Here is a 96,016-nt window from a genome sequence, read left to right as displayed (position 1 = left end):
CCGCGCCACCTCGGCCCGGGTAAAGCCGAGCACCCGCAGGCTGGCGAGCTCCCAGGCGCGCTCCTGCAAGGCGATCCGGGCGCTGTTGTAGACCACGCCGACCGCGACGATCACGGCAAAGGCCGTGAGGATACCGGCGCTGACCAGAACGATGCCCGCGATCTTGTCCAGGAACGAGCTCAGCGTGTAGGTTTTGATCGCTACCGACTCGATGACGGGAAGCTGCTTGAAGCGCCGCGACAGCGCCGGAAGCGCCGTCGGCTCCACGAACAGCGATGCGGCCGAAACCACCGCGCCCTCGCCGGTCAGGCGGTTGAGGGTATCGATCTCCATGTAGGACGACATCCCGATCGTCTCGTCGACGATGGCGCTGACCGGCAGTTCGATCTTGCGACGCCGGCCCTCCATCACCTCGATCGTCACGGTCTCGCCGGGGGTGACCTGGATCCGCTCGGCCAGCCGGCGGGTGAGGGTGATGCCATCCGGCGGCACGTCGATCGGCCGCAGCGCGGCATCATGCGGACGCCGCAGTCCGCCGTCGAACGGCAGGCCGATCACCGACGTCAAATAGCTGCGATGCCCGGCGCGCAGGCGGACCGGCACGATGCGAAGGCCTTCCGCGACGAGCACGCCGGGCTCGCGCGCGAGATCGCCGATGATGGTGCGACTGAGCGGATGGGGGAAGGTAACCATGGCGTTGCCGCGTTCGACCAGGTTGAACTGGACTTCGATCATCTGGTCAATCGCATCCCGCCAGAACAGCCCGAGCACGACCATCGGCACCGCCAGCGCGATGCCGACGATGGTAAAAGCGCTGCGCAGCGGGCGGCCGGCAAAATTTCGGATCGCCAGCACACGCCGTGGCGTCAGCGTCTTCGCGGACAGCAGCCCCTCGATCCACGAACGGTGAAAACGCCGCGGCGCGGCCGGCCGCATCGCCACCGCCGGAGCCAGCGCGACGACGTTTCGCAGCGCCGTCACGACGCCGAGCGATGCCGCCGCAAAGCTGATCAGGAAGCCGACGACCGCGGACCATGGCGTGAATTCGAAAACCAGCGCCGGGAGGCGAAAGAAGCCGTGATAGCTTGCAACCATCGCCTCACCAAAGACCAGGCCGCCGGCCAGGCCAAGCGCCGATCCGAACAGGACGACGACCGCGACCAGCTTGAGATAGTGCAGCACCAGCGGAGTTGTCGGAAAGCCGAGCGCCTTCAAGGCGGCGATCTGCTCGCGCTGCGCGGTCACCAGCCTGCTGAGCACGACGTTGAGCAGGAACGCCGCGACCCCGAAGAAGATGAAGGGAATGGTGATCGACATCACCTTTTGCTGGTTGAGTTCGTCCTCGAGGAAACGGTTCGAGGGTTGGTCCCGCCGGCCGATGGCCCCGACCGAACCATAGGGCTCGAGCAGGCGGTCGAGTTCGTCGATCACCTGCCTGGGGTCGGTGCCCGGGGTGAGCGACACGATGGCGTCGTTGAACGCGCCGTTCATGTCGAAGGCGGCCTCCGCTGCGCTGCGGTCGATCCAGAGCACGGCGTAGAAGCGGTCGTCGGGGATCGGCACCCCCGGCTTCACCGCGTAGACATATTCGGGCGACAGCGCGACGGCGGCGACGCGAAAGTTCTGGATGCGGCCGTTCAGCACGACCGGCACGTCGGTCCCAAGTTGAACGGAATTCGCCTCGGCAAAGGCCTCGTTGATCGCGGCGGTCCGGGTGTCGCCCGGTTCCGGCGGCGTGCCGCGGCGAACGTGCAGCCGCGCCAGCGGCTCGTCGCCGGCATGCGTGAGCGAGACCATCCGCGCGGAGACCGGCAACAGGGCGGAGGGCCAGTCCATAATGACGTCGCGCACGATGCGCGGCTCGACCGCGGCGACGCCCGGAATTTCATTGAGCTGCGCCACCACCGAGAGTGGCGCGCGCTTGAGCGTCACGAACACCTGCGGAAAGCGCGCACTTGCGTAGAAGCGATCGCGTCCGGCGCGCAGCGAATCGTAGGTCGAGATCGAAGCGATGAACACGGCCATGCCGGCGGCGACCACCAGGGCGATCGTCAACACCTGCCCGCGCATGGCAAGGATATCCCGCAGCAGCTTGCGATCGAGCAGGGTCACCAGCGCACCTCCTCGGGCGTCAGGCGGCGCGGATTGCGCACCTCACCGACGATGCGGCCGCCGCCGAGGCTGAGGACTCGATCCGCCATGCCCGCGATCGCCGCGTTGTGGGTGATGATGATGGTGGTGGTGCCGAGCTGCTGGTTGGCCCGCGCGATGGCGGCCAGCACGACCTTGCCGGTCTCGTAATCGAGCGCGCCGGTCGGCTCGTCGCACAACAGCACGTCGGGCGACTTGACGATGGCGCGCGCGACCGCGACGCGTTGCTGCTCGCCGCCGGAAAGCTGCGAGGGAAAATGGTCGAGCCTTTTTTCGAGCCCGACCAGCGCCAGCGCCTCCCGGGGATCGAGCGGCTTGTCGGCGATCTCGTTCACCAGCGCCACGTTTTCGAGCACGGTCAGGCTCGGAATCAGATTGTAGAATTGAAACACGAAACCGACATGCTCGCGGCGGTAGCGCGTCAGTTCGGCGTCGTCGGCGCCGACGAGGTCGTGGTCGCGCCAGCGCGCCTGGCCGCCGGTCGGCGCATCGAGCCCGCCGAGGATGTTGAGCAGCGTCGACTTGCCCGAACCGGAGGGGCCGAGCAGCACGACGAATTCGCCCTCGTAGATGTCGAGATTGACGTCCCGGAGCGCGTGGACCTCGACTTCGCCCATCCTGTAGGTCTTGGACAGATCGCGCGCCTGAAACACCACGCGACGCGGTTCGCCTTGTTGCCGGGGTTGGTTCAGCGCCACGATGTCCTGCTATTGCCCGCGCGCCCCAATGAGCGGCGACCATGGATAACGCGTCGGGCCGTCCGCCGTTTGAGACAGGTCAATTTGGCCCCCAGCGGATCCCGCGTTACAGCCCCGGCAGTGCCGAGAGGTAGACGTTCATCATGCCGTCGGCTTCCGCGATGACGCGCAGCGTTTTCGAATCGAAGGCGATCTCGGCGAGCCGCAGGCTGGTGATTTCGGCGGCCACCCGCACGCCGTCCTCGTTCTTCTGGAAATCGGCGATCACGGCGGCGATTTTCTTCTGCGCATTGCTGGCGAACGGTTTCAGGTCGATGGTGGCCTTGTCGGCCAGCGCCCGCTGCAGATGCGGCATCGCCGCGCGGGCGGCGGCTCCGAGCAAGCCGAACGCGGCTTCGGATTCCACCGCGAGCTCGATGTTGGTCAGCCGCAGCGTCTGCTGCGCCTGATCGAGCACGGGCCGGCCCCAGATATGCACATTGGCCTCGCCGCCTAGGCCGAAGAAGCTCTTCTTCTCCTTGGCGTTGACCAGCAGCGAGATCAGCAGCCGGTCGCCGGAGGCCGCGACGCTGGCGCGCTTGACGGTGACGTCGACCGATCCCGAACCGTCCTCCGGAAACGTCTTGCCGGCGAACTGCGCCTCCACGATCTTGTTGATCTCGGTGAAGGGCATGTCGATCGGCACGCCGATGCTGATGCCTCCCGGCGTCGGCGGGATGATGGAGATGGTCGCCGGGAACGGGCAGTCCGGCTTGGTCTGCACCGGCGTGATGCGGGTCTCGGCCTCGATGCCCAGCGTCAGCGTCATCGCCGAGGCATCGACACGCGGCTGCGCCGCGATCGCGCGGGTCGGCCGCAGCTCCAGCCACAGCGCCGGCAGCGTCGAGGTGGCGCCGGTGCCCTGCAGCGGAATCGAGCGGCAGGCCTTGGCCCACTGGGTCCGCGCGTTCTGCTCAAGTGCTGGATCGTTGCGGATCCGCGCCTGCGCCACCATGATCTGCTCGGCCACCGCCTTGTCGATCAGCGGCTTGACCTGCGCCGGCACGTTGACGCGCGCGCCCGCCACCACGAGGCTGGTGTCGCCGAGATTGACCTGCGCCGCCAGATTCGGCTCGATGCGCCAGGCGGCGGCGAGCTTCGGCCGTGCGGTGATGACGACGTTGCCCTTGATCTCGGCGCTGGCGTTGAGGTTCTTGATGTTGACGCTGCCGATCTTCTTGCCGAGGTCGCCGCCGAGCAGGCCACCCAGCGCATCGCCGACCGCGCCGGTCGCCTTCGCCGACAGCGAGCCGGTCACGTTCAGCGTTCCCGTCAGGGGCGTCGCCAGCGACAGCACGTCCTGGGCGCCGGTCGTCGCAATCGGCCCGCGCGAGGCGGTCCAGCCGATGTCGGCATTCTGCAGGATCTGCGACACCGGATTGTCGGCCTTGCCGGCAAAGGTGCGCGGCGCGCCGCGCTCGGCGGCGTCGCGAATCGCTGACAGCGCGATCGCCACCGGCGCGATGATGCTGGATGCGCGCGGCGCCGGCGGCAGCGGCGGCAACTGGACCAGCACGGGCGCACCCACGGTGCCGCGCGGCGCCACCCAGTCCATCGCTTTCAGGCTGACGAAAAACGAGGCCAGGAGCGCCGCGACCCCGAGCAGGATCATTTTTGGACTGATCGGCAGCCCCATCAGACTTTTCGGCAGACGCATCGTTTCCCCGGATTGATTCAGCAGCGGAGTTTATAGGGCGGGTGAGGGGGGCGCTAGGGCACTGCTGATGCCAGCAATGGAACACGGTGATAGCAGCCGTCATTGCGAGGAGCGCTTGCGACGAAGCAATCCAGCTTTCTTACTGCTGCACAAAAGCTGGATTGCTTCGCTTCGCTCGCAATGACGGTCGAAGGTTGGCGGCTTAATCCAACGAAACGAGGGGCGGGACCAGAAACAAAAATGGCGCCGAAGCGGCGCCATCTTGTTCGGTCACATTTGGGAGGGCGCTATTACCCGCGCCTGCCGTTGGTATTGTCGGCGCGGCGGTCCATCGGCAGCACGATCACCTTGGTGCCGACGTTGACGCGGGAGTAGAGGTCAGTGACGTCTTCATTGGTCAGGCGCAGGCAGCCCGAGGAGACGTGGGTGCCGATGGTGTGCGGCGCGTTGGTGCCGTGGATGCGATAGATGGTGCCGCCGAGATACATGGCGCGGGCGCCGAGCGGGTTGCCGGGGCCGCCGGCCATGTAGCGCGGCAGATAGGGCTGGCGCGCGATCATTTCCGCGGGCGGGGTCCAATCCGGCCATTCCGCCTTCCTGGTGACGGTCTGCACGCCCGACCAGGTGAAACCCTCGCGGCCGACGCCGATGCCGTAGCGGATCGCCTGCCCGCCGCCCAGCACATAATAGAGATAGGTATTGGGCGTATCGATGATGATGGTGCCGGGCGCCTCGCGGGTGGCGTAGTTGACGACCTGGCGCTTCAGGCGCGCCGGCATCTCGCGCACGGTGCCTTCGTCATCGTCGGAGGGGGCGGCCTGCACCGGCGGAGCCGATTGCGCCGGAGGCGCCATGAGGAAGGGAAACAGCTGCACCGGTGCCGCCGCGGCGGAGCCGGCAAATGCGAACGTGCCGATTGCCAGCGCACCGAGTGCTGCGGCAACGAGGCGGGAATTGGCTGAGTGGAACATGATCGACCCCTGTTTAGCGCCCTGCGCGCCAGTGTCCCCCGGCGCGTCGTTGGGGAAATCAATACCGATCAAGCGTTTCAGGAGCTTTGCACAATGTCGCCAAAATGGTTTCATCGGCTTAAGAATTGTTTCATTGCGGCTTCGTGGGCCCACCAAAGCGGCCCGCGGTTAGCCGTTCCCGACCCCGCCGCCGAAGTTTTTATCGATTTGTTTCAGGCATTTGTAACGGGGCAGGCCGGGCCCTCGTCGCCGGGTCAGTTCGGGCGGGGTGCCCGGCGCTTCGTCGCCGGACTATAGCGCGCGCATCCGCGCCGGCTCCTCGGGGGCGACATCGCCGATGGCGGTCCGCCGGTCGGCAACGGCATGGTTGAACTGGTCCAGCACGAGGCCGATCGCCGCGAGGTCCCCTTCCTCGATCGCGCCATCATCGTAGCAATCCAGCGTTTCCCGCAGCACGCCGTCGACCTCGTTTTGCATGGCGGTCAGTTCGTCGGGGGTTTCCGCCAGCCGCACCCTGGAAATGATGTCGAGCAAATTGTCGCGATGCTCGCCGTATTGTTCGCGTTCATCCCGCTTCCAGTAGTGACGCAGCCAGGCGCCGGCGGATCCGAGGCCTGAGAGAACCAGGATCGCGCCCCAGACATAGTCGGTATATTTTTCCAGGAAGGTGCGTTCATTGCCGTCGATATAGGCCGCGGCCCCCTGATGCGCCGGCAGTGCCGCGTCCTTTTCGGTATCCGGCTTCTCGATCTTGGCGGCCGTGGGCACTTCCCTGGCCAGCGTCTGGCGCACGGTGAACAATTGCCGGACGAAGCCGCCGACCGCGGTATCCGACAACGACTTCGGCGCGACGATCAGATGGTTGACGCTGACGGTGTCGATCTTGTCCTCGGGCCTCGGGGGCAACGGGCTGAAGGTGCTGCCGGGGATTTCCTCGGCTTCGTAGAGCGGGTGCTTTTTCGCGATCGTCTCCGAGACCTCGATCGGCAGGAATTTCGGTTCGCCTCGCGCCTTCGCGGTCGCGGTGATCGCCTCGATGGTGATCTTGCTGTCGAGCGGACCCACCGCCATGAAGGCTGCGATGGTCGGATCGCGCGCCATTTCGGCGATCTGGTTGGTGGCGAACTGGGTGATCGCCACCTTGTCGGGATTGACGCCGGATTCGGTCAGGATCACGCGCAGCAGGGTGACATTGGTCTTGGTCCGGCCGATGACGCCGACGCGATGGCCGGGGAGATCGCCGAGCTCCTTGATTTTCGGCGCCGGCGGTTTCTTCGCGCCTTTGGCCGGCAGGCCGGCCACCGACCACAGCACCACGACGTTCTTGCGCAGGATGGCGACCGACTGGGCGTCGGCCGGCAAATCCAGATCGCCGCGCGCGACCGCGAGGTCCGCCTTCCTGGCCGTCAGCAGCGCGATGCTCTCGATCGCGCCGTCGGTGGTGATCGGCTGCAGCCGCACCGCGCTGCCATCCCGGGCAAAGGTCTGCGCCAGCGCCTGCACCAGTTTCTGGTCGTCGCTGCCGGCCGGTCCGACTGCGATGCGCAGGGTGACGGGCTGCAGGATGTAATAGAGCCCGGCTGCGGCGGCGCCGAACAGGAAGATGCCGGCGGCCAGCAGCAGCAGCGAATAGTCCTTCCGCTTGCGGCGTCTGGGCGGCGTGTCCGGGCTATCGCTGGGATCTGATGATGACATTGTCCTGCCACGCTACACGAAAAACGTGCGTGCCGCCGGAAAAAGATCGGTCGCACATCGATGACGTCACACGCATGAAATATCCATGGCCGAACGTCGGGAAGCGAGAATCAGCAAACGCCCGGGCTTTCCTTCATGCGGATATTGATTGCGACAGACGCGTGGCATCCGCAGGTTAACGGTGTCGTCAGGACGTTAACCTCGTTGGCCCGCAGCGCGGCGTCGCTCGGCGCCGAAATCCGCTTCCTGACCCCGGAAGGGTTTCCGTCGATGGCGGTGCCGACCTATCCGGGCTTGCGGGCGGCCTGGCCGAACCGGCGCGAGATCGCCCGCCGGATCGAGGCGGCATCGCCTGATGCCATTCACATCGCGACCGAGGGACCGATCGGATGGGCGGTGCGCGCCTATTGCCGCCGTCGCAAGCTGGCGTTCACAACGTCCTATACGACGCGCTTTCCGGAGTACATCGCGGCACGCTGCATCATTCCGGCCTGGCTGAGCTATGCGGTGCTGCGGCACTTCCATGCCGCCGGCGCCATGACGATGGTCGCCACCTCGTCGCTCCGGCAGGAACTCAGCGCCAAAGGCTTCCGGAAGCTTGGCAGCTGGACGCGCGGGGTCGACACCAATTTGTTCCGGCCCGACGATCCGGCCGAGCTCGACCTGCCGAGGCCGATCTTCATGACGGTCGGCCGCGTCGCCGTCGAAAAGAATCTCGAGGCGTTTCTCGCACTGAACCTGCCGGGATCGAAGGTCGTGATCGGGGATGGGCCGCAGAGGGCGGAGCTGGAGCGCCGTTATCCGAAGGCCCGCTTTCTCGGCGAGAAGACCGGCCGCGATTTGACCTCTCACCTGGCGGCTGCGGACGTCTTTGTGTTCCCGAGCCTCACCGACACGTTCGGCGTCGTTCAGCTCGAGGCGCTGGCGTGCGGCACGCCGGTCGCGGCGTTTCCGGTCACGGGGCCGCTGGACGTGATCGCGGATCACCCGATCGGCGCGCTGGATACGGACCTGCGCCGCGCCTGCATCGGCGCGCTGAGCCTGTCCCGTGAAGCCTGTCGCCGTTTTGCGCTCGAGCGCTCCTGGGAAAACAGCGCAAGGCAGTTCATCGGCAATCTCTCTGCGTTGCAACCGAGCCGTTCGCTGCGACCTACCCGCCGCATGGCGGGCCAAAGTGCGGTCCAAGGCTGAACGGATCAAGGCTGAACGGATCAAGGCTAACCGCCCGATCATCACAAACGAGTTGGAGTTTCCATGGCAGAAATCATCAAACTGGACGGTAGCAGGCAATTGGACTTCGACCGCGAGACGGTCGAGCAGGCCTATGACCGCTGGGCCCCGATCTATGACCTCGTGTTCGGCGGCGTGTTCAGCAAGGGCCGGCGCGCCGCGATCACGGCCACCAACAGCATCGGCGGTCGCGTGCTGGAGGTCGGAATCGGCACCGGCATTTCGTTGCCGCAATACGCGTCCCACCTTCGCATTTTCGGCACCGATATTTCGGAGGCCATGCTGCGCAAGGCGAAGGCGCGGGTGGCGGATCTGGGCCTGAAGAATGTCGAGGGCCTCGCGGTGATGGACGCGGAGAAGCTCGAATTTCCCGATGGCTCGTTCGACGTCGTGATGGCGCAATATGTGGTGACCGCGGTGCCCAACCCGGAAGTCGCACTGGACGAATTCGCCCGGGTGCTGCGGCCCGGCGGCGAATTGATCCTCTTGAGCCGCGTCAGCGCCGATGCCGGCATGCGCCGTTTCATCGAGCAGCGGCTGCAGCCGGTGGTGCGTCAGCTCGGCTGGCGAACCGAATTCGCCTGGTCGCGCTACGCGCAATGGCTGGCGGGTGCGCACAGCATGGAATTGATCGAGCGCCGCCCGGTGCCGCCGCTTGGCCATTTCTCGCTGATCCGTTTCCGTAAAATCAAGGCCGTCGCGGTCGCCGCCTAGGCTTGCGCGCGCGGGCGGCCGCCGACCGCGGCGTCGCGAAACCGCGCATGTCATTATGATGTCGTCACATGCCGGACATCGAATCCCGGTAAATCGAATCAACATGGCTTGAGCCTGCCTTTGGGGAGAAGATGATGAGCAATTTCCGCGAACAATTGCGAACGCAACGGTGGGACGACCATCGCTACTACCATCACAGCCGCATCAACCAGAGCCTGCACTTCGTCAGTGCCGCGAGCTTCCTGATCGCCTATGTGCTGCTGTTTTTCGATCCGGTGGCCGCGGCCCTGATCGGCTGGCTGGTCTCGATGACCACGAGGCAGGCGGGTCACTTCTTCTTCGAGCCGAAGGGCTACGATCACGTCAACGAGGCGACCCACGACCACAAGGAAGAAATCAAGGTCGGCTACAATCTGAACCGCAAGATCGTGCTGATGACGATCTGGGCGCTGTCGCCGCTGGTGCTGTTTCTCGATCCCACCCTGTTCGGGATCTTCGCGCCCTGGAGCTCACCGGCTGATTTCATGCATCAGGTCGCCAAGGTCTGGCTGGCGATCGGGATCGGCGGTCTGCTGTTCCGCACCGTGCACCTGTTCTTCATCCGCGACGTCGAGACCGGCCTCGTATGGATGACCAAGATCCTCACCGACCCGTTCAGCGACCTCAAACTGTACTACAAGTCACCGCTGTACTTGCTGAAGGGCGAGTTGATCGATCCCGGCCTCGACAAACACGTCAAGCGCGCCTGACAGCAGATGATCCAGACGACGGTCGCCGGCTCACTGCGACCGTCGTCGCGTGATCATCTCTTTCAGGATCTGGCGGCGGATGGCCTTGTTGGTCAGCGCGGCATCGTGGAACCACCAGCCATCCCGCTTCATCTTTTCGGCTGCTGTCACGAAGCGGTCGGCCACTGCGGCGAAATCCGCGTCGGTATAATTCAGGCTGAAGATCAGACGGCCGGTGCCGACCCAGCTCAGGGCAAGCTGTTCCGCTCGCAGATAGTATTGCAGCATCCAGTTGTAACGCGACGGCTCGGTATATTGCACCATCCAGATCGACGACAGGTTGGCGACCCGGACCGGCAGGTCCTGCGCGGCCAGCCGTTCGTTGAGCTGCCGCGCGCGCTGGTCCCAGGTGTCGTCGAGCCCGTCATAGACGCTGCGGAAGGTGGGATCTTCCAGCCGCGTGAGGAACTCGTCCATCGCCGTCATGACGTAAGGGTGCGAGTTGAAGGTGCCGCGCGCAAAGCAGATGTCGACCGGGCGATCGTCACGGTAGCGGCGCATCAGGTCCTTGCGGCCGCAGACCACGCCGACCGGCAGTCCGCCCGCCAGGCTCTTGCCGTAGGTCACCATGTCGGCGCGGACGCCGAAATACTCCTGGGCGCCGCCGGCAGCCAGCCGGAAGCCGACGAAGACCTCGTCGAAGATCAGGACGATGCCGCGTTCGGTGCAGACGTCACGCAGGGCTTTCAGCCACTCGCCGTACGCCGCGCGGTCGAAATGTCCTTTTCGCGAGCTGTCGACCAGCGCGGAATCGGCGGGGGCGCCGGCGTTGGGGTGAAGCGCCTGCAGCGGATTGACCAGCACGCAGGCGATATCACGCCGCGTCTTCAACACATGCAGCGTCTTCTCCGACATATCGGCCAGCGTATAGGTCTCGTGCGGCGAAATCGGATTGCCGACGCCGGGCTGCACGTCGCCCCACCAGCCGTGATAGGCGCCGGCAAAGCGCACCAGATGCGAACGGCCGGTGTGATAGCGGGCCAGCCGCACTGCCTGCATCACGGCCTCGGTGCCGGACATGTGGAACGAGACCTCGTCGAGTCCCGAAATCGCGCACAGCCGCGCGACGTTGTCGGTAATGACGGGATGATAGGAACCGAGCACCGGGCCGAGCGCGTGGGCACGCGCCGCGGACTTCGCAATGCATTCCTTGTAGAAATCATTGCCGAAGATATTGACGCCGTAGGAGCCGGTCAGGTCATGGAAGACGTTGCCGTCGGGGTCGGTGACCGTGACTCCCGCGGACGATTCCATGAAGGCGCTGGTGCCAAGATGCTCGCGGACCAGCCGGCTGTACTGGAACGGCACCCGGTAGGCCTCGGTGAATTGCAGGTCGGAGATTCGCTCCGAAGCCTGCAGCGTCATCTGCCTGCCCTTGGGGAACCGCTCCTTGTAGAGCGCCGCCAGCTTGAAGAAGCCGTCCTGCCGTTGCAGCGCGACTTCGGCCGGCGCGCCGTCCGAGCGGAAGAAATCATCGATGCCGAATTCGTAGAACGGCACCAGCCGCGCGACCATGCGGGACATCTTGGAATGTCCCGTCAGCGAGCGGTGCTTGGCCCGCGAAAGCGCCAGCCGGGCGTTCAATTTGGGAAAGACTGTCGCGGCGCCGGTTATCGCAACCGCGGACAATGCCAGAATCGGGAGAGGCGAATCCATGCCACCAGCGCTAACCAGTACAGCTGACAGGATCATGACAGTGCGAGGCCTGATCGCCGCTTTGACCCAGCAGGAAAATCTCAATTTCCTGCTGACCAACCGGATTCCGCGGGCGGCCCTGACCCGGTTCATGGGCTGGTTCAGCAGAATCGAAAACCCTGTCGTAAGGGACATGTCGATCGCGTGCTGGCGGCTGTTCTCCGAACTCGACCTCAGCGAGGCGCGCAAGACCAGCTTCAAGAGCCTGCACGATTGCTTTGTCCGTGAGCTTCGCCCCGGGCTGCGGCCGGTCGACCCCGATCCTGCCGTCGTGGTCAGCCCGTGCGACGCCATCATCGGCGCGCACGGCCGGATCGAGGAGACCGAGCTGTTTCAGATCAAGGGTGCGCCTTACTCGCTTCTGGACCTGCTCGGCGACCCCGCGCTGGTCGAGCAGCACCGCAACGGCCGGTTCATTACGCTGCGCCTGATGTCCAGCATGTATCATCGCTTCCACGCGCCGCATGATTTCAGGATCGAGCGGGTCACCTTCGTTCATGGCGATGTCTGGAACGTCAATCCGATCGCGCTGAAGCGGGTCGAGCGGCTGTTCTGCAGGAACGAACGGGCGGTGATCCAGACGCGGCTGGCAACAGGCGAGGCGCTGACGCTGGTGCCGGTGGCCGCGATCCTGGTCGCGAGCCTGCGGCTGCATTTTCTCGATCTCACGCTCAATGCGCAAAGCCGCGGGCCGACGGTTTTCCCCTGCGATACAAGCGTGCGCAAGGGCGATGAACTCGGCTGGTTCGAGCACGGCTCGACCATCATCGTGCTGGCGCCTGATCATTTCGAGTTCTGCGACAATGTGGTGGACTCCGCGCGGATCAAGGCCGGTCAGCCGCTGATGCGGCGACCGGCGGCGCGGACGGTCCGGACCTCCTGATCGCACTGATCTCGATTTTGCCGCCGGGCGCCGCTATATAGCGGACGACCGGGACCGGATTCGAAATCGCAAAATTGGAACGCAGGATGGCGCGGGCGCCTGTATTGGCCGCGGGAGGCATTGTGCTGCGGCAGGGGGACACGCCGCTGTTCGCGGTGGTGCGCTTGCGCAAACGCAACGAGTGGGTCCTCCCCAAGGGCAAGCTCGATGACGGCGAAACGCCGCGCGCCGCCGCCGAGCGCGAGGTGCTGGAAGAGACCGGACACGATGTCTCCGTGCACGAATTTCTGGGAACGCTGGTCTACGAGTCCAACCGGGGCTCCAAGGTCGTGCACTATTGGCGGATGGAAGCCAGGGGCGGGCAGGTCCACGCCCTGATGCGCGATGTAAAGGCGGTCGACTGGCTGCCGCTCGACCTGGCCGTTGAACGGCTCTCGCGCGGCTATGAGCGCGCGTTTCTGGCCAATGTCGGTCCGCTGGCGCTGGAGGGGGCCGCGGTTGGCGGGACGGCGCGGCCGCCGAAGACCGGGCAGCCTGAGCCATTTTCCGACGCGGCGGTCCCGGCGCCGGCGCTTGAACCTGAAAACCACGATGCGTTCAGGACGGCTCAAGGCCGGCGCAGTCTGGTGCAGAAAGTGCGGGACTGGCTGCGGCGCGGCGCCTGATCCATAGCCGCGAATCGTTGCTAGCGAATCTCCCGCGGCAGTCGCCTTGCCGGCGCGGCCGGTCGCCGCTGCAGCGCGGGCCGGTTCTGCAATCCAGGTCGCAGCAGGCCGGGCGCGCCCTGCTGCGGCTGTAGATTGGGCTGCTGAAGGTTCGGCCGTGGCGCCAAGCCCGGTGCGTTTGGTTGCGCCGGTGCCGGCGCGCCGGCTCGCGTTGGCCCGCCGGGCGGTTGCAACTGACCCGGCCGCGGCGGCAGGGCCGGCTGTCCGGTCACGCGCGGCTGCGCCGGCGAACCCGCGCGCTGCGGCAAGCCTTGTGGATTCAAGCCTTGTGGATTCAAGCCTTGTCGGTTCAAGCCTTGTCGATTTAGGCCTTGCCGGTTGGGCAGGCCAGGTTGTTGCTGCTGCCCGGGCCGGTTCTGCAAATTGTTCTGCCGCTGCGGTCCGTTGGGCCGCAGCCCGCCTGGCTGACCCGAGCGGTTGGGCCGGTTCGGATTGAGCAGTCCCGGATTGGCGCGGCGGAACGCGCGGTGCTCGTTGACCACCCGGCGTCCGAGATTTTGCGTCGAGTGAACCTGCCGCACGAAACCCTGATCGCGCAAAATCTGCTGCGGCGAAATCGTCAGCGGCACCGCGGCAAAGCGCGCGCCTGCGCCTGCGCGGATGGTAAAGCCGCTGGCGCCCTGGCTGAGAAAGCCGAGCCGCAGGCCGGCGCGGTCGTTGACCTCGATCCGCCCGACCTTGCCGTCCGCGTCCGGATATAGTTTGACCGCGACGTTGTTGCGGCTGGTGGCGGAGGCGTCTTCCGGCACCTCGACCACGCCGGAGGTGCCGCGAATGCCGAGCGTCGCGGTCGGCGTCGATATTTTCATGTCGCCGGTTTTGGCGACCGAGGCCGCGACGAACGCCACCGTGCCCTTGACGACCTCGAACAACGCGGCGTTGTTCTTGCCGCCGTCTTCGTAGACGAAGGTGTCGATGGTGATCTTCGCGTTGGCGGTGAGATTGAAGGTGGTGGCGTCGTTGAAGGTGATGCCGAGCGACGATTTCGCCGAAGTCTGCACCACGTCGTTGAGATAGATCTCGTCCTTGACCTTCAGCGGGATCGCGGCGTCGTTGCGCGTCACGGTGGCGTTGCCGACCACGGTTGCGACATTGCCGATCGGCTCTTCGGGAGCTTGCGCGTCCGCGCTGGCGCCTGGCGCCGCCGCGGTGGGCGCCGCCGGTGCCGGCTGCGCCTGCGGTTGGGCGGCCTGGGCCAGCCTGACCTGCTCGTTCACGCCGTCTGCTGCGAGTGCGGGCATGCCGGCCGGCGCCAGACAACAGAGCAGCCAGCCTGCAACCAGGAAACGATGCGCTGTCACGATGGATTCCGACCGGAGATGGGCCTGCAGAATACAAGGCCGCTCACGATTGAACAGCCCCGACATTGAAAGACCGGCACGGCTGAACCGCGGGTGAACAAGCGCGGGATCGCTGCGGACAAGCAAAAGCCCGCCGGAGCAACCGGCGGGCCATTGAATTCATGCCGCGATCGACCGCGTGCTTACTTCACCCTGGCCGGCGCCAGATTGATCGGCTTGCCGGGCTTCGATGGTGTGTAGTTCACGGGAGTGGCCGCCGGCGTTTCCTTGCGGAATACGGCCTTGCAGCCGTCGCTCAGCGCCGCGCGCTGCCGGTGCATGCAGGCGGTGATGCGATTGACATCGGGAATTTCCGAACTGCACAGCCGCATCGCGTCGCTGGCGCACATCTGCTCCTGCTCCGCGGTGTGGGCGAGCGAGGCCGTCGTCAGCATGCCGAAGGCGAGTACGGTGGCGACCAGCAATTTGCAGCCGCCGAAATTCGAACCAGTTGAAGTCATTGATGTCCCCTTGTGAGCGCCCAAATTCGCCTAAGTCAAGTCTGCCTAAGTCACGCGCCGGTCCCCGGCGTTTCGTTGCGAAGAAACTACCCGGCATCCGTTTCAGGACGTTTGCGTCAAACCCGCAAATTGGTTTCATCGCGTTGAGATTTGTTTCATCGCTGCCGTCGCACCGATCGTTAACCATTGCCGTCCGGCCAGCAAAAAGCCCTCGCGGAAATCCGCGAGGGCTTTTTCAAGATCGATGCTTCAGCTGACGCGCTTCCAGGTCTGGCCGCCGCAGAACATGCCGCCAAAGGCGCAGCCCTGAACCCGCAGCGCATTGGTGCCCTTCATCGCGATCGTCGAGTCGTAATTGCGGCCGCTATCGGGGTCGTGAATCGTGCCGGTCCATTTGGAAGCCTGTTGCTTCATGTTGATCAGGATCTTCTTGCCGGTCTTCACGGCATAGCCGCACAGGTTCTGCCCGCATTCCTCGATCCGGACATTGCCCTTGTTCTCTTCGGTGGCCCAGATGCCGAGCGGGGTGGTCGGCGCAGGCGCCGCGGCGGCCGGGGCGGGCTGTGGTGCGGTGATCGGGGCAGCTGCCGGAGCGGGAGGCGCTTCGACGGCGACGGATGGCGCGGGCGAGACGGTCGCCACCGTCGTCGGCGCGGCCGGCGCGGGAGTTGCGACCGGAGCGGTGCTGGCGACGGGGGCCGCCGGTTGCGGCGCCTGAACGGCGGGAGCCGGGGCGGGCGCGGCCGGTGCTGTCGTCGGCGCGGGTTCGGCAACCTCGGTATCGTCGCTGGAGCCCTTCGACTTGAAGCCCTTGAAATTACCGAGGCTGGAGCCCGAGATGCTGGAGCCGGAGATACTGGGCGCCGAGATCCTGATGCAGGACAGCGAGTCGCAATTCCTCGGCGCTTCGATGCGGATCTTGTGCCCCTCGATCTGGAAGGAAATCGAATTGCCGGCCTGGGCCGATGTCGTCGCCATCAGCAGCGCGGCGAGTATGAAGAGCTTTTTCATGTGAGCCTCCTGGTGCAGCGGGTTTTTGAACTTGCCCGGACCCTATGCGGGCCGACAGCCGCCTTCCGTGATCTGCGTCACCCAGGCGGCCGGCTGCGCCAGACATTCCGGCACGGTGATTCAAATCACATTCGGTGCAGCTGCGCGGGCGCTAGTTTTCCGCACCGCATTCGGGACACTCCTCGGGAGTCTTGCGATGAAGCGACTTTGTTTTCTCATCGTGCTGATGCTGCTCAGTTCATCTGCCCATGCCGGCAATACGTTTTCCTTCGTCGTCGGCGGACACCGCATCCGCATCGAGGCGCCCCGGCATTGCAACTCTCCGTCATGCGTTTCGATTTCGATTCCGGGCATCTATCAGGTGCGCCGTGGGCGCGATCGCCTTGACGAGGATGATCGCGACGTGACCGAGCCGGTGAAAACGCCGGCCGCCGTGCAGCCGCCGATCGTTCCGCCGCCGGCCGAAGCCGTCCGGCCACCGGCGGTCGTTGCGCCGCAGGTGTCGAGCGTTTCGCATCAGGTGGAAGACGATCCGGCCGATACACCTGTCGGCGACTGGCAGAGCGAGGGCAGCAAGGGAGCGGTCCGCATCGAGCGCTGCGGAAAGGCGCTGTGCGGCTATGCGCTCAACCCATCCTCCAGCGACAAGGGCGAGGCGGTGCTGGTGAATATGAAGCCGAAAACCGGCTCGCAATGGACCGGCAACGTTTACAGCCACGACAGCGGCGATACCTATTACGGCACCATGGCGCTGAAGGGAGCGAATGCGCTGCGGGTCGAAGCTTGCGCGCTCGGAAGGTTTTACTGTTCGGGCAACAATTGGAGCCGGACCGTCACCCGGCCGGAGAAGCTGATCACCTCGCGGCAGTTGTCGACGGAGCCGCGGTCTTAGCGGAGCTCGGTGAGGTCTCTGTGTGTCCGGCTGTTGTTATCGACCACCGGCGGAACGGAACAACCTGTCGCCGTTTTCAGGGCTCCCATCGGGAGCCCCGAGGCTGCGATCTCTCGCCGTGGTCGGCTCAGAAACCGGAAGCGGTCATGGCTTTCGACGCATGAAAACGCCCGGCGGCTGGATGGCTCCAGGCCGCCGGGCGCTGATTCATTTGGGGTTGTGGTGATCGAGTTAGAACACCCCGAGCACGATGGCGCCAACAAAGGCGATGGCTGCATACGCGGTAACAACGCTCACTTTGCTGACCCAGGGACCCAGCAAGGTCATCGCGAAATCTCCGTCGTTCACGTCACTGCCCGCTCAACTCCCAAAGCTAGCAAAGCGTTCCCAACGCAAAAAGTCAGCCTTGCTGCACTATTATCGTCTGTCCACAGGATGGAACGGCGGCAACATGGTTAAAGAAGCGTGAAATCAACGCGTTGAAGAGTCCTTAAATATATTCGTTGAACGTGCGCGCATGACGCGCGGAGTTCGTTTGTATCTCGTCGGCTCCTTCGTCCTTGTTTCGCTAGCGGGCTGTGGCCGCGGATTTTTTCAGTCCGCGGAGCGCGAACCGTGGCGGGCCGAGGCCGAATTGGCATGCCTGAAGTCCGGGACGGTGAAAGAAAACGCCGAACTGGTTCGAATCAACCCGATTTCGGGCCCCGGGGTCTGCGGCGCGGAATATCCGCTCAAGGTGGCCGCCCTCGGCGAAAGCATCGGCAGTTTCGGCTTTGCCGACGATTTGCGGCCGCCCGGCGCCATCGGCAACGGCCCGCGCTGGCCGGTTTCGCAGCCGCCTCGGGCTGCTCCACCGCCATCCTCCTATCCCGACAGTTCGATGCGCCAGCCGGGCGGCTATGGCGCGCCGTCGAACGGTCCGATTTCATTGACGGCGCCCGGCGTCGTCCCCCCGGAAGAAGACGAGATCGCGCGCGCCTCGGAGGAGCCGGTTGGCAGGGGAGGCTATCCGTCGCCGTCGGCCTATCCAAGGGATCGCGGGCCCGCGCCCTATTCGGAACGTCCCGCCAGCGCGCAGCCGCTGCCGCGGCTCGGACCGGCGCAGGGCAATTCCGTCGCGGCGTTCGGTCCGGTGGCGATGAAGCCCGCGGCGACCCTGGCCTGTCCGATCGTCTCGGCGCTCGATCGCTGGCTGGCCGATTCCGTGCAGCCCGCCGCGATGCGCTGGTTCGGTATCCGCGTGGTCGAGATCAAGCAGATCTCTGCCTATTCCTGCCGCGGCATGAACGGCAATTCGCGCGCGCATATCTCCGAGCACGCTTTCGGCAACGCGCTTGATATCGCAGCCTTCACGCTGGCCGACGGACGAACCGTCACAGTGAAGAACGGCTGGAAGGGCATGCCGGAAGAGCAGGGATTCCTGCGCGACATCCAGGCTGCCGCCTGCCAGCAGTTCAACACCGTGCTGGCGCCGGGCTCCAACATCTATCACTACGATCACATCCACGTCGATCTGATGCGCCGCAAGAGCCAGCGCACCATCTGCCAGCCCGCCGCGATCTCGGGCGAGGAGATCGCCGGCCGCGCCGGGCAGCGCACCCCCTATGCCGCGCGCGAAGCTTACGTGACCGGATCGATCGGCGCCCGCAAGAGCGTGTCGCATCGGCATAAGGCCAACGACAAGGTCAACGAAGAAGACGAGTTCATGGACGATTAGGGCGCGTGCCCCGGTACGCGCACGCAGCAAGCCGGTCGATGCCAAGTTCAACATCTGCCGGGGGTGCTGAGCGGCGTCGAACCGCGATGTGGCCTCTGCCGTCTACCGAAAATTGCGGTTGGCCCGCCAGTTCCCTCTCAGTTGAACTACGTAGCCGGCGCTAGCCATTGGTTAAGGCAGGGCTCCCTACGATGGTTTGTATTGTTATTCCTTGTTTTGAGACTGGCGGCCACGATTTCGGTCCCGATTGGCTTTGGAATGCGAGTTCATTTCGTCACCGACGAACCCGGCAAGATCGCAGCCATCCGCGCAATGCTGGAGCCGCGATACGAGTTATTCTGCCAGTTGCTGGGAGAGCGTGGAACGCAAACTGGCGCAGACGGCGCGCTGCTGGTCGACGCCGATCTGCGCAAGGCGGCTGCTATCGAACAGATCCGGCTGGTGATGCGGCAGCAGAAGCGCATTCCCGAAAAGCTGTTTGTCGTCGAGAAACACAGCCACCATTTGATCGCACAGGCCTATGCGCTCGGCGCGACCTCGGTGGTTTCGCGATCAAGAGAAATTGCATTCAAGCTCGCGCAGATCGAGGTCGCGGAGAAGGCGACACGCGCCGGAGTCGCCATTGCCGCGCCCGATATCACCGGCAGCGCGGCAGCCTTCGCGTCCATGTTCGCGGCGATACGGGACGGCAAGCCGATCAGCCTTTCCGATGCCGACAACGCCACCTCGCAAATCGTCGACAGCATCGAGCAAAACGGGCTTAGCGCCTGGCTCGAGGACGTCCGCCGCTACCATGAAGGCACGTTCCAGCATTGCCTGCTGGTGACCGGAGTAGCGGTCGGCTTCGCCCTGGAGATCAGGCTCGCCAACCGGGACGTCAAGCGGCTCGGGATGGCGGCAACCCTCCATGACATCGGAAAGGCCCGTATACCCTTGCCGATTCTCGACAAGCCCGGACGGCTCGACCCGGATGAAGAAGCGATCATGCGGCGCCATCCGAATGACTTATTGAAGGACCTTCCCGGCATCAACCCGGAGATCCTCGATGGGGTGAGGCACCATCACGAATATCTCGATGGCTCCGGCTATCCCGATGCGCTGAAGGCGCCGGAGATTTCCGATCTGGTGAGATTGCTGACCATCTCCGACATCTTCGCGGCCCTGATCGAGTCGCGGCCCTACCGGCCGGCGATGCCCCGCGAATGCGCCTACAAGATCCTGTGCGGGATGGAAGGCAGACTGGAACAGTCGCTGCTGAAGGCGTTCCGCACGGTCGCGCTGGTGGCGTAGCCGATGCAGTGAACGTAGGGTGGGCAATGCTTCCGGCGTAGCTCGAAGAGCGAAGGCGGAAGCGTGCCCACCGGTTCATTGTTCGGAGGAAATGGTGGGCACGGCGCAAGGGCGCCTTTGCCCACCCTACAAGATCTACATCGCCAGCCGCTCCAGCACATCGTGCACGATGCCCTCCAGCAGATCGAGCTTGTAGCCCGTCATTGGCAACGGGTTTGCACCTGACCCAGCCTGCCGTGCCGCTTCCGCAATCACCGCAGCACTGGCCGGCTTGCCCTGCAAGGCGGCCTCGCACGCCGCGAGGCGGAGCGGGACCGGCGCGATGCCGCCGGCGGTGATGCGGATGAACTGGAATGTACCCGAACTCACCACGGCGCGGGCGCACACTTCGGCCAGCGGCCACTCGGCATGGCTGCGGCTGATGGCGCGCTTGTAGAGCGCGCGCTCGCCCGGCAGCGGCGCGGGCAGTCGGACGCCGCGGATCATTTCGTCCGATGCGAGCGCATGATCGGACGTTCCGTTGGAGCCATCTCCCAGGAGTTCGCCGATCGAAATCGCCGGCCTTTGGCTGGTGGCGATGCTGGCATCATAGCCGAGCAGCGCCGCCGCCATGGTGGAGGGATGCGGCGCCACGCAGGGGCCGAGGTCGAAGGCGACGCTGTAGAGGTGATTGCCCGTTCGGGCCGGGCAATCGCTGCCGCCCTTCTTCAGGCAGGCGATATGCGGATCGCGAAAATACCAGCAGCGCGAGCGCTGCGCGAGGTTGCCGCCGAGTGTGGCGAGATGGCGGACCTGCGGCGTGGCGAGGCCCAATGCGGAAGCAGCAATGCCGGGATAGGCCGCCGCGATGCGCGGGTCGGCGCCGATCGCAGCGATGCTGGTGAGCGCGCCGATGGTTGCGGCGCCATCCGCGCCCCATGTCACGCCGATCGTGTCGGGTGCGGCGGCCAGATCGATCAGCGGTCCCTTTGAAACGCCGCTGCGCCGCCTTTCGCTGAGGTCGGTGCCGGCGGCGCGGAATTCGGCGCGTGGGGCGGAAGCCGTCATCGGTGCTGACGTCATGCTGCGGTCCTCCCTTTCAAGGCGGATATCAGACGGTCGGGGCGGATCGGAATTTCCGTCAGCCTGATTCCGGTGGCGTTGCGGATGGCGTTGGCCAGCGCCGGCGATGTCGGCACCGTCGCCACTTCGCCAATCCCGACGCTGCCGCCGAGCACGTGATCAAAACCAGCTTCGTCGAAATGCACTGAAATCGCCGGCGTGTCGGCGATTCCGGGAATGCGGTAGTCCTCCATCCCCGCAGAGAGCACGCTACCGCTGCGCGGATCGGTTTCGCGCGCTTCATACAGCGCATAGCCGAGGCCCTGGATCACCGAACCGGTGGCCTGGCTGCGCGCCAGCGCGGGAGCGGCGATCTTGCCGACGGCAATGCCGGTCTGGACGTTGAGCACGCGGACATGGCCGAGCCAGGTGTCGACTTCGACCTCGATCACCTGCACCGAGCTCGGCACGCCGGCGCCGACCGCCAGATTGGAAAAGCGCCGCAGCATCCAGCCGAAGATCATGCCCATGAAGCCCGCGTCCTTCAGCGGCGAGCGAATACCGGGCGCCGTCGGCTTCGAGTCTTCGGGACGCACGCTGGTGACGCAGAGATCGGGCGACGCCGCGATCATCTCGCGCCACGGCGCGTTGGAACCGGCGACGGGCTTGCGCCTGGCATTCTGCTCGATCGCGTCCTTCAGCTTCTGCACGGCCAGCAGCGTCGGCGGAATCACGGAAGCCGTGCTGCGGCTGCCGCCGGCGCCCGGTCCTTCAGGCAGCCTGGAATCGCCGATCCGCACGTCCACGTCGTGCGGCTCAAGTCCGAATTCGTGCGCGACGGTGTTGGCGATCACGGTGCGGCTGCCCTGGCCGATATCCTGGGTCGCGGTGCTCGCGATCAGCCGTCCGCCCTCGACCTTGAGTTCGATCTTCACGCCGGGCTGCCAGAGATAGAGCCAGTAGCCGGACGCAACACCGACACCCCTGCGATAGCGGCCGGTCTGCGCGGCGGATGTCTTGCGGTTGCGCCACACGTCGAGGCCGGCAGCCCAGTCATAGAGGCGCTGGCGGTTGGGATTGGGATCCCAGCGTTTTCGCAAGGCGATCGGATCGAGCTTCATCCGCAAGGCGGCTTCATCGATCGCCTGTTCCAGCGCGAACGCCATCGGCGGCCCGCCGGGGCCGCGGAACGGCGCGCCGGGCGGCAGATTGCTGACGACGTCGTAATCGGCCAGCTGCTTGGCCTGCGCCGGATAGATCAGCCGCGCCAGCGCGGCGATGGTCGAGTTGGTCGCAGCCCCGGTGTCGGCGTGTGCGGTGAGCGACAGCGCCTTGAGGTCGCCCTGTTCGAACGGCAGCAGCGCGATCGCAATTTCCGTGGCCGGCCGGTAGCCGGTGACGGAAAGCTCCTCGTGCCGGTCGAACGCGACCCTGACCGGGGCCTTCGCGGCGCGCGCAAGGTCAATCGCCGCTGTCGTCTCGATGCCGAAGCTCGCCTTCGAGCCAAACCCGCCGCCGACATGATCGGCGATGACGCGGACCTTGTCGTGGCCGAGCTTGTAGCGTTTGGCGATCAGCTCCATCAGATGAAACACCGCTTGCGTGGAGACGTGCACGGTGAGGCTGTCGCCGTCGAAGCGCGCGACGGCGGCGTGCGGCTCGAGGCAGCTGTGCGACTGTGTGGCGGTCCGGAACGTCGCTTCGAACAGCAACGGGTCGTGCGCCTGCCGCGCGCTCTCAACCCAGCTCCGCACCTTCTTCGGCTTTTGCGAGAACGCCGCGGTTGGGCCGCGGACATTGCCTTTCCACGGCGCCGGGCCTCCCGCGCCTTCCGAGACGTTGCCGGCTTTCTTGCGACTGGATTTTTCGAACACCACGGGCGAATCCGGTTTTCGCGCGGCATCCAGTCCGATCACCGACGGCAGGCATTCGCTGGTCATTTTGATGGCGGCGATGGCCGCCAGCGCGGTCTTGCGGTCCTTTGCGGCAACGGCGGCAATGGGATCGCCGACATAACGCACCATGCGGTCGTCGCCGAGCAGCGAGACTGCGGCGCTGACGTCGGGTAGCGCGAGCGCCGGAGCGAGGTCGAGTTCGGTGATGCGTGCGTGCGGAAACGGCGAACGGAGGAGGACGCCTTCGAGCTGTCCGTCATGGCGGATGTCGACGGTGTATTTGGCTGATCCCGTCACCTTCTGCCGCGCCTCGACGCGCGGCGGGTTCGGATCGACGCCGTCGAAATGCCCGGCGCAGGCCGCGGCCACCGCGTTGAAGATGCCGTCATAGGCCCCGCAGCGGCACAGATGTCCCGACAGGGCCGCGCCGATTTCCTCGCGCGACGGGATCGCCGTCCCCTTGTCCCTGCGCCAGGAATCGCAAAACGCCGCGGCCTCGACCACGAAGCCCGGCGTGCAGAACCCGCATTGCAGCGCGTCGTGCGCCATGAACGCCTTCTGCACCGGATGCAGTTGTGTCGCGCCGATGCCTTCCACCGTCGTCACCTTGGTGTTGGCGGCGGCGCGCGCCGGCATCAGGCAGCTGACGACCGGCGCACCATCCACCAGCACGGTGCAGGCGCCGCAGACGCCGGCCCCGCACACCAGCTTGGTGCCGGTCAGATCGAGATCGTCCCTTATGACATCGACGAGAAGCGCATCGGGATCGTCGGGCAGGGGGGCGAGGCGACCGTTGATCGTCATCGTGCTCATTTGCGACCTCCAGAATTTTTTGCGAGCGGGTTATTTCGGGATAGGCTTTTTAGGGACGGTCCTCCTGGCGGCGGACTTGGCCGATGATGGCTTCGGCAAGGGCGTGACGGCGCCGGCGACCAGCATCCGCGCCATGGTGGTGAGCGCGTCGACGAAGGCGTCGGCCGGCTGCATCCCCGGATGCGCCGACTTGACGCCGTTGATCGCCATCTCCAGGCATTGCGCCAGTCTTTGCGGCGTCATGCCATCGGCGAGCGCGAGGCGCTGCTTGCGGCAGACCCGCTCGATCGTGGCTGCGCCATGGGCGGCGTAGAGCTCGGCATATTTCAGGTAGAGGTCGCGGGCCTGCAGCAGATGTTCGGAGAACAGCTCCTCGATATGGGGCGAGCCTTCGAACGAGGCGATGAACTGCCGCAGCCGCGCGGTCACCCCGGCGACCAGAATGTCGGCCAGCCCGCCGCCGGCTTTCTCCGCGGCGTTCGCCGCCGCGACCTCGGCGGCCATGGCATCCTCATGCACCCGTACGATGACGGCGCGGAACAGCGCTTCCTTGGATTCGAAATGGTGGTAGAGCGCCTGCCGCGTCAGGCCGGCGGCCTCGGCCGCCTGCTCGATCGACGAGCGCCGGAAACCGTGCCGGCGAAAGACGGTCATGGCGGCATCGAGAATGCGGTCGCGCGGCTTCATTTGTCGATTTTTACAAAAGACGAAGAAGTGTCAAATAACGGATTCGTGTAGCGGGCGGACAGTCAGAATTCAAGATATTATTAGGTAATGCTAATGTAATGAATCCCGACAGACCGAGCATCACGCAGAGGTGACTTGTTGTCGCTGCACGCCTGCAGCAGAAAGCGCAAATGTACGGACGCCCCAACGATTCCAGGCGCAGAACGCCGAGCCGGCAAAACGGCTTGTGGCGTTCATTGCTTGCGCTGTTGTGTATCCTGGGGATGTTTGCATCGTTCCTTCAGCCCGCCTTCGCGCGCGCTCCCTCAAAGGCCGCATCATCGGCCTTCCTGCAGAGTCATTCGGTCAAGGGTGGCAAACCCTGCCAACGGGCGGTGCCCGGCGCCCTGGGTACGTCGTGCAGCGTCGGCACCCTGGTTGGGTTGGAGATCAAGACTTCCTCGGTGATGGAAGCCTCGCATGGCAAGGCCGGCGTGGTGCCGTTCGCTGACAAGCTGCTCCATGTGCAGTGGCTTGCCGCTCCCCAGTTCCGGCCTCCGCGGATCGGCGCATAAGGTCAGCTTCGCGCTGACGCCATCATTGCGTCCATAGATCCCTTCGGAGACATATCATGACATCGCCGCTAGCCGCACTCCGTGCGGCGGCGCATCCGTGCCTGCGCGCGCTTTGCGCAGCGGGAATGACGCTCCTGCTGGCAGCCTGCAATCAGGCAACGCTGCAGCAGGCGTCGTATGCGCCGCCCCAGTTCCCCGCACTCACCGATAGTGCGTTCAAGATTCCGGCGATTGACGCCGGAACGATCGACCCCAAATACCTCAAGCAGCGCGTCCGCTTCGCGACCCGGCATACGCCCGGCACCATCGTCGTCGATCCCTATGCCAGGTTTCTCTATCTCGTGCAGGAAGGCGGCCTTGCGATGCGTTACGGCGTAGGCGTGGGCCGTGACGGATTTGGATGGTCCGGAACGGCCGACATTCGCCGCAAGGCGCAGTGGCCGACCTGGACGCCGCCATCATCCATGATCGCCCGGCAGCCCGAACTGAAGAAGTACCGCGCAGGCATGGGCGCAGGGATCGAGAATCCGCTCGGCGCACGGGCGCTGTACCTGTTCCAGAACGGCAAGGACACGCTGTATCGCATTCACGGCACCAACGAGCCCGAAAGCATCGGCAAGAATGTCTCGAGCGGATGCATCCGGCTCCTGAATCAGGACGTGATCGATCTGTTCGATCGTGTGCCGGTCGGGTCCAGGGTCGTTGTTCTCTCGGAACAGGAATCGCGTGGGACCTCCTCGATCGAGGCCAATCTCCGCACCAAAGCCGAGGTGTCGAGATGATGCGTCTTCTAATCCGCGCGATGGCCGCGCTCGCTCTGATATCCGCGATCGGCGTTGCGCAGGGCCAGTCCTTCACGCAACCGGCAGCGCAGAAGCCTGATATCAAGGCCGACCTTGTGAAAGGTGACTCCGAAGCCGGAGGTCGGGAGCTTTGGATCGGCGTCCGTCTGAATCTTGGCTCCGGCTGGAAAACTTACTGGAAATCCCCCGGAGACGCCGGCCTCCCCACAGAGTTCGATTGGTCCGGTTCGTCGAATATCGTCGAGGCGGAGGTGAACTGGCCCGCGCCGACGCGGCTGTCGATTCTCGGCTTCGAAACGATCGGGTACACGCATGAAGTGCTGTTTCCGGTCAGGATCAAAATTCGGGATCCAGCTGTCGAGACGCGCATCGACCTGAAGCTCGCGATTTACGCCTGCAGCACCATCTGCGTCCGGGAGGAGCGTGAACTCGCTGCCACGATCCAACCCGGCGCGAGCAGTGACTCAACAATCGATGCGTGGCGTTCCAAAGTCCCGCAACCCACGTCCAGCGTGCTGTCGGTTCTCTCGGTCGAGCGGTCTCTGACCGGGCCGGCATCGCTGCGGATCGAGGTCGCTTCGACAAGGCCGCTTCTCGAGCCAGATGTCTTCGTCGAAGGCGATCCGCCGGTGAGCGGCGACAAGCCGATCGTAACTTTCGATCAAGGCAATCGGGCGACCCTGATCGTGAACCTGTCTGGCGAAACTGCCGAGAGCCTTCAGACGCGCCCGGTGACGGCAACCATTGTCTCCGATGGCGCCGCTGTGTTGGCGGTATCACCTGCGCCGCGGCGAAATGCAGGAGAAGCGGGAGGTTCGGAGCATCCGCGGCCAGCGCCGGATATCCCCGCCAGTCTTCTCGCGCTGATCGGCATAGCGCTTGTCGGCGGGTTCATTCTGAACCTGATGCCCTGCGTGTTTCCGGTGTTGTCCCTGAAATTGCTTTCGTTCGTTCACGTCGGCACCGGCGATCGCGGCCAGGTTCGCAAGGGATTTGCGGCTTCGGCGGCCGGCATCGTGGTGTCCTTTCTGCTGCTTGCGGGCGTACTTGCCGGCATGAAGTGGGCCGGCGCCAGCGTCGGATGGGGTATCCAGTTTCAACAGCCGCTGTTTCTTGGCGGCATGGCGGTTGTCCTGTCCCTGTTCGCAGCGAGCCAGTTCGGGCTGTTCCACCTCGCGGTATCCTCGGGCTTTCTCACCCGGGTAACCGGTGTCGCTGGCGGCACATCGACGGCGTCGCACTTCTTGAGCGGCTTCGTGGCTACATTGCTCGCAACTCCCTGCTCGGCGCCGTTGGTCGGGACCGCCGTGGGTTTCGCGCTGTCGCAGGGGACCGCCGAGATATTCGCCATATTTGCTGCTCTCGGCATCGGCATGGCGTCGCCCTACCTGGTCGTGGCGGCTTTTCCTGGATTGGCAAGGGCCATTCCACGGCCAGGACCGTGGCTGGCCCATGTCAAACGACTCTTTGGCGTTGCGCTGCTGGCGACGGCGGGATGGTTGTTGCTGGTGCTTGGCGAAGTGTCCGGGCAATTGCCTGCGATCTCTCTTGGCGCCGCATTGGCATCGGGATTCATCATCCTTGCGTTATCGAAGGGCGTCGTTGCAAGAAAAGTGGCGATAGCGACTGCGACGATCGCGATCATTGTCATCGTGCTTGCCGCCATGGCGCCGCGGTCGCAAACGCACGACCGGGCGGAGATACCCTGGCGAACGTTCTCGAGCAGAGACCTGCATGCGCTGGTCGGCGCCGGGCGCACCGTGTTCGTTGACGTCACGGCGGACTGGTGCATCACCTGCAAGATCAACAAGGCGCTCGTCATCGACAGGCAGGAGGTTGCGGGACGGCTGTCCGCGGATGTCGTGCCGATGCGGGCCGACTGGACCAGGCCGGACGACGAAATAGCGGGGTTCATGCGTGAGCACGGGCGCTTCGGGATCCCATTCAACATTGTGTTCGGCCCCGCAGCCCGCGACGGCATCGCCCTTCCGGAGATCCTCTCGACCTCGACTGTATCGGCAGCGTTCAACGACGCCGCGGCAGCCTCGAACAACCCTCAGCAGAAACAGGTCACACCATGAAGAAATCCATCATCGCCGCCGTCGCCGCATTCACGCTGTCGCTGGGAGCGACCATCGGTTTTGTGCCGGGAGTTCGGGGAGAGAGCGCGGACGCCTTCAGGGAAAGCGTGCTTCGTGATCCCGATGTCCCCTCCATCGGAAATCCCCAGGGCGACATCACCATCGTTGAATACTTCGATTATCAGTGTCCCTACTGCAAGAAGGTCGCCCCCGAACTGGTCAAGCTCGCCCGCGAGGACGGCAAGCTGCGCATCGTGATGAAGGACTGGCCGATCTTCGGCGGAGCCTCGCAGTATGCGGCCAGGATGGTTCTCGCGGCCAAATACCAGGACAAGTACCACGAGGCTCACGCGGCACTGATCGGGGCCAGCATGAAGCTGAGCGAAGACGTCGTTCGAAAGCTGCTTGGAGAGGCCGGTATCGATGTCGATCGCGCGACCAGGGACATGGAAACCCACAAGCCGGCAATAGAGGCACTGTTGGCCCGCAATAATGAGCAAGCCGAGGCTTTCGGCTTTCAAGGGGCGCCTGCCTTCATTATCGGGACATTCAGAGTGCCTGGGGTTCTGGATGCCGCTGGCTTCAAACAGGCCATCGCCGATGCACGGGCGGCAACGCGCAAGAAGAAGTAGAGCTTTGCGGAAAGTCAGCGGCTGGGAGGCAAATCTCGCCGCTGACGGCGCATCGGCTCGCTGGGTGATCAGGCGCACGACGGCCTCGTGATCGACATGACCGGTTCCGGTAAACCAATTCTTAAGCACGATCTCTTTCCGCCATGCGGAACTTGCTCGAACAACCATTTCAACACCTCGAGGCCCATACGCTTTTCACAAATGGGCGCCTCTCCGCCGGGCTTGAGGCCTCGATGGGCAAGACGGCATCAGGGTTGGATGATGAACGCACGCGAATACCCCTTGGTCGAAACTCCGGATTTCCTGCTCGCCGCGCTCGAGCGGGCGAACGATGCCGTGGTGATCATCGATGGCGATCTTCAGGTCAGCTATTTCAATGCGGCGGCCGAGCTGATCTGGGGGCTGGATCGCGCCGAAGTGCTCGGTGGTCATGTGAGCCGCCTCGGACTCAAGGAGCTGCATGATCTTGCGACGCCGGCCTCGGGTCAGGCGATCAGCGACCACGCCATCCCGGCCGAGATCAGGATCACGCGCAAGGACGGCAGCCGGCTTCGCGCCGCGCTGTCGTTGTCGCGGGTCGAGATCGGCGGCCGGGAACGCACCATCGCATTCGTCCGGGACATCACCGCGGAGGTCGAACGACGCGAGAGGGCGGCGCTGCTCCATGCCGTCGCCGACAGGACGAACCGCGCAGTGGTCGTCACCGATCCCGAACTGCGGATCATCTATATCAACGCCGCGTTTACGGCCCTGTTCGGCTACTCGCTCGAGGAAGCGCAGGGGCGGCGGGCGAGCGAGTTGATGGTGGGCCGCCATACCGACCGCAGGACGCTGGCAAAGTTGCGGCACTGGATCGGCGAGGAAAACGGCGGCGAGGAGGAAATCCTCGTCTACGACAGGAATGGCGACGAGATCTGGATTTCCGCCAACGTCAAGGCGTTCCGCGACGGGCGCGGGCGGGTCAGGCAAATGATCGCTCTTCTGAGCGATATCAGCGAGACCAAGCAGCTGCGGTCGCTGCAGCAGTTGATCATGAGCGCGCTGGCCGATGAACTCGACATTACCGATATCGCCGACCGGCTTTGCCGGCGTGTCGAGGAAATCGCGCCCGATGTCGTGTCCTCGCTGCTCCACATCGACGCCGATGGCCTGATTCATCCGCTGGGCGGCCCCAGCCTGCCCGAAGACTATTCCCGGGCGCTGGAGGGCGTCGCGATCGGCCCGGATATCGGCTCGTGCGGATCCTCGGCGTTCCACGGCGAGCCGGTGCTGGCTACGGATCTCGACACCGACCCGCGCTGGCAGCCGTTCAAGAAGCGTCCGCTGGAGGTCGGCTTGCGCGCCTGCTGGTCCACGCCCATCAAGGGTAAGGACGGCCGGGTGATCGGAACCTTCGCCTTCTATTTCAGGGAGTGCCGCCCGCCCAGCCGCTGGCATCAGCGCATTGTCGACGCCTGCGTGTCTCTCGGCGCGCTGGCGATCGAGCGCAAGGAAGCACGGGCCCAGATCGTGCGGCTCGCTTATTACGATACGCTGACCGGTCTGCCGAACCGCGCCCGCCTGCGCGATTTGATCTCGGAAGCGACCGTGGCCTGCCCCGCCGGACGACACGTCGCGCTGGCGTTCCTCGATGTCGATAATTTCAAGGACGTCAACGATACGCTCGGACACTCCGCCGGCGATGAATTGCTGGTCGAGTTTGCCCAGCGCCTGCGCGCGCAGATCCAGCCGGGCGACATGCTCGGGCGCCTGGGCGGCGACGAATTCGTGATCGTGTTGCCGAACCGTGACGCGGCTGAAGCCTCGACGGTCGCGTCGCGCGTCACCGAAGCCTTGCTGCTGCCGCTTCGGATCGGCACCCGGCAGGTGTCGATGTCCGCCAGCATGGGCATCAGCATCTATCCCGATAACGCGAGCGACATCGATACGCTGATCCAGCAGGCCGACGCGGCTATGTACAAGGCCAAGCGGGCGGGCCGTGCCACCTATCGCTTCTTCAGCGCCGACATGGACCGGCTCGCCGAGCAGCGGCTGGCCCACAGCGCGGCGCTGCGCAGCGCGATCGCAAGCGATACCCTGAAACTGCACTATCAGCCGCAGATCCGGACCAATGATGGCGCCATCCATGGCGTGGAGGCGCTGGCGCGCTGGCACGACCCGGTGCTCGGCGAGGTCTCGCCCTCAAAGTTCATCCCGCTGGCCGAAGAGTGCGGATTGATCGAGCAGATCGGCCTGTGGGCGATGCGTGAGGCCTGCCGGCAAATGGCGGAGTGGCGCGAGGCCGGGCTGGATATTCCCTGCGTGTCGGTCAACCTGTCGCCGATCAGTTTCCAGAACCCGAACCTGGCGTCGGTGGTCGCCGGAATCCTCGCCGAGCATGGTCTGCCGCCGAAAGCGCTCGTGCTCGAGATTACCGAGAGCTTGTTCCTGAACGAGCGCTCGGTCGCGATCGAGACCATGAATACCCTGCGCGAACTCGGAGTCGGGCTGTCACTGGACGATTTCGGCACCGGCTATTCGAGCCTCAGCCGCTTGGCGCACTTGCCGATTCGCGAGTTGAAGATCGACCGCAGCTTCATGCACGACGTCGAGAGCGACCCCAGCGCGCGGGCGATCGTTACCGCCGTGGTTCGCGTCGGCCAGAGCCTGCAACTCACCGTCGTCGCCGAAGGCGTCGAAACCGAGGGGCAGCGAAACTGGCTGGCGGAACTCGGATGCGATGTGATTCAGGGATTCCTCTACGCCCCGGCGCTGTCGCCGCCCGCGTTCGGGCGCTGGCTGCTCGAGCACAGCGCCAGGCGCGCGAGTGCGATGCTGCGGATCGTCGGCAGATCCCTGAACCATTCGCTGGCCCGGCCGCCGGCCGGGCCTTCACCGCGCGTTTCCTCCACCAAGGGGCTTTAGCGCCCTCGATGATGTCCCGTGGCCGGCAGCCCGGCCCTGGAGCAAGCGGAAATACGCGGTGCGCTGACGCAGGCGACGCGCAAAGTGGCGGTTGATCCGGGACCACAATGTGTTGCGGATCCGCACCCAACGGGCGCGCAGGCCCACAAGGAACAGCAGCGATCCGGTGCGCAATGTGTCGGCATGGCAATGAATGAAATGAATGATCATGGCATCAACATCAATGAGGGGCCGGCTCTCCCCAGCCGGCCCCGGGGTTGGGATTAAACGCGCGCTTCGAGAACCATGTTGAACGGGGTCGCCACGGCCTTTCTCACCCGGCCGAAACCGCCCTGGCGGATCACCTCGCTCAGCCTTTTCTCGCCGGCCTGTGCGCCAAGCGCGGCGCCGACTTCCTGGTTGAGCGATGTCGGCACGCAGATGTTGGCGGACGACGCATAAAAGGCCCGCCCGACCGGATTGAGGTTGTCCTCCAGCCGGTCACCGGCCATCGGCTCCACCAGCATCAGGGTGCCGTCAGCGTTCAGGCTGTCGCGGATATGAGCGACGGCTCCGACCGGGTCGCCCATGTCGTGAAGCGCGTCGAAGATGGTCACGAGATCATAACCGGAGCCCCGGAAATCCTGCGCCCGCGCGGTTTCGAAGCGCACGTTGCGCAAGGCGCTGGCGTGCCTGGTGGCATGCGCGACGGATGCTTCGTGAAAGTCGATGCCGACGAATTCCGAGTTCGGAAACGCCTCCGCCATCAGCAAAGTGGATACGCCGTGGCCGCAGCCGACATCCGCCACCCTCGCGCCGCGTTCGAGCTTGGCGACCACGCCGTCGAGCGCCGGCAGCCAGTCCGCCACCAGATGGTTCTTGTAGCCGGGGCGGAAGAAGCGCTCGACGCCGCAGAACAGGCAGTTGCAATACTCGCCCCAGCCGACGCCCTTGCCGCTCTTGAAGGCTTCGGCGAGCCGCGGCTCGTCGCAATAGATCGCGCTCAGGGAATAAAAGCCGCCGGCCATGTGCACGGGGCTGTCTTCGATCGCGAACACGGCCGCCTGTTCGGCGCTCATCGAGAAGGTGCCGGTCTCGGCGTCATAGCTGACGAAGCCCGACGCTGCCTGCGACGCCAGCCATTCGCGCACATAGCGCTCGTGCGTGCCGGTCTTTTCGGCAAGCGCTGTTGACGTCATGTCGCCGGTTGCAAGCGCGCGAAACAGCCCCAGCTTGTCACCGATGATCACGAGCGCGGCGTTGGATGCCGCGCCGAGTTCGTTCACGACGGTGCCGAGTAATTGCTCGAGCTTTTGATTATCGATCATCATAATTCACAACCCTTTCCAAACGGTCTGTCGCGGGTCGTTGCCCGCGGGCGTGGGGATAGGGCTGGGTATCAAGAGGCGTGAGTGGCAGAATGGCCGCTTTCGAGCCATTTGAGCCATCGCGGTCGCGGTCGATATCGAAAACGGCTTGTCCGCGCAGATTCCGCGGCACTTCCCGGTCAAGCCGTCGATCACTTCAGCGTGTCGGGCGTGTTATATCGGGTGATCCGGCTGCGCGTATGCGAGCCCGCGGACGGGAAGACGCGTCACCGGCGTCCGAACACGCCGCCGACCACGCCACCCACCACGCCGCCGATCGCGGCGATCGGGCCACCGCCGCCGCGGTGATGGCGAGCGCTGCGACGACGGGCCGGGCGATCGCTGACGCTGGCCTGCGCCGTTGAGGCGGACTCGCTCAGCAGCGCCTGATGTTGCGCCGTGTTGAGGAAGCCGGTGGCGGGATAGTCGCGTGCCGCCTGCCAGCGCAAGATGACGGCGCGGGTCTTTTCGTCGAATTTGCCGTTGGCCCTGGTGTCGAAGCCGAGGCGGGTCAGCCGGCGCTGCACGTCGCGGCGCTTCTTCTTGTCGAGACCGATCCGGTCCTCGGTTTCCCGGGTTGCTTCGTCGGCAAGGGTGGCCGGATCGGCGGAGGCCGTGAGGTCGCGGGCGGTCGTGCTCAGGCCTGCCTGGGCGGCGTCTGCGCCGACGAAAATTCCCAGGGCCAACAAGGCGAGGATCCAGACACGCATGGCGTATTCATCCCTGATCCTGAAATCGTTCAATGATTTCGGAAATTGTCCTCGCTGGGTAACAATGATCCGGACCACTTGTTCCATGGCGGCGCGGCGATTGTTGCACCGCATTGCACCAGGGTGTGCTCCTCGAGCTGCTGCAGCCGAGCGGCCTGCTGCCTACTCCACGACCGCGCACTGGTACGTTTTTGGGATCTTGCGGTCGGCGGTGTAGCGATAATATTGCCGGTAGGTGAAGCCGTCATGCACTACGGGCAACTGCGGGTAATAAGCGCCATGATAGAAATTGTAGACCGGCTCGCCAGTGCAGCGATACGGAAACCATCCAACCCTGCCGGGCGAAGCCACGCCGAATTCGTACGGAATGACCGGAATAAGGACCGGCCCGCGCTCACCGGCTTGCGCGGCAGGCGCGGCAAGGGCGGCAACAGCGGCGGCGATCATCAAAGCCAATGCGTTTCTCATGGGCGGACCTCGCAGGTGCGGGTTGGCAGTCCGCGGCAAGACTAGTCGATGTCGATCTGGAAGACTATCACTGAGGACTGAGTCATGACCAGAAAGCTCCCGAAGCGAGGCTTGCCGCCGATGCATCCCGGCGAGCTTTTGCGTGAGGAAATCTTGCCGGCGCTCGATCGGCCCAAGACGGAGATCGCCGGACTGCTCGGCGTGTCGCGGCAGACGCTGTATGATCTGTTGAAGGAAAAGCAGCCCGTCACGCCCGGCATGGCGCTGCGGCTCGGCAAGCTGTGCGGCAACGGTCCCGATCTCTGGCTCAATCTGCAAAAGCGCTACGACCTGCATCTGGCGCAGCAGGAGCTCGGTGAAAAAATCAAGAAGATCCCGACATTGCAAGTCGCCTGATGCCGCGCGTTTTTCTTACCCTCCCCTGGAGGGGGAGGGTCGCTCGCGTAGCGAGCGGGGTGGGGTGACAGTCCATCAACTCGGATACTGTTCGCGGCGAGAGACTTTCACCGCACCCCGTCTCGCATCTTGCGATGCGAGCCGACCCCCCCCTCCAGGGGAGGGCGAAGAAGCATCGTCTTCTAAAACGTCCCCCTCAGCCCCGCTTCACCTGATACGCCGCCAGAAACATTCGCGTCGCGCTGCCGACCACTTCGGCGATGCGCTCGGCTGAGGGCGCCGGGGCTGCCTGGAATACGAACGGCATGAACAGCGAGGCCTGGCACATCTGCATGAACTGCGTTGCCGCCAGCGGGCAGTCCTCGATGTCGAGATCGCCGGATCGCACATGCGCCTCGAGATAGGCTCCGAGCTTGGCGATCGTGAGCGCCACCACGTTGTTGTAGAAGCGGCGGCCGACCTCCGGCATCCGCTCGGCAATCGCCATCACCGTCCGGATCGCCGATCCGCCGCCCGGCCGGCACAACAGCTGGATATAGGCCTGGCCGAAATCCATCAGCGTGGCGGCAACATCGCGTTCGGGATCGAAATTGAACGCCACCTTGCCCTGTTCGAGCGATTCCTCCTCGACAATGGCCTCGAACAGCCGGCTCTTGTCGGCGAAGTAGACATACAGCGTGCCCTTGGAGACGCCGGCCGAGCGGGCGATCTCGCCCATGCTGGCGCCGTCGAAGCCCAGATCCATGAAGACCTTGCGGGCGCCGTCGACGATCTGGCGGCGCTTCGAGGAATCCTCGTCGCCGACGAGCTGGAGCGGTGTGGGCTTTGCTGCAACCATTGGTTTAGCTTTTCCGGAAAGATTCCCCTGCTGGATACGCCGCGGAAAGAAACCGCATTGTAGGGTCGGGCGATATTAATATGCATTGACCGAACCGTTCGGTCAATGTTAATTTGAAAATCCAGTGAGGCGGAACAGCCGATTTTCGGCTGCGCCCGCGTCGCGACATTGCAGTTGGGGAGGCCGTGATGGCCGCAGCGAGAGACCAGGCCGCACGTATCCTTCGTGCCGAGCCGGAGGTGGCGGCAAGTTCGCGCGACGGTTCCGCCGCTGCCGCCGACCAGCCTCGTTCCCATGCTTCCGAAGAGCCGATTGCCCGCCGTTCCGCCGAAGCGCCGGCCAACCCTGCGATCGACAAGCCGGCCGCTGCGCCGGCCGCCGCCGATCCCGCCGCGCCGAAATCGGGCAAACGCAAACTGGTGCTGATGGGCGTAGTCGCGTTGCTCGCGCTCGCCGCGGCCAGCTATGCCGTTCACTACGTTCTGGTCGGACGCTTCTACATCTCCACCGATGACGCCTATGTGCGCGCCAACAACTCGACGCTCGGCGCCCGGGTGTCCGGCCACATCGCTTCCATCCTGCCCGGCGACAACGCCGTGGTCCACACCGGCGACGTGATCTTCCGGATCGACGACGGCGATTATCGCATCGCGGTGGATGCGGCGCGCAGCAAGATCGCGACCCAGCAGGCCACCATCGACCGTATCGGCCGTCAGGTCGCCGCGATGGAAAGCGCGGTCGAGCAGGCGAGGGCGCAGCTCACCTCGGCGGAAGCGTCGCTGAAGCGGGCCGGTCTGGATTTCGAGCGCCAGCAGGCGCTGAGCACCAGGGGATTTGCCTCGCGCGCCACCTTCGAAGTCTCGGAAGCCGGCCGCGACCAGGGCGTCGCCTCGGTGAAATCGGCGCAAGCCGCCTTTGATGCCGCGCGCGACAATGTCGAGGTGACCAGGGCGCAGCAGAACGAGGCCCGCGCGCAGCTGGTGGAATTGCAGTCGTCGCTCGCCAAGGCGCAGCGCGACCTCGACTTCACCGCGGTGCGCGCGCCGGTCGACGGCACCTTCTCCAATCGCATGGTCAACACCGGCGACTTCATCCAGGCCGGGCAGCGCCTCGGCAACCTGGTGCCGCTCAACAGCGTCTTCATCGACGCCAATTTCAAGGAGACGCAGCTCAAGCGGATCCGCCCGGGCCAGCCGGTGACGATCAAGGTCGACGCCTACGGCTTCCGCAAGTTCACCGGCAGCGTCGACAGCATCTCGCCCGCCGCGGGCTCGGTGTTCACGCTGCTGCCGCCCGACAACGCCACCGGCAATTTCACCAAGATCGTGCAGCGGCTGCCGGTCCGCATCCGGGTGCCAAAGAACGTCGCCAGGCAGAACCTGCTGCGCGCCGGCATGTCGGTCTATGTCACCGTCGATACCAACGAGGGCGCCGCCGACGCCGACAGCGAAGCCGATCTCGACGCGGCGCCAAAATAATTTGCAGCGACCGGGCGGCGCGCCCGATTTCATGAGCCCGTCCTGACCCGAGCAGACCATGGCTGACGCCACCACCGCCCCGCCTTCGATGATGAGTGAAGCGGCTGCGCCGTCCGACCGCATCGCGCCGCGGCGGCTGTTCGCGTTTCTCATCATGGTGTTCGGCATGTTCATGTCGATCCTCGACATCCAGATCGTCTCGGCCTCGCTCGCCGAGATCCAGGCCGGGCTGTCGGCGAGCTCATCCGAAGTGTCGTGGGTGCAGACCTCGTATCTGATCGCCGAGGTGATCGGGATTCCGCTGTCCGGATTCCTGTCGCGGGCGTTCGGCACAAGGCTGCTGTTCGCGATTTCCGCCTCCGGCTTCACCATCGCCAGCTTCTTCTGCGGATTTGCCTCGACCATCGAGCAGATGATCGTGTGGCGCGCGATCCAGGGGTTCATGGGCGCCGGCATGATCCCGACCGTGTTCGCCTCGGCCTATACGGTGTTCCCGCGTTCGAAATTCTACATCGTCGGCCCGATCATCGGACTGGTCGCCACCCTGGCGCCGACCGTCGGCCCGACGGTGGGCGGCATCATCACCGACTGGATGTCGTGGCACTGGCTGTTCTTCATCAACATCGTGCCCGGCATCGCCATCACCGTCGGCGTGCTGGCGCTGGTCGATTTCGATCAGCCGAACTTCAAGCTGCTGGATCGGTTCGACTGGTGGGGCCTGATCTTCATGGCCGGCTTTCTCGGAACGCTGGAATATGTGCTGGAGGAAGGTCCGCATTCGCAATGGCTGCAGGATACCTCGGTCGCGGTCTGCGCCGCGATCTGCGCGGTCTCCGCGATCGCGTTCTTCTGGCGCGTGCTGACGGTCGATGAACCGATCGTCGATATCAGGACCTTCGGCGACCGCAATTTCGGCATCGGCTGCCTGATCTCGTTCTGCGTCGGCATCGGCCTGTACGGCCTCACCTATATGTACCCGCGCTATCTGGCGGAAGTGCGCGGCTACAGTGCGCTGATGATCGGCGAGACCATGTTCGTCTCCGGCGCCGCCATGTTCCTGTCCGCGCCGATCGTGGGCCGGCTGATGGTCAAGGTCGATATGCGGCTGATGATCGCGGCGGGCCTCGCCCTGTTCGCGCTCGGCTCCTGGCAGATGACATGGATCACCCGCGAATACGATTTCTACGAGTTGCTGGTGCCGCAGATCCTGCGTGGCGTCGGCATGATGTTGGCGATGGTGCCGACCAACACCATCGCGCTGGGGACGCTGGCCCCCGACCGGGTCAAGAACGCCTCCGGCCTGTTCAACCTGACGCGCAATCTCGGCGGCGCGCTCGGGCTCGCTGTCATCAATTCGGTATTGAACCAGCGCACCGACCTGCATATCGCGCGGCTGCACGAAAGGGTGACCTGGGGCAACGCCACCGCGACCGAGACGCTGAACATGTTCACCCAGCGCATGCAGGGCATGGGCGACGCCTCGCTGATGGCGCTGAAGCAATTGTCCAATATCGTGCACCGCCAGGCGGTGGTGATGGGATTCGGTGACGCCTTCTTCATGCTGACGGTGTTCTATTTCGGCCTCACCCTGATGGTCGTGCTGTTGAAAAGGCCCGCCGGCCTGCTGTCGGAGCCCGGACATTGAGTGCGATCACGCGCTTGTCATGTTGCCAAAACCCGGCGACGCATTTATAAGCTGCGCATCGTGGCTCGAACCGGGGAGATTTGCATGATTTCGATGTATTCGCAGATCGCGCCCTCGCGTCCGAAGCATTTTACGGATGCCTGCGCGGCCCTTTGAGGGCCATCTCCGCCAGCATCGACCGGTCCTGACGTTCCGGTCCCCCTGACTTCCCTGTCTGTATCGATTTTTTCAACGACGCGTGCGCCTGGCCCTGTGCCGCCGCGCGTCAAAGACGGAGCCGGCTTTGCGCGCGGGCGCAACCGGATGAGACCCATGAAAGACCTCACCCAGGGCTCCATCGTGAGCCATATCTCGGTCATGGCTCCGCAGATCTTCGCGGGCATGATCCTGATGATGCTGTGCGGGCTGATCGACCTGTATTTCGTCGCGGGCCTCGGCGACGCGGCGATCGCCGGCGTCAGCGCCGCCGGCAATGCCGGCTTCCTGATCAACGCGCTGACTCAGATTCTGAGCGTCGGTGCCGTTTCGCTGATTTCGCAGGCGGTCGGACGCAAGGACCAGGCTGATGCCAATCTGGTATTCAATCAGTCGCTGGGCCTGACGGCGGTAGCTACCCTGTTGACGCTGATCGCGGGATGCATGCTGGCGCGCGGCTACATGCGCGCGGTTGCCTCCGACGATGCCGTCATCGAGGCCGGCACCACGTACCTGCTCTGGTTCATGCCGGTGCTGGCGCTGCAATTCGTCGTGCTGGTCATGGGGGCGGCCTTGCGCGGCACCGGCATCGTGCGCCCGACCGTGATCGTGCAGATCACCACTGTTATCATCAACATGCTGCTGGCGCCGGTTCTGATCTCGGGCTGGGGCACCGGCGTGGCGCTGGGCGTCGCCGGCGCGGGTCTGGCGAGCACGATCGCGGTCGTGATCGGCGTGGCGATGATGTGGATCTATTTCCACCGCTACGAGCACTACGTTGCCATCGACAGCGCATTGTGGCGTCCGCGGATGGCGCAATGGAAGCGCATCCTGGGCATCGGGCTGCCGGCCGGCGGCGAGTTCGCCATCATCTTCCTCAATATGGCGGTGATCTATTATGCGCTGGGGCATTTCGGCGCCGCGGCCCAGGCCGGCTTCAGCATCGGTTCGCGCCTGCTAGGTCTCATTCACATGCCGGGGATATCGATCGCGCTGGCGGCTGGCGCCATCGCCGGGCAGAATTTTGGCGCAGGCAACAGTGCGCGTGTGAGGAGGACGTTCCGGACGGTTCTGCTGCTGGTCACCGCCGTGATGGTCGGCTTCACGATCCCGGCGCAATGGCTGCCGGAGTTCTTCGTTGCCGGCTTTACCCAAGATGCCGAGACGCTTGCGGTCGGCGTGCTGTTCCTGCGCATGGTCTCGCTGAACAATGTCGCGCAAGGCGTGAATTTCGTCTGCTCCAGCATGTTTCAGGGACTGGGCAACACCAGGCCGGTGCTGGTCAGCTCCGGCACGCGGCTGCTGACCAATACGCTGCCGCTGATCTTCCTGTCCGCGGTGCCCGGCTTCCGCATCGAGCATGCCTGGTATCTGTCGATCGCCACCACCACGCTGCAGGCCTGCTTGAGTCTGTGGTTGCTGCGCCTTGAGTTCAGGAAGCGGCTGCGCCCGCGCGCGGGATGAAGTGAGGATGACGCCATGATTGCCAAAGCCAGAAAGCAGCGTCCCACCGCCATTCGCGTGGTGATTCCGTTCGTGTTCCGGCACTGGCTCGCTCAGCCGGCGCGGGCCGCCGTCGTCGCCGGCGGCCTGCTGGGCGCGACCGTCGCCGACCTGTTCATGCCGCTGTTTTCGGGACAGCTGGTCGATGCCTTGACGAAGGGCGCCGTCGATCCGGCCGCGCAGCGCGCGGCGTGGACCGCCTTCGGCGCGATCGTGGCGCTCGGCCTGGTCTCGATGGTGCTGCGCCTGATCGGGCTGCAGGCGATCGTGCCATTCACGCTCAAGATCATGTCGGACGTGTCGCGCGACGCCTTCATGCGGGTGCAGCGCTTCTCGACCGACTGGCACGCCAACAGCTTTGCCGGCTCGACCGTGCGCAAGGTTACGCGCGGCATGTGGGCGCTCGACCTCTTGAACGACACCATCCTGATGGCGCTGCTGCCGTCGCTGGCGGTGCTCGTGGGGTCGATGATCCTGCTCGGGCTGCACTGGACCTCGCTTGGCGCCGTGATCGCGGTGGGTGCGCTGGTCTATGTCTCGATGACCGTCTGGTTCTCGACCAGCTACATCGCACCGGCCGCGCGCGTCTCCAATGCCTGGGACACCAGGGTCGGCGGCACGCTGGCCGATGCCCTGACCTGCAACGCGGTGGTGAAATCGTTCGGCGCCGAGGCGCGCGAGGACTTGAGGCTGGCGCGCGTCATCGCGCGATGGCGCCGGCGCGTGCGCCGGACCTGGCTGCGCTACAACTACACCTCGACGGCGCAGCTCGCGGTGCTGCTGTGCCTGCGCGGCTCCGTGATCGGCGGCGCGCTGCTCTTGTGGATCGCCGGCCGCGCCACCCCGGGCGACGTCACCTATGTGCTGACCAGTTATTATATCATCCACGCCTATCTGCGCGATGTCGGCATGCACATTAACAACCTGCAGCGCTCGGTCAACGACATGGACGAGCTCGTCGCGATCCATGACGAGCCGATCGGCATCGCCGATGCGGCGGACGCGAAGGCCATCGATATCCAGGGCGGTCGCATCGTGTTCGATCGTGTCACGTTCCATTACGGCGGTCACCGCGAACCGCTGTATGATGGTCTTTCGGTCGACATTCGCGCCGGCGAGCGAGTCGGCCTGGTCGGCCGCTCCGGCTCCGGCAAGACCACTTTTGTCAAACTGGTGCAGCGGCTGTACGATGTCAGCGGCGGACGGATTCTGATCGACGGCCAGGATATCGCTGAAGCAACGCAGCATTCGCTGCGCAACCAGATCGCCATCGTGCAGCAGGACCCGATCCTGTTTCACCGGTCGCTGGCCGAGAACATCGCCTATGGCCGGCCGGGCGCCAGCCTGGCGGCGATCGAACAGGCGGCGCGGCTCGCCAACGCCCATGAGTTCATCCTGCGGCTGCCGAAAGGCTACGGCACGCTGGTCGGCGAGCGCGGCGTCAAGCTGTCGGGCGGCGAGCGGCAGCGCGTGGCGCTGGCGCGCGCCTTCCTCGCCGATGCGCCGGTGCTGATCCTCGACGAGGCGACGTCGAGCCTGGATTCCGAATCCGAGGCGCTGATCCAGCAGGCGATGGAGCGGCTGATGAAGGGCCGCACCTCGATCGTGATCGCGCACCGGCTGTCGACGGTACGCAGCCTCGACCGCATCCTGGTGTTCGACCGCGGCGAGATCGTCGAGCAGGGCACCCATGCCGCGCTGGCAAACCGCGCCGGCGGAATCTATCGCGGGCTGTTCGAACGGCAGGCGACCGAGTTCGTCCGCGTCTCGGCGGCGGAATAAGCCGGGTATGGCCGCGCTCCCTCGCAAGCCGTGGTATAAAGTCATGATGCGATCGAACCGGGTAAGGCGAACGCCGTGCCGCCGACGTTGATCGGGCCGCGAATGCAACGGACCAGGGATGACTGAAGCCGCGAGAAGAGGGTCCGGCCTGTCCGGGCTGTCGCTGGTTCTGTCCGCACGGCACGACCCGGCGGCGCGCATCCTCAACATCGATCTGTTGACGGTCTTGATCGCGATATTGTTGCCGTGGTCGACTACCGGCGTCGTGATCGCCGCGGTGCTCTGGATCATCGCGCTGCTTCCCACCATCGAGCCGCGCGCTCTGCTGCGGTCGCTGATGCGCCCGGTCTCGTTGCTGCCGATCGCGATCTTTGCACTGGCGCTTGTCGGCACGCTGTGGTCGGACGCCCCGTGGGACGCGCGTCTTTCCGCGATCCGACCCGCTGCGAAACTGCTGGTGCTGCCGCTGCTGTTCTACCACTTCGAACGCTCGTCTCGCGGCGTCTGGGTTTTCGTCGGCTTCCTCGCCTCCTGTACCCTGCTGATGCTCGCCTCCTGGCTCGTCGCCTACGCGCCGAACCTCTCGCTCAAGCTCTATCTCTCACGCGGGCCCTATGCTCCGGCAACGGGGATTGTCGTCAAGAACTACATCGACCAGAGCCAGGACTTCGCGCTGTGCGCGATGGCGCTGGCGTCGCCGGTGCTGATTTTCCTGCGAACGGACAAAGTCTGGCTGGCCGCGTTGTGCGCGGCCATCGCCCTGGGTTTCCTGGCCAACATGATGTTCGTCGTGGTCTCGCGCACGGCGCTGGTGACGCAGCCGGTCATGGCGGCGGTGTTCGCGCTGCTGCATTTGAGACCGAGAACGGCCATCGCTGCTCTGTGTGCCACGGCCTTGCTCGCCGCGGCGGTCTGGAGCGTCTCTCCCCAGCTGCAGGCAACCGTCTCGAAGTTCTCCGCCGACTACCGGATGACCGCGATCGAGAACAGCGAGTCCGGCATCGGTTCGCGGCTGCTGTATTGGCGGAGATCGCTGCAGTTCATTGCAGAGTCTCCCGTGATTGGCCACGGTACCGGTTCCACGCGCGGGCTGTTTGAGCAGGCGGCGATCGGCCAGGTCGGCGCGCGCGGCCTGATTGTCGGCAATCCGCATAATCAGACCCTTGCCGTCGCGGTCCAGTGGGGCGTGATCGGCGTCGTGGTGCTCTACGCGATGTGGTGGCTGCATCTGATGCTGTTCCGTGGCGAGGGCCTGGCGGCGTGGGTCGGATTGATGGTGGTGGTGCAGAACATTTTCACTTCGCTGTTCAATTCACATTTGTTCGATTTTCACCAGGGCTGGATGTATGTGCTGGGCGTCGGTGTCGCCGGCGGCATGGTGCTCGGGGTAAGGCGCGATACCGGGCCGGCGAGCTCGCATCAGCCCTGAGCCAGCGGAGCATGCAGGGCTATTTCACGCCGATGCTGCTCCAGACCAGCCCGAGCCCGGACAGAAACAGCAGCGCCAGCACCAGGTCCCTGAAATTGCGGTCGCTCAGCGCGCGATAGGCGCGTGCGCCGAGCCACGCGCCGGTGATCGTTGCCGGGAACGCGATCGCGGCGAGCCAGACCACGTCCATCTTGACGAGGCCCATGCCGGTCTGCAGGCACAACGCCGTGAACAGGACCGTCCAGTTGAAGGTCTGGAAAACCCCGCGCCGCTCGTCCTTGCCCCAGCCGCGCACGCTTGCCCACAAGGTCGGCAGCGCGCCGGACAGGCCGGCGAGGCCGCCGAGGATGCCGCCGGCAAATCCGATCGCGCCATCCGCCAGGCGGCCGCCAAAGGTGAACGCCATCGGCCTGCGCTGAAAATACAATGCGGCCGGAAACACCAGCAGCAGCACGCCGATGCTGAGTTTGAAGACATTGGGATCGGCATGGGCGATCAAGTGGACGCCGAGCGGCACGCCGGCAAGGCCGCCGATCAGGAATGGCCAGACCAGCGTCAGGTCGAAGCTGCGCCACATTGACGGCATCGTCGAGGTCTGGGCAACCACCGAGCAGATCAGCACCAGCGGCACCGCGAGCGCGGGCGGCAGCACGTAGAGCCAGATCCCCAGCGCCGTCATCGCCGTGCCGAATCCGACGAGGCCGGAAACGAATCCGCCCGAGAGCGCGCCGAGCAGCACCAGCGCATAGGCCGCAGTGTTCATCGTTGTTCTTTTTTCATCTTCGTTGCCGCGACATTTACACGACGGAGCAGGCGGGTACTATCGCAGTTGACCTCGGTCCAACAACCCTTCTCGCATATGGAAACGCCCGATGAATGCTCCGTCCCCCAAGACTTTTCTCGTCTGCCACGGCGCCTGGTCGGCCGGCTGGGCCTGGAAGAAGATGCACCCGCTGATGGCGGCGGCCGGGCATCGGCTGGTGACGCCGACCTACACCGGCCTTGGCGAGCGCGCGCAACTGGCCAATCCGTCGATCGATCTCGAAACCCATATCGAGGACGTCCTCAACGTCATCAAATATGAGGACCTGCGCGACATCGTGCTGGTCGGCCACAGCTATGGCGGCATGGTCGCCACCGGCGTCGCCGACCGCGCGCGGGACCGCGTCACCCAGCTGATCTATGTCGACGCCTTCGTGCCCGCTGACGGCCAATCGCTGCTCGATCTCAACGAGGTGGCGCGGCCGCGCATGCAGGAGCTGAAGGACAGCGGCGAGTGGCGGATGCCGCCGAACCCGACGCCGCCGGATACGTCGCCCGCCGACCAGGAATGGCTGAGCACGCGCCGCGTGCATATGCCGATCAAATGCTTCGAGACCGGGCTCAAGCTGCAGGGCGGCGCGCTGACCCTGCCGCGCAGCTACATCTACGCCACCCGCATCACACCGGCGGATACGTTCGGGCCGTTTGCCCGGATTGCCAAGGCCGATCCCGCCTGGCGCTATTACGAGATCGACGCCAGCCATTCGCCCAACGTCACCGCGCCGGAGGCGCTGATGGCGCTGCTGTCGAAGATCGCGGCGGAGCCCAGACGATGAAGCAGATCCGGATCGGCGACATCACCATCGACGCGGTGATCGAGCGCGAAGGCCCGTGGCGGCGGCCGCAGGATTTTTTCCCGGCCTATGACGACGCCGTCTTCAGGCATCATCTGCCGACCATGGAGCCGGAGGTGTACGACGCCGCACTGGGGCTGATGGTCATCACCTACCAGACGTTTGTCGTCCGCACCCCGCACCACACCATCCTGGTCGACACCTGCACCGGCGAGGACAAGGGCCACCCACCGCCGTTCGATTTCCCCGGCAAGGAACGCTGGCGCAACGAGCTTTTCGCGCTCGGCATCAGTTACGAAAGCGTCGACTATGTGTTCTGCACCCACCTGCACATCGACCATACCGGCTGGAACACGGTGCTGCGCAACGGGCGCTGGGTGCCGACCTTCCCGAATGCGAAATACGTGTTTCACAAGAAGGAATATGCGGTCTGGGAGGCGGAGCACGCGCACGGCGCCAACCCGCCCGGCACTGTATTCCGCGACAACTGTCTGCCGATCGTCGAAGCCGGCCAGGCGCTGCTGGTCGACGACGATTACGCGCTCGACGACACCGTCACACTGACGCCGACCCCGGGCCACTCGCCCTGCCATTGTTGCGTCAACATCTTTTCCCGCGGCCAGCGCGCGGTGGTGGCCGGCGATCTGATGCACCACGCGATCCAGTGCCGCGAGCCCGACTGGTCGGCACGGCCGGACTGGGATCCAAAACAGTCGGCGGTCTCGCGCCGCAAATTTTTCGCCGAGGTGGCCGACACCGATACGCTGATCCTGCCGGTGCATTTCCCGACACCGACGGTGGGATTGATCAAGGCGGATGGGGAGAGGTTTGATTACCGGTTCAAGCGGGATTGAGTATCGCCGTCATTGCGAGGAGCCCTTGCGACGAAGCAATCTTCTTTCCGTTGTAAGATGGATTGCTTCGCTGCGCTCGCAATGACGACCTTGGAATTGGCGAGGGGTCCGGCGCGTTACGCCGAACCCCTCATTCTCTTCAGACGCGCTTTCTTCGAAAACGCTTTCGCTCAAAGATATCAGCCGGCCTGTAAGCCGGGTTTTGTAGGGCACCGCCGGCTTGCGCAGGCGATACGTGACGGCCATTCCTCTGGGACCCTGTTTGCACAGGGCCTCGAGCAACCTACCCGGACAGCGAGCCTGACATCGCCCTGCGGAGTTATCGCTTGCGCGAACATCCCGCGTTGCCGTCCCTATTCGGTTTTGCTCCCGGTGTGGTTTGCCATGCCGTTTCCGTTGCCGGACCCGCGGTGCGCTCTTACCGCACCTTTTCACCCTTACTCGCCCCCTCCCTTTCGGGTGGGGGAAGCGGTTCGTTCTCTGTGGCACTGTCCCTGGGGTCGCCCCCGCCGGACGTTATCCGGCACCGTATGTCGATGGAGCCCGGACTTTCCTCTCCCGCAGCCTTTCGACCGTAGCAGGAGCGGCCGTCCGGCCGACTGACGCGCCTGTGATGGGGGCTTAAGGTCACCGCGTCAAGCCGATAAGGCCCGCGGCCGGGGTCGAAATCGATCATCCTGAAGGCCGCGTTTGCCAGCGGCAACGGTTGCTCTAAGGTCCACCCTTTATTTATGGGGTTTTGACCATGGAAAACGAAAAGGATCTGGCATCACCGAATTATGGTGCAGCGGCGTCCGGTCTTGTCGGCAGCGCTGTCATGGCCAATGCGGCGCGGAAGGGGCCGAAATGGTTGCGCTATTTCCTGTTCGTCTGCATCGCCATCACCCTGCTGGCGACCGGTGCGGGACTGATCGGCAAGCTCGGCAGTGTCGGCAGCATCCCGGCCTGCGATGCGCAGACCACGCGCGACACGCTGTCCGACCTCAACAAGAAGAACAAGTTCAGCGCGACGAAATACAACTTCATCAAGAAGGTCTCGGCATCGGACACCGAAACGATCTGCACCGCGAACCTGGCATTGTCGGGCGGTGGATCCGTCGAATACGATTACCGCATCTTCAAGGAAGGCTCGACCGTCAAGGTGTTGATCACGGAGATCAGGCGCTGACGGCGTAATTTGCGCTACCGCGCCGCGACCGCCTCGTAGATGTCTTCCTCCTGCGCGGTGTGGAGCCGCACCAGCGTCTCGACCGCCTCGATCAGCCGTTGCGCGTCGCGGATCAGGTAGCGGTCGACCTTTTCCGACGGCAGGTCTTCGGCGACGCGGGCGAGCAGGCGGGCGAGATGCAGGATTTCGCGGTGCGCCCGGCTCATGGCGGAGAGGCCATGGCTCTCCTGCAGGACCTTGGCGAGCTGCGGGTAGACGTGGCCCTCGTCGTCGCGCTCGTGGGCGACCACCTGGTCCTGAACCACCGCGTTCGCCTCGGCAATCAGCGCCGCCGCGCCCTCCGGGGTGGCATCGTCGAGCGCATCGACGATCGATCGCAGCCGGTCGAGCTGGCCGATCAGAGCGAGGTGATTGCGATGCAGCTCGCGTCCGGCTGCGGCGGTCATGCTTCGGCCGGAGTGGCGGTAACCCGGGGACAGCGCGCGCAGCGCATTGAGGATCACGGCGACATCGATCGCCTCCTGAACGAGCGCCGCCGGCACCGGCTGCAGCCAGCCGAAGGTCGCGGCCAGCATGGCGAGGATCGAAAGCGTCATGCCCGCGACGATGCTCTGGACGGCGATCCGCCGCGCGCGCTGCGCGATCGCGATCGCCTCGCCGACCCGGTCGAGGCGGTCGGCCAGGATCACCACGTCGGCGGCTTCCGACGAGGCGCTGGCGCCGCGCGCGCCGAGTGCGATCCCGACGTCGGCCGCCGCCAGCGCCGGGGCGTCGTTGATGCCGTCCCCGACCATGATGGTCGGATGCAGCCGCTGCTCGGAGCGCACCGCGTCGACCTTGTCGGAGGGAACGCGTTCCGCCAGCACGGAATCCAGATCGAGGGCTGCGCCGATCGCCTGCGCCGCGCCGGCGCGGTCGCCGGTGACCATGACGATGCGCGCGATGCCGGCTTCGCGCAGCAGCCGGATCGCCCGCGGCGTATCGGGCCGAAGTTCGTCGGCGAGCAGCAGGGCGCCGATCGGCCGTCCCTCGACCGCGACGAACACGATCAGCGCCGATCGCCACGAGGCGCGCCGGATCGCCCGGGTCGCCCATTCGGGAGTTGGTCCGCCGGCCATGACGAATTCCCGCGAACCGGCTTCTATCCGCCGTCCCTCGATCACGCCGCGCAGGCCCGAACCCATGGTTTCCCTGACCTGCTCGGGCAGCTTCAGGCTCAGTCCGCGCTCGGTGCCGGCCTGAACGATGGCGCCCGCGATCACATGATGCGACGCCTGTTCGAGCGAGGCGCCGAACAGCAACACCTCTTCGGCGGTCTCGCCCGGCGCCACCTCGACCGACAGCAGCCGCGCGCCGCCGACCGTCAGCGTGCCGGTCTTGTCGAACAGCACGGTATGGGCGCGCGCCAGCGCTTCCAGCGCGCCGCCGCCCTTGACCAGGATGCCGCGCCGCGCCGCCCGGGCGACGCCCGCGATGAAGGCGACGGGGGCGGCCAGAATCAGCGGACACGGCGTCGCCGCCACCAGCACCGCGAGGCTGCGCAACAGATCGCCCGATATCCACCACGCCGCGAAAGCCAGTGCCAGCGAGACCGGCAGGAACACCAGCGCATAGCGATCGGCCAGCCGTACGAACGGCGCCTTGGCGGTCTGCGCCGCGGTGACCATCTTCACGATGCCGGCATAGGTGCTTTCGCCGGCGACCGCGGTCACCGTCATTTCGAAGGTCGCACCGGCGTTGAGGGCGCCGGAGAGAATGGCGCCGCCGCGCGCGCGGGCGACCGGGATCGGTTCGCCTGTCAATGCGGACTCGTCGATCACGGCTGCGTCCGAGATGACGACGCCATCGACCGGGACGACCTCGCCGGCCTGCACCAGCAGGCGGTCGCCGATCGCCACGGCATCGACGGGCACCTGCTCGATGCGGCCCTCGACACGGCGGCGCGCCTCGCGCGGCGCGCGATCGACCAGCGCGCGCAAATCATGTTCGGCGCGGGCAATCGCGATATCCTCGAGCACGTTGCCGCCGGAATACATCAGCGCGACCACGGCGCCGGCCAGCGGCTGGCCGAGCGCCAGCGCAGCACTCATCGACACCAGCGCGATCGCATCGACCCCGAACCGGCCCGCGAGGAAATCCCTGACGATCGAGAACGCCAGCCCGGCGACGACGGGCGCGGTGGCCAGCGTCCAGCAGAGACCGGCGAGATCAGGCCGGCCGGCCAGCCAGGCGAGAATTCCCGCCGACAGTCCCGCGATGGCGATCGCCACCAGTGCCCAGCGCAGGACGCGCTCAAATGACATCGCTTGTTCCGTGCTTATGCCGCTATCGCGGCTTGTCGCCGAAAACGCGCCCGGCGGGCTTGAGCAAGGTCAATCGTCCGGCAGAATTGGCCTGATGCTACTTTGCCGCGACGGCCACAGCCTCGGCCGGCAAGGTTTCCAGCAGCGCCTGCAGGGTGACCAGCGTCGAATGGTCGGCGACGCCGTCGACGCGGGCGGGGCGGAAGTGGCGCTGGAAGGCAGTGACCGCTTCCATGGTGGGGCCGTCGTATTTTCCCGTGGTCGGGATGCCATAGCCGTATTTGGCCAGCGCCTGCTGCAGGCCGAGCACGTCGTCGCCGATGCTGCCGAGTTTCATGGTCTCGCCGCGCACGATCGGGGCCGGCTGCACCCAGTGGCCGACGCCGGAATTGGCCAGCGAGTGCCACGGAAATTTCTCGCCGGGGTCCTTCTTGCGGGCCGGGGCGACATCCGAATGGGCGAGCACGCGGTGCGATGGCACCTGGCGGCGCAGCATGATGCCGCGGCACAGCGCGATCACGGCGGCGATCTGGCGCAGCGGAAAATCCGGATAGCCCCAGTCATGGCCGCGATTGACGATCTCGACGCCGATCGAACAGGAGTTGATGTCTTCCTCGCCGGCCCAGACCGCCACGCCGGCATGCCAGGCGCGCTTGGCCTCCGGCACGCATTGCACGATGCGGCCGTCTTCCAGCACGATGTAATGCGCCGAAACGTCGGTGCCCGCCGTGCACAGCTGCGCGATGGCGCCTTCGACATCGGGCATCCCGGTGTAGTGCAGCACGATCATGTCGGGCAGCCGGCCCTTGTTCCGGTCGCCGTAATTCACCGACGGGATGACGTCGGAAGCGATCGAGGAATCCGGGGCAAAGGTCTTCATGTCCGCGTTGGTCCTCGGGAGCGGGACGGCGCGACGCTTCGAATCAATACCGTTGGATGCGAACGAACCGGGCGGCATAGGACAGGTCAATCCGGGCAGGAGAACGGCAATGGTGCGCCTTCAGGGCGAACCTCATTTACTATTCCTTTACGATGTCGCCGGCGCAATCCGTGAGCCGGCCGCGGCCTTCGCATTTTGGCCGGGTGTGTGCGGGGAGCATCACTTGACGCGCCCAACCGGCATGATTGCAGGCGCATGGCGCGGGAATCACCGCGCGGTCCGTTTGGGCGCGAAATCCGCCCAAATCCATCAACGCTTTCTTAACGCTAACTGACGTTACTAAGTGGTGAAGAGCCGAACCGGTTTGGGGACGGCCGAGGCCGCATTGACGCTCGAAATCCCGGCACTGAAATCCCATGGCAGCCCAGCAAATTCCAGGGGGAAATCGGGGGTTGCGAAGGGGCGCACGCGGGATCGGCCATCGTGCCTTGCCGGGGCTTTCGGTTCGAACGGCGCTTTTCGGCCGGAAAAGCCCGGCGAAGTGCAGACATTTGAGGCGCAATGGGGCCGTTCGCGTCCAGTTTTGGCAAGTCACCCCGGATCGCGCCCGGAGCTGGGGCATGAATCCGGCTGGCCCAAATCAAATCCAACGTCATATCCCCGTGCTCGGCCGCGAGGCGATCGAGCTGCTTAGCCCCCGCGACGGCGGAATCTATGTCGATGCCACCTTCGGGGCCGGCGGCTACAGCCGGGCGATCCTCGACATCGCGGGAACCCGCGTGATCGGCATCGACCGCGACCGCTCGGCCATTTCGGCCGGATTCGATCTGGTGGACCAGTCGGCTGGCCGGCTCACGCTGGTCGAGGACCGCTTCTCCCATCTCGCCGAGATTTGCGCCGCCCAGGGCCTGTCCTTGGTCGACGGCGTGGTGATGGACGTCGGCGTCTCCTCGATGCAGCTCGACCAGGCCGAGCGCGGCTTTTCGTTTCGGCTGGGTGGCCCGCTCGACATGCGGATGGGCCATGACGGCCCGACCGCGGCCGACGTCATCGCGGTCGCCTCCGAGGCCGATCTCGCCAACATCATCTATATTTTCGGCGAGGAGCGCTATTCCCGCCCCGTCGCCAAGGCCATCGTCGCCGCCCGCAAGGAAGCGCCGATCGAAACCACCAAGGCGCTGGCCGACATCGTCTCCAAGGTGGTGTGGCCGAAGCCGGGTGAAATCCATCCCGCGACCCGCACGTTCCAGGCCTTGCGGATTTTCGTCAACGCGGAACTCGACGAGCTGTATCTGGCGCTGTCGGCCGCCGAGCGCGTGCTGAAGCCGGGCGGCCGGCTGGTGGTGGTGTCGTTTCATTCGCTGGAAGACCGCATCGTCAAGAATTTCCTGGTCGAACGCGGCAAAGCCGGCGGCGGCTCGCGGCATCTGCCGGAAATGAACCAGGCCGCGCCGAGCTTCGTCATTCTGACCAAGCGCCCGGTCACCGCCGGGGGCGACGAGGTCACCGCCAACCCCCGCGCGCGCTCGGCCAAGCTGCGCGCCGCCGAGCGGACGCAAGCGGCCGCGCATGCCGCCGCGGCGTTGCCGGCATGGCCCGTTCTCGCCGACGTGATGAGGGGAGGCTGACCATGCGCATCATCCATCTCTTCGTGATCGCCGCTTTGGTGTTCGCCGCCGCCTATGTCTACCGCATCAAGATGGAATCCACCGCGCGCACCGAGCGCGTGCTGCGGCTGCATGCGGAAATTCGCGAGCAGCGCGAAGCCATCGCCGGCCTGCGCGCGGAATGGGCCAGGCTCGATGCGCCGGAGCGGCTGCAGGGCCTCGCCGACCGTCATCTGCCGCTGAAGCCGCTGGTCGCCACGCAGTATGATTCGATGAAGAACCTGCCCGAGCGGCCGCCGCGCTTCTTCAAGCCGGGCGATCCCGATCCGATCGGCGCGATGCTCGAGACCATCGATGCCGCGGTCGATGCCACGACGGTTACAGGTTCAGTGCCGGCGCCGGAGAAACCGCGATGACCGAGCAGGCGCCGAAGGCCGCGAGACCCACCGAACCGTGGCGGCAGCGGCTGATCCGCAGCCTGCTGTACGGGCGCAACGTCGACCGGTCGGCCAAGGCACGCGCCCGCGTCGGGTTTGCCATCCTGGCGTTTGCGGCGATCTATGCCGTGATCGGCGGCCGGCTCGTGATGTTCGCGATCGGCGCCGACGGTCACGCCGCGCGCCGCACCGCGTCGCAGGACCGCATCGCCACCGCCCGTCCCGACATCGTCGACCGCAACGGCGTGGTGCTCGCCACCGACGTCAAGTCGCCCAGCCTGTTCGGCGAGCCGCGCCGGATCATCGACAAGGACGAGGCGATCGAGCTTCTCACCGCGACGCTGCCGGATCTCGACACCGGCGAAGTGCGTCAACGGCTGGCGTCGAAGAAGGGCTTCGTCTGGCTGAAGCGGGAAATCACCCCGAAGCAGCAGCATGACATCCATCGCCTCGGCATTCCCGGCATCGGTTTCCTGCGCGAGAACAAGCGGGTCTATCCCACCGGCGCCGAAGTCGCGCATCTGATCGGCCTGGTCAATATCGACAACCAGGGCATCGCCGGGATGGAGAAATGGCTCGACAATAACGGTCTGGCCGATCTGCACCGCGCCGGTTTTGCGACCGACCGGCTGCAGCGGCCGGTCGAGTTGTCGATCGATCTGCGCGTCGAGCACGCGCTGCGCGACGAACTGCTCAAGGCCAAGGATAAATACAAGGCCAAGGCGGCCTCCGGCCTCGTCTCCAACGTCAAGACCGGCGAGATCGTCGCCATGGTGTCGCTGCCGGACTTCGATCCGAACAATCCGAAGGAGGCGCACGATCCTGATCGTATCAACCGCCTGACCACCGGCGTCTACGAGATGGGCTCGACCTTCAAGGCGCTGACGCTGGCGATGGCGCTGGATTCCGGCAAGGCCAATCTCAACACCCTGTTCGACGCCCGGGGCGCGCTGCATTACGGCAAATTCGCCATTCACGACACCCATCCGCTGGGCCGCTCCATCACGCTGTCGGAAGTCTTCACCTTCTCCTCCAACGTCGGCGCGGCGCGCGTGGCGCTGTCGCAGGGCGTCGAGGCGCACAAGGCGTTCCTGCGCAAGCTCGGTCAGCTCGACCGGCTGCGCACCGAACTGCCCGAGAGCACTTCGCCGATCGTGCCGAGGCGCTGGGGCGAACTCAACACCATCACCATCGCCTTCGGTCACGGGCTTTCGGTGGCGCCGCTGCAGGCGGTGATGGGCATCAACGCCGTCATCAACGGCGGTTACCTGATCCCGCCGACATTCCTCAAGCGGACCGAAGAGGAAGCCAGGGCGATGGCGAAGAAAGTGGTCAGGACCGAGACATCGGACAAGATGCGCTACCTGATGCGGCTCAACGCCGAGATCGGAACCGCCAAGAAGGCCGACGTGAAGGGCTATTATGTCGGCGGCAAGACCGGCACTTCGGAAAAGGTCGTCAACGGGCGCTATTCCAAGAAACAGGTGCTGAACTCGTTCACCGCGATCATGCCGGCCGACAATCCACAGTACCAGATCCTGATCATGCTGGACGAGCCGAAGCCGCTGCCGGAAACCCACGGCTTCATCACCTCGGGCTGGAACGCGGTGCCGACCGGCGGCAAGGTGATCGCCCGCATCGGCCCGCTTCTGGGGGTCGAGCCGCGGTTCGATCTGCCGCCGTCCGACCGCCTTATTCTTGCGGCATCCAGGGGAAGCCAGTAAGGCTCATTCCATTGCCGCCCGATTCGAAGTTCTTGCCGTGGTTGCCGCGAATTCCCTTAAAGACTTCAGATCGATAAGCGGCGCGCGCGCCGGCCGGACTGGAAGATAATGAGACTTCGCGACCTCTTCAGCGATGACGCCACGCTTGCCCCGCAGGCCGGGACGGTCGTGGTCGCGGGTGAGACTGAGGTGTCGGGCCTGGCGATGGACAGCCGCACGGTCAAGCCGGGCGACCTGTTCTTCGCGCTGGCGGGCAGCAAGACCGATGGCTCGCGCTTCATCGAGGCGGCGATAACAGCCGGTGCGGTGGCGATCGCCGGCGATCATCCGCCGGCTGACATCCGCGTGCCCTTCGTCACCACGCCGAACCCGCGCCGCGCGCTGGCGCTGGCCGCGGCGAAATTTTACCCGCGGCAGCCGCAGACCATCGCGGCGGTCACCGGCACCAGCGGCAAGACCTCGGTCGCCGCCTTCACGCGCCAGATCTGGCAGCGGCTCGGCCACGAATCGGCCAGCATCGGCACCATCGGACTGGTGTCGCCGAAGCGCACCATCTATGGCTCGCTGACCACGCCGGATCCGATCGCGCTGCACCGGCAGCTCGACGACATCGCCGGCGAGGGTGTCACCCATCTCGCCTTCGAGGCCTCGTCGCACGGGCTCGACCAATACCGCCTCGATGGCGTGCGCATCGCCGCCGGCGGCTTTACCAACCTCACGCGCGACCACATGGATTACCATCCGGACGTTGCGCATTACCTGAACGCAAAACTGCGGCTGTTCCGCGATCTGGTCGTGGCCGGTGGCGCCGCGGTGATTTCGGCCGACCACGACTGCTCGCAACAGGTGATCGATGCGGCACGCTCGCGAAAATTGCGGATCGTCGCGGTCGGCAGAAACGGCGATGGCGCCGGCGAGGGCATTCGCCTGGTTGGCGCCGACATCGACGGTTTCGCGCAGCAACTGACGCTCGAACATCGCGGGCAGAGTTATCAGGTGCGGCTGCCGCTGGTCGGCGAATTCCAGATCGAGAATGCGCTGGTGTCCGCGGGGCTCGCGATCAGCACCGGCAGCGAGCCGAAAGCGGTGTTCGATTCGCTCGAACTGCTGGAGGGCGCAAAAGGCCGGCTGGAGCGGGTCGCCGAACGCAACGGCGCGCCGATTTTCGTCGATTACGCCCACAAGCCCGATGCATTGGCAAAGGCGCTGCAGGCACTGCGGCCTTACGCCAAACGCAGGCTGGTGGTGGTGTTCGGCGCCGGCGGCGACCGCGATGCCGGCAAGCGGCCCTTGATGGGCGCGATCGCCGCCGAGAATGCCGACAGCGTCATCGTCACCGACGACAATCCCCGCAGCGAAAATCCGCAAGTTATTCGCGCGGCGATTTTGGCTGCGGCGAAAGGTGCCGTGGAAATCGGCGACCGCGCCGAGGCGATTCGATCGGCGATCGCGGCGCTGCAGCCGGGCGACGCGCTGCTGATTGCCGGCAAGGGCCACGAGACCGGGCAGGTCGTCGGTGGCAGCACCCTGCCGTTCAGTGATCACGACGCGGTGGCGTCAGCACTTTCATCGAGGGTGGCATGAGCGTTGCGCCGTTATGGACTTCCGGCGCCATGGCGCAGGCGATGCACGCGCAAATCCAGGGCGCGTTGCCCGAAGCGATCACGGGCCTGTCGATCGACAGCCGCACCATCGCGCCCGGCGATGCTTATTTCTCGATCAAGGGCGACGTCCATGACGGCCATGATTTCGTCGCCGCCGCCCTGAAGGCAGGTGCTGCGCTGGCGGTGGTCGAACGCGCGCAGTGCGAAAAATTCGCAGCCGATGCGCCGCTCCTGGTGGTGGACGACGTGCTTGCCGGTCTCGTCGAACTGGGAATTGCATCGCGCGCGCGCCTCCATGCGCAGGTGATCGCCATCACCGGCTCGGTCGGCAAGACCTCGACCAAGGAGGCGCTGCGGCGCGTGCTCGCCGCGCAGGGCGAGACCCATGCCTCGGCGTCGTCGTTCAACAATCATTGGGGCGTGCCGCTGTCGCTGGCGCGCTGTCCAGCTTCGGCCAGGTTCGCGATCTTCGAGATCGGCATGAACCACGCCGGCGAAATCGACACGCTGGTCAGGATGGTGCGTCCGCAGATCGCCGTCATCACCACGGTGGAGCCGGTGCATCTGGAGTTCTTCGCCGGCATCGAGGCGATTGCCGACGCCAAGGCGGAAATTTTCGTGGGGCTGGAGCCCGGCGGCGCGGTGGTGTTGAATCGCGACAATTCGCAGTTCGCAAGGCTGCAACGCAGCGCCAAAAAGCTAGGCATCGACAGGATCGTCTCGTTCGGCACCGACGCGAAATCCGACGCGCGGCTGATCGACGTCGCGCTGCATCCGGACCGCTCGGCCGTGCATGCCAGCATCCTCGGCCATGACGTCACCTACAAGCTCGGCATGCCCGGCCGCCACATGGCGATGAACTCGCTGGCGGTGCTGGCCGTCGCCTCGCTGGCGGGCGCAGATCTGGCGCTGGCGGCGCTGTCGCTGTCGCAGATCGAGCCCGCGGTAGGCCGCGGCGCCCGGCGCATGCTCGAGGTCGGCAACGGCGAGGCGACGCTGATCGATGAAAGTTACAACGCCAATCCGGCGTCGATGGCGGCGGCGCTGAACGTGCTCGGCAGTGCGGCGGTCGGCCCACAGGGCCGGCGCATCGCGGTGCTCGGCGATATGCTCGAACTGGGGCCGACCGCCCCGGCGCTGCATCTCAGCCTGAACGAGGCCATCAAGGCCAACAACATCGATCAGGTGTATTGCTGCGGTCCGCTGATGCGTAACTTGTGGGATGCGCTTTCCACCGGTAAACGGGGCGGCTATGCGGAGAATTCGGCTAGTCTCGAAGCGCAGGTGATATCGGCGATTCGCGCCGGCGACGCGATCATGGTCAAGGGATCGCTGGGTACCAAGATGAAACCGATTGTAACGGCGCTCGAAAAGCGCTTTCCCGGCAGGGCCGCGCATGATGAAGCCGCGGTATAGGGCGGATTGAATGTTTTATTGGCTGATTGACCTTTCCAACACGGTTCCCGGTCTGGGCGTGTTTCGCACGGCTCTGAACGTGTTTCGCTACATCACCTTTCGCACCGGCGGGGCGATGGTGACCGGCGCGCTGTTCGTTTTCCTGTTCGGTCCCTGGATCATCGACCATTTGCGGCTTCGCCAGGGCAAGGGCCAGCCGATCCGCACCGACGGCCCGGCATCGCACCTCATCAGCAAGAAGGGCACGCCGACCATGGGCGGCCTGATGATTCTGTCCGGGGTGGTGGTCTCGACCGTGCTGTGGGCCAATCCGCTCAATCCCTATGTCTGGATCGTGCTGGCGGTGACGCTCGGCTTCGGCTTCGTCGGCTTCTACGACGACTATTTGAAGGTGACGAAACAGTCGCATAGCGGTTTCGCGGGCAAAATAAGACTGCTGATCGAGGCGCTGATCGCGCTTGCTGCCTGTTATGCGCTGACCCGGCTCGGAAAAGTCCCGTTCTCGACCTCGCTGGTGATCCCCTTCTTCAAGGACGTGGTGCTGAATCTCGGCGTGTTCTTCGTGCTGTTCGGCGCGTTCGTCATGGTCGGCGCCGGCAACGCCGTGAACCTGACCGACGGCCTCGATGGCCTCGCCATCGTGCCGGTCATGATCGCGGCGGCGAGTTTCGGCATGATCGCGTACCTGACGGGCAACGCGGTGTTTTCGGACTATCTGCAGATCAATTACGTCGCCGGCACCGGCGAACTCGCGGTGCTGTGCGGCGCCGTGCTCGGCGCCGGGCTCGGATTCCTGTGGTTCAACGCGCCGCCGGCGTCGATCTTCATGGGCGATACCGGCTCGCTCGCGCTCGGCGGCATGCTGGGTGCGACCGCGGTCGCGGTCAAGCACGAGATCGTGCTGGCTGTGATCGGCGGGTTGTTCGTGCTGGAAGCGGTGTCGGTGATCGTGCAGGTGGTGTCGTTCAAGCTCACGGGAAAACGCGTGTTCCGGATGGCGCCGCTGCATCATCATTTCGAGCAGAAGGGCTGGACCGAGCCGCAGGTCGTGATCCGGTTCTGGATCATCTCGGTGATGCTGGCGCTGGCCGGCCTCTCCACGCTGAAGCTGCGGTGATGGGGGTGCTTGTTATCCGTCATTCCGGGGGCCGCAAAGCGGCAACCCGGAATCTCGAGATTCCGGGTTCGCGCTTCGCGCGCCCCGGAATGACGGAGACAAGATCATGATCCCCGTCACTTCCTTCGCGGGCAAGACCGTCGCGGTGTTCGGCCTCGGCGGTTCCGGGCTGGCGAGCTGCCACGCCTTGAAGGCGGGCGGCGCGGAAGTGATCGCCGGCGATGACAATGCCGACAACATCGCCAAGGCCGTGCAGGCCGGTTTCATCACCGCCGATTTACGAAAAGTGTCGTGGGCGAATTTCGCCGCGCTGGTGCTGACACCGGGCGCGCCGCTCACCCATCCGGCGCCGCACTGGTCGGTGCTGATGGCGCGCGAGGCCGGCGTCGAGGTGATCGGCGATATCGAATTGTTCTGCCGCGAGCGGCGGAGGCATGCGCCGGACGCGCCGTTCGTCGCCATCACCGGCACCAACGGCAAATCGACCACGACGGCGTTGATCGCGCATCTGATGCGCGTCGCCGGCTACGACACCCAGATGGGCGGCAATATCGGCACCGCGATCCTGTCGCTGGAGCCGCCGCGCATGGGCCGCGTCCACGTCATCGAGATGTCGTCGTACCAGATCGACCTCACGCCTAGCCTCGATCCCTCGGTCGGCATCCTGCTCAATGTCAGCGAAGACCATATCGACCGCCACGGCACGCTCGAACATTATGCCGCCGTCAAGGAGCGGCTGGTCGCCGGCGTGCAGCCGCAGGGCACCGCGATCGTCGGCGTCGACGACGGCTGGAGCCGCAACACCGCCGACCGGATCGAACAGGCGGGCCAGCGCGTGGTTCGCATCTCCGTGAAAAATCCGCTGCCGGACGGCGTCTATGTCGAGCGCGAAACCATCCTGCGCGCGGCCGGCGGCGCCCGCAGCGAGATCGCGCGGATCGGCGGCATCGGTTCGCTGCGCGGCCTGCACAACGCCCAAAACGCCGCCTGCGCCGCCGCCTGCGCGCTGGCGCTTGGTATCTCCCTTGAAGTTCTGCAAAACGGCCTGCGCAGCTTTCCCGGCCTCGCCCACCGCATGGAGCAGGTCGGCCGCCGCGGCAACGTGCTGTTCGTCAACGATTCCAAGGGCACCAATGCGGACGCCGCGGCGCATGCGCTGTCGTCGTTCGGCGACATCTTCTGGATCGCCGGCGGCAAACCGAAACTCGGCGGCATCACCGGCCTGAGCGAATATTTCCCGCGCATCCGCAAAGCCTATCTGATCGGCGAAGCGGCAGCGGAATTTTCCGGTACGCTCGGCGACCGGGTGCCGCACGAAATCTCCGAGACCCTCGAAGTCGCCGTCGCCAATGCCGCGCGCGACGCGGAAGCCTCCGGGTTGGCCGATCCCGTGGTGCTGCTGTCGCCGGCCTGCGCCTCGTTCGACCAGTACCGCAATTTCGAAATCCGGGGTGCTGCGTTCCGCGACCTCGTGACGGCGCTGGAGGGCGTCAAGCCGGTGGTGTGAGGGCAGGGTAGCGTACCGGTCGGCATGTCTCAAAGGTACCAGAATCTGACTTCCTGATCGCTCACCGCTTTCTCCAAGCGCTCGGCCGCGGCTTTGTGCTGATGATTTGCATTTTCTCACCCGGATCGGGTGGCGGATCGTCACGCCCGCGATAGAGCCACTCAAGCTTCCGCACGTGGCCCACGCCTGTTCCGTTGAAGAATGTCGTCGGGTTTGAGCGATACCGAAGCCCCGGAATCCAGCGATCGGGCTCCGGGTGGTTGAATCTGACGGCCACGAGCGAGCGTTTCGCTGCACGGCCTTCCTCGACGGTGCCGGGCCGGTAATGCTCTGCGTCGTCAGTTTCGCCGTCTGGAATGAATGTGACGGCGGTCGATGCGGGTCGGCGCTTGCGCTTCACCGCCGCGAACCGCTGCCGCACATACTCGCCGTCCTCCCATTGCTGGAAGTAAAGATTCTCCTCCGCCGCGATGCACTGGATGTCGTTGTATGCGTCGACGGCTGCTTCGCTTTTGAGCACGACGCGGCCATTTGTAACATCGAGCGAATACACCAGGCCGTCATAGCAGATCACTGAAAGGCGCGGCGACATAGGCATGACAAAGATCAGCCCTGACGAAGCGACGCCAAACCCTGAGCCGCCCAATTTCTCGAATGCGAAGCGGTTGAGCATGACTGCAGGATCGTCCGCGATGATAAAGTCGCGGTTTGTGCGGTTCTCAACGAAGCGGATTTTCAGGTCCTTTAACATGTCACGAGACTTCATTCCGAAGCGCATCGAACTCATGACGAGCTTCTTGTCGTCGGGCACCGGCTCTTTTTCCGGTGCCCATGTGTTAGCGTTCATCTGCTCGATCGAATGTCGGAATCGTGAGGCGGCCTTCGCTGTGCGCCAGTGTTGCAGACACATGAACAGGCTGATCTCTTTCCGATCGCTATCCGAATTGCCTCGAGCCATGACGCGATCGCGCGCGAGGCCGTACATGCCTTCGAGCCTGCCGAGGAGCGCTTCGAGCTGGCCGTCCTCGCCATACCAATAATGGCGCGCGCATTGACCCTTCACCGACGCATCGGGGATCAGCCGATCGGTGCGGATATTGTAGAGATTGATGCTCTTGTCCTCAGCATTCTTCGTAAAGGGGCGCAGCAACACCCGCGGCACGAAGTGTTGGTTCTTGTGATCCGCCATATCGCTGTCCCAACTCAAATAACGCCAGAACGCAGAACCCGTCTTCGCGGGTATGACGTGCTTTTGTAGCTCAATACCGTGCCCAATTTCCAAAGATACCAAAGTCATTAACCCCTTGGAAACCATCCTCCGCCACCAATGGGCAAACCCCTGTCTTTGGGAACGCCCATGATCTCCCGTGAACAACGCACCCCGCTTTCCGAATGGTGGTGGACGGTCGACCGCCTGCTGCTGGCGGCGATCGTCGCGCTGATGCTGGGCGGGGTCATCCTGTCGCTGGCGGCCAGTCCGCCTGTCGCGACCAGGATCGGGCTCGACCCGTTCCACTTCTTCAACCGCCATGTGCTGCTTTTGCTGCCGTCCGTCATCGTGCTGATCGGGGTCTCCTTCCTGTCGCCGCGGCAGATCCGGCGCGTCGCGCTGATCGTGTTCGCGCTCTCTGTCGTGCTGATCGTGGCGACGCTGCTGGTCGGACCCGAGGTCAAGGGATCGCGGCGATGGATCACGCTGATCGGCATCAACATCCAGGCTTCCGAATCCGCCAAGCCCGCCTTCGTGGTGCTGGCGGCATGGCTGTTCGCGGAATCGGCGCGGAAGCCGGATATGCCGGCCACCTCGATCGCACTGGGACTGCTGCTGACGCTGGTCGCGCTGTTGGTGATGCAGCCCGATTTCGGCCAGACCATGCTGGTCCTGATGGTGTGGGGCGCGCTGTTCTTCATCGCGGGCATGCGGATGATCTGGGTGGCGGGGCTCGCGGCCACTGCCGGCGCCGGGCTGTTCGGGGCGTATTTGCTGGTGCCGCACGTCGCCTTCCGCATCAAGCGCTTCATGAATCCGGGTACGGGCGACACTTTCCAGGTCGATACCGCGATGGAAGCCTTCTCCAATGGCGGCTGGTTCGGGCTTGGCCCGGGCGAAGGCATCGCCAAGCGCAGCCTGCCGGACAGCCATACCGACTTCGTATTCGCGGTCGCGGCGGAGGAGTTCGGCATCATCCTGTGCCTGGCGCTGCTGGCGCTGTTCGCCTTTGTCGTGATCCGCGCGCTGTTGCGCGCCTATGCCACCGAGGATCTGTTCTCGCGGTTCGCGGCATCCGGCCTCGCCATCCTGTTCGGGGTGCAGGCCGCGATCAACATGTCGGTCAATCTGCAACTGATACCGGCCAAGGGCATGACCCTGCCGTTCATTTCCTATGGCGGCTCGTCGATCATCTCGCTGGCCTACAGCGTCGGCATGTTGCTGGCGCTGACGCGGCTGCGACCGCGCACCGAGATGGAATCGATCGGCGACGCCAACGCCGCGCCGAACTACGCTTGACGACACACGCGTATCGCTTGCTGCCCATGCTTCGAGACGCATCGCTTCGCGATGCTCCTCAGCATGAGGTTGTTGTGTTTCAGCAAGTTACACCTCATCCTGAGGAGCCGCGCGCGCTTCGCGCGGCGTCTCGAAGGATGGGCAGCAACCTCGATTTTTGATTCCGGATACCGGGCTATCTCATGGACAATTCATCGCCCCTTATTCTGCTGGCCGCCGGCGGCACCGGCGGCCATCTGTTTCCCGCCGAGGCGCTTGGCGTCGAACTGATCCGGCGCGGTTTTCGCGTGCGGCTTGCGACCGATTCCCGCGCGCTGCGCTACAGCGGCCTGTTCACCAGGGACACCATCGACGTGGTGCCGAGCGAAACCGTGCGCGGCCGCTCGCCATGGTCGCTGGCCCGCACCGGCATGCTGCTCGCCGCCGGCACCGCGGTGTCGCTCAATCTGATGCGCCGATTGAAGCCCGCGGCCGTGGTCGGCTTTGGCGGCTATCCGACATTGCCGCCGCTGCTGGCCGCCCGGCTGTTCGGCGTGCCCGCCATCATTCACGAGGCCAATGCGGTGCTCGGCCGCGCCAACCGGTTCCTGTCGAGCCGTGTCAGCGCCATCGCGACCTCGCTGCCCGGCGTGCTCGATCGCGATCCGGCACTCGCCGGCAAGACCACCACCGTCGGCACGCCGATGCGCCCGGCGATCCTCGCCGCGGCCGCGGTGAAATTTGCTGCGCCTGACGCGGCCGGCCCGCTCCGCCTGCTGGTGGTAGGCGGCAGCCAGGGCGCGCGGGTGATGGCCGATATCGTGCCCGGTGCGATCGAGCGGCTGGAGCCGGCGCTGTGGAGCCGGTTGATCCTCACCCAGCAGGTGCGCGACGAAGACATGGCGCGGGTGCGCGCGGTCTATGACCGGCTCAGGATATCAGCCGAACTGGCGCCGTTCTTCACCGATCTGCCGGCGCGGCTGGCGTCGAACCATCTGGTGGTCTCGCGCTCCGGCGCCGGCACCGTGGCCGAACTCGCCGCCATCGGCCGGCCGTCGATCCTGGTGCCGCTGCCCGGCTCGATCGATCAGGATCAGTTCGCCAATGCCGGGGTGCTGGCGCAGGTGAACGGCGCGATCCGGATTCCGCAGACGGATTTCACGCCCGACCGGCTGGCCGCGGAGATCTCGGTGCTGGCCGCCGAGCCGGAACGGCTGACCGCGATGGCCGCCAGCGCCCGCACCATGGGCCGGCTGGACGCCGCCGATCGGCTGGCCGATCTGGTGGTGAAAGTGGCGGGAATCTGACGTCTGCGTCATTCCGGGGCGCTCGCATCGCGAGCGAACCCGGAATCTCGAGATTCCGGGTTCACTCACTGCATGACTGCCCCGGAATGACGAAAAAGCGCTTGTCAGTGCCTTCCGAAGCAAGGCATCCAGTACGCACAATGACAGGGATACCCTCATGAGACTGCCGCGCGAGATCGGCCCCATCCACTTCGTCGGGATCGGCGGCATCGGCATGAGCGGCATCGCCGAGGTGTTGTGCAATCTCGGCTATACCGTGCAGGGCTCCGACGCTTCCGAGGGCGCCAACGTCACCCGGCTGCGCGACAAGGGCATCAAGATCTCGGTCGGCCACAAGGCCGAGAACGTCGCCGGCGCCGATGTGCTGGTGGTCTCGACCGCGATCAAGCGCGACAATCCCGAACTGATGGCGGCCCGCGCGCAGCGCATCCCGGTGGTGCGCCGCGCCGAAATGCTGGCGGAATTGATGCGGCTGAAGAGCTGCGTCGCCATCGCCGGCACCCATGGCAAGACCACGACCACCTCGATGGTCGCCGCGCTGCTCGATGCCGGCGATCTCGATCCGACCGTGATCAATGGCGGCATCATCAATGCCTACGGCACCAACGCCCGGCTCGGCGCCGGCGAGTGGATGGTGGTGGAGGCCGACGAGAGCGACGGCACGTTTTTGAAGCTGCCGGCCGACGTCGCCATCGTCACCAATGTCGATCCGGAGCACCTCGACCACTTCGGGACCTTCGAGGCGGTGCAGGACGCGTTCCGCCATTTTGTCGAGAACGTGCCGTTCTATGGGTTTGCCGTGATGTGCATCGATCACCCGGTGGTGCAGACCATCGTCGGCAAGATCGAGGACCGCCGCATCATCACCTATGGCGAAAATCCGCAGGCCGACGCGCGGCTGGTCGATCTGGTCCCGATGGGCGGCGGCTCGAAATTCAAGGTCGCGTTCCGCGACCGCAAGGCCGGCACCTCGCACGAGATCGCCGACATCATGCTGCCGATGCCGGGGCGGCACAACGCGCTGAACGCCACCTCGGCGATCGCAGTGGCGCATGAGCTCGGCCTGTCCGACGACGTCATCCGCAAGGCGCTGGCCGGCTTCGGCGGCGTCAAGCGGCGCTTCACCAGGACCGGCGAATGGAACGGCGTCACCATCATCGACGATTACGGCCATCACCCGGTCGAGATCGCGGCGGTGCTGAAGGCGGCGCGGGAATCCACAGATGGCCGGATCATCGCCGTGGTGCAGCCGCATCGTTTTACGCGCCTGCAGTCGCTGTTCGAGGAATTTTGCACCTGCTTCAACGACGCCGATACCGTCGTCGTCGCCGAGGTCTATCCGGCCGGCGAGGCGCCGATCGAGGGCATCGACCGCGATCATTTCGTCCTCGGCCTGCGCGCCCATGGCCATCGCGAGGTGATCCCGCTGCCGGCTTCCAGCGATCTCGCGCGCGTCGTCGCCGGAGTCGCGAAGCGCGGCGACTATGTCATCTGCCTCGGCGCCGGCAACATCACGCAATGGGCCTACGCGCTGCCCGGCGAATTGAAGGCGCTGGGGTGAGCGTGGTGACGTTTCCCGACATCACGCCCGATCTGAAAGCCGCGATGCCTGACTTGCGCGGGCGCCTCTTGGCGAACCAGTCGCTGGCGGAGCTGACCTGGTTTCGGGTTGGCGGGCCGGCGCAGATGCTGTTCACGCCGGCGGATGAGGACGATCTGGCTTATTTCCTGTCGCATTTGCCGCACGAGCTTGCCGTCACGGTCGTCGGCGTCGGCTCCAATCTGATCGTGCGCGATGGCGGCATCCCGGGCGTGGTGATCCGGCTCGGTCCGCGAGGTTTTGGCGAGACCAGCGCCGAGGGCGATACCGTCAGCGCCGGGGCTGCGGCGCTCGACAAGCGCGTGGCCGAAACCGCGGCGGCCGCCAATATCGGCGGGCTGGAATTCTATTTCGGCATTCCCGGCACTATCGGCGGCGCATTGCGCATGAACGCCGGCGCCAACGGGGCGGAGACCAAAGACGTGCTGATCGAGGCATCAGGCATCGGCCGCGACGGCAGGAAGAATACGTTCAGCAATGCCGACATGAAATTCGTCTACCGCAGCAGCGGCGTCGATCCTTCCATCATCTTCACCTCGGCGCGCTTTCGCGGCACCATCACCGCACCGGAAGCCATTCGCGCGCGGATGAACGAGGTGCAGACCCATCGCGAGACCGCGCAGCCGATCCGCGAAAAAACCGGCGGATCGACCTTCCAGAATCCGCCCGGCCACAGCGCCTGGAAGCTGATCGACGCCGCCGGCTGTCGGGGCCTGCGCGTCGGCGGCGCCCAGGTGTCGGAGATGCACTGCAATTTCCTGATCAACACCGGGGCTGCGACCGGCCATGATATCGAAACCCTCGGCGATACCGTGCGCGCGCGGGTGAAGCAAAATTCCGGAATTGAGCTACACTGGGAAATCAAGCGGATCGGAATCGAGCAAAGCTGATGCGGATTACCATTCTTTTCGGCGGCACCAACAAGGAGCGGCTGGTGTCGGTCGCCTCGGCGCAGGCGCTGTGCCGGGCGCTGCCCGAAGCCGATTTGTGGTTCTGGGATGTCGACGACACCGTGCGTGCGGTCCGCTCCGAGGCGCTGCTTGGCCATACGCGGCCGTTCGAGGATGATTTCAAGCCTGCAAACCGCGGCGTCGCCTTGGCGCAGGCACTCGATGCCGCGAAGGCCGAGGATCGTTTGCTGGTGCTCGGCCTGCATGGCGGCAGGGCGGAGAATGGCGAGTTGCAGGCGATGTGCGAGATGCGCGGCATTCCCTTCACCGGCTCCGGCTCGGCGTCGTCGCATCTGGCGTTCGACAAGGTGGCGGCCAAGCGCTTCGCGGCCATCGCGGGGGTCGAGGCGCCCACAGGCGTCGCACTGGAAGATATCGATGCGGCGTTTGCCAGATACGGCAAGCTGATCGCAAAGCCGGCGCGCGACGGCTCGAGCTACGGGCTGATTTTCGTCAACGCGCAGCAGGACCTCGCGGCGGTTCGCAACGCGGCGAAGACCGAAGAATACCTGATCGAGCCGTTCATCTCGGGCGCCGAAGCGACCTGCGGCGTGCTGGAGCAGCCGGACGGCTCGCTCACGGCGCTGCCGCCGATCGAGATCATCCCGGCGGAAGGCGGCTTCGGGTTCGATTACCGGGCCAAATATCTCGCGGCGGCCACCCAGGAAATCTGCCCTGGCCGTTTTGCCCCTGACATCATGGCCGAGCTGATGGAGCAGGCATTGAAGGCGCACAAGGCGCTGTCGTGCAGCGGCTATTCGCGTTCGGACTTCATCGTGGCGGAGAAGGGACCGGTTTTCCTCGAAACCAACACGCTGCCGGGCCTGACCCAGGCCTCGCTCTATCCGAAGGCGCTCAAGGCCCAGGGCATCGCATTCGCCGACTTCCTGCACGACCAGATCGCGCTGGCGGCCCAACGCGCGCGGAGGTAGCCGGCTTTCGGGGGAGTATCGCGCGGGAACGGGCCTAACCGAGGGGCGGGCTGGTTCCATTGATAAAAATGTTACGATTGTCAGGCAAAGTCCTCAGAAGGCGGCGCAAATCACCCCCTGCCTGCACCCGGTTTACCCTTTGTTTACCAGGAAGTCCGAAGGTTAACGCTGGCGGCGCATGTGGCGCTTGGCTGCCGGGGCGTGAGCTGTTGCGGATCTTCCGCTGCGACCAACCGGCATTACCAGGACGTCCTATGTGCCAGAACTCGCAAGCGTTTTTCTTGCGGGCAACATTTGACGAGCTCGTGCAATGGATGGTGCAGGACGCCTCGCTCGATCGCTGAGATCGCTGGGGCCCCAGGCTGACCTGAAAGCTGCCGCCATTGGCGCGGTCGTGCTGTTGCGCGAGCGGCTGGGCTTGCCGCGCAAGGCTCGTAATAAGCCTGCCACCAAGCCTGCCAAAAAACCGCGCCTGCAGCGCGAGCAGCCGAACCGCCTGATCGCCTTTCTCGAGCGTTATCTTCCCAACCGCGCCGGCGTCGCCGCCACCGTGCTGCTGCTGCTCGGCAGCACCGGCTTCGGCATCGTCAAGGGCGGGCATCTCGCCGATTTCACCGCGGCGCTGAGCGATACCCGCAATGCGATCGCCAATTCCGCCGGTTTCCGCATCACCGCGGTCGCCATCAATGGCCGCAAGCAGCTGACCCAGGACGAGGTGCTCGCGATCGGCGGCGTCAACGGCCGCTCGTCGCTGCTGTTCCTCGACGCCGCCACCGTGCGCGACAAGCTGAAAGCCAATCCCTGGATCGGCGAAGCCACCGTGCTGAAGCTTTATCCCGGCCAGCTCCAGATCGATATCGTCGAACGCTCGGCCTTCGCGCTGTGGCAGAACGACGGCCGGCTGGCGGTGATTGCCGATGACGGCGCGGTGCTGGAGCCCTATCTGTCGCGCCGCTTCATTTCGCTGCCGCTGGTGGTCGGCAAGGGCGCCGACACCCATGCCAGGGATTTCCTCGCGCTGCTCGACCGCTATCCGCAGGTGAAGAGCCAGACCAAGGCCGCGATCTTCGTCGGCGAACGGCGCTGGAACCTGCGCCTCAAGGATGGTCTCGATATCCGCCTGCCCGAACACGACGTCGGCAACGCGCTGGCGGCGCTGTCGAAACTCGACCGGGAAGACCGGCTGTTCTCGCGCGACATCGTCGCGGTCGACATGCGGCTGCCGGACCGGCTGACGGTGCAATTGTCGGAAGACGCCGCCAAGGCCCGCGAAGAACTGTTCAAGGAAAAGAAGCCGAAGAAGAAGGCCGGTGACGCATGACCGGTCTCGATCGCAACCAGACGCCGAAGACGCGCCCGATGCCGCAGAAGCGCACCGCGCTGGTGGCGTCGCTCGATATCGGCACCAGCAAGATCGCCTGCATGATCGCGCGGCTGAAGCCGTGCCCGCCGAACGAGGCCCTGCGCGGCCGCAGCCATGCCGTCGAATTGATCGGCTACAGCCAGATCCAGTCGCGCGGCGTGAAGGCCGGCGCGGTGGTCGATCTCGCCGAATGCGAGCAGGCGGTGCGCCAGGCGGTGGCGTTGGCCGAACGCATGGCCAAGGTCCGGGTCGAGTCCGTGCTGCTCTCGGTCTCGGGCGGCCGGCTGCAGGGTCAATTGATCGAAGCCGCGGCCGACATCAAGGGCGGCGCGGTCACCTCGGCCGACGTCACCCGCATCACCTCCACCGGCATGCGCCACGCCACCGGCGAGGGCCGCACCGTGCTGCATGCGCTGCCGGTCGGCTACGCGCTGGACGGCGTCAAGGGCATCCGCGATCCCCGGGGCATGGTGGCGCGCCAGTTCGGCGTCGACATGAACGTGGTCACCTCGGAGGCCACCGCCGCCAAGAACCTGATGCTGGTGGTCGAGCGCTGCCATCTCAACGTCGAAGCCATGGCGGCGAGTCCTTATGTCGCAGGTCTCTCGGTTTTGACCGACGACGAAGCCGATATCGGCGCCGCCGTGGTCGAAATGGGGGCGGGCACCACCACCATCGCGACCTACTCCGGCGGGCGTTTCGTGCATGCCAGCGGCTTTGCGGTCGGCGGGCAACACATCACCATGGATCTTGCGCGCGGCCTTTCGGCCTGCATTGCGGATGCCGAGCGAATCAAGACGTTATATGGCACCGTGCTGACCGGCGGGTCCGACGCGCGCGAGTTGATGTCCGTGCCTGCTGCCGGCGACAACGAGCGGGATGCTCCGCAGATCGTGTCCCGCGCCACGATCGCGAACATCGTTCGGCACCGCGCCGAGGAGATTTTTGAAATGGTCAGGGACCGGCTCGCGGATTCCCCCTTTGCGGCAGAGCCGAGGGCGCGAGTGGTCCTGAGCGGCGGCGCTTCGCAGCTGACCGGCATTCCCGAACTGGCAACCCAGATCCTCGGCCGGCCGGTGCGCATCGGCCGTCCGCTCGGCTTCGGCCGGTTGCCCAACGAGGCCAAGAGCGCATCGTTCGCGGTGCCGACGGGGCTGCTGGTCTATCCGCAATACGCTCATCTTGAACATGTCGAACCGCGGCATACGCGGCAGCTCAGGACAGGGACTGACGGTTATTTCGGAAAGGTCGGACGATGGCTTCGCGAGGGCTTCTGATGAACCATTTCCGTACCTTTAGGAATTCACCAACTCCCACGGCCGCCGGCCGGGGCGAACCAACGCGCGCGTCGTAATCGAGAGGCAATCATGGCACTCAATCTCACTCCCCCAGACATCAGCGAACTGAAGCCCCGGATCACCGTCTTCGGCGTCGGTGGAGCTGGCGGCAATGCCGTCAACAACATGATCACCGCCGGGCTCCAGGGGGTCGATTTCGTCGTCGCCAACACCGACGCGCAGGCGCTCACCATGTCGAAGGCCCAGCGCATCGTGCAGATGGGCACCCAGGTCACGCAGGGCCTCGGCGCAGGCTCCCAGCCGGACGTCGGCGCGGCAGCTGCCCAGGAAGTCATCGATGAAATCCGCGACCATCTCTCCGGCGCCAATATGGTGTTCGTCACCGCCGGCATGGGCGGCGGCACCGGCACCGGGGCAGCCCCCGTCATTGCCAAGACCGCGCGCGACATGGGCATCCTCACCGTCGGTGTGGTGACCAAGCCGTTCCACTTCGAGGGCCAGCGCCGCATGCGCACCGCCGAGGCCGGCATTGCCGAGCTGCACAAGGTGGTCGATACGCTCCTGATCATCCCGAACCAGAACCTGTTCCGGGTCGCCAACGAGAAGACCACCTTCGCCGACGCCTTCGCGATGGCCGACCAGGTGCTCTATTCGGGCGTCGCCTGCATCACCGATTTGATGGTCAAGGAAGGCCTGATCAACCTCGACTTCGCCGACGTTCGCGCCGTGATGCGCGAGATGGGCAAGGCGATGATGGGCACCGGCGAGGCCACCGGCGAGAAGCGCGCGCTGACCGCGGCCGAGGCCGCGATCGCCAATCCGCTGATCGACGATTCCTCGATGAAGGGCGCCCGTGGCCTGCTGATCTCGATCACCGGCGGCAAGGATCTGACCCTGTTCGAGGTCGACGAAGCTGCCACCCGCATTCGCGAGGAAGTCGACCAGGACGCCAACATCATCGTCGGCGCCACCTTCGACGAGACCCTCGATGGCGTGATCCGCGTCTCCGTCGTTGCCACCGGCATCGAGCAGGCGCTGATCTCGCGCAATGCCGGTACCCCGGCGCCGGCCGTGACCAACGCGGTCGCTGCCCCGGCTCCGGTTTCCGCGCCCGACAGCCGTCTGGCCGATCTGACCGCCCGCCTGCGCGCCGACAATGCCCGCATCGCGGAACGCACCCAGAAGCTGGAAGCCGCTCCCGCTCCGCAGGCGGCGCCCGCTGCACCCCAGCGTGCTTCCAGCAGTGTCGAACGCGCCGCACTGGCCGCGATCGCCGCGGCGGTCGCCCCGGAAGCCCCGCAACCGGCTGCGCCGCTGCAGCAGGCGTCGTATGGCGACGTCACGGTTCGCCCGATCGCACAGAAGCCGTCGCTGTTCCCGGATCATGACGTCGCGCGCGTCGAGACCCCGGAGCCGGCGACACCCGAGACCTTCATCCCGCAAGCCGCCGAGCGTCCGCCGGTCCGCGCGCCCAGGATGCCGAAGTTCGAAGACCTGCCGATGCCGGCCCAGGCCGAAATCCGCCAGGCCCGCGGCGAAACCGAGGAGGAGCATCCGCAGAAGCAGCGGATGTCGCTGCTGCAGCGCCTCGCCAATGTCGGCCTTGGCCGCCGCGACGAAGAGACCGAGCCGCCGATCGCGGCCCGCGCCTCCGGTCCGGCAATGCCCCCGATGCCGTCATTGCCGGAACGCAAGCCCCAGCGCACGGTGGCCCAGCAGATCGCGTCGCATGATCCCGTCTCGGAGTATGCCAGGCGGCCCGCGCCGCAGGGACTGGACATTCACGGTCGTCCGGCACCTGTTGCTGCAGCGCCACAGGGCGACGATCATTTGGATATCCCGGCCTTCCTGCGCCGCCAGTCCAACTGAAGTTTGTTACAATTCTGACGGCCAAAAAGGTCCCGGCGGTATCCGCCGGGACCTTTTCCTTTGCCCGCGCAAGGCAGCCAAGGGTCCAGCCAAGCGGCTGATATTAAATGATTAATTATGTATTTGTGATTGGATGCACGGGCCGAACCTGCCCTTAACCGTGCCGCATTTTGGTTAACCTTTGGCGTGAATACGGCAGAGATAGGGTAACAATCGGTAAAAAAGCGTGAGTTGGCGCTGTTTGAGGCAGTGACTATGGTCTGCCGTGACTTGGGGATACTGAAAGCGAATCGACTGGCGTAGTCGCGTCATTCCGGTCTTTTAGTAAGTCGGGTAGTGGGCAGTTAAGAATGAAATTCAGCCGGCAAACAACGCTTCGGTCGCAAGCCACTGTGACGGGCGTCGGCGTTCATTCCGGTTTACCCGTTAATCTCACCCTTGGACCTGCACCCGTCGATGCGGGTTTTATTTTTGTCCGCACCGGCCTCGATGGCTGCGACCGCGAAGTTCAGGCGTCCGCCGAATCCGTGATCGCCACCGAATTTGCAACCGTTTTGGGCGACCGCGACGGCCCGCTGGTCTCGACCGCCGAGCATGTGCTCGCCGCGCTGCGCGGCATGGGCGTCGATAACGCCGTCATCGAAGTCGATGGCTCCGAAGTTCCGATCATGGACGGCAGCGCCGCGGCTTTCGTCGCCGCGATCGATCAGGCCGGTATTGTTACGCAGCAGGCGACGCGCCGCTTCATCCAGGTGCTGAAGCCGGTGCAGGTCCGAATCGGCGATTCGTTCGGCGAATTGCGCCCGCATGCCGCCGGTTTCCGCGCCGAGGTCGAAATCGATTTCGCCAATGCGGTGATCGGCCGCCAGAGCTACACGCTCGATCTCAACCCGGAACGGTTCCGCCGCGAGATTGCCCGCGCCCGCACCTTCGGATGCATGAGCGATGTGGCGCGACTCTGGAGCGCTGGTTTTGCGCTCGGCGCCTCCTTCGAGAATTCGGTGGTGTTCGACGACACCCGCCTGCTCAATACCGAAGGGCTGCGCTACAGCGACGAATGCGCCCGCCACAAGGTGCTGGACGTGATCGGCGACCTCGCGCTGGCCGGCCTGCCGCTGCTCGGCGCCTACCGCTCGGTGCGCGGCGGCCACAAGCTCAACCACGCGGTGCTGACCGCCCTGATGGCCGATCGCAGCGCCTGGCGGGTGATCGAGGCCGAAACGGCCCGCCGTTCTTCGCGCGGTGCCGAAGCCGGCAGCGGCATGGTGGGCGGCATGGTCGCCCCGGCCTACGGCCCCGACGTTTCCTGATTTTTCCGGGTTCCAGAGCGGCACCTCAAGTCCCTCATGGTGAGGAGCAGGCCGGCAGCGCCATTGCGCTGCCGACGTGCGTCTCGAACCATCTGGCACTACGCCGCTGCCATCCTTCGAGACGCCACGCGAAGAGCGCGCGGCTCCTCAGGATGAGGTATGAACCTGTTGAAGCAGGCCTAATGCACCGATTTCCCGCAGTAACCATGATCGGCCGCAATCCGGGCGGGCCGCCTTAATCCGGGCGAAATGCCTGCGTATTCGGTTGGTTAACGGACTTTTTTCAGCTAAATAGGCCCGCGTTTGCGCGACAAGGCGCTACGGGCACGGCGATCATTGCGTCCATGACCACGCTCATGGCGTGGCGGGCTCCGCATCACAGGCGTCAGGTCTTATTTCTATGTCGGCACAGCGTATGACGGCTCGTTCGGACCTTGCTCGCTTTGGGCGGCAGTTGCGGCTGGCCGCGGGTCTGCTGGCGCTGGCGATTCCCCTGAGCGGGTGCGGCAGCAGCTCGCTGTGGGACAAGTTCACGGCGAAGGACGATACCTTCAACGAAGAGCCCGCCGACAAGCTCTACAATGAGGGCTTGTACCTCATGAACCAGCGCAAGGATCCGAAGGCGGCGTCGAAGAAGTTCGAGGAAGTCGACCGCCAGCATCCTTATTCCGACTGGGCGCGCAAATCGCTGCTGATGTCGGCCTATTCGTTCTACAATTCCGGCGACTACGACAGCTGCATCGGCGCGGCGACCCGTTACGTCACTCTGCATCCCGGCAGCTCCGACGCCGCCTACGCGCAATATCTGATCGCCGCCTCGCATTACGACCAGATTCCGGACGTTTCCCGCGATCAGGGCCGCACCGAGAAGGCGATCGCCGCGCTCGAGGAAGTGATCCGCAAATACCCGACGTCGGAATACGCCAACAGCGCCAAGGCCAAGCTGGAAGGCGCGCGCGACCAGCTCGCCGGCAAGGAAATGGAAGTCGGCCGCTATAACCTGGAAAAGCGCAACTTCACCGGCGCCATCAACCGCTTCAAGACCGTGGTGACGCAGTATCAGACCACTAGGCATGTCGAGGAAGCGCTGGCGCGGCTGACCGAGGCCTATATGGCGATCGGCATCGTCGGCGAGGCGCAAACCGCAGCTGCCGTGCTCGGGCACAATTTTCCCGACAGCAAGTGGTACAAGGACGCCTACAATCTGGTAAAGTCCGGTGGAGTCGAGCCCAGCGAAAACAAGGGCTCCTATATTTCCAGGGCCTTCAAGAAATTGGGTCTCGGCTAGGAATTTATCTCGCATGCTGGCGCGTCTGTCGATCCGTGACATCGTCCTGATCGAGCGGCTCGATATCGAGTTCTTCCGTGGTCTCGCGGTGCTGACCGGCGAAACCGGCGCGGGCAAATCCATCCTGCTCGATGCCTTTGCGCTGGCGCTCGGCGGCCGCGGCGACGCCGGCCTCGTCCGCCACGGCGTGGAGCAGGGCCAGGTCACCGCGGTGTTCGACATCCCCAGGGGACATCCGGCCTCGGTGATCCTCGCCGACAACGGCCTCGACGATACCGGCGAGATGATCCTGCGCCGGGTGCAGTTGGCCGACGGCCGTACCCGCGCCTTCATCAACGACCAGGCGATCAGCGTGCAGACCCTGAAGGCGGTCGGCTCGGCCCTCGTCGAAATTCACGGCCAGCATGACGAGCGCGCGCTGGTCGATGCCTCGACCCACCGCCGGCTGCTCGACGCCTTCGCCGGCCTTGAGAAGGACGTCGTGGCGCTGGAGGCGCTGTGGGATGCAAGGCGATCCGCCTTGACCGCGCTCGACGAACATCGCGCCGGCATGGAGCGCGCCGCCCGCGAGGCGGATTATCTGCGCCATGCCTCCGACGAATTGAAGAAGCTGAAGCCGAAAGACGGCGAGGAGACCGCGCTGGCGGAGCGCCGCACCGGCATGATGCAGGGCGAGAAGATCGCGGCCGATTTGCGCGAGGCGCAGGATGCGGTCAGCGGCAATCATTCGCCGGTGTCGAGCCTGTCGGCGGCGGTGCGCCGGCTGGAGCGCCGCGCCGGCAATTCGCCTGCGCTGGTCGAACCCGCGGTGAAGGCGATCGATGCCGCCATCAATGCGCTGGAAGAAGCCGATCAGCATCTGACGGCGGCGCTGATCGCGGCCGACTTCGATCCCTCCGAGCTCGAACGCATCGAGGAGCGGCTGTTTGCGCTGCGCGCCGCCTCGCGCAAATATTCCACGCCGGTCGATGGCCTCGCCGCACTCGCGGCGAAATACGCCGCCGACGTCGCGTTGATCGATGCCGGCGCCGATCAGCTGAAAAAACTCGAAGCGGCCGCGGCTGAAGCGGATAAGCGCTACAGCGCCGCCGCCACAAAGCTGTCTGCCGCGCGCATCAAATCGTCCGAAAAACTCAACAAGGCCGTGAATGCCGAACTGGCTCCGCTGAAGCTGGAACGCGCCAAATTCATGGCGCAGATCGATTCCGATCCGAAATCGCCGGGCCCGCAGGGTTTCGATCGCGTCGAATTCTGGGTCCAGACCAATCCCGGCACGAAACCAGGCCCGATGATGAAAGTCGCCTCCGGCGGCGAGCTGTCGCGCTTCCTGCTGGCGCTGAAGGTCGTGCTGTCGGACAAGGGCTCGGCGCCGACGCTGGTGTTCGACGAAATCGACACCGGCGTCGGCGGCGCCGTGGCCGACGCGATCGGCGCCCGCCTGGCGCGGCTCGCCGGCAAGGTGCAGGTGATGGCGGTGACCCATGCGCCGCAGGTCGCCGCCCGCGCCAGCCAGCATCTGCTGATTTCCAAGGACGCCCTCGACAAGGGCAAGCGCGTCGCCACCCGCGTCAACGCACTGGCCCCCGACCACCGCCGCGAGGAAATCGCGCGCATGCTGGCCGGCGCGGAGATCACGGCCGAGGCGCGAGCCGCGGCAGACCGGCTGCTCCGCGCTGCCACGGCGTGAAGTCTCTCGTGTCCCGGACGCGGAGCAGCGCGCTCGCGCTGCTCCGCAGAGCCGGGACCCGCATTGCAGGAACCACCGAGCCGAAGCTAATGGACCCCGGATCAGCAGCGCATCACTTCGTGCTGCGCAGCGTCCGGGGAACGCCAGCCAGCCGCCATCTTTTCTCCAAAGCAACTTCATCGTATTCAAGTGTCATGGCCAAGACAGCAAAACCGAAATCTCCTCCCGACGTCGCCAAACTCACCAAGGCGCAAGCCAAGGTCGAGCACATGCGGCTGACGCTCGATATCGAGCGCCACGACAAGGCCTACTACCAGGACGATGCGCCGAAGATTTCGGACGCCGACTACGACGCGCTGCGCAAGCGCTTCAACGCCATCGAGGAGAAATTTCCCGAATTCGTCACGGGCGACTCGCCGTCGCAGAAAATCGGCGCGGCGCCGTCAGGCAAGTTCAAAAAGGTTCGCCACGCGGTGCCGATGCTGTCGCTCGACAACGCCTTTGCCGAAGCGGACGTGCTCGACTTCGTCGGCCGTATCCGGCGCTTCCTCAAGCTCGGCGACGACGAGCGCATCGATTTTTCCGCCGAGCCGAAGATCGACGGGCTGTCGATGTCGCTGCGCTACGAGAACGGCGAACTCGTCACCGCCGCCACGCGCGGCGACGGCGCCGAGGGCGAGGACGTCACCGCCAATATTCGTACGCTGAAGGACGTTCCGCAAAAGCTGAAGGGGCGCAACGTGCCCGAGATCTGCGAGGTGCGCGGCGAGGTCTACATGACCAAGCAGGCGTTCCTCGCGCTCAACGAGCGGCAGAAGGCGGCCGGCGAGCCCATCTTCGCCAATCCGCGCAATTCGGCGGCGGGCTCGCTGCGGCAGAAGGATTCCTCCATCACCGCCTCGAGGCCCCTCGGCTTTTTCGCCTACGCCTGGGGCCAGATCAGTGCGATGCCGGAAGACACCCAGTCCGCCATGGTCGGCTGGTTCGAACGCTGCGGCTTCAGGACCAATCCGCTGACGAAGGTATGCCACTCGGTCGAGCAGCTGATCGCCTTCCACCGCAAGATCGAGCAGCAGCGCGCCGGGCTCGACTACGACATCGACGGCGTCGTCTACAAGATCGACCGGCTCGACTGGCAGGAACGGCTCGGCTTCGTGTCACGCACCCCGCGCTGGGCGATCGCGCACAAGTTTCCGGCCGAGCGCGCCATGACCGTGCTGCGGGATATCGAGATCCAGGTCGGCCGCACCGGCTCGTTCACGCCGGTCGGCAAGCTGGAGCCGGTCGGCGTCGGCGGCGTTATCGTGCAGAACGTCTCGCTGCACAACGAGGATTACATCAAGGGCATCGGCGGCGACGGTGAGCAGTTGCGCGAGGGTCGCGATATCAGGATCGGCGACACCGTCATCATCCAGCGCGCCGGCGACGTGATTCCGCAGGTGGTCGACGTGGTGATCGACAAGCGGCCGAAGACCGCGAAGGAATTTCATTTCCCGAAGAAATGCCCGTGCCCGCTGCACACCGACGTGGTGCGCGAGGAGACCGCGGCCGGCGAAGAGAGCGCCCGCGCCCGCTGCTCCGGTGAGTTCGCCTGCCCCTATCAGACGATCGAACATTTGAAACTGTTTGCCTCGCGCCGCGCCTTCGACATCGAGGGATTAGGCGAGAAGCAGATCGCTTACTTCTACGAGCAGGGATGGGTGAAGGAGCCCGGCGACATCTTCACGCTGCCCGCGCGAAATACCAAACTCAAGCTGGAGCAGATCGAGGGTTACGGCGAAACCTCGGTGCGCAATCTGTTCGCCGCGATCGAGGAGCGACGAAAAATTTCGCTGGAGCGATTCATTTTTGCGCTCGGCATGCGCCATGTCGGCGAGACCACGGCGCTGGCGCTGGCGCGGGGCTATGGATCGTGGAAGGCGTTTCACGACGCCTGTCTCAAGGTAGCCAAAGACGACGAGGAGGCGATGGCCGAGATGGATGCGCTCGACCAGATCGGAGAAACCGTGATCGCCAGCATCAAGGCCTATTTCAGCGAGAGCCATAACCGCGGCATCGTCGAACGGCTGACCAGGGAGGTCACGATCGTCGACGCCGAAAAGCCGAAGAGTAATTCGGCGGTCGCCGGCAAGACCGTGGTGTTCACCGGCGCGCTCGAAAAAATGACGCGCGACGAAGCCAAGGCCACGGCCGAGCGGCTGGGCGCCAAGGCGGCGGGCTCGGTGTCGAAGAAGACCGACTACGTGGTCGCCGGCCCCGGGGCGGGGTCGAAACTCGCCGAGGCGAAAAAACACGGCGTCGCGGTGCTGACCGAAGACGAGTGGCTGGCGATGATCGGGCAGTGAAGCGCAGGGGCGTTCGCGCACATACTATATCTTGTGCCGGGACGCGTGCCGCCTGTCCAGCTATTCTGTGCATGGGGTTGTTTTCGCACTTTTTGTTCGCGCTTGCCCTCACAGCATCCCCGACTCTTCTCCCTCCGCCTTCTCGATCAACGCTTCGCTGACCACCAATTCGCGGCGCGGAATGAGAAAGATCATCGTCGAGGCGCAGGCGACCGACAGCACGACGATGGCGATGTTGAGCGGCACTGGCGTCACAAAGTGACCGCCGAGATACGCGCCGAACTGCGACACCAGCGCGCCCAGCCCCATCTGCAGAAATCCCATCGCGCCGGAGGCGGTGCCGGCCGCCTCGGGGCGGACGCTGATGGCGCCCGCCGCCGAGTTCGACATCACGAAGGCGTTGGCGAACATCACCAGCATCTGGGTGCCGAACAGCCAGGACGGCGCCTGGTTGAGCCCGGTGACGCCCCATACGAGGTTCAGTAGGGCGCCGGCGAATTGCAGCGCCAGCCCGAACCAGATCAGCTTCTCCAGCCGGTGGTGCGGCGAGAAGCGCGCGGAAGCGAGGTTGCCGAGCAGGAAGGCGAGGCCGGTGGAGGCGAACCACGCGCCGTATTCGGCGCTGCTGCGGCCCATCTGCGTCACCACGATATAGGGGCCGCCGGCGGCAAACACGAAGATGATCTGCGACGCCAGCACCTGGCACAGCACATAGCCGATGAAGGCGCGGCTGGTGAGCAGGCTGCCGACATCGCCGCGAAAGCCGCCGGGCTCGATGCGGTCGCGCCGGGTCTCCGGCAGTGCGACGGCGATCGCGACCGCGATGACCAGCGAGGCCGTCGTGATCACATAGAAGATGGCGCGCCAGCCGAACGCGATTTCCAGCAGGCCGCCGGTCAGCGGGCTCAGCATCTGCGCCACCATCATCACCGCGATCACCAGGCTGATCATGGCGCCGACGCGCTCGCGGCTGTAGAGGTCGCGGATGATGGCGCGGCTCACCACCATGCCGGTGGCGCCGCCGAGTGCCTGAAAAAACCGCGCCGCGATCAGCTGCGGCAGGGTTTCGGCGAAGATGCAGGCCGCACTCGCCACCACCATCAGCCCGAGTCCCGCCAGCAGCACCGGACGGCGTCCGAACTTGTCCGACAGCGGCCCCATGATGATCTGCGAGCAGGCGATGCCGACCATGAAGAGCGACACCGTCATCTGCGCGATCGAAATGTCGCGCCCGAAAGTGGTGGCCAGCACCGGCAGCGCCGGCACCAGCATATAGAGCGAGATCGGCGCCACGCCGGTCATGGCGACGAGCAGCAACAGCGTGGTTCGCGACGTCGCGGGGCTGGTGTCGGTCCCCGGCGGCTTGCTGACGACTCCGTGCATGCTGGTCCGATCCGTAGTGTGAATCGGACTGTAGCGTGATCGACGCTTGCGAATACGCCCGTTTCGGAATGCGGCTATTCCGTTTTCGGGAGGCGCTTATATGTTGTGCGCGAGAGGGCTCGGCATGAAAACCGTCATTGCGAGCGAAGCGAAGCAATCCATCTTTTCCTGACGCTGCGATATGGATTGCTTCGTCGCAAGAGCTCCTCGCAATGACGGTCCCGGCAGTACGGGACTACACCGCCAGCGGCGCGGTCGCGGCGTCGAGCCACAGCTTCGTCGCTTCATCCACCTGCGACCGCACCTCGCGGCACACCCTGGCATGATAGTCGTTGAGCCAGTTCAGCTCCTCGCCATCCAGCATGGTGAGGTCAATCAACCGCCGGTCGATCGGCGCCAGCGTCAGCGTCTCGAACGCGTTGATCGGCCGTTCCGCGCCGACGATGTCGGCGGCGACCACCAGTTCGAGGTTCTCGATCCGGATGCCGAATCCGTCGGTCTTGTAGTAGCCGGGCTCGTTGGACAGGATCATGCCGCGTTTCAGCGGCGTGGTGCCGAGTTTCGAGATGCGCGCCGGGCCTTCATGCACCGAGAGGTAGCTGCCGACGCCGTGGCCGGTGCCGTGATCGAAATCGATGCCGGCCTGCCACAGATATTGCCGCGCCAGCGTGTCGATCTGCGCCCCGGTGGTGCCGTCGGGAAATACCGCGCGGGCGATCGCGATGTGGCCGCGCAGCACGCGGGTGAAGCGGTCGCGCATTTCGGCGGTGGGTTCGCCGATCGCGATGGTGCGGGTGACGTCGGTGGTGCCGTCTTCATACTGCGCGCCGGAATCGATCAGCAGCAGATCGCCCGGCGCGATCCGGCGGTTGGATTTGCGGCTGACGCGGTAATGCACGATGGCGCCGTTCGGTCCGGTGCCGGCGATGGTCGGGAACGAGACGTCCTTCAACGCGCCGGTGTCGCGACGAAACGTTTCCAGCGCCTCGACGGTGTCGATCTCGGTCAGCACGCCCTTGGGCGCCTCGCGGTCGATCCAGGCCAGAAATCTCGTCAGCGCCACCGCATCGCGGCGATGCGCGGTGCGGGTGCCCTCGATCTCGGTGGAGTTCTTCACCGCCTTGAGCAGGCTGACCGGATCGTTGCCGCGCACCGGTCTGCCGCCCGCAGCCAGTATCAGGCGGCTCAGCGCGTCGGCGGCGGTGGCGCCGTCGAGCGCGATCGCGGCGCCCGCCTGCGCCAGCGCCGTGAGCTTCGGCGTCAGCGCCTCCGGCTCCTCGACGTCGGCGGATTTTTCAAGATGATCGCGGGCGCTGTTGGAAAGCTTGCGGTGATCGATGAACACCGTGGGCCGGCCCTCCTTCGGCACCAGCGCATAGGACAACGGCAGCGGCGTATGCGAGACGTCGGCGCCGCGGATGTTGAAGGTCCAGGCCACCGCGTGCGAATCCGACAGCACCAGCGCCTCGACGTCGAGGCGCGCGATCTCGAGCCGGATCCGCCGCAGCTTTTCGGCTTCCGCCTCGCCCGAAAATTGCGGGCCGTGTACGGCGACCGGGCCGAGCGGCGGGGCAGGGCGCTCGGTCCACACCGAATCGAGCGGGTTGCTGTCGACCGCGACCAGTTCCGCGCCGGCCCTGGCGCAGGCGCCGGCCAGCCGCTCGGCTGCCGCAGAAGTATGCAGCCACGGATCAAATCCGAGGCGGTCGCCGGTCACCAGATGCCGCGTCAGCCAGCTTTCCGGCGGCGGATCGGCCAGCGGCTCGACCTGCCAGGCCTTGCCATCGACCTGTTTGGCGGCCTGCAGCGTATAGCGGCCGTCGACGAAAAGCGCGGCCTGCTGGGTGAGAACGACGGCCATTCCGGCGGATCCGGTAAACCCGGTCAGCCAGGCCAGCCGTTCCTCCGAGGGCGCGACATATTCGTTTTGTTGCTGATCGGCCCGGGGAATCACGAATCCCGTCAGCTTGCGCCGCGCCAGCTCCTCGCGAAACGCCGCCAGCCGCGCGGTCAGCGCCACGCCGGCTTCGGGGTCTTCGAATGTCTGGAAATGGGCTTCGAACATCGCGTGGTCACCTCTGGGATTGCGGGGAGAACTCCGCGATCTGATCCATATCAAGCCGATTTGGCACAAATTGTGCTTGAATATTAGCACCTGCATTAGACGGGATGGAACGATTGTTGTCACAAACAGTTGGTTCCAGCGCTATCTGGGGGAAATCCAGGAGTGTTTCAACTCAACGACGAGGGGATACACAATGCCTGCTTTTACGTTTGAAAAAATCTCGCCCCCGGTTCGCCGTGGTCCGATTCCATCGATCGAAACGAAGCAACGCGGTGTCATCGTCCAGATTCTGGACCGGTTCGTCGAGGCGCGCGTCAAGCGCACCAAGCGTGGGGAAAACGGCGTGATCGCCCGCCACGAGCCCAAACCACCCGATTAGATTTCAACCCCCGCGCTGCATCAGCAGGCTGCTCCAGCCTTCGATCTGAAGGTGCCTCCTCAGAACCAGCCCGCGCGCGCGATAGGCCGCGACCACGCTTTGGGCCTGCTGCGGCAAGAGCCCCGACAAGATCACCAACGCCGATGGCGCCAGATGCTGCGCCATCGGCGTTGCCATTTGCCGCAGCGGGTTGGCGAGAATATTCGCCAGCACTAGGTCGAACGGCGCTCGCCCCAGAAATTCCGGGGCTGAAAAGCCGGTGGCGGTAATGGCCTGCACCAGCTCGCCGACGCCATTCAGCCTGGCGTTTTCCCGCGCCACCCGGACCGCGAGCGGATCTATGTCGCTCGCCAGCACCTTTATCCGCAGCGCCCTGGCGGCGGCGATGGCGAGCACGCCGGTGCCGGTCCCGAGATCGAGCACGCGGCGCGGCAAATGCGCCTTCAGCACCTCGTCGAGCAGCAGCAGGCAGCCCCGCGTGGTGCCGTGATGCCCGGTGCCGAACGCCAGCGCTGCCTCGATCTCGATGCCGAGCTTGTTGGCCGGCACTTTTGCCCGGTCATGCTGGCCGTGCACGACAAAACGCCCGGCGCGGACCGGGACCAGATCCGCCAGCGTCGCCTTGACCCAATCCTTTGCCTCGACCGTGTCGAAGCTGATGTGCTGCGCGACCTCATCCCCGGCGGCGAGGCCGATCAGCTCGCGGATCGCGCCTTCGTCCGGCGGTTCGGCGAAATGCACGATGATATCCCAGCGCCCGCCGGCCCCCTCGAACGCGGTGATCGCGGCCTGGCCTTCGACGAAGCTCTCGTCCAGCAGATCGACCACGCGCTTGGCGGCCTGCTCGTTGCCGATCGCAAAGCTGGCGCGGCGGGTCGCGGGGGTGATGGTGGGGGTCATGGAGAATCCGGGGGAATGTGCGCGACAGAGCGGCGTGAGCTTGTCGGTACCAAACGCGGGGGGTGTCCGGTAGTGGCTCCGTTCGAATTCCCATCCCGGCCCGCCGGACTCCCGCGGCCTTGTTTGCTATGCTGGCCGTAGAGGGGACCGAAAGGACGCGCAAATGACCGCGATCAATCGTGAATTTTTCCAGAGCTGGCGCGGGCCGGCCCCGGCCGATCAGGACACGTGGTGCCTGGTGTTTGACGAGGCCACAAGGCGCCTGCTGGTGCGGCACCAATGGCAGGCTTCAAGGCACAGCGGCTGCGATGAGTTCGAGGTGGCGGAATTCTTGAAGCAGGAGGGAGGCGCGCAGGCCGCCCTGATCGAGAGCCTGTTTCTGGTGCCGGCGGACGCCTAGGATCCTATTTCGGAGCGCTTTTTGCTTCCTCAATCGTCGCGAGTTCCCGGGCGACGGCCTCGATGTGCTTCTGGCGTTGGCTCCGGACGTACCAGAACGGAAGCCCAAAACTAACGAGAACCACAATGCCTTCGGCCAGCGCCGATTTCTCGCGGTCGATCCCGGCGAACGTTGTGACCAGGATGATGAGCAGCACGGCGCCGAAGGCGAACATGGAGCCCACTTCGCCCGGGCGGTATTTGGGCTCCGGCGCGTACCGGTTGGCCCGTTCTTTCGCAAGTAGCTGATCCGCATCGTCAAGAGACATGACACCCCGCTTCGCGCCAAGCGCTTCGACGCAATAATGCTCGGCGCCAGGCTACAGGAGTTCCCGAGGTCATACAGCGAACATACCGGGATTGTTCACAGGCCAGCGGCGCGGATGTGCACAGCATACCCCGAGCGATGTTCACGGAGTTACCCACTGGTTTTCCACAGCCAATCCACCGGGTTATCAACCGGTTGTAAAGCGGGTTGGAATGTTGCCGGCAGGCTAACTCAGCGTCCCGCTGACGGCCGCCAGGAGAGATCGTCCGACCACAGATAGATCGCGATCGCGGCCAGGCACAGCACGAGGCCGATCCAGAACATCGGCGAATGATGGATAGGTCGGGGCTTGCGGGCAGGGGAATTCATTCGATGACCTTCATTGGCTCGCGTCATCTTTGTTGACGCCGCCTGCTTAGCAGGTTGCGAGCCCGCGGCAAGCGCGCAGGCGCCGCTTGCCGTTCATCGGGCTACAGCCTGGATCGTCACCTGATGCCGGCGGACAGAGGTCGCTTCCCAGGATCTTGCGTAGATAAAGGTGACGCTGGCGTTGCCGGCGCTGGTTGCTTCGATGCTCCAGCGATGGATGCCGGGGGCGCCGAGCAGACGCTTGCCGGAGGCATCTTGTGAAAAACCACGGTCGTCGATGCGCAGGATCGAGGCGTTGACGCCCGCCTTGGCGTCGATCGTCCACCGGTATCCGGTCGACGGATTCTCCTCGAGTTCGACGGTAGCCTGCTGGCCAACCGTCAGCTTCAGCGTCTGGTCGGCGGCATCGGCTCCGACACCTGTCGTCGCGACCATTGCCGCGGCCAGCAGCAGGCACGCCCGCGAGGCATAGCTGGATTTCCCCAAGGCCATCCGGTTCATGCGGGTATCTGAATCTATTTGGTGATGGACTTCGGCGGACTGAGGTTGTCAGAAGACGAACGCGGGGTGGCCTTCTTGCAATCGGCCTTTCCCGGCGGACAATCGGCGGACGGTTGCTTCGGCACTTTCGTCTGCCCCGTTGATTGGGCCCAGACCGTCGGCGCCATCGAAGCCACAAAGGTAGCCGCTATCACGGCAAGCAGAACTCGTTTCATGCTGCGCTCCATCGCCCGGAAGGTTCTAATTTATGGCATGCCCGGATGCAGCTATTGATCCTGATCAACCGCTATTGACGGCTACAGCTCGGAGTCCGCGCGCGTGGCGGTCATCCGACCCGGCTACTCACTTGAACAACGCCCGGTGATCCCCGAGGATCACCCGCGCGGCATTGTGGCCGGGCGCGCCGGTGACACCGCCGCCGGGATGGGCGCCGCTGCCGCAATGGTAGAGGCCTTTCAGCGGCCCGCGATAATCGGCATGGCCGAGCATCGGCCGCGCCGAGAACAATTGGTTGAGCGTCAGCGCGCCGTGAAAGATATCGCCGCCGAGCAGCCCGAACTGGCGCTCCAGGTCGAGCGGCGACAGGATCTGCCGGCCGATTACGCTGGCCGCAAATCCAGGTGCGTATTGATCAACGGTGGCGATCATGAGATCGGCGACTTCGTCGCGGTGGTCGTCCCATGATTTTCCGTCGGGCAGTTCCGGCGCGACGTGCTGGCAGAACAGGCTGGCGACGTGCTGGCCCGGCGGGCACAGCGTGTCGTCGAGCGTGGAAGGGATCAGCACCTCGACGACGGGCGCGCGGCTCCAGCCATGCGCGCGGGCGTCCTGCCAGGCGCGATCCATGTAGCCGAGACTGGGCGCGATGATGATGCCGGCTGACAGATGATCGCCGGCGCCAGGCAGCGCGCTGAACGAGGGCAGCGCGTTGAGCGCGACATTCATCCGGAAGGTGCCGGAGCCGTTGCGCCAGTTCCTGATGCGGCCGAGGAAATCCGCCGGCAGCGCCTCCGCGGGCACCAGCCGCGTATACAGCAGTTTCGGGTTGACGCTGGAGGCGATGTATTTCGCGCGAACGGTTTCACCGTTGTCGAGAACCACGCCGACCGCGCGGTCACGTTCGACGATCACCTCGCGTACGCCGGCTTCGGTCTCGATCTCGACGCCATGGCCGCGGGCCGCCTTCGCCATCGCCTGCGTGATCGCGCCCATGCCGCCGATGGCGTGGCCCCAGACGCCCTTCTTGCCGTTCACCTCGCCGAACGCATGGTGCAGCATCACATAGGCCGAACCCGCGGCATAGGGACTGGCGTAATTGCCGACGATGGCGTCGAAACCATAGAGCGCCTTGACCAGGTCGCTCTCGAAGGTTTCGTCCAGCATCTCGCCGGCCGAACGCGTGAACAGGTCGAGCAGCGAGCGCTGCTGCGGCAGCGACAGTCTGTTGAGGATGTTGGCGGTGCCCAGCGCATTGAAGGCTTCGCGGATGGAGCCAACGCCGAATCCCTCGACGATGTTCGGCGGCGCCCGCAGCACGAAGGCACGCAGCACGTCGGCGATCTCTTCCAGTTCGCGGTTGAACGCATCGATACTGATGGCGTCGCGCTCGCTCAGCTTCGCCACCGATTGATGGGTGCGGCCCTCGCCGGTCAGCAGATAGCCGCCGTCGGGAGAGGGCAGAAAGTTCTGCGCGCGGCGCTCGACGATCCGCAAGCCGTGCTCGGCCAGTTTCAGGTCCGACACGATCTGCGGGTTGAGCAGACTGACGGTGTAGGCCGCGACCGAATTGCGGAACCCGGGATGGAATTCCTCCGTCACCGCGGCGCCGCCGACCACCTTGCGGCGCTCCACCACTTTCACGCGCAGGCCGGCCATCGCCAGATAGGCGGCGCAGGTGAGGCCGTTATGGCCGGCTCCGATGATCAGGACGTCGGTTTCGTTCATGTCCGCTTCAACAATGAGGTGTCATTCCGGGGCGATGCGAAGCATCGAAACCCGGAATCTCGAGATTCCGGGTCTGGTCCTTCGGACCTTCCCGGAATGACGTTTTTCAACCCATAGCGAAGATGTGAATGTCAGCACAGTGCTAACTGACATTTGGTTCCGGGGGCCTGCATTGCCCGTGGTCTTACCCTATGCTCTATCCAGTAGCCCCGGCGCCTTGGCCGGATTTCCGCCGCCGGCGCCCGCCGGGTTCAAGCCGGAGCTTTCATGAGTCCTTCTGATTCGTCCGCCGCCACGGATGCCGCTTCCGTTGCCCGGAACCGGCTGGTGCTGGTGGTCTATACCGCGGCGATCTTCGTCAGCGCGCTGCTGCTGTTCTCGGTGCAGCCGCTGTTCACCAAGATGGTGCTGCCGCGGCTCGGCGGCTCGCCGGCGGTGTGGTCGGTGGCGATGGTGTTCTTCCAGTCGCTGCTGCTCGGCGGCTATGCCTATGCGCATTACCTGATGCAGCTCAGGAACCGGATGTGGCCGGTCGCGATCCACCTGGTGCTGCTGGTGATCGCGCTGCTGACACTGCCGCTGTCGATCGCGGGCGGTTGGGGCGAGCCACCGACCTCGGGCTATGCGTTCTGGCTGCTCGGCCTGTTCGCGGTGTCGATCGGACTGCCGTTCTTCGCGCTGGCGGCCAACAACCCGCTGCTGCAGGCCTGGTTCGTGCGCACGGGTCATCCCAACGGCCCCGATCCCTATTTTCTCTATGCCTCCTCGAATATCGGCAGTTTCCTGGCGCTGTTGTCCTACCCGGTGCTGCTGGAGCCGATGTTCACGCTGCGCACGCAAAACCTGATCTGGACCGGAGGCTATGGCCTGCTGATCGTCCTGATCGCGGCTTGCGCGGTGCTGATGCTGCGCTCGCCCGTGATGGCCGTGGCCGATATGCGAGCTGAGGATACCCACTCGCCGGCGCCGCCGTGGATGCTGCGCGCGCGCTGGATTTTTCTCGCCGCGGTGCCGTCGGGCCTCTTGATCGCGGTGACCGCGCATATTTCCACCGACGTCGCCGCGGCGCCGCTGCTATGGGTGCTGCCGCTGTCGCTGTATCTGTTGACTTGGGTGCTGGTGTTCCAGTCGCGTCCCTTGCTGCCGCACAAATGGATGCTGCTGCTGCAGCCGCTGGCGATCGCGGGCGTGATCGTGCTGTTGGCGATCGGCGGCGAGCAGAACCTGCTGCTGACGCTCGGCGGCCACCAATTGTGCTTCTTCGTCATCGCAATGGCCTGCCATGGCGAGTTAGCGCGGACCCGCCCGGCGGCGAAATACCTCACCGGCTTCTATGTCGCGCTGTCGTTCGGCGGCATGGTCGGCGGCCTGTTCGCAGGACTGATCGCGCCGTTTACCTTCTCCTGGATCGCCGAGTACCCGATCCTGCTGGCCTGCGCGGCGCTGTGCCGGCCGCCCGGCGGCAACGAGCGCCTGGCGCGCTGGAGCCGCTGGTACTGGCCGTTTCTCGCCGTGCTCGCGGTGGCGCTGATGGCGCCGGCCTGGTCGACCGGCAAACTGTTCACCTGGCTCGACGACCACAGGGTCTGGGTGATCGGCGCGGTCGGCGTGCTCTCGGCCTTGCTGGCGCTCGGGCTGAACGCCAACCGCTGGAAAATCTTCGCCACCGTCGCAATGGGGCTGGCGCTGATCCGGGCCTATCCGCCGGATGCCGGCCGGGTGGAAACCGTGCGCAGCTTCTTCGGGGTGCACAAGATCGTGGTGACGCCGAACGGCCAGTATCACGTGCTGATGCACGGCACGACGATTCACGGCGCCGAGAAATACCAGAACGACGACGGCACGCCGGTAACCGGGCGCCCCGAGCCGATCACCTATTATCACAAGGACGGCGGCATCGGTCAGGCGATCACGGCGATGCGCGAGCGCAAGGGCTCTGGGCTGCGCGTCGCGGTGATCGGGCTCGGCTCCGGCTCGCTGGCCTGCGCCTCGGAACCGGGCGAGACCTGGAAGTTCTTCGAGATCGACCAGACCATGGTCGACAGCGCGAAGGACCCGAAATTTTTCACCTACATCAGCAAGTGCGAACCCGACATGAAGCCGGTGATCGGCGACGCGCGGCTGACCTTCGCCAAGGAATCTGCCGGCACCTACGACCTGATCATCGTCGATGCCTATTCGTCGGATGCGATCCCGATTCACCTCGCCACCGAAGAGGCGATGGAGATCTACAAGGAAAGGCTGGCGCCGCACGGCGCCGTCGCGATGCACGTATCCAACCGGCATCTGGAGCTGTCCAGCGTCGTGGTCGGGATCGCGGACGCCAACGATCTCAAGAGCTGGGTCTACAGCGAGGACACCAACCGCGACGCCGAATACATTTTCTCGACCACGGTGGTGATCTCGGCGCGCGAGGAGGCCGATATCGGCAAGCTGGCGGCATCGGACCAGTGGGCCCTGACCGAAGCCGAAGACAACCAGCGGGTCTGGACCGACGACTACTCCAACGTGCTCGGCGCGGTCTGGCGGCGGCTGAAGAAGGGCGAAGAGTAAGTCCGGATCGACGATTACTTCGTCTTGCGCGGAACCATTCACGGTTGAGTCTGTTGGCTGCCCGACACAATCAACCGGAGACCACAATGAAAAAGCTCGCAATATCACTCATGGCCGGCGCAGGCGCGCTGCTTGCCACCTCTGCTTTCGCGGCCCCGATGTCGAACGGCATCACGGCGCTGCCTGACAGCAACATCGAACAGGTCCGCATGGTCTGCAACGAGAACGGCCGCTGCTGGCGCGAGCGTAGCCAGCGCCGCGTTATCGTCCGGGAATCCTACGGTTATGACCGCGGTCGCCATTATGGCCATCGCAATCGCGGCCATGATCGCGGCGGCGTCGCCATCCGCGCGCCCGGCGTCAGCGTCGGCATCGGCTCCGGCCGTTACTGAGCTATATACTGATATGGCGGCCTCGGCGCATTGCGCGCCGGGGCCGTTTCGTTTTGCGCGGTGAGATGTGAGCAATATTGATCACAAGCGCGCCCGAACCGCCAATGTCGCTCATTGTTCTCACGACGACGCCAGCGCAGCCGGAACCCGGCAGCCTCTCGCCCATTGCGCTCATGCCGCGCTGACGCGGCCTTCAGGAAAGATTCCAAAATGAAAGGTTTACTGCTGATTGGCTTCGCCGCCTGTGCATTTGCGGCCATGCCGACGCTGTCGGCCTCCGCCATGCCGCGCGTGGCGGCGAACACGCTGGTGAGCGAAACCGATGGTTCGGTTGTGCTTGCGGGCCACGGCCATGGACGGGGCTACCACATGCGACGCGGCGGTCGCGGCCATCACTACGGCTGGAGCAGAGGCCGCCACCGCGGCTGGCGCTGATCGATATCCCGATCACATGAATGGAGGCCGCCTCGCTTGGCGGCCTCTTTCATTTCAGCCGGAGGCATAATGAGGCGCGTCAGTCCTGATAGGTGAACAGGCCGCGCGGCTGATATTGCTGCCGCGGCTGGTAATAGCCCTGCGGCGCGTATTGCGGCGCATAGCCGCGATCCTGGTAATATTGCTCGCGCGGATAGACCTGCGCCCCATAGACGCGCCGGCTGCGCAGCGCCGGATAGCGCGCCTCGTTGGAAGAGCCGTCGGCCGGATAGATGTAGCCATCGTCGGCCTGCACCTGGGGCTGGACGTGCGGCTGCACTTGCTGTTCGACCCGCGGCGCGACCTCGCCGGGTATGCCCGGCCGTGGCGCCAGTACGATCGGATCGCCGGCGGAGTTGAATTGCGGGGCCGCTTCGCGACGCGCCACGGCGGTGTTGGCGCGGGGCCGCGGGTTGCGCGCCAGGGCTATCTGCGAGGAGCCGGTCAGCGTGACGGTGGCGTTGAGCACGCCGTCCTTTTGCACCAGCGCATACAGCGTCGCGGCGTTGGCGCGCGACAGCCGCACGCAGCCATGCGAGGCCGGGTTGCCGAGTCGGTTCACGGAATCGGTGCCGTGAATGGCATGGCCGAGCTTGGTGAAGAAGATCGCGTGCGGCATCGGCGCGTCGTCGAATTCCTTGGAGTAGTGGTCTTCCTCCATCCGGAAGGTCTTGAAACTGCCGTTCGGGGTCTCATAGGCGGGCAGGCCGCTCGATACCGGCCACCGGTAGCGCTCGACGCCGTCGACCGCGACGGTCATCAGCTGCGCATTCTTGTCGACGGTGATGGCGATTTTGGCCTGCGCAGCGCCGCTCAGGAACAGCAACAGACCGGTGACGGCAATGAGGAAGCAACGCATTTTACCTTTGGCCTCCAGGCCCAGAAATCCCGTGCCACTGCACGCCGCTCTCGCCGTCCCCCAGCATCAATATGCCCGGAATCCGCTGAAGGTTCCAGCCACCTGCGAGGCCATCGTTAATGGGCCGCAGGGCGCCAGCATGGCGATGGCACGGCCAAATCCGGCGTGTCGACGCAATTTTCGCTGATTGGCGGCGGTCCCGCCGTGGTTTCGCCTTGGCGAGGCAACCTTTCGGCCGCAGCGGCGTTACACATTCCCGCCCGGTCGGTCCGTCGCGGCCAGCATCGAGGAATTCAGATGAAGACGAAAATCCGCACTGCCGCTTTGCCGGCCGGTCTGCCGGCAAAATTCATTCTGGCGGTGGCGGCGATCCTCCTCGCGCTGCTTGCCATGCCGAGTTTCGGCAACGCCCAGGGCATCGTGCGCGGCGCGCAGGAAGGTTCACGCGAGGGCAACCGGATCGCCGGCCCGGTCGGCGGCGTGGTGGGTGGCGCGGTCGGCGCCGGTGTCGGCGGCGCCATGGGCGCCGTCAAAGGCGTGTTCGGGATCAACGACCGCGGCCATCGCTGCCGCGGCTACTATGACCGCCGTGATCGGTTTCACTGCTATCGGTGAATCACTCCGTCATTGCGAGGCGATGACAGCGGAGTTTGTGCGAGCAGTATTCAGTTCTTCAGCCGGTACCCGGTCTTGAAGATCCACCACACCGCGACCATGCAGACGGCGAGGAAGCCCAGCGTCATGCCGACGCTGAGGCCGATGCTGACGTCGGCGATCTCATAAAAGCTCCAGCGGAAGCCTGAGATCAGATAGACCACGGGGTTGAGCAGCGTGATGGTGCGCCAGCCCTCCGGCAGCATGTTGACCGAGTAGAAGCTGCCGCCGAGGAAGGTCAGCGGCGTCACCACCAGCATCGGGATCATCTGCAGCTTCTCGAAGCCGTCGGCCCAGATGCCGATGATGAAGCCGAACAGGCTGAAGGTCACCGCGGTCAGCACCAGGAAGGTCAGCATCCACCAGGGATGCATGATGTGCAGCGGCACGAAAAGTGCTGCGGTGGCGAGAATGATCAGGCCGAGGATGATCGACTTGGTGGCGGCGGCGCCGACATAGCCGAGCACGATCTCGAAATACGAAACCGGCGCCGACAACAGCTCGTAGATGGTGCCGACGAATTTCGGGAAGTAGATGCCGAACGAGGCGTTGGCGATGCTCTGGGTCAGCACCGACAGCATCACCAGCCCCGGCACGATGAAGGTGCCGTAGCTGACACCCTCGACCTCGGCGATGCGCGAGCCGATCGCGGCGCCGAACACCACGAAGTACAGCGAGGTCGAAACCACCGGCGAGACGATGCTCTGCAGCAGCGTGCGCCAGGTGCGCGCCATTTCGAACAGGTAGATGGCGCGGACAGCCCTGAAATTCATGACGCCTTCACCAAACTGACAAAAATGTCTTCCAGCGACGACTGGCTGGTATCGAGATCGGAGATGCGGATGCCGGCGGCACGGAGGTCGCTGAGCAGGCTGGTGATGCCGGTGCGTTCGCCCCTGGTGTCGTAATCATAGGTCACGGTGCGGCCATCGTCGGACAGTTCGAGGCCATAGGCCGCGAGGCTGGCAGGAATCGCATCGACCTTGCTTTGCAGATGCAGCTTCAAGTGCTTCTTGCCGAGCTTCTGCATCAGGCCGGCTTTCTCCTCGACCAGGATGATCTCGCCCTTGTTGATGACGCCGATCCGGTCGGCCATCTCCTCGGCCTCTTCGATGTAATGCGTGGTCAGGATGATGGTGACGCCGGAGGCCTGCAGCGCCCGCACCACTTCCCACATGCCCTTGCGCAATTCGACGTCGACGCCCGCGGTCGGCTCGTCGAGAAACAGGATCTGCGGCTCGTGCGACAGCGCTTTCGCGATCATCACCCGGCGCTTCATGCCGCCGGACAGGGTGACGATCTTGGAATCCTTCTTGTCCCACAGCGACAGGTCCTTCAGCACCTTTTCGATATGGGCGGGGTTCTTCGGCTTGCCGAACAGGCCGCGGCTGAAGCTGACGGTGGCCCACACCGATTCAAACGCATCGGTGTGCAGCTCCTGCGGCACCAGCCCGATCATCGAGCGCGCCGCGCGATAATCCCTGTTGATGTCATGGCCGTCGACGGTGACGCGGCCTTCGCTCAGATTGGCGATGCCGCAGATGATGCTGATCAGCGTGGTCTTGCCGGCGCCGTTCGGCCCCAGCAGCGCGAAAATCTCGCCGCGCTTGATCTCGAGGTTGATGCCGTTGAGCGCCTTGAAACCGGAGCCATAGGTCTTCGACAGATTTGCAACGGAGATGATGGGAGTCATGCGGGGCTATGAAATCCGGATAGGAAATGCGGAAAGGGCTGAGGCCGCACCGCGGCGCGCCTGGGGCAGAGGAGGGGCGAGCAGCCACAGATAGGAACGTTCGGGGCTTCGCGCAATCGCTGCGTCCGCTGAAAACGTCCGTTCAAATATTCGCGAGATCGCCCGGATCCCCGGCGGCCTCGAAACGCGGGATGAGGTCGGGGGGCAGCGCCACCAGTTGCGCCGAACGGTCGATCGAGCCACCAAGGATTGCGGCGGCGGCGATCTGTTTGGCGAGCCGCGTGTACTCGGACCAGACCAGATGGAGCATCAACGGTGGTTGCTCTCCGTCGGCAAGCATCTGCCCGCAGCGCTCATTGGCGCCTTCCGTCAGCCACCATCGTTGCGCCAATGTGACGAGCTTTCTGAAATGGCGCAGCGTTCCGGTCTGCTGCGCCAGCGGAACGCCCGCCAGCTCGGCGCAGTGGGTCAGCCAGTTGAGGCCGGCCAGGATGGCAATCGAAAAATCCACCGTCGCGGTGCCGGTGAAATCGATCACGGTGTTTTCATGCGGACGCTGGAACAGAAAGCCGTCGATCATGTCGAGCTGACGGGCGGCATCGGTCAGCAGCCCGAATTCGCCACCCAGCACCGCGATCACATACTGCATGGCTTCCAGCCTTGTGTGATCCCAGACCGAGCCGACATCGCCGGCCGCATCCGCCAGCGTCCGCTTGCAGGCGGGATAGATCAGTTTGCCCTGGTCGATATCGGCGAGATAGCGGGGGACGCGCTGGCGCAGGTCTTCGAGCAGCGTGTCAGGTTGAGCGAGACCCGCCGGCGGTTGCTTCGCCGCCGGGCTCTTCTGCACTTTCGAATGCAACCAGCCGAACAAGTCATCGCCCCCGATCAAGGCTTGGTCCGGATGTTAGACGGGCCCGACGAAATGATCGACTGCCATTTTGAGTACGCAACGTCACCCGTCGAGGCCGGACAGGAACTCAATCGGCCGCTGGGGCGTCGGCGGGAAATTCGACAAACGCGATCACCGCGTCCTTCGCATCCTCCAGAAATTCCGGATCACTGCGCAGCTGCTCGATGGTGCTTGGCGGCTTGAAGCCCGTCGAACCGTCGGGATTGATCCAGCCTTCAGCCGCAAACTGCAGCACGTCAGCGGCCTCCTCCATGGCTTCGTCGAAAGTGTCACCGCCGGTGATCACCCCCGGAAGATCGGGAAACGACACCCCGTAGCAGCCGTCGGATTCCTTGTGGACCAATGCGACGTACTTCGGCATCGCGTTGTTCCTCACTCCGCCGCATGGGCGCGAGCGGGAAGTTCGATGAGCGCGACCATGTAGGTCTTGATGTCGTCGGCGATTTCCGGATCGGATTTCAGCTCCGTCAAGGTTCGCGGGCGAGGCATCGGCTTGCCGTCCGCCTCGAAGCTTTCGGCATACAGTTCCAAAGCTTCCGGCGCGTTGCGCAATGCTTCGTCAATATCGTCGCCTGCGGAGGTGCAGCCGGGCAGGTCCGGAAACCAGACGCCCACAGCGTGGTCCGGTCCAGCATCCTCAATGATGGCGATGTAGTGGGCCATGGCTATCTCAGTCAGGCTTCCATCCTGCGCCCTTATAAATGGCACGGACGAGGCCTTTTCCCAAGTCCTTCTTGGGGTGCGGAACCACCACTGTTTCACCGGAGGCAGGATTCTTGAAAACGTGATGGGAGCCGGTGACGCGAACAAGTGTCCATCCCTCCCGCTCCAGGCGGCGAACAATGTCGCGGCTGTTGGTCAACATGAAGCGCCTCCCATCGAATCATATGACGGAAGGCTAGGGCCGGCCAGCCCGTGTTAAGTGTGAACTACACCCGCTCCACGAAACTATCGACCACCTTCTTCTCGCCGGCCTTTTCGAACGCGATGGTGAGCTTGTTGCCGTCGATTTTCACCACGGTGCCGTAGCCGAATTTCTGGTGAAACACGCGGTCGGCCAGGGTGAACTCGGAAGTGGTGCCGGTGGATTTCGCGATCAGCTCGCCCTCGATGGTCATCGGGCCGCGCTTGGCGGAGAAGCCGCTGCTACGCGAGCTTGAAGCATCGCTGCGCGAACTTGAAGTATCGCTGCGCGAACTTGAAAACGGCGACTGGCTTTCGTTGAAACCGCCGCCGGCCTGGCCGCCGCCGCGGCCGCCATTCTGGTTGCGGGTGCGGTTGGCCTGGGCGCGCTGCCAGCCCGGCGTCGAATAGCTGGAGCCGAAGGATTCGACGTTGTCGAAGCGCGACGGCCCGTAGCCGCTGCTGCCGCCCCAGCCGGAGCCGCCCTTGGATTCCGTGATCTCGACATTGTGCGCCGGCAATTCATCGAGGAAGCGCGACGGGATCGTGGTCGACCACGTGCCGTGGATCCGCCGGTTGGTGGCAAAGTAGAGTTTGGCGCGGCGGCGCGCCCGCGTGATGCCGACATGGGCGAGGCGGCGTTCTTCTTCCAGCCCGGCGCGGCCCTGTTCGTCGAGGGTGCGCTGGCTCGGAAACAGGCCTTCCTCCCAGCCCGGCAGGAACACATTGTCGAATTCCAGCCCCTTGGCCGAATGCAGCGTCATCAGCGACACCGCGTCGTCCTCGGCGCCGCCGTCGCGGTCCATCACCAGCGAGATGTGTTCGAGAAAACCCTGCAGGTTCTCGAATTCCTCCATCGAGCGCACCAGCTCCTTGAGGTTTTCCAGCCGGCCGGCGGCGTCGGCGGAGCGGTCCTTCTGCCACATCTCGGTATAGCCGCTCTCGTCGAGCACGATTTCGGCGAGTTCGGTGTGCGAGGTCACCTCGCGCTGCACCCGCCAGCGATCGAAACTGGCGATCAGGCCGCGCAGCGAGCCGCGCGCCTTCGGCTTCAGCTCGTCGGTCTCGACCACGGCGCGCGCGGCCTCGAACAGCGGCATGCGGCGCTTGCGGGCGTGATCGTGCAGCATCTGCACGGTGGCGTCGCCGAGGCCGCGCTTCGGCACATTGACGATGCGCTCGAAGGCGAGGTCGTCGGCCGGCGAGTTGATCACCCGCAAATAGGCCAGCGCGTCACGGACTTCGGCGCGCTCGTAGAAGCGGGGGCCGCCGATCACGCGGTAGGGCAGGCCGAGCGTGACAAAACGGTCTTCGAATTCGCGCATCTGGAACGAGGCCCGCACCAGGATCGCGATGTCGTTGAGCTTGTGGCCGTCGCGCTGCAGCTGCTCGATTTCCTCGCCAATGGCGCGGGCTTCCTCTTCGGAATCCCAGGAGCCGGTGACGGTGACCTTCTCGCCGTCGACGTCCTCGGTGCGCAGCGTCTTGCCGAGCCGGCCTT

Annotated in this window: 82 protein-coding genes, 1 other RNA gene and 2 pseudogenes; 49 read left to right on the top strand and 36 right to left on the bottom strand. The window is 65.0% G+C overall.

All coding sequences use genetic code 11. The features are described from left to right. The 5 genes from Q7T45_RS24465 to Q7T45_RS24445 all read right to left on the bottom strand — a co-directional run. Positions 1 to 2,112 (bottom strand): ABC transporter permease (locus Q7T45_RS24465; protein ID WP_304874333.1); only part of this gene is annotated, 2,112 nt, incomplete at its 3' end. Further along, positions 2,109 to 2,768 (bottom strand): ABC transporter ATP-binding protein, encoded by a 660-nt coding sequence (locus tag Q7T45_RS24460; protein WP_304874337.1) that lies wholly within the window; start codon positions 2,766 to 2,768, stop codon positions 2,109 to 2,111. The genes Q7T45_RS24465 and Q7T45_RS24460, both read right to left, overlap by 4 nt. A gap of 187 nt (positions 2,769 to 2,955) precedes the next feature. Beyond that, positions 2,956 to 4,545 carry a DUF4403 family protein gene (locus Q7T45_RS24455; RefSeq protein ID WP_370691354.1) on the bottom strand — a complete coding sequence of 530 codons (1,590 nt, stop codon included), beginning with the start codon at positions 4,543 to 4,545 and terminating at the stop codon, positions 2,956 to 2,958. A gap of 290 nt (positions 4,546 to 4,835) precedes the next feature. After that, positions 4,836 to 5,516 carry a L,D-transpeptidase gene (locus tag Q7T45_RS24450; RefSeq protein WP_304874332.1) on the bottom strand — a complete coding sequence of 227 codons (681 nt, stop codon included), beginning with the start codon at positions 5,514 to 5,516 and terminating at the stop codon, positions 4,836 to 4,838. A 291-nt stretch (positions 5,517 to 5,807) separates the two neighbouring features. Next, complete coding sequence (locus Q7T45_RS24445; RefSeq protein WP_304874331.1) at positions 5,808 to 7,211, bottom strand: TAXI family TRAP transporter solute-binding subunit; 1,404 nt, start codon at positions 7,209 to 7,211, stop codon at positions 5,808 to 5,810. A 135-nt stretch (positions 7,212 to 7,346) separates the two neighbouring features. Here Q7T45_RS24445 and Q7T45_RS24440 point away from each other — a divergent pair, with 135 nt between their 5' ends. From Q7T45_RS24440 to Q7T45_RS24430, 3 genes are all read left to right on the top strand, one after another. Then, positions 7,347 to 8,402 carry a glycosyltransferase family 1 protein gene (locus Q7T45_RS24440; protein WP_304874330.1) on the top strand — a complete coding sequence of 352 codons (1,056 nt, stop codon included), beginning with the start codon at positions 7,347 to 7,349 and terminating at the stop codon, positions 8,400 to 8,402. 63 nt (positions 8,403 to 8,465) lie between these two features. Further along, entirely contained in the window at positions 8,466 to 9,155 is a 690-nt protein-coding gene (locus Q7T45_RS24435) for a class I SAM-dependent methyltransferase (RefSeq protein ID WP_304874328.1), read from the top strand. 131 nt (positions 9,156 to 9,286) lie between these two features. Next, a complete protein-coding gene (locus Q7T45_RS24430) occupies positions 9,287 to 9,904 on the top strand; it encodes a hypothetical protein (protein ID WP_304874327.1) in 618 nt (205 codons plus the stop codon). Between the two features lie 30 nt (positions 9,905 to 9,934). Here Q7T45_RS24430 and Q7T45_RS24425 read toward each other — a convergent pair whose 3' ends face one another. After that, positions 9,935 to 11,599, bottom strand: coding sequence for an aminotransferase class III-fold pyridoxal phosphate-dependent enzyme (locus Q7T45_RS24425; RefSeq protein ID WP_304874326.1), 1,665 nt, complete (start codon positions 11,597 to 11,599; stop codon positions 9,935 to 9,937). 34 nt (positions 11,600 to 11,633) lie between these two features. Between Q7T45_RS24425 and asd the strand changes: the two genes are divergently transcribed. Beyond that, entirely contained in the window at positions 11,634 to 12,521 is an 888-nt protein-coding gene (asd, locus tag Q7T45_RS24420; protein WP_304874324.1) for an archaetidylserine decarboxylase, read from the top strand. 86 nt (positions 12,522 to 12,607) lie between these two features. Next, complete coding sequence (locus tag Q7T45_RS24415; RefSeq protein WP_304874322.1) at positions 12,608 to 13,186, top strand: NUDIX hydrolase; 579 nt, start codon at positions 12,608 to 12,610, stop codon at positions 13,184 to 13,186. Positions 13,187 to 13,206: 20 nt separating this feature from the next. Here Q7T45_RS24415 and Q7T45_RS24410 read toward each other — a convergent pair whose 3' ends face one another. The 3 genes from Q7T45_RS24410 to Q7T45_RS24400 all read right to left on the bottom strand — a co-directional run bounded on the left by Q7T45_RS24410 (position 13,207) and on the right by Q7T45_RS24400 (position 16,058). Continuing rightward, on the bottom strand, positions 13,207 to 14,547 hold the full coding sequence (locus Q7T45_RS24410; protein ID WP_370691352.1) for a FecR domain-containing protein: 1,341 nt from the start codon (positions 14,545 to 14,547) through the stop codon (positions 13,207 to 13,209). 182 nt (positions 14,548 to 14,729) lie between these two features. Then, positions 14,730 to 15,047 (bottom strand): hypothetical protein, encoded by a 318-nt coding sequence (locus Q7T45_RS24405; protein ID WP_304874320.1) that lies wholly within the window; start codon positions 15,045 to 15,047, stop codon positions 14,730 to 14,732. Between the two features lie 249 nt (positions 15,048 to 15,296). Further along, the gene (locus Q7T45_RS24400) at positions 15,297 to 16,058 is read right to left on the bottom strand and encodes a DUF2147 domain-containing protein (protein ID WP_304874318.1); all 762 of its coding nucleotides are present in this window, start codon (positions 16,056 to 16,058) and stop codon (positions 15,297 to 15,299) included. A 196-nt stretch (positions 16,059 to 16,254) separates the two neighbouring features. Between Q7T45_RS24400 and Q7T45_RS24395 the strand changes: the two genes are divergently transcribed. The 3 genes from Q7T45_RS24395 to Q7T45_RS24385 all read left to right on the top strand — a co-directional run bounded on the left by Q7T45_RS24395 (position 16,255) and on the right by Q7T45_RS24385 (position 19,957). Then, positions 16,255 to 16,950 (top strand): DUF2147 domain-containing protein, encoded by a 696-nt coding sequence (locus Q7T45_RS24395; RefSeq protein ID WP_304874317.1) that lies wholly within the window; start codon positions 16,255 to 16,257, stop codon positions 16,948 to 16,950. A 517-nt stretch (positions 16,951 to 17,467) separates the two neighbouring features. Continuing rightward, positions 17,468 to 18,667: an extensin family protein gene (locus Q7T45_RS24390; RefSeq protein WP_304874315.1), complete on the top strand. Its 1,200-nt coding sequence runs from the start codon at positions 17,468 to 17,470 to the stop codon at positions 18,665 to 18,667. Positions 18,668 to 18,730: 63 nt separating this feature from the next. Beyond that, positions 18,731 to 19,957 (top strand): HD-GYP domain-containing protein, encoded by a 1,227-nt coding sequence (locus Q7T45_RS24385; RefSeq protein WP_304874313.1) that lies wholly within the window; start codon positions 18,731 to 18,733, stop codon positions 19,955 to 19,957. A 135-nt stretch (positions 19,958 to 20,092) separates the two neighbouring features. On the opposite strand, the gene Q7T45_RS24380 is transcribed toward Q7T45_RS24385, so the two are convergent. The 3 genes from Q7T45_RS24380 to Q7T45_RS24370 are packed head-to-tail and all read right to left on the bottom strand — an operon-like array spanning position 20,093 to position 24,393. Further along, positions 20,093 to 21,019 carry a xanthine dehydrogenase family protein subunit M gene (locus Q7T45_RS24380; protein WP_304874312.1) on the bottom strand — a complete coding sequence of 309 codons (927 nt, stop codon included), beginning with the start codon at positions 21,017 to 21,019 and terminating at the stop codon, positions 20,093 to 20,095. Beyond that, a complete protein-coding gene (locus Q7T45_RS24375) occupies positions 21,016 to 23,706 on the bottom strand; it encodes a molybdopterin-dependent oxidoreductase (protein ID WP_304874310.1) in 2,691 nt (896 codons plus the stop codon). The genes Q7T45_RS24380 and Q7T45_RS24375 overlap by 4 nt, the downstream gene beginning before the upstream one ends. A gap of 30 nt (positions 23,707 to 23,736) precedes the next feature. After that, complete coding sequence (locus Q7T45_RS24370) at positions 23,737 to 24,393, bottom strand: TetR/AcrR family transcriptional regulator (protein WP_304874309.1); 657 nt, start codon at positions 24,391 to 24,393, stop codon at positions 23,737 to 23,739. 170 nt (positions 24,394 to 24,563) lie between these two features. On the opposite strand from Q7T45_RS24370, the gene Q7T45_RS24365 reads away from it, so the two are divergent. The 5 genes from Q7T45_RS24365 to Q7T45_RS24345 all read left to right on the top strand — a co-directional run bounded on the left by Q7T45_RS24365 (position 24,564) and on the right by Q7T45_RS24345 (position 31,367). Continuing rightward, a complete protein-coding gene (locus Q7T45_RS24365) occupies positions 24,564 to 24,947 on the top strand; it encodes a hypothetical protein (protein ID WP_304874307.1) in 384 nt (127 codons plus the stop codon). Positions 24,948 to 25,003: 56 nt separating this feature from the next. Next, complete coding sequence (locus Q7T45_RS24360) at positions 25,004 to 25,729, top strand: L,D-transpeptidase (protein ID WP_304874306.1); 726 nt, start codon at positions 25,004 to 25,006, stop codon at positions 25,727 to 25,729. Beyond that, the gene (locus Q7T45_RS24355; RefSeq protein WP_304874304.1) at positions 25,726 to 27,831 is read left to right on the top strand and encodes a protein-disulfide reductase DsbD; all 2,106 of its coding nucleotides are present in this window, start codon (positions 25,726 to 25,728) and stop codon (positions 27,829 to 27,831) included. The genes Q7T45_RS24360 and Q7T45_RS24355 overlap by 4 nt, the downstream gene beginning before the upstream one ends. Continuing rightward, positions 27,828 to 28,463: a DsbA family protein gene (locus tag Q7T45_RS24350; protein ID WP_304874301.1), complete on the top strand. Its 636-nt coding sequence runs from the start codon at positions 27,828 to 27,830 to the stop codon at positions 28,461 to 28,463. The genes Q7T45_RS24355 and Q7T45_RS24350 overlap by 4 nt, the downstream gene beginning before the upstream one ends. Before the next feature lie 261 nt (positions 28,464 to 28,724). Continuing rightward, on the top strand, positions 28,725 to 31,367 hold the full coding sequence (locus tag Q7T45_RS24345) for an EAL domain-containing protein (RefSeq protein ID WP_304874299.1): 2,643 nt from the start codon (positions 28,725 to 28,727) through the stop codon (positions 31,365 to 31,367). A gap of 263 nt (positions 31,368 to 31,630) precedes the next feature. Here Q7T45_RS24345 and Q7T45_RS24340 read toward each other — a convergent pair whose 3' ends face one another. The 3 genes from Q7T45_RS24340 to Q7T45_RS24330 all read right to left on the bottom strand — a co-directional run bounded on the left by Q7T45_RS24340 (position 31,631) and on the right by Q7T45_RS24330 (position 33,891). Beyond that, positions 31,631 to 32,677 (bottom strand): trans-aconitate 2-methyltransferase, encoded by a 1,047-nt coding sequence (locus Q7T45_RS24340; protein ID WP_304874298.1) that lies wholly within the window; start codon positions 32,675 to 32,677, stop codon positions 31,631 to 31,633. A gap of 263 nt (positions 32,678 to 32,940) precedes the next feature. Then, positions 32,941 to 33,423 carry a peptidoglycan-binding domain-containing protein gene (locus tag Q7T45_RS24335; RefSeq protein WP_304874296.1) on the bottom strand — a complete coding sequence of 161 codons (483 nt, stop codon included), beginning with the start codon at positions 33,421 to 33,423 and terminating at the stop codon, positions 32,941 to 32,943. A 162-nt stretch (positions 33,424 to 33,585) separates the two neighbouring features. After that, the gene (locus Q7T45_RS24330; RefSeq protein WP_304874293.1) at positions 33,586 to 33,891 is read right to left on the bottom strand and encodes a hypothetical protein; all 306 of its coding nucleotides are present in this window, start codon (positions 33,889 to 33,891) and stop codon (positions 33,586 to 33,588) included. 84 nt (positions 33,892 to 33,975) lie between these two features. On the opposite strand from Q7T45_RS24330, the gene Q7T45_RS24325 reads away from it, so the two are divergent. Next, positions 33,976 to 34,287, top strand: coding sequence for a HigA family addiction module antitoxin (locus Q7T45_RS24325; protein ID WP_304874290.1), 312 nt, complete (start codon positions 33,976 to 33,978; stop codon positions 34,285 to 34,287). A gap of 196 nt (positions 34,288 to 34,483) precedes the next feature. On the opposite strand, the gene Q7T45_RS24320 is transcribed toward Q7T45_RS24325, so the two are convergent. Beyond that, positions 34,484 to 35,125 (bottom strand): TetR/AcrR family transcriptional regulator, encoded by a 642-nt coding sequence (locus Q7T45_RS24320; RefSeq protein ID WP_304874287.1) that lies wholly within the window; start codon positions 35,123 to 35,125, stop codon positions 34,484 to 34,486. A 188-nt stretch (positions 35,126 to 35,313) separates the two neighbouring features. Between Q7T45_RS24320 and Q7T45_RS24315 the strand changes: the two genes are divergently transcribed. The 5 genes from Q7T45_RS24315 (at position 35,314) to Q7T45_RS24295 (ending at position 43,157) form a co-directional block, all read left to right on the top strand. Next, positions 35,314 to 36,603 (top strand): HlyD family secretion protein, encoded by a 1,290-nt coding sequence (locus Q7T45_RS24315; RefSeq protein WP_304874284.1) that lies wholly within the window; start codon positions 35,314 to 35,316, stop codon positions 36,601 to 36,603. 58 nt (positions 36,604 to 36,661) lie between these two features. Continuing rightward, the gene (locus tag Q7T45_RS24310) at positions 36,662 to 38,248 is read left to right on the top strand and encodes a DHA2 family efflux MFS transporter permease subunit (protein ID WP_304874282.1); all 1,587 of its coding nucleotides are present in this window, start codon (positions 36,662 to 36,664) and stop codon (positions 38,246 to 38,248) included. 312 nt (positions 38,249 to 38,560) lie between these two features. Next, the gene (locus Q7T45_RS24305) at positions 38,561 to 39,907 is read left to right on the top strand and encodes an MATE family efflux transporter (RefSeq protein ID WP_304874280.1); all 1,347 of its coding nucleotides are present in this window, start codon (positions 38,561 to 38,563) and stop codon (positions 39,905 to 39,907) included. A 15-nt stretch (positions 39,908 to 39,922) separates the two neighbouring features. After that, entirely contained in the window at positions 39,923 to 41,728 is a 1,806-nt protein-coding gene (locus Q7T45_RS24300) for an ABC transporter ATP-binding protein (protein ID WP_304874278.1), read from the top strand. 118 nt (positions 41,729 to 41,846) lie between these two features. Continuing rightward, positions 41,847 to 43,157, top strand: coding sequence for an O-antigen ligase (locus Q7T45_RS24295; protein WP_304874276.1), 1,311 nt, complete (start codon positions 41,847 to 41,849; stop codon positions 43,155 to 43,157). A gap of 19 nt (positions 43,158 to 43,176) precedes the next feature. Here Q7T45_RS24295 and Q7T45_RS24290 read toward each other — a convergent pair whose 3' ends face one another. Next, positions 43,177 to 43,920, bottom strand: coding sequence for a sulfite exporter TauE/SafE family protein (locus Q7T45_RS24290; RefSeq protein ID WP_304874274.1), 744 nt, complete (start codon positions 43,918 to 43,920; stop codon positions 43,177 to 43,179). Positions 43,921 to 44,029: 109 nt separating this feature from the next. Between Q7T45_RS24290 and Q7T45_RS24285 the strand changes: the two genes are divergently transcribed. Both Q7T45_RS24285 and Q7T45_RS24280 read left to right on the top strand, forming a co-directional pair. After that, positions 44,030 to 44,755 (top strand): alpha/beta fold hydrolase, encoded by a 726-nt coding sequence (locus Q7T45_RS24285; RefSeq protein WP_304874273.1) that lies wholly within the window; start codon positions 44,030 to 44,032, stop codon positions 44,753 to 44,755. Continuing rightward, positions 44,752 to 45,627, top strand: coding sequence for an MBL fold metallo-hydrolase (locus tag Q7T45_RS24280; protein WP_304874272.1), 876 nt, complete (start codon positions 44,752 to 44,754; stop codon positions 45,625 to 45,627). The genes Q7T45_RS24285 and Q7T45_RS24280 overlap by 4 nt, the downstream gene beginning before the upstream one ends. A gap of 175 nt (positions 45,628 to 45,802) precedes the next feature. Here the strand turns inward: Q7T45_RS24280 and rnpB are convergent. Continuing rightward, an RNA gene (gene rnpB / locus Q7T45_RS24275) (RNase P RNA component class A) lies at positions 45,803 to 46,230 on the bottom strand. A gap of 142 nt (positions 46,231 to 46,372) precedes the next feature. Between rnpB and Q7T45_RS24270 the strand changes: the two genes are divergently transcribed. Then, positions 46,373 to 46,795 (top strand): hypothetical protein, encoded by a 423-nt coding sequence (locus Q7T45_RS24270; RefSeq protein ID WP_304874271.1) that lies wholly within the window; start codon positions 46,373 to 46,375, stop codon positions 46,793 to 46,795. A gap of 14 nt (positions 46,796 to 46,809) precedes the next feature. Here Q7T45_RS24270 and Q7T45_RS24265 read toward each other — a convergent pair whose 3' ends face one another. Further along, positions 46,810 to 49,098: a heavy metal translocating P-type ATPase gene (locus Q7T45_RS24265; protein ID WP_304874270.1), complete on the bottom strand. Its 2,289-nt coding sequence runs from the start codon at positions 49,096 to 49,098 to the stop codon at positions 46,810 to 46,812. Positions 49,099 to 49,195: 97 nt separating this feature from the next. After that, positions 49,196 to 49,978, bottom strand: a complete 783-nt coding sequence (locus tag Q7T45_RS24260) for an N-acetylmuramoyl-L-alanine amidase (protein WP_370691351.1) — start codon at positions 49,976 to 49,978, stop codon at positions 49,196 to 49,198. A 620-nt stretch (positions 49,979 to 50,598) separates the two neighbouring features. On the opposite strand from Q7T45_RS24260, the gene rsmH reads away from it, so the two are divergent. The 7 genes from rsmH to murD all read left to right on the top strand — a co-directional run bounded on the left by rsmH (position 50,599) and on the right by murD (position 59,390). Then, complete coding sequence (rsmH, locus tag Q7T45_RS24255) at positions 50,599 to 51,606, top strand: 16S rRNA (cytosine(1402)-N(4))-methyltransferase RsmH (RefSeq protein ID WP_370691350.1); 1,008 nt, start codon at positions 50,599 to 50,601, stop codon at positions 51,604 to 51,606. A 2-nt stretch (positions 51,607 to 51,608) separates the two neighbouring features. Then, the gene (locus Q7T45_RS24250; RefSeq protein ID WP_304874266.1) at positions 51,609 to 52,001 is read left to right on the top strand and encodes a hypothetical protein; all 393 of its coding nucleotides are present in this window, start codon (positions 51,609 to 51,611) and stop codon (positions 51,999 to 52,001) included. Beyond that, entirely contained in the window at positions 51,998 to 53,746 is a 1,749-nt protein-coding gene (locus tag Q7T45_RS24245) for a penicillin-binding protein 2 (protein ID WP_304874264.1), read from the top strand. Before Q7T45_RS24250 ends, Q7T45_RS24245 begins: the two co-directional genes overlap by 4 nt. A 108-nt stretch (positions 53,747 to 53,854) precedes the next feature. Then, the gene (locus tag Q7T45_RS24240) at positions 53,855 to 55,330 is read left to right on the top strand and encodes a UDP-N-acetylmuramoyl-L-alanyl-D-glutamate--2,6-diaminopimelate ligase (protein ID WP_304874263.1); all 1,476 of its coding nucleotides are present in this window, start codon (positions 53,855 to 53,857) and stop codon (positions 55,328 to 55,330) included. Next, on the top strand, positions 55,327 to 56,766 hold the full coding sequence (locus Q7T45_RS24235) for a UDP-N-acetylmuramoylalanyl-D-glutamyl-2,6-diaminopimelate--D-alanyl-D-alanine ligase (RefSeq protein ID WP_304874261.1): 1,440 nt from the start codon (positions 55,327 to 55,329) through the stop codon (positions 56,764 to 56,766). Before Q7T45_RS24240 ends, Q7T45_RS24235 begins: the two co-directional genes overlap by 4 nt. Before the next feature lie 10 nt (positions 56,767 to 56,776). Then, a complete protein-coding gene (gene mraY, locus Q7T45_RS24230) occupies positions 56,777 to 57,883 on the top strand; it encodes a phospho-N-acetylmuramoyl-pentapeptide-transferase (RefSeq protein ID WP_304874259.1) in 1,107 nt (368 codons plus the stop codon). Positions 57,884 to 57,989: 106 nt separating this feature from the next. Continuing rightward, positions 57,990 to 59,390, top strand: coding sequence for a UDP-N-acetylmuramoyl-L-alanine--D-glutamate ligase (gene murD / locus Q7T45_RS24225; RefSeq protein WP_304874256.1), 1,401 nt, complete (start codon positions 57,990 to 57,992; stop codon positions 59,388 to 59,390). A 61-nt stretch (positions 59,391 to 59,451) separates the two neighbouring features. Here murD and Q7T45_RS24220 read toward each other — a convergent pair whose 3' ends face one another. Next, entirely contained in the window at positions 59,452 to 60,705 is a 1,254-nt protein-coding gene (locus Q7T45_RS24220; protein ID WP_304874255.1) for a DUF4238 domain-containing protein, read from the bottom strand. A 42-nt stretch (positions 60,706 to 60,747) separates the two neighbouring features. On the opposite strand from Q7T45_RS24220, the gene Q7T45_RS24215 reads away from it, so the two are divergent. The 14 genes and pseudogenes from Q7T45_RS24215 to ligA all read left to right on the top strand — a co-directional run bounded on the left by Q7T45_RS24215 (position 60,748) and on the right by ligA (position 77,827). After that, the gene (locus Q7T45_RS24215; RefSeq protein WP_304874254.1) at positions 60,748 to 61,899 is read left to right on the top strand and encodes a putative peptidoglycan glycosyltransferase FtsW; all 1,152 of its coding nucleotides are present in this window, start codon (positions 60,748 to 60,750) and stop codon (positions 61,897 to 61,899) included. 182 nt (positions 61,900 to 62,081) lie between these two features. Next, positions 62,082 to 63,185 carry an undecaprenyldiphospho-muramoylpentapeptide beta-N-acetylglucosaminyltransferase gene (murG, locus tag Q7T45_RS24210; RefSeq protein WP_304874252.1) on the top strand — a complete coding sequence of 368 codons (1,104 nt, stop codon included), beginning with the start codon at positions 62,082 to 62,084 and terminating at the stop codon, positions 63,183 to 63,185. Between the two features lie 157 nt (positions 63,186 to 63,342). Next, positions 63,343 to 64,746 carry a UDP-N-acetylmuramate--L-alanine ligase gene (gene murC, locus Q7T45_RS24205; RefSeq protein ID WP_304874251.1) on the top strand — a complete coding sequence of 468 codons (1,404 nt, stop codon included), beginning with the start codon at positions 63,343 to 63,345 and terminating at the stop codon, positions 64,744 to 64,746. 5 nt (positions 64,747 to 64,751) lie between these two features. Beyond that, positions 64,752 to 65,675 carry a UDP-N-acetylmuramate dehydrogenase gene (gene murB, locus Q7T45_RS24200; protein WP_304874249.1) on the top strand — a complete coding sequence of 308 codons (924 nt, stop codon included), beginning with the start codon at positions 64,752 to 64,754 and terminating at the stop codon, positions 65,673 to 65,675. Next, a complete protein-coding gene (locus Q7T45_RS24195; RefSeq protein ID WP_304874248.1) occupies positions 65,675 to 66,667 on the top strand; it encodes a D-alanine--D-alanine ligase in 993 nt (330 codons plus the stop codon). The genes murB and Q7T45_RS24195 overlap by 1 nt, the downstream gene beginning before the upstream one ends. Before the next feature lie 66 nt (positions 66,668 to 66,733). After that, a pseudogene (locus tag Q7T45_RS29080) lies at positions 66,734 to 66,874 on the top strand (D-alanine--D-alanine ligase); the annotation flags it as partial. A 28-nt stretch (positions 66,875 to 66,902) separates the two neighbouring features. Then, positions 66,903 to 67,011: pseudogene (locus Q7T45_RS29075) on the top strand (D-alanine--D-alanine ligase); the annotation flags it as partial. Further along, positions 66,978 to 67,988: a cell division protein FtsQ/DivIB gene (locus Q7T45_RS24185; RefSeq protein WP_304874247.1), complete on the top strand. Its 1,011-nt coding sequence runs from the start codon at positions 66,978 to 66,980 to the stop codon at positions 67,986 to 67,988. The pseudogene Q7T45_RS29075 and the gene Q7T45_RS24185, both read left to right, overlap by 34 nt. Continuing rightward, positions 67,985 to 69,307, top strand: coding sequence for a cell division protein FtsA (gene ftsA, locus Q7T45_RS24180; protein ID WP_304874246.1), 1,323 nt, complete (start codon positions 67,985 to 67,987; stop codon positions 69,305 to 69,307). The genes Q7T45_RS24185 and ftsA overlap by 4 nt, the downstream gene beginning before the upstream one ends. Positions 69,308 to 69,397: 90 nt before the next feature. After that, positions 69,398 to 71,197: a cell division protein FtsZ gene (gene ftsZ, locus Q7T45_RS24175; RefSeq protein ID WP_304874245.1), complete on the top strand. Its 1,800-nt coding sequence runs from the start codon at positions 69,398 to 69,400 to the stop codon at positions 71,195 to 71,197. A 350-nt stretch (positions 71,198 to 71,547) separates the two neighbouring features. Next, positions 71,548 to 72,507, top strand: coding sequence for a UDP-3-O-acyl-N-acetylglucosamine deacetylase (gene lpxC, locus Q7T45_RS24170; protein ID WP_304874242.1), 960 nt, complete (start codon positions 71,548 to 71,550; stop codon positions 72,505 to 72,507). A 400-nt stretch (positions 72,508 to 72,907) separates the two neighbouring features. Then, a complete protein-coding gene (locus Q7T45_RS24165; RefSeq protein ID WP_304874239.1) occupies positions 72,908 to 73,795 on the top strand; it encodes an outer membrane protein assembly factor BamD in 888 nt (295 codons plus the stop codon). Between the two features lie 13 nt (positions 73,796 to 73,808). Next, positions 73,809 to 75,482: a DNA repair protein RecN gene (gene recN, locus Q7T45_RS24160; protein WP_304874237.1), complete on the top strand. Its 1,674-nt coding sequence runs from the start codon at positions 73,809 to 73,811 to the stop codon at positions 75,480 to 75,482. Between the two features lie 194 nt (positions 75,483 to 75,676). Beyond that, complete coding sequence (gene ligA, locus Q7T45_RS24155; RefSeq protein WP_304874234.1) at positions 75,677 to 77,827, top strand: NAD-dependent DNA ligase LigA; 2,151 nt, start codon at positions 75,677 to 75,679, stop codon at positions 77,825 to 77,827. Between the two features lie 108 nt (positions 77,828 to 77,935). Here ligA and Q7T45_RS24150 read toward each other — a convergent pair whose 3' ends face one another. Both Q7T45_RS24150 and Q7T45_RS24145 read right to left on the bottom strand, forming a co-directional pair. Beyond that, the gene (locus Q7T45_RS24150) at positions 77,936 to 79,210 is read right to left on the bottom strand and encodes a multidrug effflux MFS transporter (protein WP_304874232.1); all 1,275 of its coding nucleotides are present in this window, start codon (positions 79,208 to 79,210) and stop codon (positions 77,936 to 77,938) included. 235 nt (positions 79,211 to 79,445) lie between these two features. Then, the gene (locus tag Q7T45_RS24145) at positions 79,446 to 81,275 is read right to left on the bottom strand and encodes an aminopeptidase P family protein (protein WP_304874230.1); all 1,830 of its coding nucleotides are present in this window, start codon (positions 81,273 to 81,275) and stop codon (positions 79,446 to 79,448) included. 76 nt (positions 81,276 to 81,351) lie between these two features. Here Q7T45_RS24145 and Q7T45_RS29070 point away from each other — a divergent pair, with 76 nt between their 5' ends. Continuing rightward, positions 81,352 to 81,654: a hypothetical protein gene (locus Q7T45_RS29070; protein WP_370691349.1), complete on the top strand. Its 303-nt coding sequence runs from the start codon at positions 81,352 to 81,354 to the stop codon at positions 81,652 to 81,654. A 3-nt stretch (positions 81,655 to 81,657) separates the two neighbouring features. Here Q7T45_RS29070 and Q7T45_RS24135 read toward each other — a convergent pair whose 3' ends face one another. Beyond that, entirely contained in the window at positions 81,658 to 82,554 is an 897-nt protein-coding gene (locus tag Q7T45_RS24135) for a 50S ribosomal protein L11 methyltransferase (protein ID WP_304874228.1), read from the bottom strand. 163 nt (positions 82,555 to 82,717) lie between these two features. Between Q7T45_RS24135 and Q7T45_RS24130 the strand changes: the two genes are divergently transcribed. Beyond that, entirely contained in the window at positions 82,718 to 82,954 is a 237-nt protein-coding gene (locus tag Q7T45_RS24130; RefSeq protein WP_304874227.1) for a hypothetical protein, read from the top strand. 4 nt (positions 82,955 to 82,958) lie between these two features. Here Q7T45_RS24130 and Q7T45_RS24125 read toward each other — a convergent pair whose 3' ends face one another. The 4 genes from Q7T45_RS24125 to Q7T45_RS24110 form a co-directional block, all read right to left on the bottom strand. Continuing rightward, on the bottom strand, positions 82,959 to 83,261 hold the full coding sequence (locus tag Q7T45_RS24125; protein WP_304874225.1) for a hypothetical protein: 303 nt from the start codon (positions 83,259 to 83,261) through the stop codon (positions 82,959 to 82,961). Between the two features lie 230 nt (positions 83,262 to 83,491). Next, positions 83,492 to 83,629 carry a hypothetical protein gene (locus tag Q7T45_RS24120; protein WP_304874223.1) on the bottom strand — a complete coding sequence of 46 codons (138 nt, stop codon included), beginning with the start codon at positions 83,627 to 83,629 and terminating at the stop codon, positions 83,492 to 83,494. A gap of 93 nt (positions 83,630 to 83,722) precedes the next feature. Continuing rightward, positions 83,723 to 84,130: a protease inhibitor I42 family protein gene (locus Q7T45_RS24115; protein WP_304874221.1), complete on the bottom strand. Its 408-nt coding sequence runs from the start codon at positions 84,128 to 84,130 to the stop codon at positions 83,723 to 83,725. 342 nt (positions 84,131 to 84,472) lie between these two features. Next, positions 84,473 to 86,074 carry an NAD(P)/FAD-dependent oxidoreductase gene (locus Q7T45_RS24110; protein ID WP_304874219.1) on the bottom strand — a complete coding sequence of 534 codons (1,602 nt, stop codon included), beginning with the start codon at positions 86,072 to 86,074 and terminating at the stop codon, positions 84,473 to 84,475. A 267-nt stretch (positions 86,075 to 86,341) separates the two neighbouring features. Between Q7T45_RS24110 and Q7T45_RS24105 the strand changes: the two genes are divergently transcribed. The 3 genes from Q7T45_RS24105 (at position 86,342) to Q7T45_RS24095 (ending at position 89,454) form a co-directional block, all read left to right on the top strand. Next, complete coding sequence (locus Q7T45_RS24105; RefSeq protein ID WP_304874218.1) at positions 86,342 to 88,627, top strand: fused MFS/spermidine synthase; 2,286 nt, start codon at positions 86,342 to 86,344, stop codon at positions 88,625 to 88,627. 86 nt (positions 88,628 to 88,713) lie between these two features. After that, on the top strand, positions 88,714 to 89,019 hold the full coding sequence (locus Q7T45_RS24100) for a hypothetical protein (protein ID WP_304874217.1): 306 nt from the start codon (positions 88,714 to 88,716) through the stop codon (positions 89,017 to 89,019). A gap of 210 nt (positions 89,020 to 89,229) precedes the next feature. After that, on the top strand, positions 89,230 to 89,454 hold the full coding sequence (locus Q7T45_RS24095) for a hypothetical protein (protein ID WP_304874215.1): 225 nt from the start codon (positions 89,230 to 89,232) through the stop codon (positions 89,452 to 89,454). Between the two features lie 79 nt (positions 89,455 to 89,533). On the opposite strand, the gene Q7T45_RS24090 is transcribed toward Q7T45_RS24095, so the two are convergent. Beyond that, entirely contained in the window at positions 89,534 to 90,352 is an 819-nt protein-coding gene (locus Q7T45_RS24090; RefSeq protein ID WP_304874213.1) for a L,D-transpeptidase, read from the bottom strand. A 297-nt stretch (positions 90,353 to 90,649) separates the two neighbouring features. Here Q7T45_RS24090 and Q7T45_RS24085 point away from each other — a divergent pair, with 297 nt between their 5' ends. Continuing rightward, positions 90,650 to 90,967, top strand: a complete 318-nt coding sequence (locus tag Q7T45_RS24085; protein WP_304874211.1) for a hypothetical protein — start codon at positions 90,650 to 90,652, stop codon at positions 90,965 to 90,967. 50 nt (positions 90,968 to 91,017) lie between these two features. Here the strand turns inward: Q7T45_RS24085 and Q7T45_RS24080 are convergent, their stop codons facing one another. The 7 genes from Q7T45_RS24080 to Q7T45_RS24050 all read right to left on the bottom strand — a co-directional run. Then, positions 91,018 to 91,779 (bottom strand): ABC transporter permease, encoded by a 762-nt coding sequence (locus tag Q7T45_RS24080; RefSeq protein ID WP_304874209.1) that lies wholly within the window; start codon positions 91,777 to 91,779, stop codon positions 91,018 to 91,020. Then, complete coding sequence (locus Q7T45_RS24075) at positions 91,776 to 92,699, bottom strand: ABC transporter ATP-binding protein (RefSeq protein WP_304874208.1); 924 nt, start codon at positions 92,697 to 92,699, stop codon at positions 91,776 to 91,778. Before Q7T45_RS24075 ends, Q7T45_RS24080 begins: the two co-directional genes overlap by 4 nt. A gap of 142 nt (positions 92,700 to 92,841) precedes the next feature. After that, entirely contained in the window at positions 92,842 to 93,573 is a 732-nt protein-coding gene (locus Q7T45_RS24070; RefSeq protein ID WP_304874207.1) for a hypothetical protein, read from the bottom strand. A gap of 106 nt (positions 93,574 to 93,679) precedes the next feature. Next, positions 93,680 to 93,973 carry a type II toxin-antitoxin system HicB family antitoxin gene (locus Q7T45_RS24065; protein ID WP_304874205.1) on the bottom strand — a complete coding sequence of 98 codons (294 nt, stop codon included), beginning with the start codon at positions 93,971 to 93,973 and terminating at the stop codon, positions 93,680 to 93,682. A gap of 11 nt (positions 93,974 to 93,984) precedes the next feature. After that, positions 93,985 to 94,275 carry a type II toxin-antitoxin system HicB family antitoxin gene (locus Q7T45_RS24060; protein WP_304874203.1) on the bottom strand — a complete coding sequence of 97 codons (291 nt, stop codon included), beginning with the start codon at positions 94,273 to 94,275 and terminating at the stop codon, positions 93,985 to 93,987. 7 nt (positions 94,276 to 94,282) lie between these two features. Next, positions 94,283 to 94,477 carry a type II toxin-antitoxin system HicA family toxin gene (locus tag Q7T45_RS24055; protein WP_304874201.1) on the bottom strand — a complete coding sequence of 65 codons (195 nt, stop codon included), beginning with the start codon at positions 94,475 to 94,477 and terminating at the stop codon, positions 94,283 to 94,285. A gap of 64 nt (positions 94,478 to 94,541) precedes the next feature. Continuing rightward, the coding region (locus Q7T45_RS24050; protein WP_304874199.1) for an ATP-dependent helicase at positions 94,542 to 96,016 on the bottom strand (1,475 nt) is incomplete at its 5' end.

Source organism: Bradyrhizobium sp. (assembly GCF_030646015.1).
In the GTDB taxonomy this organism is placed as follows: Bacteria; Pseudomonadota; Alphaproteobacteria; order Rhizobiales; family Xanthobacteraceae; genus Bradyrhizobium.
This window is presented reverse-complemented; position numbering and strand designations above follow the sequence as displayed.

Coding starts and splice junctions, on each gene's coding strand:
- Q7T45_RS24260 (WP_370691351.1), bottom strand. CDS start 49,978: ATGAAGACCTTTGCCCCGGATTCCTCGATCGCTTCCGACGTCATCCCG.
- Q7T45_RS24215 (WP_304874254.1), top strand. CDS start 60,748: ATGATCTCCCGTGAACAACGCACCCCGCTTTCCGAATGGTGGTGGACG.
- Q7T45_RS24315 (WP_304874284.1), top strand. CDS start 35,314: ATGGCCGCAGCGAGAGACCAGGCCGCACGTATCCTTCGTGCCGAGCCG.
- Q7T45_RS24365 (WP_304874307.1), top strand. CDS start 24,564: ATGTACGGACGCCCCAACGATTCCAGGCGCAGAACGCCGAGCCGGCAA.
- Q7T45_RS24185 (WP_304874247.1), top strand. CDS start 66,978: ATGGATGGTGCAGGACGCCTCGCTCGATCGCTGAGATCGCTGGGGCCC.
- ftsA (WP_304874246.1), top strand. CDS start 67,985: ATGACCGGTCTCGATCGCAACCAGACGCCGAAGACGCGCCCGATGCCG.
- Q7T45_RS24065 (WP_304874205.1), bottom strand. CDS start 93,973: ATGCCGAAGTACGTCGCATTGGTCCACAAGGAATCCGACGGCTGCTAC.
- Q7T45_RS24120 (WP_304874223.1), bottom strand. CDS start 83,629: ATGAATTCCCCTGCCCGCAAGCCCCGACCTATCCATCATTCGCCGATG.
- Q7T45_RS24320 (WP_304874287.1), bottom strand. CDS start 35,125: ATGGTTGCAGCAAAGCCCACACCGCTCCAGCTCGTCGGCGACGAGGAT.
- Q7T45_RS24220 (WP_304874255.1), bottom strand. CDS start 60,705: ATGGTTTCCAAGGGGTTAATGACTTTGGTATCTTTGGAAATTGGGCAC.
- Q7T45_RS24195 (WP_304874248.1), top strand. CDS start 65,675: ATGCGGATTACCATTCTTTTCGGCGGCACCAACAAGGAGCGGCTGGTG.
- Q7T45_RS24090 (WP_304874213.1), bottom strand. CDS start 90,352: ATGCGTTGCTTCCTCATTGCCGTCACCGGTCTGTTGCTGTTCCTGAGC.
- Q7T45_RS24245 (WP_304874264.1), top strand. CDS start 51,998: ATGACCGAGCAGGCGCCGAAGGCCGCGAGACCCACCGAACCGTGGCGG.
- Q7T45_RS24240 (WP_304874263.1), top strand. CDS start 53,855: ATGAGACTTCGCGACCTCTTCAGCGATGACGCCACGCTTGCCCCGCAG.
- recN (WP_304874237.1), top strand. CDS start 73,809: ATGCTGGCGCGTCTGTCGATCCGTGACATCGTCCTGATCGAGCGGCTC.
- Q7T45_RS24325 (WP_304874290.1), top strand. CDS start 33,976: ATGACCAGAAAGCTCCCGAAGCGAGGCTTGCCGCCGATGCATCCCGGC.
- Q7T45_RS24110 (WP_304874219.1), bottom strand. CDS start 86,074: ATGAACGAAACCGACGTCCTGATCATCGGAGCCGGCCATAACGGCCTC.
- lpxC (WP_304874242.1), top strand. CDS start 71,548: ATGAAATTCAGCCGGCAAACAACGCTTCGGTCGCAAGCCACTGTGACG.
- Q7T45_RS24360 (WP_304874306.1), top strand. CDS start 25,004: ATGACATCGCCGCTAGCCGCACTCCGTGCGGCGGCGCATCCGTGCCTG.
- Q7T45_RS24380 (WP_304874312.1), bottom strand. CDS start 21,019: ATGACGTCAGCACCGATGACGGCTTCCGCCCCACGCGCCGAATTCCGC.
- Q7T45_RS24435 (WP_304874328.1), top strand. CDS start 8,466: ATGGCAGAAATCATCAAACTGGACGGTAGCAGGCAATTGGACTTCGAC.
- Q7T45_RS24115 (WP_304874221.1), bottom strand. CDS start 84,130: ATGAACCGGATGGCCTTGGGGAAATCCAGCTATGCCTCGCGGGCGTGC.
- Q7T45_RS24100 (WP_304874217.1), top strand. CDS start 88,714: ATGAAAAAGCTCGCAATATCACTCATGGCCGGCGCAGGCGCGCTGCTT.
- Q7T45_RS24400 (WP_304874318.1), bottom strand. CDS start 16,058: ATGAAAAAGCTCTTCATACTCGCCGCGCTGCTGATGGCGACGACATCG.
- Q7T45_RS24430 (WP_304874327.1), top strand. CDS start 9,287: ATGATGAGCAATTTCCGCGAACAATTGCGAACGCAACGGTGGGACGAC.
- Q7T45_RS24335 (WP_304874296.1), bottom strand. CDS start 33,423: ATGCGTGTCTGGATCCTCGCCTTGTTGGCCCTGGGAATTTTCGTCGGC.
- murD (WP_304874256.1), top strand. CDS start 57,990: ATGATCCCCGTCACTTCCTTCGCGGGCAAGACCGTCGCGGTGTTCGGC.
- Q7T45_RS24265 (WP_304874270.1), bottom strand. CDS start 49,098: ATGTCATTTGAGCGCGTCCTGCGCTGGGCACTGGTGGCGATCGCCATC.
- Q7T45_RS24055 (WP_304874201.1), bottom strand. CDS start 94,477: ATGTTGACCAACAGCCGCGACATTGTTCGCCGCCTGGAGCGGGAGGGA.
- mraY (WP_304874259.1), top strand. CDS start 56,777: ATGTTTTATTGGCTGATTGACCTTTCCAACACGGTTCCCGGTCTGGGC.
- Q7T45_RS24355 (WP_304874304.1), top strand. CDS start 25,726: ATGATGCGTCTTCTAATCCGCGCGATGGCCGCGCTCGCTCTGATATCC.
- Q7T45_RS24135 (WP_304874228.1), bottom strand. CDS start 82,554: ATGACCCCCACCATCACCCCCGCGACCCGCCGCGCCAGCTTTGCGATC.
- Q7T45_RS24280 (WP_304874272.1), top strand. CDS start 44,752: ATGAAGCAGATCCGGATCGGCGACATCACCATCGACGCGGTGATCGAG.
- Q7T45_RS24445 (WP_304874331.1), bottom strand. CDS start 7,211: ATGTCATCATCAGATCCCAGCGATAGCCCGGACACGCCGCCCAGACGC.
- Q7T45_RS24350 (WP_304874301.1), top strand. CDS start 27,828: ATGAAGAAATCCATCATCGCCGCCGTCGCCGCATTCACGCTGTCGCTG.
- Q7T45_RS24310 (WP_304874282.1), top strand. CDS start 36,662: ATGGCTGACGCCACCACCGCCCCGCCTTCGATGATGAGTGAAGCGGCT.
- rsmH (WP_370691350.1), top strand. CDS start 50,599: ATGAATCCGGCTGGCCCAAATCAAATCCAACGTCATATCCCCGTGCTC.
- Q7T45_RS24395 (WP_304874317.1), top strand. CDS start 16,255: ATGAAGCGACTTTGTTTTCTCATCGTGCTGATGCTGCTCAGTTCATCT.
- Q7T45_RS24425 (WP_304874326.1), bottom strand. CDS start 11,599: ATGGATTCGCCTCTCCCGATTCTGGCATTGTCCGCGGTTGCGATAACC.
- Q7T45_RS24290 (WP_304874274.1), bottom strand. CDS start 43,920: ATGAACACTGCGGCCTATGCGCTGGTGCTGCTCGGCGCGCTCTCGGGC.
- Q7T45_RS24270 (WP_304874271.1), top strand. CDS start 46,373: ATGGAAAACGAAAAGGATCTGGCATCACCGAATTATGGTGCAGCGGCG.
- ligA (WP_304874234.1), top strand. CDS start 75,677: ATGGCCAAGACAGCAAAACCGAAATCTCCTCCCGACGTCGCCAAACTC.
- Q7T45_RS24375 (WP_304874310.1), bottom strand. CDS start 23,706: ATGAGCACGATGACGATCAACGGTCGCCTCGCCCCCCTGCCCGACGAT.
- Q7T45_RS24415 (WP_304874322.1), top strand. CDS start 12,608: ATGGCGCGGGCGCCTGTATTGGCCGCGGGAGGCATTGTGCTGCGGCAG.
- murC (WP_304874251.1), top strand. CDS start 63,343: ATGAGACTGCCGCGCGAGATCGGCCCCATCCACTTCGTCGGGATCGGC.
- Q7T45_RS24460 (WP_304874337.1), bottom strand. CDS start 2,768: ATGGGCGAAGTCGAGGTCCACGCGCTCCGGGACGTCAATCTCGACATC.
- Q7T45_RS24130 (WP_304874227.1), top strand. CDS start 82,718: ATGACCGCGATCAATCGTGAATTTTTCCAGAGCTGGCGCGGGCCGGCC.
- Q7T45_RS24305 (WP_304874280.1), top strand. CDS start 38,561: ATGAAAGACCTCACCCAGGGCTCCATCGTGAGCCATATCTCGGTCATG.
- Q7T45_RS24285 (WP_304874273.1), top strand. CDS start 44,030: ATGAATGCTCCGTCCCCCAAGACTTTTCTCGTCTGCCACGGCGCCTGG.
- Q7T45_RS24235 (WP_304874261.1), top strand. CDS start 55,327: ATGAGCGTTGCGCCGTTATGGACTTCCGGCGCCATGGCGCAGGCGATG.
- Q7T45_RS24330 (WP_304874293.1), bottom strand. CDS start 33,891: ATGAGAAACGCATTGGCTTTGATGATCGCCGCCGCTGTTGCCGCCCTT.
- Q7T45_RS24165 (WP_304874239.1), top strand. CDS start 72,908: ATGTCGGCACAGCGTATGACGGCTCGTTCGGACCTTGCTCGCTTTGGG.
- Q7T45_RS24125 (WP_304874225.1), bottom strand. CDS start 83,261: ATGTCTCTTGACGATGCGGATCAGCTACTTGCGAAAGAACGGGCCAAC.
- murG (WP_304874252.1), top strand. CDS start 62,082: ATGGACAATTCATCGCCCCTTATTCTGCTGGCCGCCGGCGGCACCGGC.
- Q7T45_RS24105 (WP_304874218.1), top strand. CDS start 86,342: ATGAGTCCTTCTGATTCGTCCGCCGCCACGGATGCCGCTTCCGTTGCC.
- Q7T45_RS24075 (WP_304874208.1), bottom strand. CDS start 92,699: ATGACTCCCATCATCTCCGTTGCAAATCTGTCGAAGACCTATGGCTCC.
- Q7T45_RS24455 (WP_370691354.1), bottom strand. CDS start 4,545: ATGCGTCTGCCGAAAAGTCTGATGGGGCTGCCGATCAGTCCAAAAATG.
- Q7T45_RS24370 (WP_304874309.1), bottom strand. CDS start 24,393: ATGAAGCCGCGCGACCGCATTCTCGATGCCGCCATGACCGTCTTTCGC.
- Q7T45_RS24390 (WP_304874315.1), top strand. CDS start 17,468: ATGACGCGCGGAGTTCGTTTGTATCTCGTCGGCTCCTTCGTCCTTGTT.
- ftsZ (WP_304874245.1), top strand. CDS start 69,398: ATGGCACTCAATCTCACTCCCCCAGACATCAGCGAACTGAAGCCCCGG.
- Q7T45_RS24085 (WP_304874211.1), top strand. CDS start 90,650: ATGAAGACGAAAATCCGCACTGCCGCTTTGCCGGCCGGTCTGCCGGCA.
- Q7T45_RS24450 (WP_304874332.1), bottom strand. CDS start 5,516: ATGTTCCACTCAGCCAATTCCCGCCTCGTTGCCGCAGCACTCGGTGCG.
- Q7T45_RS24080 (WP_304874209.1), bottom strand. CDS start 91,779: ATGAATTTCAGGGCTGTCCGCGCCATCTACCTGTTCGAAATGGCGCGC.
- Q7T45_RS24440 (WP_304874330.1), top strand. CDS start 7,347: ATGCGGATATTGATTGCGACAGACGCGTGGCATCCGCAGGTTAACGGT.
- Q7T45_RS24095 (WP_304874215.1), top strand. CDS start 89,230: ATGAAAGGTTTACTGCTGATTGGCTTCGCCGCCTGTGCATTTGCGGCC.
- Q7T45_RS24150 (WP_304874232.1), bottom strand. CDS start 79,210: ATGCACGGAGTCGTCAGCAAGCCGCCGGGGACCGACACCAGCCCCGCG.
- asd (WP_304874324.1), top strand. CDS start 11,634: ATGACAGTGCGAGGCCTGATCGCCGCTTTGACCCAGCAGGAAAATCTC.
- Q7T45_RS24300 (WP_304874278.1), top strand. CDS start 39,923: ATGATTGCCAAAGCCAGAAAGCAGCGTCCCACCGCCATTCGCGTGGTG.
- Q7T45_RS24405 (WP_304874320.1), bottom strand. CDS start 15,047: ATGACTTCAACTGGTTCGAATTTCGGCGGCTGCAAATTGCTGGTCGCC.
- Q7T45_RS24145 (WP_304874230.1), bottom strand. CDS start 81,275: ATGTTCGAAGCCCATTTCCAGACATTCGAAGACCCCGAAGCCGGCGTG.
- Q7T45_RS24340 (WP_304874298.1), bottom strand. CDS start 32,677: ATGATGATCGATAATCAAAAGCTCGAGCAATTACTCGGCACCGTCGTG.
- Q7T45_RS24250 (WP_304874266.1), top strand. CDS start 51,609: ATGCGCATCATCCATCTCTTCGTGATCGCCGCTTTGGTGTTCGCCGCC.
- Q7T45_RS24345 (WP_304874299.1), top strand. CDS start 28,725: ATGAACGCACGCGAATACCCCTTGGTCGAAACTCCGGATTTCCTGCTC.
- Q7T45_RS24060 (WP_304874203.1), bottom strand. CDS start 94,275: ATGGCCCACTACATCGCCATCATTGAGGATGCTGGACCGGACCACGCT.
- Q7T45_RS24295 (WP_304874276.1), top strand. CDS start 41,847: ATGACTGAAGCCGCGAGAAGAGGGTCCGGCCTGTCCGGGCTGTCGCTG.